Below are 115343 nucleotides of genomic sequence, written 5' to 3' on the forward strand. Positions count from 1 at the left end.
TGCTATTTCAGCTCCATTAAGGGATCGATTTGGAGTATTATGTAGATTGGAATATTATAATGAAAAGCAGTTAACAGATATTGTTATAAGGACTGCGGAAATATTAAATACTGAAATTGAACAAATTGGTGCAGCAGAAATAGCAAAAAGATCACGAGGGACTCCAAGGATAGCCAATCGATTATTACGCCGTGTTCGTGATTTTGCTCAAATAAAAGGAAATGGTGTGATTACAAAGTCATTAGCCGATCACTCCCTTGAATTATTACAAGTGGATCGTTTAGGACTTGATCATATTGACCATAAATTATTAATGGGAATCATTGAGAAATTTCGCGGCGGACCAGTAGGGATTGAAACGATCGCAGCAAGTATAGGAGAAGAGGCTGAAACGATCGAAGATGTTTATGAGCCGTATTTATTACAGATTGGTTTTCTACAGCGTACACCTAGAGGAAGAGTGGTAACTAATCTAGTCTATCATCATTTTCAATTGGAGGCTCCTGCCACATGACTGGTATCGGAAAGATGCTGATGACAGCTGGTGCGTTCATTTTTCTTATCGGCCTTATTATGCAATTTGTTAAAATAGGCAAATTACCTGGAGATATATTAATAAAAAAGGGGAATACAACATTTTATTTCCCGTTAATGACTTCTATAATATTAAGTGTTGTTTTATCAGTAATTTTTTATATCGTCAATCGTTTTAAATAAAGACCAAAAAAACAAGCGAAGGTGACATCATTGAAAGTAGATTTTTTTGATTTTTATTTACCAGAATCTTTAATTGCCCAAACTCCATTGAAAAATCGTTCAGACAGTCGATTAATGGTTTTAAATAAAGAATCGGGTGAATTACAGCACACTATTTTTAAAAATATAACTGAATATCTTAAACCTGGTGATTGTTTAGTATTAAATGATACAAAGGTATTGCCGGCAAGATTGTTCGGGATAAAAGAGGACACCGGTGCCAAAATAGAGGTTCTGCTGCTAAAACAATTAGAAGGGGATCAGTGGGAAACCCTCGTTAAACCAGCAAAAAGAATTAAAGTAGGCACGGAAATAGTATTTGGTGATGGAATGCTTAAAGCTGTCTGTATAGAAGAAAAGGAACATGGCGGCAGAATTCTTCAATTTCAATATGAAGGAATTTTTTATGAGGTGTTAGATGCCCTTGGTGAAATGCCTTTACCTCCGTATATAAAGGAACAATTAGAAGACCGAGACAGATACCAAACAGTATATGCTAAAGAAACTGGATCGGCGGCTGCTCCAACAGCTGGCTTGCATTTTACAGAAGAATTACTAGATGAATTAAAAAAAATGGGTGTCCATATTACTTTCCTTACATTACATGTCGGGCTTGGAACTTTTCGTCCAGTAAGTGTCGAAGAAGTGAATGAACACACAATGCATGCTGAATTCTATCAAGTATCAGAAGATACGGCACAGCTAATTAATCAAGTGAAAAAACAAGGTGGCAGAATTATATCTGTTGGCACGACTTCAACAAGGACTTTAGAAACAATTGCAAGTTTAAATAATGGACAAATTGTTGCTTCAAGCGGCTGGACAGATATCTTCATTTTCCCTGGCTACGAATTTAAAGGGATTGATGGAATGATCACGAATTTTCATTTACCAAAATCCACTTTAATTATGCTTGTAAGTGCATTAGCTGGAAGGGAACATGTCATACATGCATATGAAGAAGCTGTAAAAGAAGAATATCGATTTTTTAGTTTTGGAGATGCAATGTTAATCATTTAGTTTCTAGTATATTTCTAATAATTTCGTTTATATTGATAAAATCAGCTGTATGGTATGCGTGAAGCGATTTTTTTACGTAGTAATACCTAGCTGCACGCGTACCATACAGCGTTGTAATATCGGTTTGAGGTTAAAAAGGGAATTAGGTATTAAAAAAATCCGCTCACATGCCTATCTCTTCCTAGCTGGCCTCTGAATAAGAAGGGAGAATCATCTTTGACTGCAATTAAATATGAGTTAATAAAAACATGTAAACAAACGGGTGCACGACTTGGGAAAATCCATACACCACATGGTTCATACGATACGCCAATGTTTATGCCTGTTGGTACATTGGCTACTGTAAAAACAATGTCACCTGAAGAATTAAAGGAAATCGGTTCTGGAATTATATTAAGTAATACATACCATCTCTGGCTCAGACCAGGTCATGAAATCGTAAAGGAAGCCGGTGGACTGCACAAGTTTATGAATTGGGATCAAGCCATTTTAACCGATTCCGGTGGGTTTCAAGTATTTAGTTTAAGTGATTTTCGGAAAATAGAAGAGGAAGGTGTATTTTTCCGCAATCATTTAAATGGAGATAAACTATTTCTTTCACCGGAAAAATCGATGGAAATTCAAAATGCATTAGGTTCTGACATTATGATGGCATTTGATGAATGTCCACCTTTTCCTGCAACACATGAATATATGAAAAAATCTGTTGAAAGAACATCTCGTTGGGCAGAGCGTTGTTTAAAAGCTCATACAAGAACAGAAGACCAAGGATTATTTGGTATTGTTCAAGGTGGAGAATACGAGGACTTACGGAAGCTCAGTGCAAAGGATTTAACCTCACTTGATTTTCCAGGATATGCGGTTGGTGGACTGTCTGTAGGGGAACCAAAAGATGTCATGAACAGAGTACTAGAATTTACAACTCCTTTACTTCCAAACAACAAGCCAAGATACCTAATGGGTGTCGGATCACCGGATTCTCTTATTGATGGTGCAATTCGCGGGATTGATATGTTTGATTGTGTCTTGCCAACTAGAATTGGCCGTAATGGGACATGCATGACGAGTACCGGAAGATTAGTCGTGAAAAATGCAAAATATGCACGTGATTTCAGGCCGCTCGATGAAAACTGTGACTGCTATACTTGTAAAAATTATTCACGAGCATATATTCGCCATTTAATAAAATGTGACGAAACGTTCGGAATTAGGCTTACAACTTACCATAATCTCTATTTTCTGTTACAATTAATGCAACAAGTCAGACAAGCCATTAAGGAAGATAGACTTGGTGATTTTAGAGAAGAATTTTTTGAGCAATATGGATTTAATCGTCCGGATGCGAAAAACTTCTAAATTGAAAGGGGGGAAATAAAGATGACAAACTTAACTAGTTTATTACCAATCTTATTGATGTTTGTCTTATTTTACTTTTTGCTTATTCGACCGAATCAAAAGAGACAAAAATCGGTTCAACAAATGCAAAACAATTTGACAAAAGGAGATAAGATTGTCACAATTGGTGGGTTACACGGGACTGTCGATGCAATTGATGAAAGACAGATTGTGATCAAATGTGGAGATGGCAGCCGCCTTACATATGATCGTTCTGCGATCCGTGAAGTTGTAGAATCAGTAGCTACACAACACGCTGAATAATGGATAAAGAAGCATTCCGGCTGGGATGCTTCTTTTATTCTTTCAACAATATATAAACCACTTACACTTTCCTAGGTTGATCAGACATAATGTTAACTCCTAATACCCCGCCCATCATCGCAGTAAGAATATAGCATATATGATAAATCATTTGTTCTGAGGAAAAAATATTTCCGTAGCCTAAATATTGAAAGAGAAAAATAATGAAAGTATATACAATCCCTGTTATACTCCCCGATACCCAACCTTTTTGTTGTCCCTTTCCTCCGCAAATAAAACCTCCAGTAAATAGAGCGATAAAGGAAATAATGGTAATAAGTGTGCGAATCGAACTCTCTTGGGTATCTGTATATCTTAAAATGAGTGAAAAAATAAAACTTGAAATTGAAATAAATACAAAAATCGTTAAGATCCCATATAAAACACTTGTTGCTAATCTTTTTGCATCGATTTTTAATCTCTCCCTTCAAAAATCTACCTTATTCTTCTAGTACAAGCATATTCAGAAGTTGTGAAATTAGAATAAAAATTATCATTAGTTTTGGATTTTTATTAAAGTACATCTAAGAATAACAAGCTTTTCCAAATTGTTAATCTTAAAAAATGGTCATACTATACTGGAGTGAAAGTGTATAGGAGGTCATTGAACATGGAATACTTTACAATTGGCTGGAAGACAATTATTCTATATCTTGTAATCCTTGGTATTTTCCGGTTTATGGGGAAACGGGAAATTGGGGAATTAAGTGTATTGGATTTAGTTATTTTTATCATGCTTGGTGAATTGGCGGCAGTTGCAATCGAGAATCATAAAGAACCAATTGCTCATACGATTTTACCTATGTTGATTTTACTCGTTATTCAAGTTTTATTTGCATTTATTTCGTTAAAAAATCCTACATTTCGCAAAATCATCGATGGTGCTCCATCAATTATCATCAGAAGAGGGAGAATTGACGAAAAGGCAATGAAGAAACAACGCTACAATTTTGATGATTTATTAATGCAGTTAAGGCAAAAAGATATTAACAATATTGCAGATGTAGAATATGCAATATTGGAGACCTCTGGGGAATTATCAATCATAAAAAAGGATAATAAAAAGAAACAAAAACAAACTTTTACACTACCACTGATTGTCGATGGAAATATATATAAAGAAAATCTAGCAACAAGGAATGTATCAGAAACATGGCTTCGTCGTGAATTAAGAAAAAGAGGACATACCGATCTTAAAAACATTTCGTTTTGCAGCTTTCAAGATGGAGAATTTTTTATTGATTTAAAAGAAGATCCTGAATAGGAGGGAGAAAGATCTCCCTCTGCTACAAAAATCTTCTAATAAACGGAATATAACTTAAATCGGATTTTTTTATAAGTCTTGTAACTAGCAATAATAACAGATAAACGATTGTAGTTATAATTATTCCACAGGTAAGTCTCATAAATATGCTATCGTGTAATAAATAATTTTTATACCACCAATGTCCAATGAATCCAGAAATAATAGTTACTAAGGTGAATTTAAGATAGTCGCGAAGATAAATGGTAAACTGTATCTTTTTTATTACAGTAGCAAAATGTAGTAAGGTAACTAATAATGTACTTGTCATGATCCCTAATGCAGCTCCAGTTATACCTAAATGGGGCTGAGATGCTAAAGCAAAGATAATTCCCAATTTAACAACAGCACCGATCATACTGTTAATCATGGCAGCTCTTGCGAGGTCCAGTGCCTGTAGTGCAGCTTGTAATGGTCCTTGATAATACTGAAAGATAAAAAATGGAGCCATTAACTTTATTAAAGTAGTGCCATTTGAGGATCTATACATCATTTGCATAAGAGGCTCGGCAAAAATGTATAAAATGACGACCGATATTCCTCCAGCTAAAAGGGCAAAACGCAATGCTTGCTGGAGACGATGCTCAACTAAATAATGATTTCTTTGTGAATTGGCTTCACTAATTGCTGGCACAAGCGCTGTCGAAAGGGAATTGGTTACGAAAGATGGCAGCATTAGTAATGGTAAAGCAAAGCCAGTTAATGTTCCATATTCTTTTGTAGCAAGAGTTGCGGTTAGTCCAGCAAGTGCTAAGCTGTGAGCAACAACAATCGGCTCCAGAAACCATGATATATTACCAATAAATCGGCTTCCTGTTGTCGGTATTGCTACTCTCATTAATTCATACAAAGTTTCTTTACCTGCTTTTACAACTTTAAAGAAATTTCTTCTCACTTTAAATTTTTTTCTCAATTTAAACATTGTAAACATATAAACAAGAGACATAAGTTCTCCAGCGATTGAGGCAAACATTGCTCCTGCAGCAGCATATTCAATACCATATGGTAAAAATGCAGTCGTCAAGATAGCAATTAGTATGATTCGTACTGATTGTTCAATGACTTGCGATATCGCAAACGGCTTCATATTTTGCATACCTTGAAAATATCCCCTTAAGACAGCGGCAACAGCTACAATAGGAATAATCGGTGTGATAGCGACTAACGGATAGTAAATTCTTGGATCAGTAAATAATGATTTTGTAAGATACGGTGCCAATAAAATGAGTCCAGGAGTAAAAATTAAGGATAATGAAATCGTTATTGTCAGAGATACCACCAATATTTTTTTTATTTTTTGTCGGTCTCCCTTAGCAGAAGCTTCTGCCACACATTTTGAGATTGCTACTGGGAGTCCTAGTTGTGTAATCGTTATGACTAACATTAAGGTAGGGAAAGCCATCATATAAAGTCCTACTCCTTCTTCCCCAATAAAGCGCGCTATAACAATTCGATTTATAAAACCTAGGACCCTTGTAAAAAGTCCAGCAATTAATAAAATCATTGTTCCTTTTAGAAACTTTGACATCCATTAAACCTACCTTCTCAAAAAGGGTATTTTCATATACAATAAAATGTATATGCAACATGATGGACAAAGCATGACAAGTTCATTGTGAAAGGGGCGAAAGGGGATGCAAAATGTAGGACATATATATGATAAATATTTTAATGTCCTAGAGCCAGCGCTAAAAAGCAAAGCAGAAGAACTGGGTTTAATAGGATATGGACAAGTAACCATTAAGGATTTATGGAGTTATCTAACGAAAAAGAAGTGGAAGAAGCCGAAAGATGACATTCATGTGTATGAGCTTGTATCTGATGTTTTGGGACTTAAAGCAGGGGATTATATGAATTTTGCAACAATCGAAGCATATCGTACTCCAAACTGGTTTGCTGAGTTAGATGAGGAAGAATTACAGGATTTATTGAAGCCTAATAAAAAGTAATTATTAAGCTAGGAAATAAAAAGAAAAATTGACACATTTTTTTTTCTGCCTCATAATGTTAATAAATGTTTATTTTTTATTTTTTTGTCTAGCTATGCTACAAATGTGTTGCTATGCTTTTCTTAATTGCTAGGAGGATCTACATAATGGTAAAAAGAAGCCGTATCATTGCTTTTTTCTTAATAGTTCTACTATTCGCGGGATTAATGGGTGGAACGACGAATAATATTTTGAAACATATCAATCTCGGCCTCGACTTAAAAGGGGGATTTGAAGTTCTTTATGAAGTTCAGCCAGCCCAAAAAGGTCAAAAAATTACAAAAGACGTAATGACAAATACTGTACAAGCATTGGATCGCCGTGTTAATGCACTAGGAGTAAATGAACCGAATATACAAATAGAAGGTACGAACAATATTCGTGTTCAGCTTGCAGGAGTGAAAAATCAAAAAGAAGCACGTGATATTTTATCAACAACTGCTAACATTTCCTTCCGTGATGTAAATGATAATAAATTATTGGATGGTACTGATTTAGTAGAAGGGCAAGCGAAACAATCCTATACTCAAACAGGGAAGCCTAATGTTGTTTTACAAGTAAAGGATCGTAAAAAATTTCATGATGTTACGAAAAAGATTTTAGATATGGCTCCAAATAACCAATTAATTATTTGGCTGGATTTTGAAGAAGGAAAAGATTCATACAAAGAAGAAGTAAAAAAAGAACATCCTAAATTTCTTTCAAATCCGAATGTCAATGAAGCATTTAATACAGATACAGTAACCATTGAAGGTAACTTTACAATCGAGGAAGCACAAAACCTTGCGTCCCTCTTAAAAGCTGGTGCACTACCAGTAAAATTAAAGGAAACGTATTCGACATCTGTTGGAGCACAATTTGGTGAGCACGCTTTAAATAAGACAATTAATGCGGGAATTATAGGTGTTGCGATTATTTTCTTATTTATGCTTGTATATTATCGTTTCCCTGGTCTTATTGCAGTTATTACACTTGCGATTTATATTTACTTAACCTTACTCGTTTTCCAATTAATAAATGGTGTTTTGACATTACCGGGAATCGCTGCCTTGATACTCGGGGTAGGGATGGCAGTAGATGCCAATATCATTACCTACGAGCGTATTAAAGAAGAATTAAGGGTAGGCAGGACAGTAAAAGCGGCTTTTGCTGCAGGAAATAAACAATCATTTATGACGATTTTTGATGCAAATATTACAACAATAATTGCTGCTGTTGTGCTGTTTATCTATGGGTCAAGCTCTGTTAAAGGTTTTGCTACTTTACTGATCATAAGTATATTGTTAAGCTTTATCACAGCTGTATATGGTACAAGATTATTTTTAGGTTTATGGGTAAATAGTAATCTTTTGAAAAATAAGCCAAATTGGTTTGGTGTTAAGAAAAAAGATATCCATGATATATCAGAAAACATGGACGCTCATAAGCTGCCTACACGTTTCGATCGTTTCGATTTTGTAAAACATCATAATAAGTTTTTTGCAATCTCAATTATTTTAACGATTGTTGGTGTAATTGCTTTATCGGTTTTCCGTTTAAATCTAAGTATTGATTATACAAATGGTACCCGTGTTGAGGTTTTATCGAAACAATCCTTAACAGCCGAACAGCTTAATGATGATTTGAAAACACTAAAATTAACACCAGAGGATATTGTTTTATCTGGGAACAAGCATGAAATTGGTGTAATGCGCTTTGAAGGTGCTTTTAATAAAAATGAAGTGGCACATATTACAGATTATTTTACAAAAAAATATGGCCCAACAAATGTTAGTACTGTTTCTCCTGAAGTAGGGAGAGAAATTGCAAAAAATGCATTTAAATCTTTGATATTTGCAGCGATTGGAATCATTATCTATGTTGCCCTCCGTTTCGAATGGAGAATGGGAATTGCCGCTATAATTGCCTTGCTACATGACGCCTTTTTGATGGTTACATTTTTCAGTTTAACTAGGCTGGAAGTTGACTTAACATTTATCGCAGCGATTTTGACAATTATTGGTTATTCGATCAATGATACAATCGTTACATTCGATCGGATACGCGATCACATGAGATTTAAAGGTCGTTTAAAAACAACGGAAGATATCGCTGAAGTAGTAAATATTGGTTTACGTCAAACATTGACTCGTTCGATTAATACCGTATTAACTGTTGTAATTACTGCTGCGGCACTATTTATTTTTGGAAGTGAATCAATTCAAAACTTCTCTATAGCATTACTAATCGGTTTAATTATGGGATGTTATTCTTCTATTTTCATTGCTGCACAATTATGGTATGTTTTCAAAAAGCGTGAATTGAAGAAAAAAGGACCAATCAAAACTGTAAAAGAAAAACGAAAATGGTCTGATGAACCACAAGTATAAAATTTATATTTTAAAAAAGCTATCTGAATAAAACTCAGATAGCTTTTTTGTGTTTTTCTTTCATGTCTAGCTCCAGCGCCTATCGGCTAGCGGATTTCTCCGTCTCCTCCCTACGATAAGTCAACATCAGGTGAAATTTGAAGTGCCAATTTCACTAGCTCGTGAACTACCTCACCGTGTTTCCTTTATCTCAGTCGAAGACTACGAAATCCGTACGCTAGAGCTGCGGCGCTTGCGCTTTTGTTCTTATTATCAAAAAATTAATTAAAAAAAGAATTGACGAAAGAAAACGACATTTATTATAATAAATATACTTATTATATAAAAATATATAAAAAGTATAAAAAGGAGGACTAAACTATGTCAAATGTAGTGATGATCACAGGAGCTTCAAAAGGATTGGGAAAGGCGCTTGCATTGTATTTTGCAAAAGAGGGTTACGATTTAGCCATTTGTGCTAGAGGTGAAGAAAATTTACTTAAAGTTGAAAAAGAGATTGAGGAATTTGGAACTAAAGTACTAGCGGTGGTCGCTGATGCATCTATTCCTAAAGATGTTGAAAGATTTGTTGCTATGACTGAAGAACATTTTGGGAAAATTGATGTACTTATTAATAATGCTTCCACTCTTGGGCCAAGTCCAATGCCCTATTTATTAGATTATCCTGAGGAGGATTTTGCAGAGGTGTTGCGAATCAATTCCGTGGGTCCATTTCTGGTTACTAGGAGAGTGCTGCCAGGTATGCTGCTTCGTAATAAAGGGAGTATCATAAATGTGACATCTGAAGCAGGAAATACCGGTTTTGCAGGGTGGGGAGCTTATGGAATTTCTAAATTTGCTCTGGAAGGATTAACTGAAACATGGGCAGACGAAGTAAGTGAAACTGCAATTCGTATCAATATGGTTGATCCTGGGGAGATGGATACCGAGATGCATGCTCTTGCAGTACCAGATTGTGATTATGAACTTGCAAATCCAAATGATCTTGTTCATGTATTTGGATATTTAGCATCTGATTTATCGATTGGTGTGAATGGCAAGCGTTTTAACGCACAAGATTTTCAAGGCAAAGGTAGTGTTGAATAATGGTTGCCACCGCAATGAAATTTTACTTGCCAGATGAGTTAAATGCAAAGATGCCACCAGAGAGAAGGGGGATTAGGAGGGATCATGTAAGGCTGCTTGTTCTCCATAAGGATACCGGAACTATTGATCATACTAATTTTTCTTTACTTGATCAGTATTTAAATAAGGGAGATCTCATTGTTGTCAACTCCAGTCGAACGGTTCCGGCTGTGTTAAAAGGGATAAGGGAAGGAGAAAACAGAGAAATAGAGGTTAGGCTTGCCCATCGTAAAAATAATAATATCTGGGAAGCTCTAATAGTTGGTGAAGAGTTAAAAACAGGGGAAAGCATAAGATTTTCTTCACAACTAACAGCAAGCGTCGTTCAATCAGATCCACATAAACCGTTTGTAACATTACAATTTAATTTATGTTGTTCAGCCCTTTATAATCAAATTTATCGGATTGGTGAACCTGTCCGATATGAATATATAAATGAACCTTGGGGTTTGGATTATTATCAAACGGTATTTGGAATAAATCCTGGATCTGTTGAAATGCCTTCAGCTGGGAGGGCGTTTAGCTGGGAACTTTTATTTCGATTACAAAGAAAGGGAATTAACATCACGCACCTTCAGCTCCATACCGGTTTAAGTTATTTGATGGATGACAAATGGAATCTTGGTCCTCGAGAAAATTATGAAGAGTATGAAATCAGTCAAGAAACAGTTGACGCAATCATAAGAACAAAAGCTGAGGGCGGGAAAGTAATTGCTGTTGGAACTACAGTGGTTCGTGCACTTGAAACAGCTATTAATAAATTTGGTAAGGTTGAGGCAAACAAAGGCTGGACAAATTTGTATATTTCTTCAAGTACGAAACTTCAAGTAGTTGATGGATTAATTACGGGTTTACATGAGCCGGAAGCAAGCCATTTGGATTTGTTAACAGCATTTGTTGATCAAAACCTTTTGTATAATACCTATCAAGAAGCAATTGAATTGAAATACCTATGGCATGAATTTGGTGACATGAATCTCATTTTATAAGTCTCTTTAAATATAATTTCTATAGGAAGTGTTTATAATTGAAAACTCATCATTTTGGAATAGAAGTTAGCGATATAGAAAAATCGATATCCTTTTACGAAACCTTCCTCGATTTACATAGGATTAAAAATGTTGAATTTTTAAATGAAGAAATTGTTTTTCTAATTGGGGAAGGCTTTCAAATCGAACTTGTGAAAACGGATGATACAATTACACGTACTCGGGCACATCTTGCTTTTGAAGTAACTGATTTAATGATGACGATCAATGGTTACAAAGAAAAAGATTTTCAACCTATTGAAGGACCGTATTTTTTAAAGAATGGATGGAAGACAGCTTTTTATGAAGGTCCAAATGGAGAAATTATAGAATTCATACAAGAAAACTAATTCATAAACCGTAGGATATTATCTTACGGTTTTCGTTTGTCTAGCTCCAGCGCCTATCGGCTAGCGGATTTCTCCGTCTTCTCCCTACGATAAGTCAACATCGAGTCGTCCCTCGCCGTGTCTCCTTTATCTCAGTCGAAGACTACGAAATCCGTACGCCGATGAGCAAGGCACTTCTGCTTTTCGTTTTTATCTTTGCCTTTCTCTTAGGGTGACAGCATTTCTTGTACATTGTATAATAGGAAAGGTTAAAGGGGTGGATATATGTTAAAATCAAAAACACGCTGGATTGTACGTGAGACAAAAGAAGAAGCTGTTAATCAGCTTGTAAATCAATTGAACATAACTCCGCTCGTAGCTACTTTACTAGTGAATCGTGGAATAACTGTAATCGAGGAAGCTCGTACCTTTTTATATGGTGAAGGAGAGTCTTTTCACGACCCTTTTTTACTCTTAAATATGGAGTCAACAATAAATAGAATTCGTCTAGCGATAGATAAAGGTGAACAAATTTTAGTGTTTGGTGATTATGATGCCGATGGTGTGACTAGCACTTCAGTAATGATGACTGTATTACAGGATCTCGGTGCTAAAGTTGAATTTTACATACCGAATCGATTTACCGAAGGATATGGTCCGAATGAAAAGGCATTTCGCTATGCTGCTTCCATCGGTGTTACACTGATCATAACCGTGGATACAGGTATAGCTGCAATCCATGAGGCAAACGTTGCAAAAGAATTAGGGATGGATTTAATAATTACCGATCACCATGAACCTGGCCCAGTCCTGCCTAATGCCTTTACAATTATCCATCCAAAACTTCCTGAAAGCAACTATCCATTTAAGGAATTAGCTGGTGTCGGTGTGGCATTTAAGTTAGCTCATGCATTATACGGGAAAGTCCCTGAACATTTACTAGATTTAGTGTCTATCGGAACTATTGCGGACCTAGTTCCATTACATGGGGAAAATAGACTAATAGTAAAAAAAGGACTGAAAAAACTAGCGGAATCGAATCGCCCAGGTATCCGGTCACTATTGGAAATTTCAAATACTTCTATATCTGATATTAATGAAGAAACAGTTGGTTTTGTAATAGGTCCTCGATTAAATGCTGCAGGAAGGTTGGGAAGTGCGGATCCAGCCGTAGAATTGCTATTAAGTGATGATAAAACTACAGCAATGAATATAGCCGAGGAAATTGATGCATTAAATAAAGAACGTCAAGCCATCGTAAATGATATAACAAATGAAGCTGTGAAGATGGTTGAAACGACTCCTGAACTGAAAAATAGCAGTGTTCTAGTTATTGGAAAAGAAGGATGGAATGCTGGGGTTATTGGTATTGTAGCTTCTCGTTTAGTAGATAAGTATTATCGCCCAACAATCGTTTTAAGCTTTGATTCATCAACAAATATGGCCAAAGGTTCTGCACGAAGCATCGCTGGGTTTGATTTGTTCAAAAATTTATCCACTTGTCGTGATATTCTTCCTCATTTTGGTGGTCATCCCATGGCGGCAGGTATGACATTGAATATTGATAATGTCTTGGATTTACGTTCCCGCTTAAATGAAATAGCTAGTGATATTCTTACGAAAGAAGATTTTATACCGTTAACTGAAATTGATGCATGTATTCCTATTGAAGATATTCATCTTGAATCTATACAACAAATGAATCTGCTCCAACCATTTGGTATGGCAAATCCGAAGCCAAAAGTATTACTTGAAAATGTTTCTATCAATCAAATTCGACAAATTGGAGCAGATAATAAACATTTAAAGGTTGTTTTCGAAAAATCGGATGCTCAATTAGATGGTGTAGGATTTGGCTTAGGTGATTATTCTACGCAAATCTCACCGCTGGCAACCGTTTCAGTAATTGGTGAGCTAGCAATAAATGAATGGAATAACATTAGAAAGCCGCAAATATTTTTAAAAGATATGATGGTATCAGAGTGGCAGCTTTTTGATGTTAGAGGAAATAAACCAGCCGAAAAGTGGCTGCAAAACGTTCCGACTACAGATAGTTATTACATTGTATTTAATGATGGCACATTAGATAGAATACCTGTACAAGATGTAAACGGGACAACCATTCATTTAAGTGATATAAATGAAGCAGAAATATTAGATATAAATGGCGGAAACATAATATTACTAGATCTCCCTCCAAATAAATTAATACTAGAATCATTATTCAAGGGGAAAAATCCTGCTCGAATATATACTTATTTTTATCAAAAACAAAATCATTTTTTCAGTACAATTCCCACTCGTGAACATTTTAAATGGTTTTATGCATTTTTAAGTAAACGTAGGTCCTTTGATTTATACAGATTTGGTAATGATTTAGCCACTCATCGAGGTTGGACTAGAGAAACAATAGATTTTATGTCAATGGTGTTTTTTGAACTAGATTTTGTTACAATAAAGGATGGGCTTATTACTCTTAATCCAGTGAAATCAAAAAGAGATTTACAGGAATCAATAACCTACCGGGAGAAATTAGAAAAAATAACATTAGAAAATGAATTATTATTTTCATCCTATCAAGAATTAAAATCTTGGTTTGATAAAAGAATAACTTGTTCTGAAAAGCTTGAGGAGGAAACAAAGCTATGGACTTAAAACAATTTGTAACCATTGTTCCTGATTGGCCAAAAGAAGGAATTGTATTTAAAGATATTACGACATTAATGGACAACGGACAAGCATATAAATACGCAACAGATCAAATTGTAGAATATGCCAAAAATAAAGAAATTGATATTGTTGTTGGACCTGAAGCACGCGGCTTTATTATTGGCTGCCCAGTTGCATATGCACTAGAGGTAGGGTTCGCACCAGTAAGAAAACCTGGAAAACTTCCTCGTGAAACGATTAAGGTAGAATATGGTTTAGAATATGGAAAGGATGCTTTAACCATTCATAAGGATGCAATTAAACCAGGACAACGTGTTTTAATTACAGATGATTTACTTGCAACCGGTGGTACGATTGAAGCGACTATTAAATTAGTTGAGGAACTTGGAGGAATCGTAGCTGGGATAGCTTTTCTTATCGAACTTTCCTATCTTGAGGGTAGAAAGAACCTTGAAGGTTATGATATCTTAACATTAATGAATTATTAATATGAAATATGTAAGCACTCTTTTTAGGGTGCTTTTTATCATAGGGAAATGAATAAAATGCGACAAATTATCATTAATTTCTAGAAAAAACTACAACAATCACTTTACTTTATACGTTTTTTTTTCGATAATAGTAATTATAATCATTTTAATCTTAGGCTTTATATTTGTTTTATATCTATAATATTCGAACTATTTTTTACATTATTTTATATAAAGGTGATTTTATATATGGCGAAGGATCAAATATTATCCGCCGAACAGGTTATTGAGCGTACAACTGAATATTTAAATGAAGAGCACGTTGCTTTAGTGAGGAAAGCATATGAGTTTGCTGAAAACGCGCATAAAGAACAGTATCGAAAATCAGGTGAACCGTATATTATCCATCCTGTTCAAGTAGCAGGTATTTTAGCGGATTTGGAAATGGATCCTTCAACTGTAGCTGCGGGCTTTTTGCATGATGTAGTTGAAGATACAGATATTACATTAGATGAAATTCGACAAGCATTTAATGATGAAGTGGCTATGCTTGTAGACGGTGTTACAAAATTGGGGAAAATTAAGTATAAGTCCCATGAAGAGCAGCAAGCCGAAAATCATCGAAAAATGTTTGTAGCAATGGCACAGGATATTCGAGTTATTTTAATTAAGCTTGCTGATCGTCTTCATAATATGAGGACATTAAAACATTTACCGATCGAGAAGCAACGCAGAATTGCAAACGAAACGATAGAAATATTTGCTCCTCTAGCGCATCGTCTAGGTATTTCAAAAATCAAATGGGAGCTTGAAGATACTGCACTTCGGTACTTGAATCCTCAACAATATTATCGGATTGTAAATTTAATGAAGAAAAAGCGGGCAGAACGTGAGCAATATTTAGAAGATGTAATTGAAGAGGTAAATGAAAGACTAGAAGATGTCTCAATCAAAGCGGAAATTTCCGGCCGTCCTAAACATATTTATTCCATTTATCGAAAAATGGTACTACAGCATAAACAGTTTAATGAAATTTATGATTTATTAGCTGTGAGAATTATAGTTAAAAGCATAAAAGATTGCTATGCCGTTTTAGGGATTATTCATACGTGTTGGAAGCCAATGCCTGGAAGATTTAAAGATTACATTGCCATGCCAAAAACAAATATGTATCAATCTCTCCATACAACAGTAATTGGTCCAAAGGGTGACCCATTAGAGGTACAAATTCGTACAATTGAAATGCATCGAATCTCCGAATTTGGGGTGGCAGCTCACTGGGCATATAAAGAAGGAAAAGCATCGAACACAAAAACTTCATTTGAAAAAAAATTGTCTTGGTTTAGAGAAATACTTGAATTTCAAAATGAATCGGAAAACGCCGAAGAATTTATGGAATCATTAAAAATTGATTTATTTTCAGATATGGTATTTGTGTTTACTCCAAAAGGAGATGTCATAGAGTTAGCATCAGGGTCTGTCCCAATTGATTTTGCTTATCGAGTCCATTCAGAAATCGGCAATAAAACGATAGGAGCAAAAGTAAACGGGAAAATGGTCACCCTTGACTATAAATTAAAAACGGGTGATATCGTTGAAATATTAACATCCAAGCATTCTTATGGTCCTAGTCAAGACTGGATTAAATTAGTGCAAACCTCTCAAGCAAAAAATAAAATACGTCAATTTTTCAAGCGTCAACGCAAAGAAGAAAATATTGTAAAGGGTAGAGAATTAGTAGAAAAAGAAATCAAAAATATGGATTTTGATTTAAAAGAAATAATCACACCTGAGAATTTGAAACGTGTTGCGGAGAAATTTAATTTTGTCAATGAAGAGGATATGTATGCAGCTGTTGGTTTTAATGGGATTACCGCATTGCAAATTGCCAATCGTTTAACAGAAAAATTAAGACGGAAACGGGATCAGGAAGAAGCTGTAAACGAAATTGTCTCTGAGATGAAAGCACCAACAAAACACAAAAAGCGAGATGCTGGTGTAACGGTTAAAGGAATCGATAACTTACTTATCCGTATATCAAGGTGCTGTAATCCAGTTCCAGGTGATGAAATTGTCGGATTTATTACAAAAGGAAGAGGGGTATCTGTACACCGGTCTGATTGTCCTAATGTAGCTTCTGATGAATATCAAAATCGTTTAATTTCCGTAGAGTGGGAATCGGATGTAACGTGTAGCAAAGAATATAATGTGGAAATTGAAATTTTTGGTTATGATCGTCACGGTATATTGAATGAAGTGCTTCAAACAGTAAATGAAACGAAAACGAATATAACAGCTGTAAGCGGCCGTTCAGATCGTAATAAAATGGCAACGATTAACATGTCTATTTCCATTCAAAATATAAGCCATCTTCACAAAGTAGTCGAACGAATTAAACAAATACCAGATATATATTCTGTGCGCCGGATAATGAGTTAAAATAAGAGTTCAAAAATGAGGACAAAAAGAGCCGAGAAGTTCAAGAAGCGTAGACTCCGAGCACCAGAGCGTATGCTTTTAATACGTGAGGAGCGGAGGAGCAAGCTGACGCTGAAATTCGACAGCTATTTTTCCCGGACTTTTTGAACTACCTATTAAAGGGGTTATTTCAACAATGAAAGTTGTTTTACAAAGAAGTAAGCAAGCAAATGTGAAAGTTAACGGAGAAATTATTGGGGAAATATCAAAAGGATTTGTCTTGCTAGTAGGACTTACTCATGACGATACAGAGGCAGACGTGAAATACCTTGCAGACAAAATCGTTAATTTAAGGGTTTTTGAGGATGAAAATGAGAAGATGAATTTTTCGCTTCTTGACGTCGGAGGTCAAATTTTGTCCGTTTCCCAATTTACGTTATACGGGGATTGTCGCAAGGGGAGACGACCTAATTTTATGGATGCTGCTAAACCTGAGAAAGCGGAAATCCTGTACAATCTTTTTAATCATATGTTAAAAGAAAAAGGGGTTTATGTTGCCACTGGCAAATTTGGTGCCATGATGGATGTAACATTAACAAATGATGGTCCAGTAACGTTAATAATTGAAAGTTAAAAGATGGAGGCTGTCTGATACTTTATCAGACAGCCTCTTCTTTTTTTAAAGGTAAGAATGTATAAATTTTTAAAGGGTAAAAGTTTCAAAAAAGTGTCTGCGTTGTCTAGCGCAAGCAGCCGTCTGCTAGCGGATTTCTCCGTCTCCTCCCTACGATAAGTCAACATCGACTCGTCCTTCGCCGTGTTTCCTTTATCTCAGTCGAAGACTACGAAATCCTTACGCTAGAGCTGCGGCGCTTGCGCATTTCTTATTCAAAGTACTCACTCAATCCATTAAATATTCCTGTTGAAATTAATTCTTGGTATTGTCTGCTATTAATAGCAGCTTCCTGTAGTGGATTACTTAGGTATCCAAGTTCTAAGAGTACTGCAGGCTGATTGTTTTCGCGAAGTACATGGAAATCTCCAAAGCGAACACCGCGGTCGTTGATATCTGTTACGCTGGATATCTCTTGGTTAATATCTTGTGCTAATTTTTTATGAATTGAATGATAGTAATAACTTGTATGTCCAGTTACACTTTGATCATTATTACTATCGTAATGAAGACTAATAAAAGCATCAGCCTGATTCATTTGCGAAATATTTACTCTTGATGGCAAGGATATATAATTGTCATCCTTTCTAGTTAGTAAAACATTTGCTCCTGCATTTAATAGTTTCTCATACAAGATTTTTGCAGTTTTTAATGTAATGTTTTTCTCCAAAGTACCCAAAAATCCTATTGTTCCAGAATCTCTTCCACCATGTCCCGGATCAATAATGATTATTTTTCCTTCTATTCCTTTTTGGGTGTCGACTTTTTTATTACTATTTGTTACTAAAGTAGATTTCACTATCCATGATGCAACATATGCATAGCTGCCATTGGCAAGTTGAATTTTATACCAGTCATTTTTCCTTTCAATGATTGGATAAGTATCACCACTATTGCCTCTAGCTAAAATAGCTGAATGAATACTTGGCTGACTGCGAAAATTTGTACCATCATTCAAAATAATAATCTCATCATGTTTGGTAAAGTCATCCTCATTGTTGGCATTCGGTCCCTGAGATGTTTTTTCAACGAACCAACCAGCAATCCATCCATTCGAATGGTTCCCAAGTTTAATGTTTACCCAATTATTTGACTCGCTAAGTATTTCAAAAACTTGTCCATCATTAAGTGAAGCGATAATTTTTCCATCTAATGTTGGCTTGTTTCGAACATTTAATTGACTTACTTTGATTTTTCCGTAAAGTTGTGTTTTTGATTCAGGAGTTTTTAAAGACTGCACTGTAGCATTATTTTTTGGTGTATCAACATACTGTCTACTTACCCACCCTACTTGATTTCCAGATGATACTTTTATCCACTCTCCTGTTTCCTCAAGAATTTGAACCTGGTCACCTGTATTTAATTTTTCAATAATTGTACTTGAAAGATTTGGAGAGGATCGAACATTTAATCGATCAACATTAATGGTTCCGGTTAAGGAATTAGATTGAAAACTATCTACCTTTACATGCCAGCTTGCAACCCACCCACTTTTCCCGCTTGAAATTTGAACCTCATACCAGTCTTCTTTCGTTTGGAGCAAGGGGTAGGTATCTCCTTTTTTTGCTTTCTCCAATATTGGATAAGACAGACCTGGTCCTTTTCGGATGTTTAAAATATCAGTGTTAATGGTAACTTTTTTAGTTGCGGCATCCACATGAACGAAGGGATTTAAACTACTTCCAGAACAAATAAATATAAAGATTAAAAGCATAGATAACCCTTTTTTCAATGGTTTACACCACCTCCTTCTTCGATAAAAGTTATAAAAAGTATTTCTTATGTATTCTTGAAAATATTAAAAATCTCCTTTTTTTATGGAAGAAAAAATGAATCTAAGGAAAGGATAATAGTATGACAAAAATTGATATATTCACTACATTTATGATGTCTTTCTCATATTTTCGAGTTAATAGTTGAAAGGACTAAAAGAATGAGAAAACTCTTAGTGGCGGAATTGAATAATCTTTTTTGGAAAAACCTGACTCGAAAAACGCTGAATAAATTTAGCTTATTTTGACTAAAAAATATGAAGGAGAAAATAATTATGCGTGCTAATGAAAGAAACCAACAGGTATCTGATGGAACTAATCAAATCTTTGGTGCAAATTTTCATGAATTTATTCAAAAGGAAAATCAAGCTTCATCATTGGAGCTTGCATCCGAATTTGGTTTATCGTTAGGTGAAGTAAAGTTATTAAAAAAGAAATTGGAGCGTTCATAACTTTTTTTCGATTGTGACCTTGACAACGTGAAACCAGCCTCGTATTATTATAAAAAGGTTGTTTTCAAATGATCTGGGCTTATCGGATTATTCTCAGTCTAAATTAGTATTGAGACGTGCTCTTTTCCCTATATAATTTGTGTTTATTTTATATTAGGAAAAAAATTAGCGTCGTAAAAATCTAAATGCCGATTTTTACTTTGTTTTTTATAAAACAAAGTTTAAGAAAAGAGCCTATAAATAAAATAAAAATACTCACATATAACCATTGATAAAGCATAGTAGTTAAGAAACACATGAAAAGAGAGGAAATGTCTGAGGCTGGGAGCATTTCTGCATGATGACTTAATGAATGAACACTTTGTAGGTTTCTCCTTGAAAAGTTGTTTCTTAGTAGGGGTGAACGTCTAGCAGGCGTTAACTGTGTTAAGTGGAAGCTTTTGCTTCAATTAGGGTGGCACCACGGGAATAAAACTCTCGTCCCTTGTTTTATACAAGGGATTGGGAGTTTTTTTATATTTAATGAAATTCTTATGACCAGAGTAGAGTTGAGAATCCCGATAGAGAAAAACTGGTTCTCACCTCTTCTTTTAGAAATGGAGGAACATTTATGGCTATTCAAATTCCTCGAGGTACCCAGGACATAATGCCTGGTGAGGTTGAAAAGTGGCATTTTATTGAAGAAACTGCGAAAAAAATTTGCAGGAATTACCAGTATAAGGAAATTCGCACACCGATATTTGAACATACTGAGCTCTTTCAAAAAGGAGTTGGGGATACTACAGACATTGTTCAAAAAGAAATGTATACATTCGATGACCGTGGCGGGAGAAATTTAACATTGCGACCAGAAGGAACGGCTGCAGTTGTGCGTTCTTTTACAGAAAATAAAATGTTTGGTTACGCTAATCAGCCTGTAAAACTTTATTATAATGGCCCAATGTTCCGCTATGAAAGACCACAGGCAGGACGTTTTCGTCAATTTGTCCAATTTGGTGCTGAAGCACTGGGCAGTGAGGATCCAGCAATTGATGCAGAAATTATTTCATTAGCAATGGAATTATATACACGGTTAGGTTTAAAAAAATTAAAGCTAGTTATTAATAGCTTAGGTGATAAGGAAAGTCGCATTGCTCATCGAATTGCTTTAATTAATCATTTTAAACCTAGAATTGAAGAATTTTGTTCTGATTGTCAAAATCGACTCGAAAAAAATCCCCTTCGTATATTAGATTGTAAAAAAGACCGTGATCATGAGTTGATGCATTCTGCTCCTTCTATTTTAGATTATTTAAATGATGCATCACGTGAATACTTTGAGCAAGTTCTAAAATACTTAACGGAATTAGGAATAGAGTATGAAATAGATTCTACACTTGTACGAGGGTTAGATTACTATAATCATACGGCATTTGAAATTATGAGTAATGCAGAAGGGTTCGGTGCTATTACAACCTTGTGTGGTGGCGGCCGCTATAATGGATTAGTTCAGGAAATGGGCGGACCAGAGACACCAGGAATTGGCTTTGCTTTAAGTATTGAACGTTTAATTGCTGCCTTAAAGGCTGAGGGAATCGAACTTCCAATTAAAGATAATGTAGATTGCTATTTAGTCGCTTTAGGAGACGAAGCAAAGCACAAGTCGATGGTACTATTGCAGCAACTAAGAAAAGAAGGGTTTTCTGCAGAAAAGGATTATCTTGACAGAAAAATGAAAGCTCAATTTAAAGCAGCAGACCGCTTAAATGCAAGATATGTTGCCATTTTGGGTGAAGATGAATTGCAAAAAGGAATAATCATGGTGAAAAGTATGGAAACTGGCGAACAGACCGAGGTTTCTCTTACTGATTTTATAGAACAATTTAAGAAGCTTAGTAAGTAGGGGGGATTAGAAAATGTTTGGTAGAACTTATTATTGTGGAGAGGTAACAGAACAGCATATCGGTGAAACAGTTACATTAAAAGGGTGGGTACAAAAAAGAAGAGATCTTGGTGGTTTGATTTTTATTGATTTACGTGACCGTTCAGGAATTGTTCAAATTGTCTTTAATCCTGACATTTCCAAAGAAGCTCTAGCAATCGCTGAGAAAATTCGCTCTGAATATGTATTAGATGTTCGAGGGACGGTTGTTGCAAGGGGAGAGTCAACTGTAAATGAAAATTTAAAAACAGGGAAGATTGAAATTAAAGTAGAGAAAGTAGAAGTGATAAATGAGGCAAAAACACCACCATTTATCATTGAAGATAAAACAGAGGTATCAGAAGATGTCCGCTTAAAATATCGTTACTTAGATCTTCGGAGACCTGCTATGTTTGAAACATTTAAAATGCGTCATGAAGTGACTAAATCTTTTCGTCGTTTCTTAGATGAAGAAGGATTTTTAGACGTTGAAACACCAATTTTAACAAAAAGCACTCCAGAAGGTGCACGTGATTATTTAGTCCCTAGCCGAGTACACCCAGGAGAATTTTATGCATTACCGCAATCACCACAGATTTTTAAACAGTTATTAATGGTTTCAGGTTTTGATAAATATTATCAGATTGCTCGTTGTTTCCGTGATGAAGATTTACGTGCAGACCGTCAACCGGAGTTTACACAAATTGATATTGAAACGAGCTTTTATAGTCAAGAAGATATTATGGAAATGACAGAAAAAATGATGGCTCGTTTAATGAAAGAAGTTAAAAATATGGAACTTTCTACTCCATTACCAAGACTTACTTATGATGAAGCAATGAGCCGGTTTGGATCAGATAAGCCAGATACGCGTTTTGGCATGGAATTAGTGAATGTTTCCGAATTAGTAAAGGATTCAGGATTTAAAGTTTTTGCCTCTGCTGTTGCAAATGGTGGACAAGTTAAAGCCATTAATGTACAAGGAGCAGCAGATAAATATTCTAGAAAAGATATTGATGGACTTACTGAATTTGTTTCCCGTTATGGTGCGAAAGGCTTGGCGTGGTTAAAGGTTGAAGAGGAAGGTCTAAAAGGGCCGATCGCTAAATTTTTCTCTGAAGAGGAACAAAAGCAAGTAAGTTCCATTCTAGAAGCATCTGTTGGGGATTTACTATTATTTGTAGCCGATAAAATTTCTGTTGTTGCTGATGCACTAGGTGCTCTAAGGTTAAAGCTTGGAAAAGAATTAGGTTTAATTGATGAGTCGAAATTTAATTTCCTTTGGGTAACTGATTGGCCTTTATTGGAATATGACGAAGAAGAGGGTCGTTTCTATGCAGCCCATCACCCATTTACCATGCCTGCAAGAGAAGATTTAGATAAATTAGAAAGTGATCCGAAAAACGTAAAAGCGCAAGCATATGACCTTGTATTAAATGGTTATGAATTAGGTGGAGGTTCTTTACGTATTTTTGAAAAAGACATTCAAGAAAAAATGTTCTCAGTACTTGGGTTTACGAAAGAAGAAGCACATGAACAATTTGGATTCCTTCTCGAAGCATTCGAATATGGTACTCCGCCGCATGGTGGAATCGCCCTTGGATTAGATCGTATTGTTATGCTATTAGCAGGACGTTCAAATTTACGTGATACGATCGCTTTCCCGAAAACAGCAAGTGCAAGCTGTTTGTTAACAGAAGCTCCTGGAAGCGTTAGTGACCAGCAATTAAATGATTTACACCTTTCGTTAAATATAAAAGAATAATTTGAGAAATTAGGAAAAAAATAATTATCAAAGTATCTTACTAATAAACTTTGTTACGAAGAAAGGTGCTTCTGTAACTCATTGAAATTGAAATTGGTCATTAGAAAAATTTTTTACGAAGAACAATAACTAATTGGTTTTTGTCAAAATACGTAATATTTTTCTAACTTTAGAAATATTGAAAAATATACTTCTGTATGTTAAGATTTTATTAACACGATAAGTCCTGATATGTTCGTTTTTGTACCTATTCGTTTTGACCGAACATATTACCAACGGGAGTTTGGCGTTTTCACGCTGCATACATGCCTTTTCAAAAAGGACGTATAAAGCTGAAACAGAACACCCACCTGCCAAGAGCGGGTTCAAAACATTAGGATTTTGCGACGGCATGATTGGGGCTTATCATTATACTAAAATACCCACCCTCTAATTTTTTTAGAGGGTTTTTATTATCGTTTTTTCGTTTATAAAATATTCGCACGGTGGATATCTTTATGAAGAGCGAGGTTTACGTCTAGCTCCAGCGCCTATCGGCTAGCGGATTTCTCCGTCTCCTTCCTACGATAAGTCAACATCGGCTCGTGAACTACCTCACCGTGTTTCCTTTATCTCAGTCGAAGACTACGAAATACGTACGCCGATGAGCAAGTCGCTTGCGCTTTTGTTATTATCTAAAAGGTTTTCTTATATTGATTTTCAGCATTAATTTGTATATTCTTATTCAAGAAGAAATGCTGTAGTGGCGAAATTTTCTGTAAGATTAAAAATAAAAAAAGTAGAATTTTGGAGATGATAGTTGTGCTTCATCAGTTTTCACGAAATGAATTAGCTATTGGTAAAGAGGGTTTAAATAAATTAAAAAATAGTACTGTTGCAATATTAGGAATTGGCGGTGTCGGCTCATTCGCTGTTGAAGCATTGGCAAGATCAGGTGTTGGGAAATTAATTTTGGTGGATAAAGATGATATAGATATAACAAATGTTAACCGACAATTGCCTGCATTGCTTTCAACAGTAGGACAATCGAAAGCAGAATTGATGAAAGAACGAATAAAAGATATAAATCCTGAATGTGAAGTAATTTCCCTTAAAATGTTTTATACAGAGGAAACAGCTGAACAATTTTTTAGTTATCAACCTGATTATGTAGTTGATGCTTCAGATACGATTTCATATAAAATTCATTTGATTAAAGAATGTTTAAATCGTCATATCTCGATCATTTCAAGTATGGGAGCAGCCAATAAAATGGACCCTACTCGTTTACAAATTGCTGATATTTTTAAAACACATACAGATCCAATTGCAAAGGTAGTTCGTACTCGCTTGCGTAAAGAGGGAATTCGTAAAGGTATTCCTGTTGTCTTCTCTGATGAAAGTCCTATCGTTATTCGTGAAGATATTCGTAAGGAAGTCGGCAATGATGAGGCAGAAATAAGAAAGGCAAAAATGCCGCCATCATCTAATGCTTTTGTACCATCAACAGCTGGATTGTTTATGGCAAGTTATGTTGTTAGGGAAATATTAAAAGATATTCCTATTGTTCGCGTAAAGGATCGTTAAAAACCGTCAAAAATGGCGGTTTTTTTTTATGGGAAAACTTTAACATTTCTATTGACATATTTTGATGTATTAGTGTACTATTTTTATAGTACACTAATACAAAGGAAGATGAAGGTAAATAATGACTGCATTTAAAGGTTTATTAAAAAAGGATTTTTGTATTACAAGGTTTTGGTTTTTTACATGGCTGATTATAATGGTTTTACTTATGCTTGCTTCAATTGTTATTGCTGTTCGAATTGAAGAACCAATGATAACAGTAGGGTTGGTGGTTATGCTTTTAGTAGGAAATTTAGTTTTTCTGCCAATATCGTTGCTTACCTCTTTAAGATTAGAAGGGAAAACACAAATTTGGTTATACAATCCTCATAGCAGCAAGTTTTTAATTTTGTCAAAAATAACAGTTGCACTATTATATCAGCTTATCTCTCTAGGGGTAATTGCAATATATTCCTTATTGATTGTTCACTACATAGTTATTGATAAAACAAGTGGAATAATCAATGTCCTATTTTGGGCAGATATATCTGTCATTTGTATAGGTCTTTATCTTTCCTGCTGGATCTTATTTTATTGGTCTATTTACCATTCATTAAGTAAGTATCCAGCAATAAGAAAGTTCAAATGGCTGGTCATTGTGTTAACTATTTTTGTATGTAATACGATAGAAGTTTTATTATTAAAAATTAAATGGTTTGTTACATGGATAAATAAATGGAAAGTATCTATACCTCTAGATCGGTCATTTAATTATCAAAATCATGCTTGGCATGCAAAAGTAGAGCTTGTCGATGTCTCGATTATCCCAATTATTATCTATGCAATAGTAGGCATCCTTTTATTTATGTTATCAAGTTGGTTGTTAGATCGAAAAGTTGAGGTGTAGGCTAATGACAGAAGAATTTCTAGCATCCAAACCAATATATATGCAAATTGCAGAACGTGTATATCAGCAAATAGTCAGAGGAGAACTGAAAGCTGGTGATAAGCTGCCTTCTGTTAGAGAAATGGCCATTCAATCAGGTGTAAATCCAAATACCATCCAAAGAACATATGGAGAAATGGAAAGAGTGGGAATTGTGGAAACAAAACGAGGACAAGGAACCTTTGTAACCGAAAATCAAGAAATACTAACTCAATTGAAAGTACGAATGCAAATAGAAATTATTCAATTATTTGTTAAAAGTATGAAAGATCTTGGATTTTCGAACACTGAAATTTTGGCTGGGCTTGAAGAGTTTTTAAGGAGGGAAAATGGTGACTATTGAGTTAAAGAATATTACAAAAAAATATGGAAAAGATTTCTCTCTTAATGATATAACAATTACTTTTGAGGCTGGAAAAATATATGGCCTCCTTGGTCCGAATGGAAGCGGTAAATCAACGACATTAAAAATGATCAGCGGACTTGTATATCCGAACAAAGGAGAAATAACGGTTAATAATGAGCCTGTTACAAGGAAAATATCTAGTAAAGTTTCTTATTTGACAGAGCTTGATATTTTTTATGATTCTTTTACTGTAAAGGATATGATGGACTTTTATGCCAGCCAATTTACCGATTTTGATGTTAATAAAGCTAGTCAACTTTTAGTTGATATGAAATTGGATCGTAAAAAAAGAATAAAGCAATTATCTAAAGGTAATCGAGGAAGGTTAAAACTAGTTTTAGCATTATCAAGAAATACACCGATTTTACTTTTAGATGAACCATTTTCCGGCCTAGATCCAATGGTAAGGGAATCAATTGTTAAAAGCTTGTTAACCTATATAAATTTTGAAGAACAAACGGTTATTATAACTACACACGAAATTAGTGAAGTGGAACCATTACTTGATGAGGTTCTTGTGATATATAAAGGAAACCTAATAGGACAGAAAAACGTAGAAGAGCTAAGAGAAACAGAAGGATTGTCTGTTCTTAAATGGTTCAAATCAAAAATGATAGAAATTGAGGATCATGGAGGGGAAAAGAATGAATTCAGTTGTTGAGTTGAAGAATGTCACAAAAGTGATTAAAGGAAAGAAAATTATTGATAATTTATCTTTTAATATTAATGAAGGAGAAGTGTTTGGTTTTTTAGGACCAAATGGTGCGGGAAAAACAACTACTATCAGAATGATTGTTGGTCTAATGGGAATTACATCTGGAGATATAGTGGTCTGTGGGAAAAATGTTAAAAAAGAATATGAAGATGCTATGCGTAATGTAGGTGGAATAGTTGAAAATCCAGAGATGTATAAATTTTTAACGGGCTATCAAAATTTAATGCAATATGCACGTATGATAAAAGGGATTACAAAAGAAAAAATTAACGAAGTAGTGGAGCTTGTTGGTCTAACCGATCGAATTAATGAAAAAGTAAAGACTTATTCACTTGGAATGAGGCAGCGACTTGGTTTGGCTCAAAGCCTACTTCATGATCCGAAGGTCATGATTTTGGATGAGCCAACAAATGGTTTGGATCCAGCTGGCATTAGGGAAATACGTGATCATTTACGTAAATTAGCAAAGGAAAAAGGGATGGCTGTCATCGTATCTAGTCACCTTCTTTCAGAAATGGAAATGATGTGTGACCGAATTGCTATCATCCAAAAAGGAAAATTAATAGATGTTCAAAATGTCAGAGATTTTGTTAATGAAGAAACTACACAAAAATATTTTATAGAGGTAGATAAGAATACTCAATTAATACCAACGCAAAAAATTAATGGTATATCTTTTAAAACAGTGGAAAATGGAATTGAAGTTGAAATAGAAAAAGAACAGGTCCCGGAATTTATTGAAGAACTTATTCAATTAGGAGTTCGAATCTATGAGGTGAAAGCTATTTCTAAATCATTAGAGGACCGTTTCTTAGAAATTACAGGCAAGGAGGAAGTAAAGAATGCTTAATCTAATTAAAAATGAATGGATAAAAATTTTTAAGCGCCCTGGTTCATATGTCATGATTGGACTTATTATTCTCGGTATTATTGGAAATGGGGCATTAACAAAATATTACGAATCAAAGATGGAGCACTCGTCACAAAGTGATTGGAAAACAGAATTATCTGCGGAAATAAAAGCTAATGAACAAGATTTAAAGGATATGCCTAAATTAGCAAAAAAACAGTTTCAGCAGCAGATTGAAATTAAAAAGTATCGTCTTGAACATAATATGGGACCTTCGGATAAATCAACAGGCTATTCATTTATTAATGATAATAAAATGTTAATATCATTTGTCGGATTGTTTACAATTATTGTAGCAGCAGGGATTGTCGCAAGTGAATTTGGATGGGGGACAATTAAATTATTATTAATTCGTCCTATAAAAAGATCAAAAATATTATTATCGAAATATCTTACTGTCGTTATATTTGGAGTTTTCATGCTGGGAATATTGTTTGTTTCGTCCGCGCTAATCGGATTCCTTCTCTTCGGTACAGGTGATGGAAGTAATAATGTACACCTTGCCTATACGGACGGACATGTAGTAGAGCAAAATATGATTTGGTACTTAATAAAGACGTACTTATTGTCTTCAATCGATGTAATAATGTTAACAACGATGGCTTTCATGATTTCAGCGGTATTCAGAAACAGCTCACTTGCGATTGGAATCTCTATTTTCCTATTACTAATGGGTGGAAATATTACAGCACTTATTGCTGTGAAATACGATTGGGCAAAGTATATTTTATTTGCTAATACTGACTTAACTAAATATTTTGATGGAATTCCGGTAGTTGAAGGAATGACATTAGGATTTTCAATTATTATGTTGCTCATATATTTTATTATCTTCATAGCACTTGCTTTTGGCGTATTTACGAAGAGGGATGTTGCTGCTTAACCTTGAAAAGAGGGATGGCAGTTCATCCCTTCTTTCTCTATTTAGCGGACTATTTTATTCTAGACTTGTGGAAATTGTTCGGTAAAATGATTGTATAAATATTGAGGAGACTTTGAAAGAAACAGAACAATTTCAATCTACTTTTTTACAAGATATAATAAGAGTAGTTTGTATTTGGAGGTTTTAATTGTGTACGGAGAACCACTGGCTTTTAGGATGCGACCATCCAATATCGATGAAATTGTAGGTCAGAAAGAAATAATTGGTAAACATACAAGCCTTTATAAAATGATAAAAAATGGCTTTGTTCCTTCAATGTTATTGTATGGGGAACCAGGGATTGGAAAAACATCGATTGCCCATGCGATTGCAGGAACTACTGACATTCCTTTTATCGCTTTAAATGCAACGACTGCCGGTAAAAAAGATGTCGAAGCGGTAGTTGATGAAACGCGATTAACAGGAAATTTAATATTATTTTTAGATGAAATTCATCGTTTTAATAAAGCACAACAAGATTATCTACTGCCCCATGTGGAAAACGGTACAATTATCTTAATTGGGGCAACTACGGAAAATCCTTTTCACGATGTAAACCCTGCTATTCGCAGTCGATGTGGTCAGATAAAGCAATTAAAACGTTTAACTGCTGATGATCTAAACGAATTACTAAAACGAGCTGTCCATGATGAGAAAAAAGGATTGGGCAAACTTTCCATTCAAATTACTGATGAACAGTTAAGAAAAATTGCTGTTGGTGCCGGTGGTGACGCTAGAAAGTCATTAACATTGTTAGAATCAATCGTTTATTCATCAAACAAAGAAAATGGAGCATATATTGTTCAAGATGAAATGATCAATGATTTGATTGGGAATATTGGTGTTTATGGTGATAAAAAAGGTTCAAATTATTATAATTTACTCTCTAGTCTACAAAAAAGTATTAGAGGGAGTGATGTGGATGCATCACTTTATTATCTAGCTCATTTACTTGAGATAGGGGATTTAGTTGCTGTTAATCGCCGATTATTGGTAATTGCTTTTGAAGATATCGGATTAGCTAATACATCAGTAGGAACAAATGTCTTAGCCGCTATTACTGCAAGTGAACGGCTGGGATTGCCTGAGGCACGAATCCCGCTTTCAGTAGCGGTGGTAGAAATGTGCTTATCTTCGAAGTCAAATTCCGCCTATAAAGCATTAGACCAAGCAATTAACGATATTCGGGACGGGAAAGTTGGAGATATTCCTAAGCATTTACGTGATGGTCATTATGCTGGATCAAAGGTATTAGGTCATGTAGGATATAAATATCCTCATGATTATCCAATTGGTACATTTGGAGGCTGGGTCAAGCAGGACTACCTTCCAGATAATTTAAAAGGGAAAAAGTACTATCATCCGATTGAGTCTGGGGAAGAAAAGCGTTTAGCTGCAATTTATAAAAGACTCGAAGAATTTAAGAAGGAATAAGAAGAGTACGAGGCGCTTTGATCTTTGGACTTGCTGCAAGCTCCGGATATGTTAGAATTCAATTATTTTCTTAACTATGCTATAATGTGAAAAGCTTATTACTATAGATAAATGAAAGATGAGGCGTATAAAGTTGAGTCAAAAGCATCATTTAGGTATTCGCTTTATTATTTTTTGTTTGGGTCTACTTGTTATGGCGTTCGGGCTTGACTTATTAATTATCGCCGATCTTGGTCCCACGCCTTGGGATGTTTTACATGTTGGATTATTTACTCAATTTGGTCTGACAATTGGCTCGTGGTCGATAATTGTCGGATTTTTTGTTTTAGGAATATCAGCATTGATTATGAAAAAGATTCCAAAAATCGGTGCATACTTGAATATGTTATTACTTGGTCTTTTTATGGATATGTTTTTAAAGCTTCTAACTGGAATTACTTTAGACTCTTTATTAGAGAAAATAATATTGTTCACCCTTGGGATAATTATCAATGCGATAGGAATGGGGATTTATATATCTGCCCAGTTGGGTGCTGGTCCACGTGATAGCTTCATGCTTGCTGTTACATCAAAAACAGGCTGGAAAGTATCTCATGTTCGCCGAGGGATGGAAGTGATTGTCCTTTTCATAGGTTGGCTGTGCGGGGGACCGGTATTTATCGGAACCATTATTTTTGTTGGTACGATCGGTACTCTTGTCGGACTTACACTACCGTTTTTTCAAAGGCTATCAGATGGATTAATTAATAAACTAGATAAACATAAAGGCAATAATGAAATAAATCGAGGTGCAAGTATATGAAAATTTCTACAAAGGGTCGTTATGGCTTAACGATCATGATCGAATTAGGGAAAAGATTCGGTGAGGGTCCTACATCGTTAAAAACGATTGCTCAAATGCATGATTTGTCAGAGCATTATTTAGAACAATTAATTGCTCCATTAAGAAATGCAAGATTGGTTAAAAGTGTAAGGGGAGCATATGGGGGCTATATCTTAGCAGATGAACCATCAAAAATTACCGCAGGTGATATTATTCGTGTATTAGAAGGTCCGATAAGCCCTGTAGAAGGAATTGAAGATGAGGAACCTGTAAAGAGAGCTTTATGGATGAAAATCAGAGATGCGGTAAAGGATGTATTAGATAATACGACGATTGAGGATTTAATTAATTACAAAGATGACGGTGAAACAGAAGCTTATATGTTTTATATCTAAAATAGAGATGCTTTAATATAAGAGGTGAGTTAATTGGAACGTATCTACCTTGATCATGCAGCAACTTCGCCAGTTCATCCGCAAGTTGTCGATGTAATGATCAGTGTATTAAATCAATCCTTTGGGAACCCATCAAGTATTCATTCGTTTGGAAGGGAAGCTAGAGGTTTATTAGATGAATCAAGATCGATTATTGCACAAAGTATTGGTGCTCATTTTAATGAAATCGTCTTTACAAGTGGAGGAACCGAAGCAGACAATTATGCGATCATTGGTATTGCAGAGGCTATGAAAGAAAAAGGGAAGCATATCATTACTTCTAAAATTGAACATCATGCCGTACTTCATACATGTGAATATTTAGAGAAACAAGGCTATGACGTCACATATCTAGATGTAAATGAGGAAGGCCAAATTTCTGTTCAAGACCTAGAAGCAGCTCTTCGTGATGACACCACCCTAGTAACCATCATGTTCGGTAATAATGAAGTTGGTACAATTCAGCCAATTAAAGAAATTGGACAATTACTAAAAAATCATCAAGCTTATTTTCACACTGATGCTGTCCAAGCATATGGTGTAATGAAAATAGATGTAAATGAACTGAACCTAGATTTATTGTCCGTATCTGCACATAAAATAAACGGACCTAAAGGAATTGGATTCCTTTATGTGAAAACAGGAACAAAACTAGTTTCACGTATTTATGGTGGAGAACAGGAACTAAAACGTCGTGCTGGGACTGAAAACATCGGATCGATTGTTGGTTTTGCAGAAGCTGTAAAAATAGCTCAAAACACAATGGAACAAAAACAAAAGCTCTATCAAGAATATAAACAAAAATTTATCGATGTTTTAAACAGCAGGCATATTGATTTTTTTGTAAATGGTTTTTTAGACTGCAGTTCATTACCACAAGTCTTAAATTTAAGCTTTCCAGGGGCAGATGTTGAAGCAATGCTTGTTAATCTGGATTTAGCAGGTATTGCCGCTTCTAGTGGTTCTGCTTGTACGGCGGGATCCATTAAACCTTCACATGTACTAGTTGCCATGTTTGGAAAAGATTCTGAGAGATTAAGAAATTCGATTCGATTTAGCTTTGGATTAAATAATTCAATAGATGAAATAGAAAAAGCAGCAAATGAAGTCGCTGCAATTGTCGGACGGATGAAAAAAGTCTAGAAAGTAGGGAGGATAAATGAAAAAATCACCAAAAGATACAAGAGTGGTGGTAGGAATGTCAGGTGGTGTTGATTCATCTGTTGCTGCCCTTTTGTTAAAACAACAAGGTTATGATGTAATTGGGATTTTTATGAAAAATTGGGACGATACTGATGAGTTCGGAGTTTGTACAGCTACAGAGGATTATAATGATGTCATCCGAGTATGTAATCAAATAGGAATTCCGTATTATGCTGTGAACTTTGAGAAACAGTATTGGGAGAAAGTGTTTACTTATTTTCTTGATGAATATAAAGCAGGAAGAACTCCAAATCCTGATGTTATGTGTAATAAAGAAATTAAATTTAAAGCATTTTTAGAGCATGCGATGAATCTTGGCGCTGATTATTTGGCAACAGGACATTATGCGAGAGTTGCATTCCAAGATGGGGAATATAAAATGCTTAGAGGTTTGGATGAAAATAAAGATCAAACTTATTTTTTAAATCAGCTAAGTCAAGATCAATTGGAAAAAGTATTATTTCCAATCGGTGATATCGATAAGAAACGTGTAAGAGAAATCGCGCTTGAGGCTGGTCTAGCTACAGCTACTAAAAAAGATAGTACCGGGATATGTTTTATTGGGGAAAGAAATTTCAAGGAGTTTTTAAGTAATTATTTGCCTGCCCAAAAGGGATTAATGAAAACATTATCATGTAAAAAAATGGGTGAGCATGATGGTCTAATGTATTACACCATCGGCCAAAGGCACGGTTTAGGAATCGGCGGTTCAGGTGAACCATGGTTTGTAGTCGGAAAAGACCTTAAAGAAAATGTTTTATTTGTAGAACAAGGCTTCGACCATGATTCATTATATTCTAATTCCATAACAGCAGTAAATGTGGGTTGGGTTTCAAATCATGATAAGAATACAGAATTTACTTGTACGGCAAAATTCCGTTATCGTCAACCTGATAATAAAGTTACCGTGAAGATATTACCAAACAATGAGCTTGAGGTAATATTTGATGAACCTATTCGAGCTGTAACTCCTGGACAAGCAGTAGTTTTTTATAATGGTGAGGAATGTCTGGGCGGCGGCACGATTGATAAAGTTTTTAAAAATGATGAACAATTATTATATGTTGGATAATGAAATAAGGGTTACCCATAAGTGTATAACACGATTGGGTACCCTTATTTTTCCTTAAATGAGTTTAAGCACTAATTGTCATCATGATCGTTCGTTTAATATATGAACCTGCTATGTTATAATTGCGGATAGAATATTATGTTTCGGGGTGTAAATAAATTGGATAAGAATAAAAAAGGGATTGAATTTTTACAACAAGGTAAATTTGAGGAAGCCATTAAATTTTTCACAGAGGCAATCGAGGAAAATCCAAATGATGCAGTTGCCTATATTAATTTCGGAAATGTACTTGTTGCTGTTAAGGAAATTGATCGAGCAAAGAAATTTTTTGAAAAGGCGATAGAAATTGATAAAGGTGCTTCTGCAGCTTATTATTGCTTAGGAAATTTATATTATGAACAAGAGCAATATGAACAAGCAGTAAAACAATTTGAACAAGCAGAAAATACAGGACTACATACAAATGATGTTTATTTTATGATAGGGATGAGTTTTGTTCAGCTAGGAAGTGTAAAATTAGCGATCCCTTATTTACAACGAAGTGTTGAATTGAATGAAGATGATATAGAAGCAAGATTTCAATATGCTTTAGTATTGGCCCAATCAGAAATTTATGAAGAGGCAATTAAACAATTCGAATTAGTTGTGAAGAGGGAACCTGAACATGCTGATGCATATTACAATTTAGGAGTAGCCTATTTAGGATATTATGAAAATCAAGAAAAGGCGGAAGAATTTTTTCATAAGGCTATTGAAATTCAACCTGATCACATTTTATCAGGTTATGGTTTAAAAATGATTGAAAAATTAAAAGAAGCGAATGAATAATTTCCCGCTGCAAAAGGGGGGCTCAAGTTGGAGCAACAAAATTCTTTGGATCTATTTGGAAATGATGAAAAATATATTAAAGGACGTCATCTCGTCACGATCTTTCATAATGAACAAAATCTCTATTCTGTAATTAGAATAAGAATCGACGAGTCCAACCTTGAGACAGATGAAAGAGAAGCGGTCATTACAGGATATTTCCCAAAAATTCATGAGCAGGAAACCTATGTTTTTTATGGCAACATGCAGGATCATCCAAAGTTCGGAGCACAATTTCAGGCCAAACATTTTAAAAAGGAGATTCCACATACAAAGGAAGGAATTATTACTTATTTATCAAGCGAAATTTTTAGTGGAATTGGGAAAAAAACTGCGGAGAGGATTGTAAAGGAACTAGGAGAAAATGCAATTAGTAAAATTCTGGAACAACCATCCTTACTTGATTCAATACCTAAATTACCACCAGAAAAAGCAAAAAGCTTATATGATAAATTAGTTGAACATCAAGGACTAGAACAAGTGATGATCGGTTTAAATCAATATGGATTTGGTCCACATATCTCAATGAAAATTTACCAAGTGTATAAAGAACAAGCTTTGGACATTATACAAAAAAACCCTTTTAAGCTAGTTGAAGATATTGATGGAATAGGCTTCGGCCGGGCAGATGAAATCGGAAAACAACTAGGTATGGTGGGAAATCATTCTGATCGAATCAAAGCTGGCTGTATGTATTCTCTAGAAATGGAATGCTTACAAAATGGGCATGTTTATATGGAAGCAGAAGAATTACTTCCTAAAGTCAAAAAACTATTAGAGGAATCACAACCCATTACAATTGAGTACACCGATATTTCTGCCGAGATCATTAAACTTGCTGAAGAAAGCAAAGTGGTTGTAGAAAATAATAAAGTTTACATTCCTTCTTTATATTTTTCAGAGAAAGGTATAGTAACTAATATCGAGCGTATCCTTGCTCAAGAGGAGTTTACTGATCAATTTCCAGAATCAGAATTTTTACTTGCACTAGGTGAACTTGAAGAGCGAATTGGTGTTCATTATGCGCCTTCGCAAAAAGAGGCAATTCAAAAAGCTCTTATGTCCCCTATGATGCTCCTTACTGGTGGACCTGGTACAGGTAAAACGACTGTTATTAAAGGTATTGTTGAATTATATGCAGAACTAAATGGCTGTTCATTAGAACCAAAGGACTATAATAAAGAAAATCCATTTCCAATAATATTAACAGCTCCAACTGGTAGGGCTGCTAAAAGAATGTCTGAATCCACTGGCCTGCCTGCTATGACAATTCATCGATTACTAGGTATGACAGGCCAGGAAGAGTTAGATTTGAATGAAGACAAAAAAATTGATGGGAAATTAGTTATCGTTGATGAAGTGTCAATGGTTGATACATGGTTAGCATATCAGCTTTTAAAGGCATTACCTGATCATATACAAGTAATTTTTGTTGGTGATGAGGATCAGCTCCCATCAGTTGGACCGGGTCAAGTTTTAAAGGATTTACTAAAGTCTCATGTTATTCAAACTGTACAACTAACAGATATTTATCGCCAATCAGATGGTTCATCGATTATTGAGTTAGCACATGAAATAAAGAACGGAAAAATCCCGAATAATGTAACAAAGCAGCATAAGGACCGTTCTTTTATTCGTTGTACCACACAGCAGATTCCTGAAGTTATTGAAAAAATCGTTTTAAGTGCAAAGCGAAAGGGTTACACTCAGAAAGATGTACAAGTCTTGGCTCCTATGTACAGAGGTGCAGCAGGGATTGATCGATTAAATGTACTGCTTCAAGAAATTTTTAACCCGAATGATACTGGCAATAGGAAAGAAATTAGCTTTGGTGAAATCAAGTATCGCATTGGAGATAAAGTTTTACAATTAGTAAACCAGCCTGAAAAGCATGTTTTTAATGGTGATATAGGAGAGATTATCTCTATTTTTTATGCAAAAGAAAATACAGAGAAGCAAGACTTAATTATTATTTCCTTCGATGGGATTGAAGTGACTTATACTAGGCAAGATTTTAATCAATTTACACATGCCTACTGTTGTTCAATCCATAAATCACAAGGAAGTGAGTTTCCAATTGTCATCCTGCCAGTTGTAAAGAGTTATTATCGAATGCTTCGGAGAAATCTTTTATATACAGCCATCACAAGAAGTAAACAATCATTAATACTTTGTGGTGAAGAAGAAGCATTTCGTCTAGGGATAGAGCGAGAGGATGATCAACTTAGGAAAACGAGTCTTTATGATAAATTAAGTATATTATCAAACATCAAGCAGGAATTTGCAGAGGTTAAAAACGATTTTATTTTTTCTAAAGAAAATATGATGGATATTGACCCGATGATCGGCATGGAAAACGTTACCCCTTATGATTTTATGTAAATGGACAGACACTATAAATGTTCGAAAAAGGTGGGGTGGCTTTTGAGAACATTATCTCTTCTAAAAGGAATGCCTGTTTATAGTGCAGAAGGAAACATTTTGGGTGAGGTTTGTGATTTAGGTATATCTGATGAGGGGAAAATAAAATGTCTGCTAATTAAGACGAAAAAATTTTTCAATAATTTATATCGGTTACCAATTTATCAAGTTGAATCTTATGGAGATAATGGGATCGTTCTTCGAAATGAAAGCAATCTTGAAAAATTTAAGGAACAAGAAGAAGAGTACACATTATGTCACTCCAATCCGCTATTAAAGAAATTAACTATTTCAAAAAGCGGAGATCAGCTGGGATTGCTAGAAGACGTATACTTTATCGAGGAAGTGGGCACTATTATAGGGTACGAACTAACAGATGGCTTCTTTACCGATATTTTTGAAGGAAAAAAAGTTGTCCAGACAAACAATCCCCCTGAGTTTGGAAAGGATGCCATCATCGTATCGGTAAATCATATGCGAGGTGGCGTAACCTATGATAAAATGTCCAAATTGCCAAAGTAAAGATCTTGGTAAAATTGGTATTAACCAATATTATTGTTGGAATTGCTTTATCGAGCTCTCCATAGCTAAAGAGACTATTTTAACTCATCAAGTGGAAGAAGATGGAACACTAAGTTCTTTAGATGACCTATTTGACGAGGAATCGCGCAGATTAAGTTAATTGGAAGGGGTGTATTGTTTTGAATAAAACGATCTTCTCCTTGCTAGGCTTTGGAGCAGGGGTAGCAGCTACTGCATTTTCACAACGACAAGGATACTTCGACAACAGACAAGTAAAAAAAATGACAAAGCGATTAAGAAAAGCTTTTAGATAAAATAATTGGAGGCTGTCTCTTTCATGAGACAGCTTTTTTCAGTTTTTCCCAACTATCGGTAGTTGCTTTTAATAGATGGATAGGATTTCTCTTTTTACTAATACTAGTGAAAGGAGGGATTGAAGTTGCGAAAACCTCGTTGGCACTGGCTATTCAATCTTGGGTTTGTTTTATTATGCCTGATCATTTTGTATTTTTTTCTTCTTTTAAAGCCTTTTTGGATGCCTATATTAAAGATTTTTTTATCCGCATTTATTCCGCTATTCATTGCCGCATTTTTTACCTATTTATTGCATCCGCTTGTGGAAAAATTGCATAAAACTGGGTTACACCGTGGGATAGCAATTAGTATTATATATTTAATATTCTTTGGAGGAGCAGGATATAGTATTTATTTAGGAATCCCAATATTGATTGAACAGATTAAAGATCTATCAGAACATATTCCCGAATTTGCCAATCAGTATCGTGATTGGATAGAGAATTTACATGATTCAACTTCTCGGTGGCCAGACGGAATGCAAGAGCAGATTGAACATAGAATTAATAAATTTGAGAAATGGTTAAATAGTTTCTTATCAGGAGCAATAAATTCTTTGATGAAAATTGTTAATTTTATTTTTGTATTAGCAATCATTCCATTTCTCTCATTTTATTTACTAAAAGATATTGAAATGGTGAAGAGAGCTGCCTGGTACTTTACTCCGAAAAAATGGAGAAATCAAGCGATTTTATTTTTAAAAGAAGCGGATGAATCGATTGGTGGATATATCCGAGGACAACTTTTAGTCTGTGTATTAGTTGGGATAATTTCTACTATAGCCTTCTGGATATTAGGGATAAAATATCCCATACTTTTAGGAATAATTGTGGGAGTTACAGATATCATTCCATACTTTGGCCCAATTATTGGCGCTGTTCCTGCAGCTATTATTGCTGCTACAATTTCGGTCAAATCCTTAATCTATGTCCTAATTACTATTGCGGTTTTACAATTTATTGAAGGCAATATATTATCACCTTTTATTGTCGGTAAATCGCTTCATATGCATCCTTTATTTATTATTCTAGCATTGACTATTGGTGGCGAAGTAGGCGGAGTGATTGGATTAATTATAGCAGTACCCATATTAGCAATAGTAAAAGTAGCCATTGTCCATATAAAAACCCATTTTATAGAGAAAATTCATTCACATGATTGACAAAAGGGAATAAAGTTTTCTATAATTCGACTATGAAGGAAGTTAAAACATTTAAAATGTAGAAGGATCGAGTATGTTATAGTCCATCTAGGAGTTTATCCAAAAGCAATTTTTAAAGATGAACTTCATTAGAGAGGAATTTCCGTGGCTGAAAGAAATTCTAGATGAAGGATAACAGAAGGCTAATCTGGAGTGCAGGTGAAAACTGCCGTCTGGCCCCGTTAAAGGCTCCCAAGAGAAGGACAATGCATTTGTCTTTAATCAGGGTGGTACCGCGAGTAAGTCTCTCGTCCCTGTCCAGGGATGGAGGCTTTTTTTATTTCTCAAAAAATTCTCAAGGAGGTTTTTATAATGAAAAAATTAACAGGCGCACAAATTCGCCAAATGTTTCTAGATTTTTTTAAGGAAAAAGGACATAAAGTGGAACCTAGCGCATCACTTGTACCACATGACGATCCGTCTCTATTATGGATTAATAGTGGGGTTGCGACATTAAAAAAATATTTTGATGGACGAGTGATTCCAGAAAATCCCCGAATTACGAATGCACAAAAAGCTATCCGTACAAATGACATCGAAAATGTTGGGAAAACGGCAAGACATCATACATTCTTTGAAATGATGGGGAATTTTTCAATTGGAGATTATTTTAAAGAAGAGGCTATTGAATGGGCGTGGGAATTTCTTACATCTCCTAACTGGATTGGATTTGATCCTGAGAAATTATCGGTTACGATTCATCCTGAAGATGACGAAGCTCATGAACTGTGGAACAAAAAAATTGGTATACCAGAAGATAGAATTATCCGTTTAGAAGAAAACTTTTGGGATATTGGAGAAGGTCCAAGTGGGCCAAATACAGAAATTTTCTATGATCGCGGACCAGAATTCGGAGATGATGAAAACGATCCTGAATTATTTCCAGGTGGAGAAAATGAAAGATATTTAGAAGTTTGGAACTTGGTGTTTTCTCAATTCAATCATAATCCTGATGGAACTTATACCCCTCTGCCAAAGAAAAATATAGATACTGGTATGGGATTAGAACGAATGGCTTCGGTTGTACAAGGAGTTCCAACTAATTTTGATACTGATTTGTTTATCCCGATTATTGAAGAGACTGAAAAGATTTCTGGTGAAAAATACCGCACAAATGATGAAAAGGATGTAGCTTTTAAAGTTATTGCCGATCATATTCGTACAGTATCTTTTGCTGTAAGTGACGGAGCACTTCCTTCTAACGAAGGTCGTGGCTATGTATTGCGCAGACTTTTACGTAGAGCAGTAAGATATGCCAAAACTATTCATATTAATGAGCCATTTATGTATAAATTAGTCCCAGTTGTGGCAAATATAATGGTTGACTTTTACCCTCAGGTGGAAGAAAATACAGAATTTATTCAAAAAGTTGTTAAAAATGAAGAAGAACGTTTCCATGAAACATTACATGAGGGTCTTGCTATCCTTTCTTCTGTAATAAAAAAGGCAAAAGAAGAAAAAATAGATATGATTTCTGGAGAAGATGTATTCCGTCTATATGATACTTATGGTTTTCCGGTTGAATTGACAGAAGAATATGCGGAAGAAGAAGGATTAAAAGTGGATCATGAAGGTTTTGAAAAAGAAATGGAAAATCAGCGTGATCGTGCAAGAAAAGCGAGACAAGATGTAGGTTCTATGCAAGTTCAAGGCGGAATTCTTGGAGATATTAAAGATGAAAGTAAATTTGTAGGGTATGAGACATTATCTGTAGCAACAAAAGTAGCTGTCTTAATTAAAGATGGTGAACGTGTTGATAGTGCAAATAAAGGGGACGAAATCCAATTTATTCTTGATGAAACACCATTCTATGCAGAAAGCGGCGGGCAAATTGCTGATGAAGGAACGTTAACTGCAGAAGGTTTAAAAGTAGTCATTAAAGATGTTCAAAAAGCTCCAAATGGACAGCATTTACAACGAGCATTCATAGAAGAGGGTATATTAAAAGCTGGTCAAGAAGTTTTGGCTTCTGTAAATGAGCAAAACCGAAATAAAACAATTAAGAACCACTCTGCAACCCATCTTTTACATCAAGCATTAAAAGATGTCCTTGGATCACATGTGAATCAAGCAGGTTCTTTAGTTGAGCCTAATCGACTTCGTTTTGACTTTTCACATTTTGGACAAATTACTTCTGAAGAATTAGAAAGAATAGAAGAAATCGTCAATCAAAAGATTTGGGCAAGTATTCCAGTTATCATTCAAAATAAAAATTTGGATGAAGCTAAAGCAATGGGGGCTATGGCCTTATTTGGTGAAAAATACGGTCAAATCGTCAGAGTCGTTTCTATGGGGGATTATAGCTTAGAGCTTTGTGGCGGATGTCATGTTTCCAATACTTCTTCTATTGGAACCTTTAAAATAGTATCAGAAAGTGGAATTGGAGCAGGTACAAGACGAATTGAGGCAGTAACAGGTGAGGCGGCGTATCATATGATGAATGAACAAATTCATCGCCTAAATGAAGCTGCAAGTAAACTTAAAGCGAATCCTAAAGATATTAATACACGAATTGATCATTTTCTTACTGAATTTAAGGAATTGCAACGCGAAAATGAATCATTGGCCGCTAAATTATCAAATATTGAAGCTGGTAGTCTAATCGACAATACTCTTGTTATTGATGGAGTTAAAGTTGTTGCAAGTAAAGTCCAAGGGGTAGATATGAATAATCTACGAAACATGGTAGATGAATTGAAACAAAAATTAGAATCTGGTATTGTTGTTCTTGGTTCTGTCCAAGAGGGTAAAGTGAATATAATTGCTGGTGTAACAAAAGATTTGATTGAAAAAGGTTACCATGCCGGTAAATTGGTCAAAGAAGTAGCTTCACGCTGTGGCGGCGGTGGCGGCGGCCGTCCAGATATGGCTCAGGCTGGTGGGAAAGATCCTGAAAAACTTGATTTAGCATTAGAATTTGTTAAAGAGTGGGTAAAATCCATTTGATTCACATTAAAAGTGGTGTACAATGAAGGTAAGAAATCATGCCTTGAAGGAACCAATAACAGGTATTGTTATGGTTTCCTTCCTCCTAATGATACAATAACTTTAATAGAGATAGAGAGTATTCTGAGGTCGGAATGAAATTAGGTGGGCTTTCAATAGGCATAAAGAAAAATATTGCTTGTTAGTTTTGGACAAGCTTTTAAAGAGAGGTGCTGAATAATGAGCTCTTTTGACAAAACCATGCGATTTAATTTTTCGGAAGAACCTTTTGAGCAGGATGTAAAAGAAGTATTATTACAGGTATTTGAAGCTTTACAAGAAAAAGGCTATAATCCGATTAATCAAATTGTAGGTTACCTTCTTTCGGGTGATCCGGCTTATATTCCTCGTCATCATGACGCACGAAATATTATTCGAAAGCTTGAACGTGATGAAATTATTGAAGTTTTAGTAAAATCTTATTTAAAACAGCATCGTGGGGGATATTAATTGAGAATTATGGGTCTAGATGTGGGATCCAAAACAGTTGGAGTGGCGGTAAGTGATGAACTGGGCTGGACTGCTCAAGGAATTGAAACCATTCCGATTGATGAAGAAAAAGGGAAATTTGGATTCGATCGAGTAGCAGAAATCGTCGAGCAATTCCAAGTAAAAAAAATCGTAGTCGGTTTTCCTAAAAACATGAATAATACGGTTGGTCCTCGCGGGGAAGCATCTATAGCCTATGCTGAAAATTTAAAAAAGCAGTTAGGACTCCCCGTGATTATGTGGGATGAAAGACTAAGCACGATGGCAGCTGAAAGAGTACTTTTAGAAGCTGATGTTAGTCGAAAAAAACGAAAAAAAGTAATTGATAAAATGGCTGCAAGCATGATCCTACAAGGATTTCTTGATAGTCAAAATTAATGAGGTGAAGAAAATGGAACATGGTGAAAAGCATATTACAGTAATTGATGAAGAAGGAAATGAGCAACTTTTTGAAGTTTTATTTACATTTGAATCTGAGGAATTTGGGAAGTCATATGTATTATATTTCCCAGTAGGTTCAGAAGAAGATGAAAACGAAGAAATCGAAATTCATGCTTCTTCATTTATCCAAAATGAAGAAGGAGAAGAAGGCGACCTTCAACCAATCGAAACTGAAGAAGAATGGGACATGATTGAAGAAATGTTAAATACTTTTCTTGATGAACAAGAAGAGGAATAATTCTATTCAGTATAAAATACTTCTAAAAACCTTTCCTGAATCTCAGGAAAGGTTTTTTAATAAGGCTGTTTTTGTAAAGTTTGTTGATTTTTTGTTGATATTTTATTAACAATCTGAGTTGATTGTAGCGGAGGACACTTGACTCCTGCGGGAAAAAGAGGGAAGTGGGAGACCCCACAGGCGGTAACGCCGAGGAGGCTCTCATCCCTCCCCGCGGAAAGCAAGTGTCTGGAGCGGAAATCAACGGACTAAGTTTATTGTCTAAAAACAACAATTTATACGAAAAGAGCTTTTAATAAAAAACACTAAATTAACATCGTCTAATTTCAATCATTCCACCATATTTGATTATTCTTGTAAAAATAAGTCGAAAATCCTGAAAGATGTAGTATAATGTATGGGATAAATTAGGTTTACACAAGTAACAAAAAATATTAAATTCGTTAAAGCCTACTTGTCTACAACTATTATATTTAGTGTATATGGTTTGCTTGAAAGGGTGATGGAAAAATTGACAGATAAAAAAAATAATAAGGATGAAGTATATAAAAAAATGTTGAATAAACGTGATGAGGCTAAAACAATACGTAAAATAGTTGCTATTATCAGTCTTACAATCATTTTAATTTTTGCTGGAGCTTCTTTGGCAGTATATCTCTATATTCAATCCGCGTTAAAACCTGTAGAACCAAATAATAAAGAATTAAAAACTGTAGAAATCCCAATTGGCTCAACTGCATCGACAATAGGAAATGTTTTGGAGAAAAAGGGTATTATAAAAAAAGGGTTCATTTTTAAATATTATGTAAAATTAAAAAACGAAACTGGATTTCAAGCGGGTACATATAAACTATCGCCTTCAATGAATTTAAATGAAATTATTACACATTTAAAAACTGGGAAAGTGTTAAAAGAGGCAAAACTTAAATTTACAGTTCCTGAAGGTTTGCAATTAACTCAAATCGTAGATATTATTGCAAAAAACACTGATTTTAATAAAAATGAAATGATTAAAAAAATGGATGATCCAAAATATATTCAAAAATTAATAAAAAAATACCCGGACATTTTATCAAAAAAAGTACTAGAAAAGGACATAAAGCACCCACTAGAGGGTTATTTGTTTCCTGCTACCTACTCATTTTATGACTCAAAGCCAACTTTAGATCAGATTATCGATAAAATGCTGATAAAAACAAATACAGTGATCGAAAAATACAAAGATCAAATTAGCAGTAAAAAGTTAGACATTCATGATATTTTAACGATGGCTTCATTAATTGAGCAAGAAGCGACAGCTAAAGCAGATAGACATAAAATTGCCAGTGTTTTTTATAACCGTATGAATGTTGGGATGCCATTACAAACGGATCCAACTGTGCTATATTCTTTAGGGGAACATAAAAGCCGGGTTAGTTATAAAGATTTAGAAGTATCTTCGCCATACAACACATATAAAATTCTTGGTTTACCGCCAAGTCCAATCGCAAGTGCTGGAGAAACATCTATAGAGGCAGCAATAAACCCAGCAAAAACGGATTACTTATATTTCCTTGCAGCAACAAAAACAGGAAAAGTTTATTATTCCAAGACTTTGGCTGAACATAATAAATTAAAAGCAGAATATATAAAGTAAACGAGTATATATGGTAGCAGTAATTGAAAAATTATGCTAAAATAGAAAACGTGTTTTTTACAATATCAACGAGACGATCACATTTAGTGATGGTAGAAAGCTTTTACTTTGGAGCTTTCTACTTTTCATGTCAGCGCCTTTTCGCTTATGGAATTATTATAAATTCGCTTCTGAATAACTTTCTTATGAGGGAAGTCTACGTCTAGCTCCAGCGCCTATCGACTAGCGTACTTCAGGACTCCTCCCTACGATAAGTCAACATCGATTCGCCTTTAAGGGCTCATCGTGTTTCCTTTATCTCAGTCGAAGTCCTTCCAGTACGTACGTCGATGAGCAAGGCGCTTACGCTTTTGTCTTTAGGAGGCAATAAAAATGAAGGATGCAATACATTCTTATGTTGAATCATTAATAAAGAAAAGAAGTCCTCTATTTATAGAAATGGAGAAATACGCTGCTGTCCACAATGTTCCGATAATGGAATTAGCAGGTATAGAAGTATTGCTTCAATTGTTAAGGATGCAGCAACCGAAAAAGATTTTAGAAATCGGAACTGCGATTGGTTATTCTGCAATGAGGATGGCTGAAGCCCTTCCTGACTCTCAAATTGTTACAATTGAGAGAGATGATGAAAGATATGATCAAGCTATCATAAATATTGCAAAAACAGATTTTACTAATCAAATAACTGTTTTAAAAGGCGATGCACTCGATATATTTAAAGTGGTCAAAGAGCAAGGTCCATTTGATGCTATCTTTATTGATGCTGCAAAAGGTCAATATATGAGGTTTTTTGAGTTATACACCCCATTGTTAACGAAGAATGGCTATGTTTATACAGATAATGTCTTATTTAAAGGACTCGTTGTTGAAGAAACGATTGACAACAAACGAATTCGGAATCTGGTCAGCAAAATTAAAAAATACAATGAGTGGTTAATGAATCATGAAGACTATTTGACAACTATAATTCCAGTCGGAGACGGTTTGGCTATTAGTAGGAAATTATCTTAAAGAAAAACATTTCGTGCCTGCAATGAACGAAAAATGTGATTTGAAAGGGGAACAACCAGTCAATGAGAAGTAAGCCAGCAGTCATTGGTGTCACGGGTGGATCAGGTTCGGGTAAAACAAGTGTTACACATGCTATATATGACCACTTTAAAGGGCACTCAATACTTGTTCTTGAGCAAGATTATTATTATAAAGACCAAAGCCATTTACCATTTGAGGAAAGACTAAAAACGAATTATGATCATCCACTTGCATTTGATAATGATTTATTAATTGAACATCTTGAGAAGCTGCTAAATTATGAACCAATAGAAAAGCCGGTCTATGATTATACTCAGCATACTCGCTCTGATGAAAAAATTATTGTTGAGCCAAAAGATGTAATAATTTTAGAAGGAATTTTAGTATTAGAAGATACAAGATTGCGCAATTTAATGGATATAAAACTTTATGTGGATACAGATGCTGATTTAAGAATTATGCGAAGAATGATACGGGACATAGAGGATCGTGGTCGAACAATGCAATCAGTCATTGAACAATATACTAATGTTGTAAGACCGATGCATAATCAATTTATCGAACCAACTAAACGTTATGCTGATGTTATCATTCCTGAAGGCGGACAAAATCACGTTGCCATTGATCTAGTTGTAACCAAAATTCAAACAATTCTTGAACAAAAATCATTTTTGTAATACGATAGTCTAGATAATAATTATATATTCAAAAAGCGCGCCCTCATAGTTAGGACGCGCTATGATGTATTTAACAACCTATACAAATAGAAAATTAGGAGTGAAGGGATTTGGCTACAGAAAAAGTTTTTCCTATGACACAAGCAGGAAAAGAAAAATTAGAGCAAGAACTTGAATATTTGAAAACGGTTAAACGTAAAGAAGTTGTTGAAAGAATTAAAATAGCACGTAGTTTTGGAGATCTTTCCGAGAACTCTGAATACGATTCAGCAAAAGAAGAGCAAGCATTTGTTGAAGGTCGTGTGACAACGCTAGAAAACATGATTCGAAATGCAAAGATTATTGAAGACGATGGTTTAAATTCTGATACGGTAACACTTGGTAAATCAGTTACTTTTATCGAATTACCAGACGGTGATGAAGAAACATACTCAATCGTAGGTAGTGCAGAAGCGGATCCATTTGAAGGGAAAATTTCAAATGACTCACCGATTGCAAAAAGTCTACTAGGTAAAAAAATTAATGAAGAAGTAACCGTTCAAACACCTGGTGGTGAAATGAAAGTAAGGATTATTTCTATAAAATAATAAAAAGCTAAGTTCCTTTTTTGGGAACTTAGCTTTTTTTGTGTTGAAAAGGTAAGAAAGTATTAAATTTTAAAGGCTATAAGTTTCAAAAAGTGTCTTCGTTGTCTAGCTCCAGCGCCTATCGACTAGCGGACTTCAGGACTTCTCCCTACGATAAGTCAACATCGATTCGCCCTTAGGGGCTCATCGTGTTTCCTTTATCTCAGTCGAAGTCCCTCCAGTCCATACGTCGATGAGCAAGGCGCTTGCGCTTTTCCTACTTTTCACAAAATTAAAATAAAAATATTCAATTTCAAGGTTATGAAATCATTTTTCCGTCAAGAATGAAGGGGTGGAAGCGAAGAAAAAAAACAGCCGAGGTGATTAAATGCGAAAAAAGCGGTATGTTTTTCTTGCCATTTGCATTTTCTTAATGATTTCCTTACTAATTGGCAGGCTTGTTCAATTACAATTAATTGAAACGGAATCCTTTTCAAAACATCATATAAATCTCATTGAAGAGAGTGTAACACAACGAACACAACAGATGATTATCGATGATGGAAGAGGACAATTCCTGGATAGAAATAATAAGTCCCTAACTTATCAAGAGAAATCAGTTTTAGTTCTCTTCCCATTTTTAAAAAAGCTGAAATGGGATTCCTCTAAGGTAGCAAGTATACTAGATGTTTCAGAGAATCAACTATTGAGTGAATTAGAAAATGCGAAAAATCCCTTCATTTTTCATGGAAATAATCCATATATATTAACTGATAGACAAGTAAGAGAAATAAATGAATTAAAAATACCGGGTGTATTTGCTGTTAGGAAAAAATATACTGAAGCAAATCCTACTGCGGCACAACTGATTGGAATCACTGGTGAGGATGCTAATACATTTCTTAAAAGATACCCGGATAAAAAGGGAATGCAGAATCAGAAGATTGGTATTACCGGATTACAAAAGCAATTTGATGAATTCTTATTACCCGATGGAGAGTCTAAGCTTGTCTATCATGTTGATGCCATTGGTGGTCCACTCTTTGGAATCAATGTAAAATATACTGGTCCAGGTAATCCATTTTATCCTGTAAAAATACAAACCACTATAAATAAGGAATTACAGGAAGAAATAGAAAAAAAGGTAGATGAGTATAAAATCAAAAAAGGAGGAGTTCTTCTTTTAGATATAGAAAATAATGAAATTTTAGCCGATATATCACGTCCAAAAATGAATCCAAGAGATCCATATGCTGATAATGCAGTTGAAAATATGATGTTTTCTCAGCAAATTCCTGGTTCAATCTTCAAAACAGTAGTTGCTGCAGCATCTATTGAAACTGGAATAGTAAATGATTCCGAAATCTTCCCATGCAGTTTAGATTTGTATGGTAAGCCAGCTGAAAGGAAATTAGGAGATTTAAATTTTGATGAGAGCTTTGCACAAAGTTGTAATCGAACATTTGGTGAATTGGCAAAAAGGTTAAAGAAAGAAAATCCGAATCTCTTAGATGAATATGCAAAAAAATTAGGACTAATAGGGCAAATTAGCTGGGATGGAGATATTTATCATTTTACGAATTTTAGACAATTCATTGAAGATGAAGGACAAGTTTTTGCTAAGGAAGAAAGTAAAAGAGATGATAATTTTGCCGCGCAAACAGGTATCGGACAGCAAGAAGTAAGAATTACACCATTAGCCGTAGCAAATATGATGGCGACAATTGCTAGGGGTGGTGAACAACTAACGGTTAGAACTGTTTCAGCAATTCAGTACCAGGATGGAACGACCATGGCTGATTTTCCTAAGCAAAAATCACAGGGAGATACCATCTCAAAAGTTACAGCAATTAAACTTCAAAAAATGCTGAGACATGTAGTAACAAATGATAACGGTACGGGCAGATGGTTTCAACAGCTTCCATATGAAGTAGCCGGAAAATCGGGAACTGCGGAGACGGGTATTTATTTGAACAACCAACAGCTTCATAATAAATGGTTTGCTGGATATTTTCCATTTAAAAATCCAAAATATGCATTAGTTGTTGTAAACTTAGAGGTTCCAGAGAATGAAGGAGGAATTAACCCATTATTTGCGGATATAGTAAACTTAATTTATGAGAAAGATACAAAAATAAGTGGTACAAATTGAGTAATTATTCGTATAAACTTTTCCTTCATAAAAAGTCATGGTATGATAATGTCAATGAAAAGGGGGATTTGAAAATGGCAAATCATTATGATAATCAATTTCGTTCCCGATCTGTCCAAAGATCCAAAAGACGAAAAACGAATATCATATTAAATTCGTTGATATTAGTTGTCATTGTGTTAATTATTGTTGTTGGTTGTTCCATCTTTTTAGGTGGTAAAAATAATGATCAAAAAGCATCTGCTATTAAAAATAATAAAATGACTGAACATAAAAATAATGATAGTAAGTCAAACACAACAGAAGACACAAGTGGAAGTCAAGAAAACACTGAATCAGATAGTAATAGCACAACTACAGATGATAATAATTCAGGAAAAGATCAGGAAAATAATACTAGCCTAACTGATGAAAACAAGCAGGATTTAGACGGTGAAGACGTTGTTGCTGAAGAGAGTCAGGAACCAAATGTAAAAAAATCATACACAAATCCGAATTGGAAGAGTGTTGGTACAGAACAAACAAATGGTCATCAGTACTCATCAGATGCAAATTCAATTGATTGGAAAGAAAAAACAGCTGCTTTATCATATGCAACCGGAATTTCTCAAGACAACTTAACCATTTGGTTTTTAGGACGTGATGGTGGTTCTGATAATGAAGTGACAGGAACTGTTTCCCCAAAGAATGACTCATCAAAGGTTTATCGTGTTTACCTTAACTGGGTAGATGGGGAAGGATGGAAACCTACAAAAGTATTGGAACTTGAAAAAAATGATAAGCGATAAAAAAGATATCTGCACTTTATGCAGATATCTTTTTTCTTAATCATTTTTTTAATTTAAAATGAACCACTGCAGAGTAAAATTTCCTTCCGTTTTCATCTACATGCATTTGGTGAGATACAGTATGGACATGCATCATAATTGCCTTATTCTGTTCTACTTTATCATTTATTTTCTTTTCAAGTTCTTTAATATCTGTTGCTTCAAAAAACTCTATTTTGTCCTCTATTAATTCAAATTGAAAATTCATCTTCATCCCTCCATTTTCTATTTTATCAGGAAAAAGTGATTTTTTGACTCTATTGTTTTATAATAAAGTGAAAATGACGATGAATGAAAGAGGTATTGAGATGAAGATAGCTATTATTGGGGCTATGGAAGAAGAAGTAGCCATTTTAAGAGACAATATAGAAAACCGAACAGTCGAAACGATTGCAGGATACGAATTTTCTACTGGAAAAATGAATCATTCAGAAGTAATCTTGCTTCGTTCAGGAATTGGAAAAGTAAATGCGGCAATGTCAACATCCATCTTATTACATAAGTATAAACCAGATGTTGTCATTAATACTGGTTCTGCTGGAGGATTTAATCCAGCTTTAAAGGTTGGTGATTTAGTCATTTCAACTGAGGTTCGGCATCATGATGTAGATGTTACTATATTTGGTTACGAATATGGACAAGTTCCTCAAATGCCACCTGCATTTCAAGCGAATGACCAATTAATTTCGATTGCAGAGGAATGTGCAAAGGAACTTGAAGATATTCAAGCCGTAAAAGGATTAATTGCTACGGGTGACTCGTTCATGAATGATCCAAATAGAGTGGAATTTGTACGTGAAAAATTTCCACAGCTCCAAGCATCTGAGATGGAAGCAGCAGCCATTGCACAAGTTGCATACCAATTTAATATACCATTTGTGATTATACGCTCTTTATCTGATATAGCAGGAAAAGAATCTAATATATCCTTTGATCAGTTTTTGGAAACTGCAGCATTAAACTCTGCAAAGCTCGTTATGGGGATTGTCAAACAGCTAAAGAATAACTAGTTTGATGATTTTATTTCCATATCTTCCGCTAATTACATGGGAAATGACCTTTAAATCTATGATAAAGTAAAAAAAGAGATTCATAGAGAAGGTTAGGTGATGATCGTGTCTAAGGCGAAAGTTCTTTATGAAAAAATGATAGATTATAAACGATATGGATTTACTTTATTAGCTTTGACAACGTTTTTATATTTAGGAGCTGCTCTTCCTATGGATGGAAGAACACTGCATAAAACATATATTTTAATGGGTGGAACTGCTATTTTAATAATATTATCAGTTAGTTTCTTTTTATTATCAAACCGATGCAGAACCATTCTCCTTGAAAGTGAAGAAGGAAAAGAATATTTAATGAAAAAATAACGCAAAATATGCGTTATTTTTTTATTGACATATGCTTATGTAAATGTGGTATTATAATTTACGTTCATTTTATTTCGCATACGAAATATTATATATGAGAAATATTAGTGAAGTGAAGTATTGTATATAAATAAAAAAAGGAGGGAAAATATTGTGGAGTGTTTTCAATAATGAGGTTCTAGAATCATTTTCTCAAATTAATAAAGAAATATTCAAATTAGCAAAAGAAGATGCGGAAAATATTGGGTTAACGGTCGTACAGCTAAAAGCACTTTATCAAATTTCTACTAAACCAAAAATTGGTTTAAGTGAACTAGCTGAGAATTTAAAATTGACAAACAGTACTGTAAGTGGAGTTATTGATCGATTAGTTAATAGTGGATATGTTGAAAGAGATAATCCAAAACATGATCGTCGTGCCATTACCCTTCATTTAACGAATGAAGGAAAATTAAAAATAAAGCAATTTATTGAATCGGACTCTAAATTAGTCAAATATCTAAATAAAATCAATCAATTGCCTGAAGAAGATATTAAACAATTACTTCAAATTCACAAAGAAATATTAAACATTTTAACGTTTTAGGAGGAAATGAACATCTATGAATGCAAAACGAATGATATTAATTAATGTTATTTTACTAATCATATTAGTAGGTGGCGGATTTACCGGCTATTATTACTACAATCGTTCAGTTACTTATTTAACAACAGACAATGCCCAAATTTCAGGACAACAGGTCAATATAGCTTCACCAGTTAGTGGTAAATTAATTGACTGGAATGCAAAAACAGGGGATACTTTCGCTAAAAATGATAAAATCGCTACTGTTCAAACTACGGGTGCCGCTGGAACTCAAAATATTGATATTAAAGCACCTGCAAACGGTACAATTGTTCAATCAAATGCAGTTAAAAACACAATTGTTGGTGCAGGTACACCACTAGCTATTACTTATGATTTAACTAATTTATGGGTAACAGCAAATATTGAGGAAACCAAAATTGATGACGTCCAAGTAGGACAAGATGTTGATGTATATGTAGATGCATATCCAAATTCTACTTTAAAGGGTAAGGTGCAAGAAATAGGATTAGCGACCGCAGGAACTTTTTCTTTATTGCCAAGTAGTAATGCTTCAGGGAATTATACGAAGGAAACTCAAGTAATTCCAGTCAAAATATCCATTGTGAGCACTCTTAATTTAGTTCCAGGTATGAATGTGACTGTGCGAATTCATAAGTAGGTGATGACATGTCAATATATATCGCAGGTTATATTCTGATATCAATTTTATTGTTTGTAGTTGTAAACTTCATTCTCCGTAAAAAGAATGTAAATAGGCTCAACCAAAGCTTAAATGAACAAATAGGAGAAAAAGTCGAAGATACAAATAATGAAAAAGATATAACTATTACAGATGAATTGATAAATGAAACACTCCAAACAACTGCAATATCCGAACCAGCTTTAGAATACGTAAATGAAGCTGCTGATTTGGTTAAAGAGGAAGAAAAGGTTACTAGTGACCGTAAAGATACTAGTGAAGCAGGAAAACAGATAGATGAGCAGCTTGCTAATGGTAGAGGAAAGATCATTGCAGCCATGATGCTCGGAGCGTTTGTAGCAATTTTAAATCAAACACTTTTAAATGTTGCGATTCCTCACATTATGAATGACCTAAATATCTCTGCAAGTACTGTTCAATGGCTTTCTACCGGATATATGCTTACGAATGGAATTTTTATTCCTATTACAGCTTTTCTGATTGCAAAACTAGGAACAAGAAAATTGTTACTATTTTCTGTTTCGGCATTTACTATAGGCTCTTTTATATGTTCCATATCAACCGGATTTTCAATGCTAATGTTGGGAAGAGTCATACAGGCAGCAGGCGCCGGGGTGATTATGCCATTATTGATGACGGTATTTTTAACCATTTTCCCACCAGAAAAACGTGGTGCTGCAATGGGATTAATGGGTGTGGCAATGATTTTTGCCCCAGCCATCGGTCCAACTCTATCTGGGTGGCTTATCGGCCATTACTCATGGAGAGTATTGTTTGATATTGTTATTCCATTTGGAATTCTTGATTTAATTTTGGCATTCGCTTGGATGAAGGATGTTACAAAAGTCACGAATCCAAAATTTGATACACCAGGATTTATTTTTTCAGCTATTGGTCTAGGCTTTTTACTATATGGGTTTAGTGAAGCCGGGAATAATGGATGGGGAAGTGCAGTAGTAATTATTTCCTTGGTTATTGGAATCATTGGTTTAATTTTATTTGTATGGAGAGAATTAACCACTGATAATCCGATGCTGGAATTACGTGTTTTTAAATACGATATCTTTGCATTAACCACCGTAATTAGCATGGTTATTAATATGGCAATGTTTGCAGCGATGATTTTACTTCCGATTTACTTACAAAATATTCGTGGTTTTACCGCATTGGAATCGGGCTTGCTTATGCTGCCAGGTGCCATTGTTATGGGGATTATGTCACCAATATCAGGAAAATTATTTGACCGAATGGGTGCAAGGCCATTGGCTATATTTGGTTTAATCATTACTGTTATTACAACATGGCAATTTACTCAATTAACGATGCAAACATCCTATGCACATATCATGATTTTATATGTATTACGGATGTTCGGAATGTCATTTTTGATGATGACGGTTATGACTGAAGGGATGAATCAATTACCACTTCACTTAACAAGTCATGGAACCGCAGCATCAAACACAGCACGAACAGTTGCAGGAAGTATAGGTACAGCCTTTTTAGTAACAGTTATGACAACTCGAACAGGATACCACGCTGCAAATTATGGTAATGTCATTTCTAGTTCAAATCCATATATTGCAAACAAACTAACAGAACTAGGGCAAGGAATTGCGAGTGCAGCTGGTATTCCTTCACAGTCAGGGCAGGGGTTGGCAACCAGCACTATTTATGGAAAAGTAATGCAGCAGTCTACGATTAGCGGGATCAATGATGCCTTCGTTGTAGCAACTGGAATTGCTGCTGTTGCATTAATTCTTGCATTTTTTATAAAACGTTCAAAACCAGCTGCAGGTAAAAAATAAAGGCCAGAGGAGAATCCTTTGGCCTTTTTCCTTTTATTAAAAACTATTTTTCGCATATATTCATAAAAAAATTTAAAAAATTTTTAAAAAAATGTTTACAGATAAGATTTTTTTGGATATACTTACCTTTATAAGTAAAAAATTCATTTAAAGGGAGGTCGTTTGAAGTGAAAAAATTAACTGGATTATTTATTGTTCAAAACTTTATATTTGACCATTCGACCTTGCCGAAATTAGAATTGCTTTAACTTAACTAATAATCTAAGCCGCAGGACGGATGTATGTCTTCCTGCGGTTTTTTGCTGTCTTTAAAACCTAAAGTCGCAGGGGATGCTTTCTTCCTGCGGCTTTTTCTGTATTAAAGGAGGTGAAACTATAATGACACTGAATCTGTTGTTTATAACTGTAACTATACAAAAACGCAATAAATCGATTAAAGAAAGTTTACAAGAAGCAAGAATTAATGAGATTTTAGAACAAAACAAAATGAAGCACAGCGATCTTTTTTTCAGAAATATCTAATGACAAAATAAAATATTGTGAGAGGAGAGTATGATGATGGTGATTTTTCAAAATAAAAGATTGAATTCTTTATGGGTGGAGAAAGATTCCGCCTAGTGAAAAAGAATAGGGGTGAATCCATTGTTTTTACAAATTACGCTATTAACAATTCCTTTTCATAAACGTAAAAAACGAAAAAGCTGATCAACTAAGATCAGTTTTTTTGTTTTGCAAATGCTGGATAGCAAATGTATTATCCTAAGGTTTGTGTTCTTTTCTCGCATGATAATTTTTGTGTAATGGACATGCACGAACAACTGATTAATAACATAAGCATAAATAATAGGCAGATACCTAACGGAGGTGAAAAAAATGTCCGGAATCTTGACAGCAATTGGTTATCTTTTTAAAGAACTTGTTTTTCTTGTCTCATACGTGAAAAACAATGCATTTCCACAACCACTTTCAGCCAGTGAAGAGCGGAAGTTTTTGAAAAAAATGGCAAGTGGGGATGAAGAAGCCCGGAACATTTTAATTGAGCATAATCTTCGTCTAGTCGCTCATATTGTCAAGAAATTCGAGAATACTGGTGAGGATGTTGAAGATTTAATTTCAATAGGCACTATAGGACTCATAAAAGCGATTGAAAGCTATTCAGAAGGAAAAGGAACAAAACTGGCTACATATGCTGCGAGATGTATAGAAAACGAAATTCTTATGCATTTAAGAGCTCTTAAGAAGACTAAAAAAGATGTATCTCTGCATGATCCTATTGGTCAAGATAAGGAAGGAAATGAAATCTCATTAATTGATGTTTTAAAATCAGATGCAGAGGATGTATTCGATACGATCCAATTAAGTATGGAGCTTGAAAAGGTAAAGGAATATATTGACGTCCTTGATGACAGAGAAAAAGAAGTGATTATCGGACGATTCGGACTTGATTTGCAAAAAGAAAAAACTCAACGTGAGATTGCAAAGGAGTTAGGTATATCAAGAAGCTATGTCTCACGTATAGAAAAAAGAGCACTCATGAAAATGTTCCATGAATTTTATCGCGCAGAAAAAGAAAAGAAAAAGAAAGAAAAAAAGGAAGAATAAAACAATGAGGCCGACTTAAGTGTGTGACACAAAAAGGTTGGCCTCGTTGTATTAGAAAATTAAAATAATAACTGTACATCTTTAATAACGAAATGAATAGGTGATATTTATGCTTCCATTTCCACGGTTACTTCTGCAGTAATAACTAAGGCAACAGCAGTGCATAATACAAGTCCAATAACAATGGCAAACATGTTTCATCACTCCTTCGGTTTTTTTGGCAATTTAGAAAACAGCCTTTAATTACCTTAAATTTAGCATATATTTCTTCTTCTAAATCGAATAAAAATGAACAGATTTTTACTAATTAATGGCAAGTTTGTGTCCTAGAAGACTTAGTTTCTAAAATTAATAAAAAAATTTCGGATTCTAAGGTGTTTTAAATATTAGAAAAATTCCCCTTAAGTGTTTATAATATAAACGTACTAATACATTAAAGGGGGATTTTCTTTGACAACTACTACATATTCATTAACTTGGGATCTTGATGCTTTCTTTAAGGGTGGAAGCAGCTCCATAGAATTTAGAAATTTTTTAAATGAAATTAAAGTTGCGTTAGAATCATTTGAAATTGAAGTGAATAATTGGGATTCTTCTAAAGTTTTAGATGATAAAGGTATATTCTTGGAATTGCTAAAAAAACTGCAAACAAACACTCAAATGCTTGGACAAGCTGGAGCATTTGTTAGTTGTTTGCAAGCACAAAATACCGGGGATACGAAAGCAAATGAATTAAGAGGTCTTGTTGCAAATTACCGTGCACAACTTAATACTATTTTGACAAATTTTGATGATCAATTGAAAAACATAAATGAAGATGTATGGAATCAACTTCTACAAGAGGATGAAATTAAAGAATTAGAATTTGTTATAAAAGAGCGTAGAGACACTGCGAAAGAGAAACTTCCAAAAGAACAAGAAGCTCTGCTTAATGCTCTGAGTGTGGATGGATACCATGGCTGGGGTGAAATGTATGATACACTTGTTAGCCATGTTAAAGTACCTTTTGAGGAAAATGGAAAAATAGTTGAGCTATCTGTTGGGCAAGCGCATAATAAGTTTTCAAACCCAGATAGAAAGATTAGAGAAGAAGTTTTTCAAAATTGGGAGAAGGCATGGGACGAAAAAGCTGATATGTTTGCTGCTACGTTAAATCATCTAGCTGGATTTCGTCTCTCCATTTATGAACAAAGAGGATGGGAAAATGTATTAAAAGAACCATTAAGCTATAATCGTATGCAAAAAGAAACTTTAGATACAATGTGGCAAGTTATCAGTGATTATAAAAAGCCATTAACTGAGTATTTAAAGCGGAAAGCAAAGCTACTAGGAGTCGAAAAGCTAAGTTGGTATGATCTAGATGCACCAATAGGAAATGTGAATAGCCAAATGAGTTTTCAAGAAGGAGCAGAATTTATCATTCAGCATTTTAGTGAATTTGGCGACAAATTAGCGAGCTTTACAAAGAAAGCATTCGAAGATAGCTGGATAGAAGCGGAAGATCGTGCTGGAAAACGACCAGGTGGATTTTGTACATCATTCCCTGTAAGCGGTCAATCGAGAATATTTATGACCTATTCAGGTACTCCGTCTAATGTTTCTACATTAGCACACGAGCTTGGCCATGCTTTTCATTCCTTTGCATTAAGGGACGTTCATCCGCTAAAAAGAGGGTATGCAATGAACGTTGCTGAAACAGCATCCACGTTTGCGGAAATGATTGTAGCAGATGCATCAGTTAATAATACGAAGAATGAAGATGAAAGACTTTCATTACTAGAAGATAAAGTACAAAGATCTGTTGCATTACTTATGAATATCCATGCAAGATTTTTGTTTGAAACTAGATTTTATGAAGAACGTAAAAAAGGTTTAGTAGGAAAAGATCGCTTAAATGAATTAATGTTAAATGCTCAAAAAGAGGCATATGGGGATGCTCTAGAAGAATATCATCCACTATTCTGGGCTTCTAAGCTTCATTTCTTTATTACGGGTGTTCCATTCTATAATTTTCCATATACCTTTGGCTATCTATTCTCTTTAGGAATCTATGCACAGGCACAAAAAGAGGGAAAAGGCTATGAAGAAAAGTATATGGCTTTACTTAAGGATACAGGTTCTATGAAAGTAGAAGATTTAGCTAAGAAACATTTAAATGTTGATTTAACACAGCGCGATTTCTGGGAAGAAGGAGTAAAGCTTTGTGTGAAGGATGTTGAGGAATTCTTGGAAGCTACTAAGAACTAAAAAATGTGCCGGCTCAATATACGAGCCGGCATTCTTATTATTAAATGCTATTTAAAGCTTTTTTAATTTAAACGATGCAATCATAAATAATGCTAAAATAAGGATAATAAATAAGTATAAATGCGGTGGAAATATAGGAAGACCTAGGTAGCTTAAGGTTACTAGACATCCCGCTGCAGTTATTGGCAGACCGGTAAAATATCCATTGTTCTCTGTGATGTTAAAGCGAGCTAAACGAAAAGCACCACAACCTATATAAAATACGGTAAAAAACAACCCAGGATAGCCAAATGAATGTATAATTCCTTGGTATAAAAGGATGGCAGGAGCGACACCGAAGGAAACAATATCGCTCATTGAGTCTAATTGTTTTCCTAAATCAGATTCAATATTTAATTTTCGTGCAACTAAACCATCAAATCGATCAGCAAGTGCTGCCATAAAAATTAAAACGACACTCAGGCTAAGCTGTCCATTTATCGCAACTAAAATGGCAAATCCGCCCAAGCCAAGGTTGAAAAGTGTAAGCATGTTAGCGGTCTGTGCTCTTAACTTTTTGATGGTTTGATCAATGACATCAGAATGAAACAAATAATTCACCTCCTATTATTTATGAAAGGATTCACATTTTTCTAGTTTATTATATAATAATATTTTATTATAAATTGAAAAGACCTTAAAGTTAAGAGGTTTTTTACTAAGGCTCTTTTCTTAGAGTTGTTTTGTTCTTGAATCGAACGTTTTAATATAGTGTTAACACTTGATATAGAAGCATTTTTCTAAGAAAAGATGCCAGAATTTCAATAGTATTAGAATTTTAGGAAAAGTAGGTAATTGAAACAAGAAAAATCGATTAAGATTTTTACAATCTTAACATAAAAGCTTTATAAAGTGGAGGAAGAATCTTGAAAAAATGGATCTATCGTTTTTTAATTGAATTAACCAATCATAAGTTATTGTCCAACGTTATAAAAAAGTTTGCCCAGTCAAAAATAAGTAAACCTTTCATTGGATCATATGCAAAAGTTTATCAAATCAATCAAAATGAGATGCTCCAAGAACTTCATACATACACTACATTACATGATTTATTTACCCGAAAGCTAAAAGCTGGTGCTCGTGAAATTGCCCAGGATGAAAATGCTGTTATTAGTCCTGTGGATGGAGTAATTGAGGAATGTGGCGAAATTTCTATTCATAAAAGTATTGAAGTAAAAGGAAAATCCTATTCCATAAAGGAAATGTTAGGTGGAGAAGAACGAATTGATAAGTATTTAGGAGGCACCTTTATTATTTTATATTTAAGCCCTAGGCATTACCACCGTATACATAGCCCTGTAACAGGCGAGGTGATCGAACGATACTCACTAGGGAAAAGATCGTATCCGGTAAACCGTCTTGGCTTAAAATACGGAAGATCACCGTTAGCGAAAAATTACCGAGTAATTTCTGAAGTGAAGCATGGAAAAGGTTCATTATTAGTAGTAAAGGTTGGAGCAATGTTTATTAATTCCATTGAATGTACATCTCCATCTAATAACTGGGAAAAAGGTGAAGAGGTGGCCTATTTTTCATTCGGTTCAACCGTTGTTCTTTTGTTTGAAAAGGATACATTTTCTTTGAAAAAAGATATACATATTCCTGCAGAAGTGAAGATGGGAGATGTTCTGGGGTTTTTAACTGATAAATTATAGGCTTTGTAAACCAATATTGTTTTTTCTAATAAAATCTGTAGGGTATTCGTTCAGCAAGTTTTACTACGTAAAGAAATGGCTTCACTTATACCCTACAGAGGACTTTAACAACAGGAACCAGTAACAAAGCAAAATAAATAAAAAAAATCCCTACACATTTGTAGGGATCCATATTTTACGAAGACATTTTCATTCGATTTGTCAATGAACGTCGATGAATTTCTGTTTCAATGAGGCGTATAAAATCCCGGCTTAACTTTAATTCTTTTGCTTTAAAGTAGGATTCGATTAATAATTCATCTGATAAATTTCTCATTATAAGCCATCACCTCCAAAAATTTTCATTCTAAAATTACATCTTTTACATATACTAGTATGTTTATCATGTTGTACCCTTACTCTAACAAACATCATTAGATGGAACAAGCGTTCTTGTTATCCACAATAGGTGGTGGATAAGTTGTGAGTATCTTGTTTATAAATCTTTTATAGATAGATAAAACAATGTGTATAATGTGAATAAGGTTATCCACAATGTTGGGAAAAAGAGAATTTTGTCGAAATATTTTTTTGGAAATTTCACATATCTTTTTTTTATTTTGAATAAAGCCCTAAAATTGGTATGATAAAGTGTATCTCGAAAAGAAGTTGTTTAAAGAAGGATAGGAGTGTCTATGATTGCTGTTAAAAAATTTTTTACCGAATGAGCATGTAAAAAACGTATTTCTTATAAAACCAGAAGCTTTGAAGGAAAAAGGCATTAAAGCAATAATTACCGATTTGGATAATACATTGGTTGAATGGGATAGACCTAATGCAACACCTAAGCTAATTCAATGGTTTGAGGACATGAAGAAACATAATATTAAGGTGACCATTGTATCGAATAATAACGAAAAAAGAGTTAAGGAATTTGCCGATCCATTAGGAATTCCCTTTATCTTTTTAGCTAGAAAGCCACTATCAAAGGCTTTTAAACGAGCTATTGAAATAATGGATGTGAAGAAAGAAGAGGCAGTGGTTATTGGTGATCAGCTTCTTACAGACATTCTTGGAGGAAATCGAAGTGGATTTTATACGATACTCGTGATTCCCGTTGCCCAATCTGACGGATTTATGACACGTTTTAATCGAAAAATTGAAAGAAGAATTATGTCATCGTTTAAACGAAAAGGATTAATTAATTGGGAGGATTAACATTGACAGAACATATTTGCATTGGATGTGGGATAACCATTCAAACTGAAAATCCGAAAGGCCTCGGCTATGCTCCGCAATCAAGCCTAGAAAAAGAAACAATTATTTGTCAGAGGTGTTTCCGATTAAAGCATTATAATGAGGTTCAGGATGTATCCCTCACAGATGATGATTTCTTAAAAATTCTAAACGGTTTAGGAACTGTAGATGGATTAATTGTAAAAATCGTAGATATATTCGATTTTAATGGGAGTTGGCTTCCAGGACTACATAGATTTGTAGGGAAAAATCCGATACTTCTTATAGGGAATAAAGAAGATTTGTTACCGAAATCGGTAAAAAGACCAAAGCTAATCAACTGGATGAAACAACAGGCTAAGCAATTAGGACTTGCACCAGTAGACGTTCTTCTTGTTAGTGCAACGAAAGGCCATTCTATAGATGAAGCAATGGAAGCCATTGATAAGTATCGTGAAGGCAAAGATGTGTATGTAGTAGGATGTACAAATGTTGGAAAATCTACATTTATTAATCGAATCATTAAAAATGTAACAGGGGAGAATGACGTCATTACTACATCACATTTTCCCGGTACAACATTGGATATGATCGAAATTCCTTTAAATGATGGGAATGCTTTGATTGATACACCGGGAATCATTAATCACCATCAAATGGCCCATTATGTGGATAAAAAAGATTTAAAGGTGATTACTCCAAAAAAGGAAATTAAACCTACTATCTTTCAATTAAATGAACAGCAGACATTATTTTTTGGCGGCTTAGCACGCCTAGATTATATTAGCGGTGGCAGACGATCACTTGTTTGTTATTTATCGAACGAATTGAAAATTCATCGAACAAAAATTGAAAATGCAGACCAATTATATGAAAATCATGTAGGAGAATTACTGCAGCCCCCAAGAAAAGATGGTATAGAGGAGTTTCCAAAACTAATCCGATATGAATTTATGATTAAAGAAGCAAAGACAGATATCGTTTTTTCAGGACTAGGTTGGGTTACAGTTAATGAACCAGGTGCAAAGGTTGCAGCGTATGTACCGAAGGGTGTTAATGTAATGTTAAGGAACTCACTTATATAAAGAGGATGTTCAAAAAGTCCGGGAAAAATAGCTGTCGAATTTCGGCGTCAGCTTGCTCCTCCGCTCCTCACGTATTAAAAGCATACGCTCCGGTGCTCGGAGGCTACGCTTCCTTGAACTTCTCGGCTCTTTTTGTCCTCCTTTTTGAACATGTACTTAGAGAGGAGAAATGGATTATGGGGAAATTATTTGGAGTGATCGGAGATCCTATTGCACATTCTATGTCTCCAGTTATGCATAATGATGCTTTTTGCGATTTGCATTTGGATCATCATCATTATTTTCCTTTTCATATAACGAACGATCAATTAGAAGATGCTGTAAAAGGAATGAATGCACTTGGAATAGAGGGGTTTAACGTAACAATCCCTCATAAAGTAAAGATTCTTCCATTATTAGATGATATAGATCCTTTAGCTAAAGCAATAGGAGCAGTCAATACAGTCGTTCGTGAAAATGATAATTTTGTTGGATACAATACTGATGGACTTGGCTTTATCCGTTCTTTAAAAGAAGAATGGAAAAAGAGTCTTGTTAATGAAAAGGTATTAATTATAGGTGCAGGTGGTGCATCTAAAGCTATTTATTTTTCTCTCATTCATGATGGTGTCCAAAGTGTTGATATTTGTAATCGAACAATAGAACGTGCAAGACAACTTATTGATGGGTGTCCTTATCCTTCCCAATCTAATATTCTAACAATGGGAGAAGCAGAGGAAATGTTAGGTGATTATTCTCTAATTATTCAAACTACATCGATTGGTATGAGTCCACATGTTATGGATACTCCGATATCATTAAAAAACATAAAACCAAATACTCATATAGTCGATATTATATACAATCCATTTGAAACGGCTTTATTAAAAGAAGCGAAACAAAGAGGTGCTACTACTAGTAATGGACTAGGGATGTTTATTTATCAAGGAGCTATTGCCTTTGAAAAATGGACAGGTATTACACCAAATATTGAACGAATGAAAAAAATAGTAATGAACCACTTAGGAGGAAGTACACCATGTTAACAGGAAAACAAAAACGTTTTTTACGATCTAAAGCTCACCATCTTAATCCAATTTTTCAAGTTGGAAAAGGTGGGGTTAACGATAACATGATTAAGCAAATTTCGGAAGCTTTGGAAGCGCGTGAGTTAATAAAGGTAAGTGTTTTACAAAATTGTGAAGAAGATAGGGACTCCGTTGCCGAAAGTATCGTAAAGGGGACAAAAGCAGAGCTTGTTCAAATTATTGGAAATATTATTGTCCTTTATAAAGAATCAAAAGAAAATAAACAAATAACTCTTCCTTAGGTGATGACAAAATGACAAAGCGGGTCGGAATTTTAGGGGGAACATTTGATCCACCACATATAGGACATCTAATTGTTGCAAATGAGGTATGTCAGTCGTTACAGCTTGATGAAATACGTTTCATGCCCAATCAAGAACCACCTCATAAAAAGCGAAATAGCAAAGTTACTAATGAAGATCGCAAAACAATGATTTCCTTGTCGATTACAGACCACCCTTACTTTGCAATGGAATTAATTGAGTTTGAAAGAGAAGGACCTTCATATACTTATGATACGATTTCATTTTTAAAGGAAAGGGAATCGGATGTTGAATTTTACTTTATTATTGGTGCAGATATGATTGAATATTTACCTAATTGGTATAATATTGAGCAACTTAGTAATATTATTCAATTTGTCGGAGTCAACAGACCTGGACACTCACATGAAACGAAGTATCCAATTTTACATGTTCAAATACCAGATATTAATTTATCTTCTTCTGCTATCCGAAATAAAATAAAGAATAAACAATCAATCAAATATTTAGTCAATGATGATGTAATCGAATATATAAAGGAGCACAATTTATATGGAAAGGAATAAAGCCTTAGAAATTGTGGCTAAACAGCTTACTGAAAAACGTTATAAACATACACTAGGCGTAACTGAGACAGCCATTCAATTAGCTGAAAGGTATCATGTAGACAAAAAAAAAGCTGAATTAGCAGCAATTTTTCATGATTATGCTAAATTTCGTCCACTAGAGGAAATGAAAAAAATTATCATCGAGCAAAATTATGATGCTCGACTTTTAAAATATAATCCCGAATTATGGCATGCCCCAGTGGGTGCTTATTTAGTCGAACATGAGGCAGGTATACAAGACATTGAAATTTTAAACGCTATTCGTTATCATACATCAGGGAGAAGAAATATGACTTCCCTTGAAAAAGTGATTTATATAGCTGATTATATTGAGCCTGGTCGTCAATTTCTCGGAGTAGAGGAAGCAAGAAATTTAGCTGAAAAGGATCTAAATGAAGCACTATTGTTTGCAGTTCGGAATACAATTGTTTTTTTAATGAATAAAAATCAACCTGTCTATCCGGATACATTCGAGTTGTATAACGATATAGTCATAAAAAAGGAGAGATAATTGCATGGAGAATAATGAATTATTAATGACAGCAGTGAAAGCGGCAGATGATAAAAGAGCAGAGGATATTGTCGTTTTAAATATGAAGGGAATCTCGCTTATTGCAGATTATTTCTTAATTTGTCACGGGAATTCGGATAAGCAAGTTCAGGCTATTGCTAATGAGCTAAAAGATAAAGCAGAAGAAATCGGTTTTAATGTAAGGAGAATGGAAGGGTTTGATGAAGGTAAATGGGTGCTAATTGATCTAGGCGATGTAGTTGCTCATGTTTTTCATCGTGATGAAAGAGGCTATTATAATTTAGAACGTTTATGGGGAGATGCTCCAACCGTTGATATTCAAAGTGAGCTTACACCATGAACTATGGTGAATTTGCCTATATCTATGATTTCTTAATGCGAGATGTACCATATGATAAATGGCTTGAGTTTTTCTTTGAAAAGTTAAAGAAATATGATGTTCATGGAAAGAAAGTAATGGATTTGGCCTGTGGTACTGGTGAATTATCCGTGAGATTAGCAAAAACTGGTTTTCAAGTAACTGGTGTTGATTTATCGGATGATATGCTGATGGTTGCAAGCGAAAAAGCAAGTAAAGAGGGTCTCCACCTAAACCTTTTTCAGCAAAATATGTGTGAACTTGAGGAATTAGGATTGTATGATGTCATTTTAGTCTTCTGTGATTCCTTAAATTACTTATCTTCTCCAAAGGAAGTTCAGGAAACATTTAAAAGAATCTACTCCCATTTAAATGAAAAAGGGTTATTTCTTTTTGATGTTCATACCATTTATAAAATGGAACAAATTTTTTCCAACCAAACCTTTACTGAAATAGAAGATGGAGTATCATACATTTGGAATAGTTTTGAAGGTGAACATCCTTATTCAGTAGAGCATGAATTAACCTTTTTTGTACTAGATGATCATACTGATCAATATACCAGATTTGATGAACTTCACAAACAAAGAACATATAAAGAAACTGATTATACTTCATGGTTGGAAATGGCAGGTTTTGAAATTCTAGAAGTTACGGCAGACTTTTCAACATTAAAGCCAAATGATACTTCAGAAAGAATATTTTTTGTCTGTAGAAAAAAATAAAAGGCTTTGTTAATGTTTATTGTTGATAAAATGACCTGTAGAGTATGCGTGAAGCGATTATTTACGTAGGAAAAACTAGCTGAACGCATACTCTACAGGATTTTATTAGAAGCAACAACTTTGTTCAACAAAGATAAAAAAGTCGGATTCAAAAATTTTTGAATTCGACTTTTTTTGAAGGAATATTATCGTTTTTGTCGAAATAATAGTTAATCGAATTGTTTATTTATTTCTTCTAAGTCTTCTCTAAATTTTTCGTGAGTGGCGGCAAAGACTTTTTCGAACACATCCCCCAGCTCTGACTCTAGTACTTTTATCCCTTCACCTGTAATTCCGCCTTTAACACAAACTTTTTCCTGTAAGGTTGGGAGGGTATAGAATCCCTTTTTTAAAAGTTCACCTAGACCTACTAACATTTCACCGGCTAGCACAGTGGCGGTTGATTGATTAATTTCTGTTTTTGTTACAGCCCCGTCAATAAATCGTTGTGTAATATAGCTGAAAAAAGCTGGACCGCAACTTACGATATCAGAAGCTACTCTAGTAATGTTTTGTTCAATTTCCATAGGAATAGAAATATAAGAGAATAGTTCTTTTATTTTCCGTTTCCAAAACTCATCACAATTTGCCCCATATGTTAATAAAGAAACTCCAGATAAAGCTCTATTTGTAATACTTGGAATAGCTCTGATAACCGAGCAAGGCACCAGCGTCTCCAGCTGATTTGCAGATATGGGACTTGTAATCGAAACTAAACACTTATCCCTTGTTAAAGCCGAATCATTTTGTTTGATTAAAGGATAAATATCCCTAGGTTTAATACAAATAAAAATCAATTCAGACTTTTGAATGACGTCAATTGATTTCTTGCAAACATGAAGGGATGGAAATTTTTGTTGAAGATTCTCGGCTTTCTTGATCGTTCGATTAGTTATATAAAAATCTGAAGGTGAAATAGCTTTTCCTTCGATAAACGCTTCAACAATAATGCTTCCCATATTACCAGTTCCAATGATGCCTACCTTCATATTCAACACTCCTCAGTTCGTAAATCCAGATAGTAAAGTTCTTTGTCAAAAGGAACAAGAAAATTTCGAGTTTTAAATTAGAAAAGAGCCTTCATAAAACTGTATGTGAAAGATGCAGTCCATATTCATAGAAAACAAAAATTGTGAATTAGTGAATGATTTATTACAAAAACGGAGGTATTTGCTTTGAAAAAAATAATTGAACAATATAAGTTGATTATCATTGCAGTAGGAGTTTTGTTAATTGTAATTTTTTTTGTTTTTGAAAGAAGTAAAGAGAATGATTTTACCTCTGATAATTTAGAACTTTCTATGCCGAATGAATCAAAGGATTTTATTGAGAAAGCTGAGAATGAAGGAGGCTCTGATAAAAAGTTAATAATAGTTGATGTGAAAGGAGAGGTTGTTAATCCGGGGATCTATGAAGCAAGACCGGGAGACCGAATTCAAGATTTAATTACTAGTGCTGGAGGATTTCAAAAAAGGGCGGACCAAACCCAAGTAAATTTAGCACAAAAAGTTAAAGATGAAATGGTTATTTACGTTCCTAAAATTGGTGAACAAACAAACAATAGTACAACCTCTTCATCTACAATAAATTTTTCCAATGAACAAGAAAAAGTAAATATAAATACTGCTGGCAGCGAAGAGCTTCAAACTATTTCTGGAATAGGTCCATCCAAAGCTGCAGCAATAATAGAGTATCGAGAGCAAAAGGGTTTATTTGGAAAAATTGAAGATATTAAAAACGTAACAGGTATCGGTGATAAAACATTTGAAAAATTAAAGGAGCTGATTACAGTAGATTAAAGTTTTCATAGTTGACATAATAATTGACGGAGTAATCAAAGTACAGATAAACTAAATTCGTAGAGGAAAAATACCGATTAATAAATTTCAATAGACATGAAAAGGGAGAGAGTGATGGAAAGAATTTCTTGGAATCAATATTTTATGGCGCAAAGCCATCTTCTGTCTTATCGAAGCACATGTACGAGACTTGCTGTAGGAGCAACAATCGTTCGTGATAAACGTATTATTGCTGGTGGTTATAATGGATCAATTGCTGGAGATGAGCATTGTATTGATGAAGGCTGTTATGTTATTGATAATCATTGTGTAAGAACAATTCATGCTGAGACAAATGCGATTCTTCAGTGTGCAAAATTTGGGGTTCCAACGAACGGTGCAGAGATTTATGTAACACATTTTCCATGCTTGCCATGCTGTAAATCGATTATTCAAGCAGGGATTAAGTCTGTTTACTATGCAGAGGATTATAAAAATCATCCATATGCCATTGAACTGTATAAAAAAGCAGGTGTATATGTTGAGCAGGTCCCTTTTAATAAAGAGTATCTCGATGTTAATTCAAGTGAAAAAGCTGCTTTTGTAGAGTCTCTTTTCAAGATTTTAAAAGAAACTGGTATAAATGAGAATGAGCTTGCATCATTACAAGATAAAGCGAAAAAGTTATTTAACAAATAAAAATAGGGAGGTTATATGAAAGGATACTGGTTCTTTTTGGCAATTGTTGCTCTCTGTGGCTGCTCTATTCCAATAGGTATTCACTGGGGGCTCGTTATCTTTTTTCATCTCATATGGTTGCGAATGTTTCTCCTTAAAAAGCGCTTTTTATTGTATTCTGCAATATTAGTATATGCTATTTTTGCTTTGATTGGATTATGGGCAAATGAACAACGCATTTCATTTTTAAATCCTCATCAAACGAACTTTTTAATAACCTTTTTGGAATATCCGCAAATAGATGGAAATCAACTAAAATCAATAGGAAAAACAGATCTATCGGAAAAAGTAGTGCTAAAATATAAAATTCAAACAGAAGAAGAAAAGAAAAAGTTATTAAAGTATGTGCGAAGTGGACAAACGTGCAAGGTAAATGGTGATTTAATTAAACCTGAAGCAAATAGAAATGAAAACCTGTTTAATTACAAGCTTTACTTATATCGGCAAAATATTCATTGGATATTAGACGTTTCCGAAATCGTTGGATGTAAAGAGGGTGAAAAAGAATTATTTTCCTGGATTCATGATGTACGTGAGCAAGGCTTAAAAAAGGTTGAAAGCTTATTTTCTGAAGCTGCAATCCCCTATGCTAAAGCTCTTATCTTTGGTGATAACAGTAGTTTTTCTGAGGAAATCTATTCCTTGTACCAACGTCTAGGAATCGTTCATTTGCTTGCAATATCAGGATTACACGTTGGAGTGATTTCGGCGGGAATATTTTATATTCTCATAAGGATTGGGTTAATAAGAGAATTTACTAGTTACGCATTACTTACAATCCTGCCCCTTTATGCAATAATTACTGGTGCAAATCCACCAGTTGTTCGAGCAGTGACTATGTCTATGCTCCTAATTGTTTCAATCCAAAAGAAGTCCCCGTTCTCTTCACTTGATGCACTCTCCATTAGTTTTTTATTTTTTTTATTTAAGGATCCATATATATTGTTTCATATTGGGTTTCAATTATCATTTATCGTGTGTTTATCCATTCTTCTAGCGTCAAAGTCTATTCTTCCCCGATATAATAATTTTTTTGTGAAATCAATGATGATCTCTGTTATATCACAAGTTGCAGCAATACCAATCTTGTCTTTCCATTTTTTTGAGGTTTCGATCATAAGTATATTAAGTAATGTTCTCTATGTACCGTTTTATACTTTTATTACTTTACCGGTAATTTTTATCACCTACCTATCTTCTTATCTCCACCATTCTATCTTTTCTATTTTAGAAAAGGTAACAGATATGATTGTTAATATTTCCGAAAAGCTCGGGTATTTGTTAGATGTTAAAGGAGCGGTTTTAGTCATCGGAAAACCAAATATAGTGATTTTAATCTTACTTATCCTTGTTTCACAATTCGTCCTTTTCCAGCTTGAGAAAGGATTACCGCTTATTAAGGCAGTTTTTCCCCTTATACTTATTATTTGTTTCATAAAAATTTTTCAAATGTATCACCCAATAGGTGAGGTGACATTTATAGATGTTGGTCAAGGAGATAGCATTTTCATACGACTTCCTTATCATCGAGGGAACTATCTAATTGATACCGGAGGGCAGCTGAATTTTCCACAGGATGAATGGATGAAAAGAAAAAAGACATTTTCTGTAGGAAATGATATCATCATTCCGTTTTTAAAAAGTCAGGGAATTACAAGAATTGATAAATTAATTCTAACTCATAGTGATGTGGATCATATGGGTGAAGCAATTGAAATAATGGAAAGAACAACTGTAAATCAACTACTTGTATCCCCGAATTCTTGGGTAAAACCAGTAATGTTAAACACAGTAGAAATGGCAAAAGAACTTAGGATTCCCATTAAAATTGTCAAAGACGGAGTGAAGTGGGAAAATCGATCGGGTGTATTTCAATTTGTTTATCCATTCATTAATGAGTATGAAGGTAATAATAGTTCACTTGTTCTTTATGCGCAATTCGGAGGAAAGAGATGGCTTTTTACCGGTGATTTAGAAAAACAGGGGGAAGAAGAAATGATTAGAAAATATAGAATGGATATTGATGTAATAAAAATAGGTCATCATGGCAGTAAGGGATCAAGTTCTCCATTATTTATAGAACATTTTAAACCTAAATATGCCATCATCTCCGCTGGTAAAAACAATCGGTACGGACATCCTCATCAAGATGTTCTAGGAGTATTGGAAAAGAACAATACAAAAATACTCCGAACAGATGAGAATGGTGCAATTCAATATAAATATTTTCAAAATGATGGAACTTTTCATACCATACTTCCATAGTATAAAGTAGTTGAAAATTAGTCTTTCCCGAAAACGACACTAATTTTTTTGTTATCACTCGTTATTTTAGATATTAAATGAGGGAGTTTGCAAAAAGCAAACTCCCTCGCAAATTCATCTCTTAATTAACCGACATATTTGATGACAGTTGCGATGATGAACATGATAGCAAATACGGCAAATGAAACACCAAATCCAACGCCAGAATCTATCGCATCATTACGTTTTGATTGTACATTTTTTTCAAATTGGTTCACAACTACCCCTCCTATATACACCACTTTAGTATAGACTATTTGAATAAAAAAATCTATGAGGTTGTTCAAAAAGTGAGGGAAAAATAGCTAAAGAAGAACTTCTCGGCTCTCCTCCTTTTTGAACAAGTATTATATTACAAATTCCTTCACTGACAAGAGTTAACACAAATAGTTTTCATCATTAAGGTGAAAATATTATTACGGGTTTACCGTTGATAAAAAAGTTTCCTAGGCCTTTTTTATCAATGTTAACTATAGATTTGGGGATTTGACTTCATGATCATTTGGGAGTTAATCCCCTCTTAAATTAATTATCCACATTATACTTGTCAAAATCATCATCCTTTTTTACGATAGTATATATAATTCCTTTTTAGAAAGAAGGACGCAGGATGATTGAAATATGGAAAAAAATTGAGCAAAAGCAATTTTCACCGATATATCTATTATATGGAATAGAAAGTTATTTAATCAAGGAGACAAAACAAAAATTATTGAAGAATGTGTTAACAATAGAGGAAGTAGATTTTAATTTTGCAAATTATGATTTAGAAGAGGTTCCTGTTGAGGCAGCTTTAGCAGATGCAGAAACCTTTCCTTTTATTGGTGAAAAAAGATTAATCTTTTTACATAATGCCTTTTTTTTAACATCTGAAAAAGGAAAGCAACGGGTTGAACATGATCTTTCAAAGCTTGAAGAATATATACAAAACCCGCCATCATATACAGTTTTAGTGATTATAGCTCCTTATGAGAAATTAGACGAAAGAAAAAAAATAACAAAACAGTTAAAAAAGACTGCTTCAGTATTGGAAGCAAAAAAATTAGGTGAAACAGATTTAAAAGTTTGGGTCTTTGAAAAAGCCAAAGAATATGATGTTCAAATTGAGGATGAAGCAGTAGATTTATTAATCACATTGGCGGGAACGAATTTAATGATGCTCTCGCAAGAAATCGAAAAGCTCTCACTTTTTGTTGGAGTTTCGAATCAAATAAATATAGAAACAGTGGAAAATTTAGCTTCACGATCTTTAGAGCAAAATATATTTTCGCTAGTGGATAAAGTGGTCCATCGAAAAATAAACGAAGCATTAAGAATTTATTATGATCTCTTAAAACAAAACGAAGAGCCAATTAAGATTTTATCGATTTTAGCCAATCAATTTCGACTCCTTTACCAAACAAAAGAGCTTCAGAGAAGGGGCTATGGTCAACAGCAAATGGCTGCCTACCTAAAAGTCCATCCTTTTAGAATTAAGCTTGCTGCTGGACAAGCAAAGCTCTTTTCAGAGGAGGAACTGAAAAGGATTATGCTTTTGTGTGCGGATTGTGACTATCAAATGAAGACAAGCGGAATGAATAAAGTAATGATTATTGAAATGCTGTTATTTAAAATAAGTGAAAAAACATAAAAAAACGATCCAATTTAGGATCGTTTTTTTATTCTTTAAAATATTATTACGCATTTGCAACGTTTAATTTTTTCATTAAACGAGCTTTTTGTCTATCCGCAGTATTTTTATGGATAAGACCTTTTGATGCTGCTTTATCAAGTTGACTAACAGCAGTACCTAATAGGTCTTTTGCGTTTTCATCTTTATTGGCAACTGCAGCTTCAAATTTCTTTACAGCTGTACGCATAGTAGATTTCATAGCAGAGTTATGAGCATTACTTTCATTGCTAGTTTTTACGCGTTTGATGGCAGATTTGATATTTGGCATTTCTTTCACCTCCTACGAGTAACTAAACTTAATTACTCGACTTTCACAATCCTTAACAATAAGAACAAGTGATATTTTATCAAACGAACCTTGAATTTGCAATACATACCGAAGAAAAGAAATTCTAAAAGGCTCTTTTCTAATACTTTATTGCTATTTGCAACAAAGTAAAAATAGGTAGAGATTTTACGAAGTAAATATCTAGTAGGATTTTTACGGTTGTTTTTGCACATATATAAAACGTATGGGATGAAGAAAAGAGCACGAAACCAGTTTAATTAAGTATTTGAGTTATTTACGAAAAGCAACAATCTTTACGTAACAGCCTTCTAAAAAGTGATGATGACCGATTTATTAAAGTTATCACTTACTTAAATTTTGAATGAATCTTTTAAAAAACGGTAAAGATAAATAGTATGAAAAATACCCACTTCATGCTTGTTTTTAGATTAGGAGGTTTATTATGAAAAATCGTGATCAAATTGATTTAAGCCAATATTCTGTTCGGACAGATTTAGCCATTGAAGCAAAAGATATGGCAGTTGAACAAAGAACAAAAAACAACGAAAAAAGTACTGATATTGAAGGGGTCATTGTTAAAGAAAGACAAGAAGGAGATATTAAAATCTCGAGTGTAGAAATTACAGAGCAAGGGGAAAAGGCGATTGGGAAAAAAGCAGGAAACTATTTAACAATAGAGGTTCAAGGGATTAGACAACAAGATTCAGATTTACAGCAAAAGGTCGAAGAGGTATTTGCAAAGGAATTCAGTCAATTTCTTCATGATTTAAACATATCAAAAGATGCTAGTTGTTTAATCGTTGGATTAGGGAATTGGAATGTGACCCCTGACTCTTTAGGTCCGCTCGTTTGTGAAAACGTGATAGTTACTAGACATTTATTTAAGTTGCAGCCGGAAAATGTAGAGGATGGCTATCGTTCTGTAAGTGCGATTTCACCAGGAGTTATGGGTCTAACAGGTATTGAAACTAGTGATATTATTTTCGGTGTTGCAGAAAAATCCAAACCTGATTTTATTATTGCTATCGATGCATTAGCATCTCGTTCGATTGAAAGAGTGAATGCAACCATTCAAATTTCCGATACGGGGATCCACCCAGGATCAGGAGTCGGAAATAAGAGAAAAGAACTGAGCAAAGAAACATTAGGGGTACCTGTTATTGCTATCGGTGTTCCAACTGTTGTTGATGCTGTTTCTATTACAAGTGATGTAATTGACTACCTTTTGAAACACTTTGGAAGAGAAATGCGAGAAGGAAAGCGTCCTTCTAGTTCTTTAGCTCCATCGGGGATGACATTTGGAGAAAAGCTAAAATTAACAGAAAAGGATTTGCCGGGGGAACAACATCGAAAAATGTTTATGGGAATGATTGGGACACTTGAGGATGAAGAGAAAAGAACGTTAATTCATGAAGTATTGGCGCCGCTTGGTCATAACCTTATGGTGACTCCAAAGGAAATTGATGTATTTATAGAAGATATGGCTAATTTAATAGCAAATGGGTTGAATTCAGCATTACATACTTCTGTTGATCAGCATAATGTTGGTTATAAAACAAGATAGGAGAATCGGATTATCTTTACTTTTTACATTGAAACATATTTTTGATAAGTTCTACTTTTTCTAGTAAAAACATACATTACTAATAAATTTGCTAGAAAGGGTGGAACAATGAAATCATACAAAAATAGTAGCTATATTGTAACTGTTAACGTTTCTAGTGTGATTAAAGGTGGGATCATATGTGTCCTTTCATTAATAATAATGTTTTCTTTATCTGGAATATTAACTTCATTGAAGCCAGGATACCGAGTAAACTCTAACATTATTCATCAGGCAGCAAGTAACATATCCAGTAAAACGCTTTTTCAATTATTAGCTTCTGATACGCAAATGATTAATGCCACCATTTCAGATGAAGAGAAGCCTCCGAGTCTTACCAATACAATGTTAAGTCTAGCAACAAACATTAGCTTTAAGGATCCGAGAAGTTTTTTAGGAAGGGAACTACCGGGCTTCACTTTTTTTGATAGTGAAATTTTAGTAGCAGGTGAAGGAACAAATTTCACGAATCTTCCAATAGAAACCGTACCTCCTGACAAGGTTTTTAAATCAAAGAAAGATCCTAATTTGAAAAATACATCTGATATCGATTCAAATGAAAATACGAAGGAGAATACGAACAAATCCTCTTTATCAACCGGGGATAAAAAGACTGTTTTTATTTATTTTTCACATACACGGGAATCTTTTTTACCATACTTAGACGGAGTAACTAATCCAGATGACGCTCAACACTCCAAAATAAATGTTACAAAGGTCGGGGGAAAGTTAAAAGAGGAATTGGAAGACCGGGGTATAGGTACTACGGTGGACAAAACAGATGTTCAATCACTTTTATTAAAAAAGGGATGGCAATACACTCAATCCTATCAAGAATCACGGGAACTCGTCCAAGCAGCTATGACGAATAATCGTAATCTACACTATTTTATTGATATACATCGTGATTCCCGTCGTAAAAAGGATACGACTATTTCGATAAACGGAAAATCATTTGCTAAAATTGCCTTTGTTATTGGTGGGAATAATCCGAATTATGAAAATAATGCCCGTCTGGCAAGAGATCTTGACAATCTATTAAAGAAAAAATACAAAGGATTATCAAGGGGAGTTTTGAAAAAAGCAGGGGCTTTGACGAATGGGAAGTTTAACCAAGATTTATCTGCCAATGCCTTCTTAATCGAGGTTGGTGGAGTAGACAACACGTTTGAAGAAATGTATCGAACGGTAACGGCACTTGCAGATGTATTTAGTGAATATTATTGGCAAGCAGAGAAAGTAGATGGAAATCAATCAGAGCCCCCTTCTGCAAAATAATGATATGCTCGTAAAAGGATGATAAAAATTGAAACGATTTATGCTGAAGTGTTTTCTCATTTGTTGTGTACTTTTCGTTGGTGTGTTAATGGGGATGCAAAAGGCGAATGTTGGTATGACCGAGATGAAGGGATATCATGATGAAGGTTTCAAGGCTCCGATTACCATCAAAGAAGGGAATAATGGGGAGGTAGAAGCATCTGTATTAGGGAAAAATGTTTCATCCCACGATTTAGAAGGGAAAAAGGAAAAAATAAAAGAAATAAAAGCTTTTAATTTCTTTTCCTCCCTTGGGAAAACAATAGCTAATATCATCTCAGGAATAACTGAAAAAATTATTGATGTGGCTTCTTCGTTATTATAATCATTTGAGAGTGTATCCTTCATTGGTTACACTTTTTTATCGTTTTTCTAGCTAATTGCAAAATAAATTCAATTGAATCTTGCAAATCCTGCTGATATAATCAAAAATAGTTTACATGTGTCGTTTAACAGGAGTGAAATAACAATGAATCATGAAGAAAAATTAAAAAGGCAAGAAAAAATTCGAAACTTTTCTATTATTGCTCATATAGACCACGGAAAATCTACACTGGCTGATCGAATACTAGAAAAAACGAATGCACTTACCTCCCGCGAAATGAAAGCCCAATTACTAGATTCTATGGATTTAGAGCGTGAGCGTGGGATTACAATAAAACTAAATGCCGTTCAATTAAAATATAAAGCAAAGGATGGAATAGAATATATCCTTCATTTAATCGATACCCCTGGACATGTCGATTTTACCTATGAAGTTTCACGAAGCTTAGCAGCATGTGAAGGTGCGATCCTTGTTGTAGATGCTGCGCAAGGTATTGAAGCACAAACATTGGCAAATGTTTATCTTGCTTTAGATAATAATTTAGAAATTTTGCCTGTAATTAATAAAATTGATTTGCCTGCAGCAGATCCCGAAAGAGTTCGCCAAGAAGTTGAGGATGTTATTGGACTTGACGCTTCGGATGCTGTATTAGCATCAGCAAAAGCTGGAATTGGTATTGAGGATATTTTAGAACAAATAGTCGAAAAAGTCCCAGCTCCTTCAGGGGATCCGAGTGCGCCATTAAAAGCACTTATCTTCGATTCCTTATATGATGCATATCGTGGTGTAGTTGCTTATATCCGAGTTGTAGAAGGTTCTGTAAAAGTTGGAGATAAAATAAAAATGATGGCAACCGGAAAGGAATTTGAAGTAACTGAAGTAGGTGTATATGCGCCAAAACCAGTACTATGTGATGAACTAACTGTTGGTGATGTTGGATTTCTAACAGCTTCTATTAAAAATGTTGGAGATACAAGGGTAGGGGATACGATCACAAGTGCTAAAAATCCTGCTGCTGAAGCTTTACCAGGATACCGTAAACTTAATCCAATGGTTTATTGTGGATTATATCCAATTGATTCTGCCAAATTTAATGATTTGCGGGATGCACTTGAAAAGCTTGAATTAAATGATTCAGCCCTACAATTTGAACCAGAGACCTCACAAGCATTAGGATTTGGCTTCAGATGTGGCTTCTTAGGTCTTTTGCATATGGAAATTATTCAAGAAAGAATTGAACGTGAATTTAATATTGATTTAATTACAACGGCACCAAGTGTTATCTATAAGGTTAGGATGACAGATGGAGAAGAAGTAAATGTAGATAATCCTTCAAACATGCCTGATCCTCAAAAAATTGACAAAGTTGAAGAGCCATATGTTCGAGCTTCAATTATGGTTCCCAATGATTATGTAGGTGCAGTAATGGAATTATCTCAAGCAAAACGTGGAACGTTTATAGATATGAAATACTTGGATGATATCCGTGTAAATGTCATTTATGAAATTCCATTATCAGAGATTGTATATGATTTCTTTGACCAGTTGAAATCTAGTACAAAAGGCTATGCTTCATTTGATTATGAAATGATTGGTTATAAAGAATCAAAATTGGTGAAAATGGATATTCTTTTAAATGCAGAAAAAGTAGATGCATTAAGCTTTATTGTTCATAGGGATTTTGCTTATGAACGTGGGAAGGTTATTGTAGAAAAATTGAAAGAAATTATTCCAAGACAGCAATTTGAAGTGCCAGTACAAGCAGCAATTGGACAAAAAATTGTTGCGCGTTCGACCATTAAAGCGATGAGAAAAAATGTTTTAGCGAAATGTTACGGGGGCGACATTTCTCGTAAAAGAAAGCTTCTTGAAAAACAAAAAGAAGGTAAAAAACGTATGAAACAAGTGGGCTCGGTAGAAGTTCCACAAGAAGCTTTCATGGCGGTACTTAAAATGGATGATACAAACACATCAAAATAATGAGCAAAAGGGAGTAAGCTTGATTATGATCATGCCTAGCTCCCTCTTTTTTCTTTTACTAATTTATGCAAATCTATTATGGAGTTGATTTTTTCATGCCTGTAAAATCTGCCTATATTCATATCCCTTTTTGTGAGCATATTTGTTATTATTGTGATTTTAATAAGGTCTTCTTGAAAGGTCAGCCAGTTGAAGATTACATTGACAAGTTACTGTACGAAATGAAATTAACACTTACTACTTTTCCTACCGATGAGTTGAAAACAATTTTTGTTGGTGGTGGAACACCGACCGTATTAAACGAAGCTCAATTGGAAAAATTGTGTAAAGGAATTTATTCAATTCTTCCTTTAAAAAAAGATGGGGAATTTACATTTGAAGCAAATCCCGGTGACTTATCGATAGAGAAGCTTAAAATATTGAAGGAGTATGGAGTAAATCGTTTAAGCTTTGGAGTTCAATCTTTCAATGATGAATTACTGAAAAAAATCGGCAGAACACATACAGTAAATGAAGTATATAAAACAATAAATAAAGCACAAAAGTGCGGCTTTAATAATATTAGTATTGATTTAATATATGGATTACCGAGTCAAACGGAGAAAGACTTTCAAGATACTTTAAATAAAGCATTAGAATTAAATCTTCCCCACTATTCTAGCTATTCATTAATTGTTGAACCTAAAACCATTTTTTATAATTTGATGAAAAAAGGAAAGTTGCATCTTCCTTCAGAAGAATCCGATGCAAATATGTACAGCATGTTAATGGATGGGATGATTAAAAACGGCTATACACAATATGAAATAAGTAATTTTTCAAAGCCGGGATTTGAAAGTCGTCACAACCTAGTATATTGGAACAATCAAGAATATTATGGTTTCGGTGCAGGTGCCCATAGTTATGTATATGGAAAAAGACGTGCTAATATCGGTCCAATTAAAAAGTATATTGAAACACTTCAAGATAAACGTTTACCAATATTTGAAGAAAATAGCTTGACAAAAAGAGAAATGATGGAAGAGCAAATGTTTTTAGGATTAAGGAAAAATATTGGTGTTAGTATTTCAGAGTTTCATTACAAATTTAACGATGATTTATTAATAGTATTTGAAAAGCCAATTAACGAAATGGTTCAAAAAGGTTGGCTGGAAATGAAAGATGGATATGTTCGACTTACTAGAGAAGGAAGATTTTTAGGGAATGAAGTTTTTCAGGCTTTTTTAGTTTCGTAAGAACAATTCTTCGGTTGTAGATTTTCAGGTTCACCCTTTATATTAATAGTACTACTAAGAAGGGGTAAAAATATTGACACGTTAGTGTAGTTTTGATACTTTATTATTAGAATTAGCACTCAGTGAGAATGAGTGCTAACAGAGGTGATAAAAGTTGTTAACAGATCGTCAACTTCTAATTTTACAAGTAATCATAGATGACTTTATTCGATCTGCACAACCTGTCGGCTCGAGAACCCTTTCTAAAAAAAATGAAATTTCCTTAAGCTCTGCTACTATTCGTAATGAAATGGCAGATTTAGAAGACTTAGGGTTTATAGAAAAGACCCATACTTCTTCAGGGAGGATACCTTCAGAAAAAGGGTACAGATATTATGTTGACCATATTTTAGCTCCACAACAGCTAAATGCAATAGAAATATCTCGTATTCATTCCATTTTTGCAGAAAGAATTTATGAGCTTGAAAAAATTGTGCAAAAATCGGCGAAAATTCTTTCTGAGTTGACAAATTATACGGCAATTTTATTAGGACCTGAAGTAAAGGAAACAAAGTTGAAAAGATTGCAGGTTGTTCCTATAAATAATGAAACAGCTGTTGCAATTATAATTACAGATACAGGTCATGTTGAGAATCGAATGTTCACTATTCCAAAGGGATTCAATCTTCTTGATTTGGAAAAAATGGTTAATATTTTAAATGAAAGATTGACCAATGTTCCAATATCAGATTTAAAAGACAAAATTTATAAAGAGGTTGCTGTTCTTTTAAAGCAGCACATTCAAAATTACGATACTTTGCTTTACTCTCTGTCGGAAACATTAAGCTTAAAGGAACAAGAAAAATTATTCTTTGGTGGGAAAGCAAATATACTAAACCAGCCAGAGTTTCGTGATATTCAAAAGATTCATTCCTTAATGGATATGATAGAACGTGAAAAAGGATTTTATGATTTAGTAAAGCAAATCCCTCACGGAATTCATGTGAAAATTGGGAAGGAAAATAAACGATCTGAAATGGAAAACTGTAGTTTAATCACTGCAACCTATTCAATTGGCGATGAGCCTGTAGGGACAATTGCGATTTTAGGTCCAACAAGAATGGAATACTCAAGAGTTATTAGTTTACTGGATTTTTTAAGTAATGATATGTCAAAAGCACTAACTAATTTGTATCATAACTAATGTAAGTGGACATATTGTTAATGGATAACTCAACTGGAAATTAGCAATAAAAACCTGCTGATTTCTAGTCTTTTTTCGTGAATTTAAGGGAGGTGAAAACAATGGCAGAAGAGAAAAAACAAGATAAACAACAACAAGAGATAATTGAAGAAAATAACGTAGAGTCTATTTTTGCAGAAGATTTAGAGAGAAAAACTGCAGATTCAATAGACACTGAAAATGAAGCAGATGAGCTGACCATTGCCAATGAAAAACTGAATGAACTTCAAGCGAAGCTTGATGAGTCAGAAAATCGTTATCTACGTTTACGTGCCGATTTTGATAATTTCCGTAGAAGGACTCAAATCGACCGTGAGGCGAGTGAAAAATATAAAGCACAAAGCTTAGCTACAAATTTGTTACCAGCCATTGATAATTTTGAGCGTGCAATGCAAATAACACCTGAAAATGAACAAACGAAACAATTAATGCAAGGTGTTGAAATGGTTTATCGCAATATTATCGATGCCCTTAAACAAGAGGGTATTGAAATTATCGAGGCGGTTGGGAAAGAATTTGACCCTAATTTTCATCAAGCAATTATGCAGGGGGAAGACGAAAATTATGATTCTAATGTCGTAATTGAAGTATTCCAAAAGGGTTATGTTTTAAAAGATCGAGTTTTACGTCCATCAATGGTAAAAGTGAATCAGTAAGCTCTTTAAATTATGTTAAAAATGTTAAACACTATCCAAAATAGCAACAATTTTTTGGCGAAAATAGGTATTAGTAAATCTACATACATATGATTGTAGGAGGTAATTAAACATGAGTAAAATTATTGGTATTGACTTAGGGACAACAAACTCTTGTGTTGCTGTCCTTGAAGGTGGAGAACCAAAGGTTATTCCTAATCCAGAAGGTAACCGTACTACTCCATCTGTAGTTGCATTTAAAAATGGAGAACGTCAAGTAGGGGAAGTGGCAAAGCGTCAATCCATTACAAATCCTAATACGATTATTTCGATTAAACGTCATATGGGTACGAACCATAAAGTAACAATTGAAGATAAAGAGTATACGCCACAAGAAGTTTCAGCAATGATCCTTCAATACATCAAATCTTATGCTGAAGAATATTTAGGAGAAACAGTAGATAAAGCAGTTATTACTGTTCCAGCATATTTTAATGATGCAGAACGTCAAGCAACAAAAGATGCAGGGAAAATTGCTGGCTTAGAAGTGGAACGTATTATTAATGAGCCAACTGCGGCTGCTCTTGCTTATGGGCTTGATAAAATGGATCAAGATCAAACTATATTAGTCTACGATCTTGGTGGAGGTACATTTGACGTATCCATCCTTGAACTAGGAGATGGCGTTTTTGAAGTTCGTGCAACTGCTGGTGATAATAAACTTGGTGGAGATGATTTTGACCAAGTGATTATCGATTACTTAGTCGCTGAATTTAAGAAAGAAAATGGCATTGATCTTTCTAAAGATAAAATGGCTGTACAACGCCTTAAAGATGCAGCGGAAAAGGCGAAAAAGGATTTATCTGGAGTAACTTCTACTCAAATTTCGTTGCCGTTCATTACAGCGGGTGAGGCAGGACCATTACATTTAGAAGTAACTTTAACACGCGCTAAATTTGATGAAATTTCTGCTGGATTAGTTGAGCGTACAATGGGACCTACTAGACGGGCAATGCAAGATGCAGGACTTTCTCCAAGTGATATTGATAAAGTTATCCTTGTTGGTGGTTCTACACGTATTCCGGCAGTACAAGAAGCGATTCGCAAAGAAACTGGCAAGGATCCACACAAAGGTGTTAACCCTGATGAAGTTGTTGCAATGGGTGCGTCTATCCAAGGTGGAGTATTAACTGGCGATGTAAAAGATGTAGTTCTTCTTGATGTTACACCTCTTTCACTAGGTATTGAGACAATGGGAGGAGTTTTCACTAAATTAATCGATCGTAATACAACAATTCCTACATCCAAGTCACAAGTATTTTCTACAGCTGCAGACAATCAAACAGCTGTTGATATTCATGTTTTACAGGGTGAACGCCCTATGGCAAATGATAATAAAACATTAGGACGTTTCCAATTATCAGATATTCCTCCTGCACCTCGAGGAATCCCGCAAATTGAAGTATCATTTGACATTGATAAAAATGGTATTGTAAATGTAAGTGCTAAAGACTTAGGTACTGGAAAACAACAAAACATTACGATTAAGTCATCTTCTGGTCTATCTGAAGACGAAATTGAACGTATGGTAAAAGAAGCAGAAGAAAATGCTGATGCGGATAAAGAACGTAAAGAGGAAGTAGAATTACGTAATGAAGCAGATCAGCTCGTCTTTACAACAGAAAAAACATTAAAAGATCTTGAAGGCAAAGTGGACCAAGCTGAAGTGAAAAAAGCGGAAGAAGCTAAAGATGCATTAAAAGCAGCCATTGAGAAAAATGATTTAGCAGAAATTCGTGAAAAGAAAGAAGCACTTCAAGAAATCGTCCAAAACTTGTCCATGAAGCTTTACGAAGAAGCTGCAAAACAAGCTCAAGAAGGACAGCAAAATGCAGAAGGTCAAGGCGGAAAGAAAGATGACGATGTAGTCGACGCTGAATTTGAAGAAGTAAAAGATGATAAATAATTGTTCCCGGATTTAGTGTGATTCAAAAAAGTCAAAGTCAGGTAAATTCTTGGCTTTGGCTTTTTCTATGCTGATTGAAAAGTGTAATTACTGTTCTTTTTATTGATTGTTCACTGTGTCAATGTTAAAATAACCTTTATGTGAAAGGATTCGGGAGTGATTTTTATGAGTAAAAGAGATTTTTATGAAATATTAGGACTAGAAAAAAATGCTTCTAAAGAGGATATAAAAAAAGCATACCGAAAGTTATCTAAAAAATATCATCCGGATATTAATAAGGCAGAGGATGCAGCAGATAAATTTAAAGAAGTAAAAGAAGCTTACGAAGTATTGTCTGATGATCAAAAACGTGATCATTATGATCGTTTTGGGCATACAGATCCTAATCAAGGTTTTGGCGGATTTGGAGATGCTGATTTCGGCGGATTTGGTGGATTTGAAGATATCTTTAGTACTTTCTTTGGTGGTGGATCATCAAGAAGACGTGATCCTAATGCACCAAGACAGGGTGCTGACCTTCAATATACAATGACATTAAACTTTGAGGAAGCTGTCTTTGGTAAAGAAACCGAACTGGAAATACCGCGTGAAGAAACATGTGATACATGTCATGGTTCAGGTGCTAAGCCTGGGACAAAACCGGAAACATGCTCACATTGTCATGGATCTGGTCAATTGAATACAGAACAAAATACACCGTTCGGAAAAATTGTCAATCGACGAGTTTGTAACTATTGTAACGGTACAGGAAAGATGATTAAAGACAAATGCAGAACTTGTAGCGGAACAGGTAAAGTGAAAAAACGCCGTAAAATAAATGTGAAAATTCCTGCAGGTGTTGATGATGGCCAACAATTACGCGTTTCTGGACAAGGTGAACCTGGAGTTAATGGCGGGCCAGCCGGAGATCTTTATGTTGTATTTCACGTAAGAGAGCACGAGTTCTTTGAACGTGATGGGGATGATATTTATTGCGAAGTTCCTATCACTTTCTCTCAAGCAGCATTAGGTGATGAGATTGAAGTTCCAACACTGCATGGAAAAGTGAAATTGAAAGTGCCAGCGGGTACCCAAACAGGAACAAAATTCCGACTACGTGGTAAGGGAGTTCCAAATGTTCGTGGATACGGAGTAGGGGACCAACATATTCATGTTAAGGTCGTTACACCTACGAAATTAACGGAAAAACAAAAGCAATTGTTAAGAGAGTTCTTTGAAATTAGCGGCCCGCTGCCTGACGAACAGCATGAATCTTTTTTCGATAAAATGAAAAAAGCATTTAAAGGGGAATAAATCAAAAATGGAGTTGGTAGATAGTGAAATGGTCTGAAATAATGATTCATACGACAAATGAAGCAATTGAACCGATCTCAAATATATTGCATGAGGCAGGTGCAAGCGGGGTAGTAATCGAAGACCCGTTTGATCTAATAAAAGAAAGAGAAGATCAATTCGGTGAGATCTACCAACTCAATCCAGATGATTATCCCGAAGAAGGTGTAATTATCAAAGCATATTTGCCGGTTACCAGTTTCTTAGGGGAAACTGTTGAGGAAATCAAGCAATCGATAAATAATCTTGCCTTATTTAATATTGATATCGGTCATAACCATGTGACAATTAGTGAGATCCATGAAGAAGAATGGGCGACTGCCTGGAAAAAATATTATAATCCTGTGAAAATATCAGAAAAATTTACGATTGTTCCGACATGGGAAAACTATGAACCTGTTAGCAGTGATGAATTAATTATTGAATTGGATCCTGGAATGGCTTTTGGAACTGGAACCCATCCTACTACAGTGATGTGTATTCAGGCATTGGAGAGAATTATCAAAGAATGTGATACGGTAATCGATGTTGGAACTGGGTCAGGCGTATTAAGTATTGCTGCTGCTCTTTTAGGTGCTTCAAAGGTAACTGCGTTAGACTTAGACGAAGTTGCTGTTCAATCAGCAAAGCTTAATATTAAATTAAATAAAGTACAAAACAAGGTTTCAGTTTCAAAAAATGATCTTCTGCATGGAATGGATGGACAGGTGGATGTTGTTGTTTCGAATATTCTAGCTGAAGTAATCATGAGCTTTACCGACGATGTTGCAAAAGCAGTAAAATCAGGTGGCTACTTTATTGCATCAGGTATCATTCAGCAGAAAAAAAATCAAGTAAAAGAAGCAATTATTGCTTCAGGATTTACGATTGAAGAAACCCTTGTGATGGAAGATTGGATTGCTTTCATTGCAAAGCGAGGGTGATAATAAATGCAAAGGTATTTTATCGATCAGCCATTTGAGGGGAACAATGAAGTTCGGTTAGATGGAGATATTTTCCACCATATATCACGTGTCATGCGAATGAAGATAAATGATGAATTTTATATTGTTTTTTCAGACGAAAAAGCTGGAATTGCTAAAATAGTGGATATTTCCAATGAAGAAATCATTGCTAGTATTGTAAAATGGGAAGATACGAACAAAGAATTACCTGTTAAGGTGGCTATTGTGAGCGGACTGCCAAAAGGGGATAAATTAGAATTAATTATTCAAAAAGGAACTGAGCTCGGAGCATATCAATTTGTCCCTTTTATAGCGGATCGCTCCATTGTTAAATGGGATTCTAAAAAAGAAAAGAAAAAGGTAGAGCGTTGGCAGAAAATTGCATTAGAAGCGGCAGAACAAGCTCACAGGCAGCATATGCCTAAAGTATATGCTCCATGTCCCTTTAAACATTTATTAGATATCAGTCAATCTTTTGATCATAAATTAGTGGCTTTCGAAGAGAGTGCTAAATTAGGTGAGACCTCCAATTTTGTCAAAGCAATTAATAATTTTAATCATGGCGATTCAGTACTAATCGTATTTGGTCCTGAAGGTGGTCTTTCAATAGAAGAGGTTCAACAAATGGAAGAAAGCGGATTTCAAATTTGTGGATTAGGTCCAAGAATTTTAAGAACTGAAACAGCACCATTATATGCACTATCCGCGATTTCTTACCAATTAGAATTAATGAGGTGATTGCAATGTCACAAGTGGCATTCCATACTTTAGGGTGTAAAGTGAATCATTATGAAACAGAAGCGATCTGGCAATTATTTAAAGCCCAGGATTATGAACGTGTTGACTTCGAATCTATTGCAGATGTATATGTAATCAATACATGTACAGTAACCAATACTGGCGATAAGAAAAGCCGCCAAGTAATTCGTCGTGCAATAAGGAAAAATCCTGATGCAGTAATATGTGTAACTGGCTGTTATGCGCAAACTTCTCCTGCAGAAATAATGGCAATTCCTGGAGTTGATATTGTTGTAGGTACTCAAGATCGGGTAAAAATGCTTGAATATATTGAGCAGTTTAAACAAGAGCGTAAGCCGATTAATGGTGTTGGAAACATTATGAAAAATCGTGTATATGAAGAACTGGATGTACCAGCATTTACTGACCGTACACGTGCATCATTAAAAATCCAAGAGGGTTGTAATAACTTCTGTACGTTCTGTATTATTCCTTGGGCACGCGGCCTAATGCGTTCACGTGATCCAAAGGAAGTAATTCATCAAGCCCAGCAGCTCGTGGATGCAGGTTATAAAGAACTTGTCTTAACAGGAATCCATACAGGCGGATATGGTCAAGATATGAAGGACTATAATTTAGCGATGTTACTTCGAGACTTGGAAGAGCAAGTTAAAGGATTAAAACGAATTAGGATTTCTTCCATTGAAGCAAGTCAATTAACTGATGAAGTCATTGAGACAATCGATAAATCAAAAATAATTGTTCGTCATATGCATATTCCACTTCAATCAGGGTCAGATACTGTTTTAAAACGAATGAGACGTAAATATACAATGGCAGAGTATGCTGAAAGACTAGAAAAATTAAAGAAAGCATTACCAGGCCTTGCTGTTACATCTGACGTGATTGTTGGTTTCCCAGGTGAAACAGAAGAAGAATTCATGGAAACGTACAATTTTATAAAAGATCATAAATTTTCCGAACTTCATGTTTTTCCTTACTCTAAACGAACTGGAACACCAGCGGCTCGAATGGAAGATCAAATTGATGAAGAAGTAAAAAATGAGCGTGTTCATCGGCTTATTTCACTTTCTGATCAATTGGCTAAAGAATATGCTTCCCATTTTGAAAACGAAGTATTAGAAGTGATTCCAGAAGAGAAGTTCAAAGAAGATTCAAATAGCGGTCTTTATGAAGGATATACAGATAATTATCTAAAAGTAGTATTTCCTGCTACAGAGGATATGGTAGGAAAATTAGTCAAAGTAAAAATAACAAAACCAGGATATCCATATAACGAAGGTCAATTTGTTCGTGTAATGGATGATATCGAAGAAAAGGTTGAACGCCAAGCTATCTAAAAACTGCAGATTTCCCTGCAGTTTTTTTTATTACTGGGATATACTAGTTATACTCGAAATCTAATAGAGACCATGTTATAGTAAAAGAGGTACGGACAACACATATGAAGGAGATATGAATATGACTAAAAACATTGCAAAAATGATCGATCATACATTGTTAAAGCCTGAAGCTACGAAACCGCAAGTTCAAACCCTTTGTGAGGAAGCAAAGGAATACTCTTTTGCTTCCGTTTGTGTAAATCCAACATGGGTTTCATTTGCAGCCGAAATGTTAAAAGATACTGATGTTAAGGTGTGTACTGTCATTGGATTCCCCCTCGGAGCTTCTACCCCAGAGACAAAAGCATTTGAAACGAAAAATGCAATTGAAAACGGTGCCACCGAAGTCGATATGGTCATCAATATTGGTGCATTAAAAAGTGGAGATTTTGAATTAGTTGAAAAAGATATATTAGCGGTTACAAATGCAGCTAAAGGGAAAGCACTAACAAAAGTCATAATCGAAACTTGCCTTCTTACTGAGGAAGAAAAAGTTCGTGCATGTGAAATAGCTGTGAAAGCAGGAACTGATTATGTTAAAACATCAACTGGTTTTTCAACTGGTGGAGCAACCGCTGAAGATATTGCCTTGATGAGAAAAACAGTTGGACCAGAGATTGGTGTTAAAGCCTCTGGAGGGGTTCGTAGTCCTGAAGACGCACAAAGTATGATTGATGCAGGTGCTACTCGTATTGGAGCAAGCTCAGGAGTGAAAATTGTCCAAGGACTATCAAGTGATAGTGATTATTAAAATGAAAGCCCGGGATAAAGTTCCTGGGTTTTTATATTTATCAAACAGGTTTTATTTTCTTTCTCCCATGAATCTTAATAATAAACCGGCCGAATTGCATTGCAAAAGGTAGAACTGATAATGAGCAAACAACATTAAATATGACGCTTGCATGTGCTAGCTGGGTTTCAAGGCTGGTCGTTATGTTTCTGCAAATATCAGCTATAGACGGAATTAAAGGTATAAAGATGATAGCCCCTACAACATTTAACCAAATGTGGGAAAATGCTGTTAGTCTTGCTTCTTCACCTGCTCCAATACTGGCCAATAAACCTGTTATACATGTACCAATATTTGCGCCTAACATAATAATAATACCGGTTTCTAGCGGGAAAATACCTGCGCTTAAAAAGCTCATTGCAATCCCAGTCATTACCGTACTTGATTGAATACATGCGGTTAAAAGTATTGAAAATAAAAATCCATAAATGATATGGTCATTTATTAAATATAATATTTTTTGAACGAATTCTAGTTCTGTTAGTGGAGTAGCTAGCCATTCAAAACCTCTCATTGCAGTAACGATAATCGCAAATCCTGTGAAAATAAAGCCCAAGCTTTTTATTTTTACATGCCTGAACAGTAATAAAAGCAAACCTAAAACAAAAAATGGAACAATTAAACGCGATAAATCATAAGATAAAAATTCTAAAGTAAACGTAGTCCCTATATTTGTCCCTAAGATGATTCCGATCGTTTGCGGAAAAGTTAATACTCTTGCAGCTACTAAACCCACTGTAATGACCATTACAGCTGAACTGCTCTGCAAAATAGCTGTCATAATAATTCCCACAATCATTCCTTTTAATGGCGTGCTAGTCACCTTTTTTAACCATAACTCCATCGCTTTTCCTGAAATATTGAATAATCCGATACGAAGCCATGTCATTCCTAGCAGGAAACTGACTACTAAACAAATAAATAACCCTAAATAAAGCATGTCCACCACCTCTTATTCATCATATGGTGAATAAGGAATGAAAATGACGAGTATAATGAAATAACATAAAGTTTATTGACCTCATAAAAAGGATATATTATAATTGCAAAGTACAGGTTTTTTATGTATTGGTATGAGACCGTAGTGTGTTCGGAGGGAGGGAAAGAGAGATGTCAAAAACAGTTGTTCGTAAAAACGAATCGCTTGAAGATGCTCTTCGTCGCTTCAAACGTACTGTTTCTAAAACAGGAACTTTACAAGAATATAGAAAGCGCGAATTTTATGAAAAACCAAGCGTAAAACGTAAGAAAAAATCTGAAGCTGCTAGAAAGCGTAAGTTCTAAGAGAGGGTGGAATAATGGGTCTTCTCGAGCGTTTAAATGAAGATATGAAACAAGCGATGAAAAACAAAGAAAAAGAAAAACTCTCTGTTATCCGCATGCTTAAAGCATCATTGCAAAATGAGGCAATTAAGCTTGGTAAAGATCAATTGTCAGAAGATGAAGATCTGACGATTCTTTCTCGCGAAGTTAAGCAACGCAAAGACTCCCTCCTGGAATTTCGAAATGCAGGTCGTGAAGATCTCGTTGAAAAAATTCAAAATGAATTAACTTATGTGGATATATATTTACCCGAACAGCTTTCAGAGGATGATCTGACAAAAATTGTTCTTGAAACAATTAAAGATGTCGGAGCTGCCTCAAAATCTGATATGGGAAAAGTCATGAGTGCCATCATGCCTAAAATAAAAGGAAAAGCTGATGGTGCAACTGTAAATAATATCGTAAAGCAGCAATTATCTTAAAAGTCGAGAAGTAAGTCTACTTCTCGGCTTTTTTCATAACCATTAATAAAAATATAAAAAAGATTATTTTTAAAATGAAACCTTTTTCATAAAAAAACGTAAGAATTAAATAAAGAATTAGTTATGAGAAAGGGGTGAAATTTTGAAAAAACTTTTTTGGTTATTTGGTTTTTGTTAATGGCTGTAATCGTTTCATTTCTACCTGCGAATGCAAGCGGCAGTAATGAGACAGTCGTTGTTATTCCTATTGAACAAGAAATTGAAAAGGGATTGTATGCATTTTTGAAGCGGGCCATCCATACCGCAGAGGAAAAGAATGCAGACTTAATTGTATTCGATATTAACACCCCCGGCGGTACTGTAGATGCAGCAAGTGATATAGGAGGTCTTTTTAATAGTACTAACATTAAGAAAATAGCATTTATAAATAATAAAGCGATTTCTGCGGGTGCATATATTTCTTTTTTTGCAGATGAAATCTATATGGTTCCTAGTGGGACGATGGGAGCAGCTGCAATTATTGATCAAAAGGGTAATGCTGCTGGGGAAAAGGCTGAAAGTTATTGGCGTGCTGCTATGAATGGAGCTGCTAAGCAAAATGGTCGAGACCCACTTTATGCGGAAGCAATGGTAGATAAAAATATCGATCTGCCACAGCTAAATGCAAAAAAAGGAGAACTTCTTACTTTAACTGCAGATCAAGCCCTTAAAGTCGGTTATTCAGAAGGTACTGTCAAAAATTTAAACGATCTTTTAAATAAGGTTGGGTTTCAAAATGCAAATATAGAGCACATTGATGTTAGCTTTGCTGAAAAAGTTGCTAGATTTCTAACAAATCCGATTGTTGTTCCTATCTTGCTATCTATTGCGAGTCTTGGATTAGTAATAGAATTATATTCCCCTGGCTTTGGAATTCCTGGTACAATGGGAATAACTGCACTACTATTATTCTTTTATGGTCATTTAGTTGCCGGGTTGGCTGGATATGAATCTCTTATTTTATTTATCATTGGTATAATATTAATCATTGCAGAATTCTTTTTACCTGGAGCGATTGCCGGAGTTCTAGGGGTTTCAGCAATAATAGGAAGTTTGCTCATGGCAGGAGGAAATATCATGTACATGGGAATTTCTATTTTAATTGCGCTTCTAGTAGCAGTAATAGGTATAATTATTATGGTAAAGGTGCTGGGTAAACGTATGAAACTATTTAAAAAGATGGTTTTGTCAGATTCAACAAGTACAGAAGAAGGCTATGTATCTAATGTAAACCGTATTGAACTGCTTGGCCGTATAGGAGTCACCATTACTCCATTAAGACCTGCAGGTACAATAACGATTGATGATGAACGAATTGATGTTGTAAGTGAGGGTGCATTCATTGAGAATGGTCAACAAGTAAAAGTAATCAAGGTTGAAGGTTCTCGAATTGTTGTTAGATTAGAAAATTAATCTTTAATATAGGGAGGAATTAATATGGTACTAGAAGCAGGTACAATTCTTGTTTTACTAGCAATAGTTGTTGGTATTATTATTCTAGCAATTTTATTTACCTTTGTTCCAGTAATGCTCTGGATTTCTGCTTTAGCAGCAGGGGTTAGAATTGGAATATTTACGTTAATTGGGATGAGACTGCGAAGGGTTATTCCGAGTCGTGTAATTAATCCACTAATTAAAGCACGTAAAGCTGGAATTAATGTTGGAATTAATCAACTAGAAAGTCATTATTTAGCTGGTGGTAATGTTGATCGTGTAGTAAATGCGTTAATCGCAGCACATCGTGCAAATATTGAGCTCCCGTTTGAGCGTGGAGCAGCCATTGATTTAGCAGGTCGTAATGTGCTAGAAGCTGTACAAATGAGTGTAAATCCAAAAGTAATTGAAACTCCTTTTATTGCCGGGGTTGCGATGAATGGTATTGAAGTTAAAGCGAAAGCAAGAATCACTGTCCGTGCAAATATTGAAAGATTAGTCGGTGGTGCGGGCGAGGAAACTGTTATTGCTCGTGTAGGTGAAGGGATTGTCAGTACGATTGGTTCATCTGATCATCACAAAAAAGTTTTGGAAAATCCGGATCTGATTTCCCAAACCGTTTTAGCAAAAGGTTTAGATGCAGGAACAGCATTTGAAATTCTCTCAATTGATATCGCGGATGTTGATGTTGGTAAGAACATTGGTGCTGAGCTGCAAACAGAGCAAGCGGAAGCAGATAAGAAAATTGCCCAAGCAAAAGCTGAAGAACGTCGGGCAATGGCTGTAGCTACAGAGCAGGAAATGAAAGCCCGTGTACAAGAAATGAGAGCGAAAGTAGTGGAAGCAGAAGCAGATGTACCGTTAGCGATGGCAGAAGCACTACGTTCAGGAAATATCGGTGTGATGGATTATATGAATTTCAAAAATATTGAATCAGATACAGATATGCGCGGTTCAATTGGTAAAATGACCACAGATAAAAAGGATCAGCAAAAACCAGAATAAAAGCTTGCCAAAGGTAAGGAGGAATTCCTTTGGAATCAATCATTATCGCTGTAATTGTCGGTTTAATTGGCCTTTTTGTAAACAGTAAGAAAGGGGAAAAGACTGAGGAAAAAAAGCCTATACAAAGGCCTGTTTTTTCACCTGAAAAAAGAGAGACTGTTACAAAAAAATTAGAAACTGTTATCCCAAAGGTAACTTCTAAAATTGAGAAACATAATCCAAAAAAAATAGAGATAATGGAAAAAGTATCAAAATTAGAAGAAGTACATGAGTTACCACCTATTCAGGAAAAAGTAACTCAAACAAATCAAATAGAAGTACCAAAAAAGCTTGAGGTTGATGAAAATGATCTATTGAAAGGGATCATCCTTTCAGAAGTATTAGGACCTTCAAGAGCAAAAAGACCATATAGAGGCAGATAAGACAAGACCGTGTCAAAATTGACACGGTTTTTTCTTTAAAGGTAAGAAATTTTAAAATTTACTAAGGATAATAGAAATGAAAAGTGTCTGCTGTGTCTAGCGCAAGCAGCCGTCGGCTAGCGGATTTCTCCGTCTTCTCCCTACGATAAGTCAACATCGACTCGTCCCTCGCCGTGTTTCCTTTATCTCAATCGAAGACTACGAAATCCGTACGCTAGAGCTGCGGCGCTTGCGCTTTTCTAAAAAAAGTGTGCTGAATTCTCTTTCTTATTCATAAATATGAGATGAAAGGGGGTTCTTTTTTATGGCAAAAAAATGGGGCCGATTACTTCGCAGTTGGATGACAAACAGAATGGAGCTTCCACAAGATGTCATGATGGATCTCCCCCGAGTTACAATGATCGGACAAATTCATATTTATATAGAAAATCACCGTGGATTGCTTACCTTTACTGATCAAGAGGTGCGTTTATTACTTAAGCAAGGTCAGCTGCTTATAAAAGGTCAATCCTTTGTAATTAAAACAATTTTACCAGAAGAGATTTTATTGGAAGGAAAAATTGATGAAGTGATTTATTTAAATGAGTAGGCTGGTGCAATTTTTGAGAACACAGCCAATGATTAAGGAGTGACTTTTTTTGAAAAACCATTGGGTAACTTTTTTTGGGGGAACAATTCATGTCAAGGTGGAAGGAAAGGGAGTTGAACGGTTTATTAACCAGCTCACGCGATCTCATTTAACGATTTGGAATGTTAAGCGACAAGGTTCATTAGCTGTAACTTTTTATATTCGACTTCAAGATTTACAAAAACTCAGGCATCAAGTACGCGGGTTTGATTGCAAAATTTCTTTTTTAACTGGACAAGGTGCCCCGTTTTTATGGAAAAGAACATTAAAAAACGCAGGCTTTTTTGCAGGATTTTTTCTTTTCTTTGTTGTTATCACTATCCTCTCGAATGTAGTTTGGGGAATAGATATAAAAGGGGCAAGCCCGCAAATGGAGCATCAGATTCGTAAGGAATTAGATCGACTTGGAGTTCAGGTTGGTAAATTACAATTTTTTATGGATGATGTTCAAACAATCCAACAAAAGCTAGAAGATCGAATTCCTAGTATTACATGGGTTGGCGTTGATTTAAACGGGACAACCTTTCAATTTCAAGTAGTCGAAAAAAATATTCCAACTCCGCCTGACAAATTACCTCCTCAAGATTTAGTAGCTAATAAAAAAGCCGTTATCGTTGATATGTTTGTTGAAAATGGTCAAAAAATGGTCAGTATCAATCAATATGTAAATAAAGATCAGCTTTTAGTTTCGGGAATTATTGGAAATGAACATGGCTCTAAGCAGGTCGCAGCGATTGGGAAAATTTTAGGTAAAACATGGTATAAATCAGATGTTCAAATGCCATTGCAGTCGGATTTTCAAGTGTATACAGGCAGCGAAAAAAGAAAATATTCTTTGCAAATTGGTTCAGTAAGTATCCCATTGTGGGGATTTGGTAAAATAAAATATAAGAATTATGATACAGAAGTAGAAGGAAAAAGTATCAAGTTTCTTAAATGGACACTCCCAATTAAATTCAAGGATATAACAATAAGAGAAAAGGAAATCGTAAAGCGCACTTATAACGAAAAACAAGCCATAAATGCTGCAAAAGAAATTGCACAAAGCGATTTAAAAGGAAAAATTCCCTCAGATGCTAAGATTGTTGATGAATATGTTTTGCATCAAAAAGTGGAGAATGGTAAAGTAAATTTATCAATATATTTCCAAGTAATCGAAAATATTGCGAAAGCGAAACCAATCACTCAAGGAGACTCTGAATGACAGAAGATTTAAAAACATCAAACCTTCAATTACAAAATGCAAATGAGGCAATTGCTTTATTTGGAATATCTGACACAAATTTAAAACGGCTTGAAGATAGCTATGAGGTATCTATCATTACTCGTGGTGAAACGATCGATGTTGCTGGAAGAGAAAGCGATATTGAGAAGGTTAACCAAATTCTATCTCAACTTTTAAAAGTCATTAAAAAAGGAATTCATATATCTGAGCGAGATGTAGTTTATGCTATTCAAATGGAAAAACAAGGATTGCTTGAATATTTTACCGATATATATGAGGAAGAAATAACTAAAAATGCAAAAGGAAAAACAATTCGCGTTAAAACTTTAGGGCAAAGACAGTATATTGCAGCTATTAAGAAGCATGATTTAGTTTTCGGTATTGGCCCAGCAGGAACGGGTAAAACTTATTTGGCAGTAGTTATGGCCGTTACAGCATTAAAAAGTGGTTTAGTTAAGCGGATTATTCTTACACGTCCCGCAGTGGAAGCTGGTGAAAGTCTTGGATTCTTACCAGGTGATTTAAAAGAAAAGGTAGATCCTTATTTACGGCCTTTGTATGATGCATTAAATGATGTATTAGGAAGTGAACATACGCAGCGTCTAATTGAGCGAGAAACGATTGAAATAGCGCCGTTAGCATACATGAGAGGTAGAACACTTGATGATGCATTTGTTATTTTAGATGAGGCTCAAAATACGACACAAGCACAAATGAAAATGTTTTTGACTCGACTAGGCTTTAACTCAAAAATGGTGATAACTGGTGATAGTACACAGGTAGATTTGCCGAAGGGAGCCCAATCCGGATTAGGAGCAGCAGAAAAGATTTTAGAAAATGTGAAAGGAATATCTTTCATTTATTTGGAGCAAAGTGATGTTGTTCGTCATCCACTTGTTGCCCGAATTATTGAAGCATATAATCAACATTCATCTTAAAACCCGAACACTTAAGGTCGGGTTTTTAATTTTCAAAAAAAACGAGTGCAATTTAGTACAAAAACTGATATTATTTTACATAATTAGGTAAGAAACGAAAAACACATTATTGGTGGTGAGGAGTTAAATGAATCTTCAAGGCTATATTAGCAAAATCCGCACTTTATTAAGCTATAAAGTGTTTACAATCATGTGTTTTCTTCTTTTAGCAATTTTGCTATATGGAGTTTTGTTTTATAATGTTAAACCGCAAACTTATGATATTGAGTTATTTTCTGTTTCTGATAAAACTATTCGTTCTCCCAAAACAATTATTGACGAAGAAAAAACAAAAGAAGATCAACAAAAAGCAGCCGATGCCGTAGAAAAAGTATTTACATTTAAAAAGGAAAAAGAACAAAATCGTGTTTCTCTCATTAATTCCATCTTTGATTTTGTAGCGGAAATTAATAATAAAGACATATTATCAGAGAATAAAGAGAAAAACAAAGATAATCACAATAATAGAACGATTGAAGAAAAACTTGACATACTTAAATCACAATTAACAGCGAATGTAAATGAAGATGTAACAAAATCCCTTCCTGATGAGATTTTTGTTGCCTTGTTAAAAGCTGCTCCAAATGATTTGGAGCATGCACGGACAATTGTAATTGGTCAAGTTGAAGCATTAATGAGCGAAAAAATTCGTGAAGAAAAAGTTCCATATTATAAAAATCTAATTGCGGATCGTATTAGACTCTCAAATATACATGGAAGTTTGAAAGAAGCAAGTATCGAATTGGGGAGGTATTCGATTGTTGCGAATGAATTATACGATCTGAATCAAACAGAAGATCGAAAAAAACAAGCTATGCAAAGTGTTGAACCAGTTAAAATATTGCAGGGACAAGTAATTGTACAAGAAGGGCATCTTATTGATCACGAAAATTATCATCAATTAGAATTGCTAGGATTGTTAAAAAGTAATCCAACATTAAAACCTTATATAGGATTGGGAATATTTGTTTTATTAATTATTGGGTCATTATATTTATACTTTGCGACATTCCACATTTCTGAGGAAAAAAAGCAAAATTATTTAATTCTATTGAGTTTTATATTTATTATTAGTTTAATTTTAATGGAAATTGTAGGATTAATTTCAGATTTAAAGGTAGAGAATATTGGATACATTTTTCCTGCGGCGATGGCACCTATGCTTATTCGGATTTTACTAAATGAAAGATTTGCATTTATATTAACGATTATTCTCGCAGCATGTGGCAGCATTGTTTTTCATGACGAAATAGCTGGTTCGATAAATGTTGAAATTGCTGTTTATATTTTATTGAGTGGTACAGCAGGAATTATACTATTGACTAATCGAAATCGCAGATCTAACATATTACAGACTGGGTTTTATGTATCTATTATTAATGTGTTGATCATTTTCTTTTTATTTTTTCTTGGAAACGGACAATTTACAAGAGTCGAATATGTTTATTATATTATCTATGCTTTTACATCAGGATTATTGTCCGCCATTTTTACAATAGGACTTTTACCTTTTTTTGAGGTGGGTTTTGGGATACTGTCTACATTGAAATTAATTGAACTATCGAACCCAAATCATCCGTTATTAAAAAAGATTTTGACAGAAGCACCAGGAACATATCATCATAGTGTTATGGTTGCTAATCTAGCTGAATCTGCATGTGAAGCGATAGGTGCTAACGGTTTACTTGCTCGTGTCGGATGTTATTATCATGATATTGGTAAAACTCGGAGACCGCAGTTTTTTATTGAAAACCAAATAAATATAGAAAACCCGCATAATCACATCTCTCCTGAGACTAGTAAAGATATCATTATTGCGCATGCTACTGATGGAGCTACGATGCTCCGGAAGCACAAGCTCCCAAAAGAGATTGTTGATATTGCAGAACAACATCATGGTACTACCTTATTAAAATATTTTTATTATAAGGCAAAAGAAGAAAATGAGAATATAGATGAACAATCTTTTCGTTATCCAGGACCAAAGCCTCAAACGAAGGAGTCCGCTATTATTAGTATAGCTGATAGTGTGGAGGCAGCAGTACGTTCAATGTCTCATCCTACACCAGATCAGATCAAAGGATTGGTTCATTCAATTGTTCAAGATCGTTTGCAAGACGGTCAATTGAATGAATGTGACATTACCTTAAAAGAGCTTGAATTAATAAAGAAAACATTTTGTGAAACATTAAATGGAATATTCCATTCTAGAATTGAATATCCAAATTAAAAATGAATTTTTTATGAATTAATACTTGTAAAAAGGATGAAAAAAATGACCTTGATAATTGATTTTATTGATGAAACGAATGAAATAAGTGAACAAGATATGGACCTTGTTGAAAGCCTTTTAAATTTTGCTTCGAAAAAGCTAGGCATAGGGGCTGGAAGTGAGGTTTCAGTAACTTTTGTTACAAATGAACGAATTCAAGAAATTAATCGTGATTATCGTGACAAAGATCAGCCTACAGACGTTATTTCTTTTGCAATGGAGGAAATGGGTGATCAAGAGATAGAAATTAGCGGTGCCAATATACCACGTGTTCTAGGAGATATAATAATATCTGTACCGAAAACAAAAGAACAAGCTGAGGAATATGGCCATTCTTTTGCAAGGGAATTAGGATTTTTAGCGATACACTCACTTTTACATTTACTGGGATATGATCATATGACAGAAGAAGATGAAAAAGAAATGTTTGGATTACAAAAGGACATTCTTGATGAATATGGACTCAAGAGGTAAAAGGCGTTTTTGGAGCTCATTTTCATTTGCTTTTCAAGGAATTTTTCATGCGCTTATAACCGAGAGGAATTTTCAATTTCATTCCGTTGTATCTGTAATTGTAATTATTATTAGCTTTTTGTTGAATATTAGCAAAATCGAATGGATGTTTATTATCCTTTGCATTTTTGGTATGCTCGTTCTTGAGTTAATCAACACTGCATTCGAGAGAGCTGTAGATTTAATAACAAATACATATCATCCTCTTGCAAAACAAGCAAAAGATGTTGCAGCAGCAGCGGTTTTCTGTTATTCAGTCATGACTGTAATTATTGGCTGCATCATTTTTATTCCAAAACTTGTACGTATTATTGACAAATACTGTTTTTTATGAAGGTCTAAACTTCTGCAAAAAGTTGCCCGATATATGGCAGCTTTTTGTGTTTATTTGCAGTCAGTTTTTCTTTGCGGTAAAATATTTTCAAAGCTTATTTGTTGTTAATATGGCTGATCAAGGCTCTTGCGCTTTCCTTGTTTTGTTGTAAATTTTTAAATTTTCTAAACAAAATAAAAATATTCCATATCTTTATGATGAATTTGTAGTAAAATATATTTGAAGGGGAAAAATAGAATGGATTTGAAGCAATTAATTGAAGAAGCGAAAAAAGCTAGAGACAAGGCATATGTCCCATATTCAAAATTTCCTGTAGGTGCTGCATTATTAACTGAGGATGGTAAAGTTTATCACGGATGCAACATTGAAAATGCGGCTTATAGTATGGCAAATTGTGCTGAACGTACAGCACTTTTTAAAGCATATTCCGAAGGTGATACGAAGTTTACAGCTTTAGTCGTCACAGCAAATACAGATCGACCTGTACCTCCTTGCGGGGCTTGTCGTCAAGTAATTTCTGAATTATGTCCGAGGGATATGAAGGTTGTACTAACTAATTTAAATGGGGCGGTTCAGGAATTAACAGTTGAAGAATTACTGCCAGGCGCTTTTTCTCCGGAGGATTTACATGCATAATACGAACATAGAAAAACAATTTAAATCAGGATTTGTTTCCATTATTGGTCGTCCTAACGTTGGAAAATCAACTTATATCAACCAAGTTATCGGACAAAAAATTGCCATCATGAGTGATAAACCTCAAACAACTAGAAACAAAGTACAGGGAGTACTTACAACGAATGATGCACAAATCATATTGATTGATACTCCTGGAATTCATAAGCCAAAGCATAAATTAGGCGATTTTATGATGCGTGTTGCTACTAACACCCTGAGAGAAGTTGACCTTATTTTATTTATGATTAATGCTGTAGAAGGCTATGGAAAAGGGGACGAATTTATTATTGAAAAATTAAAGGATGTTCGAACCCCGGTTTTTTTGGTCATAAACAAAATTGATCAAGTTCATCCTGATCATTTGTTAACAATTATTGAACAGTATAAAGACTTATATGATTTTGCAGAGATTGTCCCGATTTCTGCATTAGAAGGTCAAAATACCGACCGTTTACTGGCCCAAATTAAATCCTATCTTCCTGAAGGACCACAATATTATCCGGCCGATCAGGTTACAGATCATCCAGAACGCTTTATAGTTTCTGAGTTAATTAGGGAAAAAGTATTGCATCTAACGAGAGAAGAAGTACCACATTCTATTGCAGTAGTTATAGAAAAAATGCAAAAAAAGCAAGACAGTGATAAAGTCCATGTAATGGCAGCCATTATTGTTGAGCGGTCTTCTCAAAAAGGAATTATTATAGGAAAGCAAGGCAGCATGCTCAAGGAAGTGGGAAAAAGGGCCAGACTTGATATTGAAAATCTACTTGGATCAAAAGTATATTTAGAACTTTGGGTTAAAGTTCAAAAAGATTGGAGAAATAAAATTACCCAGCTCCGTGATTTCGGCTTTAGAGAAGATGAATATTGATTTTGAAAGGCTCTTTTCTTAAACTTTGTTGCTTTTTGAATCGAAAATCTTTATAACTTAGTATCAAAGTCTTTAAGAAGAAGCATTTCTTTAAGAAAAGATGCCCCTAAACTAAACTTTTTAAGGTTTTTATACATTATTCGAAATGCAACAAGGAAAAATCGGCAGTAAGATTTTTCTATTCTCTAAGAAACAGCATTTTGAAAATAAGTTTTTATTGTAGTAATTTTAATTTATGCATACTTTTTGATTAGCAATATTTACGTCACATGTTCCAAGAAGTCCTGGTAAAGCTATAATAAAGGCTTTACAAAAAATTTCATGATTTTTACAACATGAAAGGCGGGGTTAATATTATGATTGAATTTACCTGGAAAGTCTTTGAGGAAACTGGCAGTATTGATACGTATTTGCTATTTAAAGAGCTTGAAAAAGATCGACAGGATGAGCCGTTGAAAGCAAATCAGGAATTTACTGAAATGGATTTTCCTATATCGTAAATATAAGATTTGTTATCACCTGAACAGGCGATAAAAGGCTTTGGAGGGTGGTTACCATGCTTCAAAAATGTGAAGGTATTGTCATTAGAACAACTGATTATGGTGAATCTAATAAGATTGTTACCTTATATACTCGTGAATTTGGGAAACTAGGCGTGATGGCGAGAGGGGCAAAAAAGCCCAATAGTCGCTTGTCCGCCGCTTCCCAAGTTTTTACATATGCATATTTTTTATTCCAAACAAGCACAGGACTGGGTACGATGCAGCAAGGAGAAATGATTTCTTCGATAAGAACACTTCGCGAGGATATATTTAAAACGGGGTATGCATCATATATCGTTGATCTTTTAGATAAAAGTGTGGAAGATAAAATTCCAAATCCTTTCCTATTTGAATTATTACTACAGACTTTGAATTATATTAATGATGAATATGATATCGACATTATTACGAATATTTTTGAGATGAAAATGTTAAATGTGCTAGGCTTATACCCAGTATTAAATCAATGTGCTATATGTGGTAGTCAAGATGGACAATTCGGTTTTTCCATTCGGGAAAATGGACTTATCTGTCATCGGTGTTTTGATAAGGATCCATATCATTTACCAACTTCACAAACAGCAATAAGATTGTTACGGATATTTTATTATATTGATCTCTCTAGACTTGGTTCGATATCAGTTAAAGATGAGACAAAAAAAGAGTTACGTACAATAATATCTATGTACTATAATGAGTATTCAGGATTACATTTGAAATCAAAAAAGTTTCTAGAACAAATTGATAAATTCCGTGAAATGCTATAATTACATAGCAAACACAAACTCTCGCTTAGTCTACGGGAGTTTTTTATATTTTGAATATCTTATGTAAAATTCTTTTCAATATTCATAAATAGTATATAATAATTATATATAAGTATAACCTTTTAAATAATAATTCTGTTTTCTTCAGCCTAGCCCCCAATTTCTTAAGATGAGTGTAATACATAGGATGTATTAAGCTTATAGGGGCTTTTAAAGGTGCATAAAATTATCTTGTTAGGTGGTGTGAAAAATAGAACTGAATAAGCGGCAAGAAAAAATTTTACAGATTGTTAAAGATAATGGTCCGATAACCGGTGAACATATAGCAGAACAACTTAATCTTACTAGGGCTACATTAAGGCCGGACTTAGCAATATTAACTATGGCTGGTTACTTGGATGCCAGGCCAAGAGTGGGTTATTTTTACTCAGGAAAATCAAGTGCACAGCTGCTTACGGAAAACTTAAAGAAAATAGTAGTAAAAGACTATCAGTCAATTCCCGTTGTTGTTAATGAAAATATTTCGGTTTATGATGCAATAGTGACTGTTTTTCTAGAAGATGTAGGCACATTATTTGTAGTTGATGAAAACCTGTTATTAGTTGGTGTTCTATCACGAAAAGATTTATTACGTGCAAGTATTGGTAAACAAGAACTCTCCTCTTTACCTGTGAATATTATTATGACTAGAATGCCTAATATCACAATGTGTAAAAAAGATGATTTATTAATTGATGTTGCCAAAAAGTTAATTGAAAAACAAATTGATTCAGTACCAGTTGTGAAGGAAACTTCTAATCATGCTTATGAAGTAATTGGAAGGATTACTAAAACAAATATTACAAAAGCATTTGTTGCACTTGCGGATGAAGATTTTTAATAAAAAGGTTCTTTTCAGAAAGTTTAAAGTTAAATAATCGGAAAATGATAAAATCTTTTGTTATAATAAGATGTTTCATACTTAAAATAATTGAATTTTGTTATCACGAATTAATAAAGGATGGTGACCTTAAAATGACAAGACCAATTATTTATGTTGTGTCTGATTCAGTTGGCGAAACTGCAGATTTAGTAACAAAGGCTGCGATAAGTCAATTTAATGGAAAAGATGCTGAAATTAAACGTTTTCCTTATATAGAAGATTATCAGCATATTGATGAGGTCATTTCCTTAGCCAAGCTTAATCATGGGGTGATCGTTTACACATTGGTTAAGCCTAAGATGAGGGAGTATATAAAAACCCAGGCAGAAAGGGAAAATGTTAGCTCAGTAGACATTATTGGGCCATTAATGGATAAATTTCAAGAATTATATCATAAAGAACCACTATGTGAACCTGGATTAGTTAGAAAATTAGACGATGATTACTTTAAAAAAGTAGAAGCGATCGAATTTGCTGTAAAGTATGATGATGGAAGAGATCCAAGGGGAATTCTACGAGCAGATATTGTATTAGTAGGTGTTTCTAGAACATCAAAAACTCCTTTGTCTCAGTACTTAGCACATAAACGTTATAAAGTGGCTAATGTACCTCTTGTTCCGGAAGTTGATCCTCCTGAAGAATTATTTCAAGTATCTCCAGATAAATGTTTCGGACTTAAAATTAGCTCGGAGAAGCTTAATTATATTCGAAGAGAGCGATTATTGGCTCTTGGTTTAAATGATGAAGCAAGTTACGCAAATATTGATCGAATTAAGAGTGAGCTTGAATACTTTGATAAAATTGTCACAAAAATGGGATGTAAAGTAATCGATGTAACGAATAAAGCCGTAGAAGAAACAGCAAATATCATTATGAATATGAAACGATATTAGTATTAAGGGTGCCCCATAAGTTACTATTACTTTGATTATGGGTCACCTTCTGTATTTTTTAATATCACTTAGTGGGAAAAGTTCAATAACAAAAAAATTATTTTTAAGTATAAATATATGGTCAAGATTAGAAAAGTATACTATAATAAAAAATTGTGATAAAAATGTATTTAAAATAGGTTTAGAGTCATGAATAAACGAATAAACTAACTATTGGGATATGTCAAGAGTCTAGACTTAGAAAAATTCGACAAACTTGAAAAAATAATCTCGGAGTTTGGAAATGAAAGAAGGATTCTGTGGAGTGATGTAGAATTATTACTAATACAGAAAGAAAAGCGATAAATATTTTTGTAGATGCAGATGCATGTCCTGTTAAATCTGAAATCGTCTCTGCTGCCAAAAAGTATCATGTGCCATATTATTTTATTGCTTCTTATGCACATAAAACAAATAGTAGTGATGATGCTTGGATTTATGTGGATCCTGACAAAGAATCTGCAGATCTTTATATCATGAATCATGTTCAAAAAAAAGATATTGTCATTACACAAGATATCGGACTTGCGAGTCTTGTCCTACCAAAGAATGTTTACGCGCTTTCACCTAGAGGCAAAGAATACAAGGAAGAATCGATTGATACTGCCCTTGATTTTCGGTATTTGGCTGCTAAGGCTAGGCGACAGGGGAGATATGAAAAAGGTCCCAAGCCGTTTACAGATAGTGATAGACAATCATTTATTTTTAAACTTGAGGAGATTTTGTCGAAAATTGTAAAACAAAGAAATTAATCATCAATTGGGGATGTTTTCGTGGTTGGAATGATTCCTGAGGATAAAATCAATGAAATTCGTCAATCAATAGACATAGTAGATGTTATCGGGGATTATGTACACCTTAAAAAGCAAGGAAGAAACTATTTTGGTTTATGTCCCTTTCATGGTGAAAATACACCTTCCTTTTCGGTATCACCAGATAAACAAATTTATCATTGTTTTGGTTGTGGAGCCGGTGGGAATGCTATTTCATTTCTAATGGATATTGATGGATTGAATTTTCAGGAAGCGGTTATTAAGCTTGCTGATAAAGGAAAAGTTCAGCTAGATATAGAAAAAGGATCTGAAGAAAAGCATTTTGATTCAAAAGTTAATACAGAAGATAAGCAGATGCACGATGCACATCAGTTACTTCAAAAATTTTATCATCATTTATTGGTAAATACAAAGGAAGGACAAAATGCATTGGAATATCTCCTTAACAGGGGATTTACAAAGAGTAGCATTGAAAAGTTTCAAATAGGATATTCTTTACCTAGTTGGGATTTTACCGTGAAGCTATTACAAAAGCGTGGTTTTCAATTACCTATAATGGAGAAGGCTGGATTAATCATAAAAAAAGAAAATGATGAAACTTACTTCGATCGTTTTCGAAATAGAATCATGTTTCCAATTCAAAACATAAAAGGTGAAACCATTGCATTTGCCGGGCGGTCCATTGATAAAGAGGATCAACCTAAATACTTAAACAGTCCGGAGACGAAAATTTTTAATAAGAGTAGTATTCTTTACAATTATTTCCGAGCAAAAAGCTCAATCAAGAAGCAGCAGCAGGCAATTTTATTTGAAGGCTTTGCCGATGTTATTTCAGCTGATAATGCCGAAATATATAATGGCATAGCAACGATGGGTACATCTTTAACAGAACAACATGTCCAGTTAATTAGACGAATGACTGATACAGTTATCATTTGTTATGATTCTGATTTTGCTGGAATCGAAGCAGCATATAGAGCGGGTAACATGTTATCAGATCAAAGCTGCAATATTCGAATAGCAAGAATGCCAGAAGGATTAGACCCCGATGACTACATTAAAAAATATGGAACGGAAAAGTTCCGTCAGGATGTAATAGGGGGAAGCCTTACTTTTATGGCTTTTAAGATGGAATACCATCGTCTAGGAAAAAAGCTTCAAAATGAAGGAGAAAAACTACATTATATAGAAAAGATAATTGAGGAAATAACGAAGCTAGATAAAGCGGTGGAAAGGGATCATTATTTAAGACAACTAGCTGACGAATTTTCCATATCATTAGATGCATTAAAGCAGCAGCAAAAGCAGATGTTTTATGTAGCTAAGAAAAAGAATTATCCTTCAAAAGAAGAAAAGACAAACAATTTCTTTATTCAAAAAGACCATCGTTTATATCCAGCTAATCAAACAGCAGAAAGGCGATTGCTAGCCCATATGCTGCAAAATGTTGATATAGCTTTTAAGATAAAGGATTTACTAAATGGAATTATTCTTTATTATGATGAACACCAAGCGATTCTTACCTATCTTCTAGGGTATTACGAAGAAGGAAATGAACCAAACTCAAGTAATTTTTTATTGTATTTACCGGATGAAAAATTACGAAGAATTGTAACAGAACTAGAAATGATGCCATTAAATAGTGAAGTTACAGACCAAGAAATAGAGGATTATGTAAATCAAGTGTTGAAGCATCAAAAGATGTTAAAAATAAAGGAAAAAGAAAACTTGCAAAAAAAAGCAGAACAACAGAATGACTTAAATAAGGCGATAAGCCTTGCAAAGGAAATCATACAACTCCGGAAGTCCTTATAAATTCTGCAGGTTGCATGAAATACTTGGAAGGAGGGGGACATATGGCTGAAAAATCAGCTCGTTCCAAAGATATTGAATCCGAAATAACTCTTGATCAAGCGAAAGAACAATTAGTAGAGCGTGGAAAAAAAAGAGGGGTATTAACATACGAAATCATTTCAGGTAAATTAGGGCATTTTGAATTAGATTCTGAACAGATGGATGAATTTTATGAATATCTCGGTGATCAAGGTATTGAAATCACAGAAGAAATTGATGATGAAGATGAAGATGCACCTAACCTACATGAATTAGAGAAGGACGATGAAGAGTTTGACCTTAATGATTTAAGTGTTCCTCCAGGTGTTAAAATTAATGACCCAGTTCGAATGTATCTAAAAGAAATTGGGCGTGTAGATCTTCTTTCCGCTAAGGAAGAAATATTACTGGCAAAACGTATTGAGCAAGGTGATGAAGAAGCAAAAAGACGTCTTGCAGAAGCCAATTTACGTTTAGTTGTAAGTATTGCAAAGAGATATGTTGGACGTGGAATGCTTTTCTTAGATTTAATTCAAGAAGGCAACATGGGACTTATTAAAGCAGTCGAAAAATTTGATTACGATAAAGGCTTTAAATTTAGTACCTATGCTACATGGTGGATACGTCAAGCGATTACCCGTGCGATTGCTGATCAGGCTCGTACTATTCGTATTCCTGTTCATATGGTTGAAACGATTAATAAACTGATACGTGTCCAACGACAATTATTACAAGACTTAGGACGCGAGCCTTCCCCTGAAGAAATTGCAGAAGAAATGGACTTAACACCGGAAAAGGTTCGTGAAATCTTAAAAATAGCGCAAGAGCCTGTATCATTAGAAACACCTATTGGTGAAGAAGATGATTCACATCTAGGCGACTTTATTGAAGATCAAGATGCGACATCTCCTTCTGAGCACGCTGCCTATGAGTTGTTAAAGGAACAATTAGAAGATGTTCTAGATACTTTAACAGATCGGGAAGAAAATGTGCTCCGTCTTCGGTTTGGACTTGACGATGGACGTACAAGGACTCTAGAAGAGGTTGGAAAAGTATTTGGCGTAACTCGTGAGAGAATTCGACAAATAGAAGCAAAAGCCCTACGTAAGCTTCGTCATCCAAGCAGGAGCAAGCGTCTTAAGGATTTCTTGGAATAAAATAGCGTTTAAAATAGTTTACTTCACCAGAGGTAAACTATTTTTTTACGTTTTAGCTAAAAAATTTTGCTGAAAAAAAGGATTTTTCATGCTTTTTGTTGAAAGTGTTATTAGGATGTGTTGCATATGAACTCTGAACGTAAAGAAACGATTATTAAAGAAATATTGTATTGGAAAGAACATAAAATGCTCCCGGATCATTATTGTGATTATTTACTCGCACTTTATAGTGAAGGTGAGCTTAAAAAAGATTTGAGTAAAAGAAAAAAAGGATTCAATAAACTAGCTGTATTTCTATTTCTGATAAGTTTATCTTTTGTTGTTTCATTATTTGTCATTTATTTTACTGAAATAGACTTTATTTTGCAAACGATGATTTTGACAAGTTTTGTCGTTTTATTCCTAATTTTAGGATTTTATTATTCTAAGAAAGAATTTTGGTATTCTATCTTTTATATTGGAGCCGCTTTAATACTTTTACTATTATCGGTTCATTTAAATAGAAAACTGTTTAATCAGAATACATTAACACTATATATAACGCTGTTTTTAAATTGTTTTATATGGCTGATAACTGGTTGGAAATTAAAATTAGTTTTTTTTATCGTTTCTGGAATAATCGGGATTATTACATTAATTATTTATATCCTAATATACTAAGTGAATTTTAAAAAACTTTAAAAAGTTGGGAAAATTCATCTATTTACATTATAATAATAAATGTAAGCGGATACAAGTAAAAGGGGGATATGAAATGAATTTTAATCTTTCTGCAGAACAAGCAATGATACAGCGGACGATAAGGGAGTTTGCTGCAGAAGAAGTTGAAAAAGGAGCGTTAGAAAGAGATAGGAATAAAGAGTTTCCAAAAGAAATTTTTAATAAACTATCAGATTTGGGTATGATGGGACTTCCATTCCCAGAAGAATATGGTGGAGCAGGAGCAGATACAATTAGTTTTGCTATAGTCGTGGAAGAATTGAGTAAAGCGTGTGGGTCAACAGGCATTACATATTCCGCCCATATATCGCTTGGTGGGGCTCCAATCAATATGTTTGGAACAGAAGTGCAAAAACAAAAATACTTAACGCCTATATGTACAGGTGAATCACTTGGGGCATTTGGGTTGACAGAGCCTAACGCAGGATCGGATGCCGGAGGAACAAAAACGACTGCTGCCCTAGACGGAACTGATTTTGTCATCAACGGAAATAAATGTTTTATCACAAATGCCAGTTTTGCGGAGTATCTCGCATTAACGGCAATAACAGGTATAGAAAATAATAAAAAAGAAATTAGTGCAATAATCGTTCCCACAGATTCTGCTGGTTTTTCTATTATTGATAATTATGAAAAAATGGGTCTCCATGCATCCAATACGACAGAATTGATATTAGAGGATGTGAGAGTACCTCAAGAAAATTTATTAGGTGAAAGAGGTCAAGGATTTAAACAATTTTTAGCTACATTGGACGGAGGAAGAATTGGAATTGGGGCAATGGCAGTTGGAATCGCACAGGCGGCATATGAAAAATCCTTACAGTATGCAAAGGAACGAAAGCAATTTGGTCGGTCCCTATCCCAATTTCAAGTGACACAGTTTAAAATTGCAGATATGGCAATGAAACTAGAGCTTGCGAGAAATATGGTATATAAAGCTGCATGGCTAAAGGATCAAGGAAAGCCATTTTCTAAAGAGGCTGCCATGTGTAAATTATATGCCTCAGAGATATGTATGGAAATAACCAATCAAGCGGTTCAAATACACGGTGGAAATGGATATATGAAGGATTATCATGTAGAACGCTTTATGAGAGATGCGAAGCTCCTTGAAATAGGAGAAGGAACCTCAGAGGTTCAACGAATGGTTATCGCTAGAGAAGTTGGATGTAATTAATATAATAATATTGCACAAACTAAATATAGCAACATCAAAACTTCATCTATTTTGGATGGAGTTTTTGTCTAAATTCCGAAAATATGTTGAATCTTGATGGTTAGGTCTTTCCCTTCCAATGTTTTTCGAGTAAAATAAAGTTGTTTGTATAATGTATTCATTTATAAGGTTTCTTACATAAGGAGGTATATCATGAAACGAAATCCATTAATTCCGTATCTATTAATTTGCTTTCTAGGAATTGCCCTTGTTTTCTTTCTTTCTGTAAAAGGTTTAGGGGATGCTAAGGAAATAGCTAAAGAAAAAGAAGGCGGAGGTAAGGAAGTAGCTGCAGAAAAATTTGAACCAGAGGCTTTCGCCATGAAGACTTGTATTTCTTGTCACGGTAATAACCTAGAAGGCGGTGGTGGTCCAAATTTACATGGACTCGGTGCTAAACTTGGTAAAGACAAGGTGAAAGATGTTTTAAAAAATGGAACAACAGGCGGTATGCCTAGCGGCTTAGTTAAACCTGAAAATATTGATGCAATGGCAGATTGGCTTGTAAAGTTAAAATAATCTACCAAAAATCATTTGTAAAAAAGTTCTTTGCATTGTGCAAAGAGCTTTTTTTTGTATAGAATAGAATAGGAATATAATCAATTATTAAGAATGTAAAAAGTGGTGAAATGATGAATATAGATAAGCTTTCGAAAAGATTGGAGTTAGTAAGCTCATACATATTAAAGGATTCAACTTTTGCAGATATTGGCTCAGACCATGCTTATTTACCGTGTTATGCAATTAATAAAGGTTTGGCGAAATTTGCGATAGCTGGAGAGGTTGTAGAAGGTCCATATCAAACTGCACTTCAACAAGTGGTAGAAGCGGGATTGGAGACGGCGATCTCGGTAAGGAAAGGTGATGGCCTTGAAGTAATAGAACCTCAAGAGGTAGACTGTATAACTATTGCAGGAATGGGTGGAGGGTTAATCGCATCTATCCTAGAGCGAGGCAAGGAACGATTATCTGGGGTAAAAAGATTGATTCTTCAGCCTAATATTGGTGCACACCATATCCGTAACTGGTGTCTTCAAAATAATTGGGAATTAAATGCTGAGGAAATTTTAGAAGAAGATGGGAAAATTTACGAGATACTAGTTGCAGAAAAAATAGATTCTACAAAAGCTTATACATTATCATCGGCTGATCTATTAATGGGACCTTTTCTTAGGAAACAAAAAAATAAAGCATTCATAAAAAAATGGACAGAGGAATTAAAGCAGTTGCAGCGTATTTTAACAAATTTGAACCAAGCGGAAAATCCAGAAAAGGTTGCCGAAAAGAAAGAGATTTTAGAAAAAAATATACTTTTAGTAAGTGAGGAATTGAAATGAAAACAGTTAATGGATATGAAATTATTCAGTTATTCGAAAGTTTTTCCCCTAAAAAATACGCGATGGATTGGGATCCAATTGGATTACAGATCGGGAGATTAAACAAACCTGTAAAAAATGTCATGATTGCTTTAGATATTTTGGAAGAAGTAGTAGATGAGGCAATTGAACAGGATGTCCAATTAATTATTGCTCATCATCCTTTAATCTTCCTTCCGATGAAAAATCTTTTGACTGATCATCCACAAGGTAGAATCATTGAAAAATTAATCAAGCACGACATAGCAGTGTATGCTGCTCATACAAATTTGGATGTTGCATCCGGAGGAGTAAATGACTTACTTGCAGAAGCATTGCAGTTGAAAAATACAGAAGTTTTAGATCCGACATTTGAAGAAAAACTGAAAAAATTGGTTGTGTTTGTTCCGACTGAAACGGAAGATGAGGTGAGAAAGGCAATTACTTCCGCTGGTGCAGGAGCAATTGGTCATTATAGTCATTGTTCGTTTTCAGCTTCCGGAACAGGAAGATTTTTACCTGGGAAAAATACATCACCATATATTGGAACAATCGGTAACCTTGAAGAGGTAAAGGAAGTAAGAGTTGAAACGATTTTTCCTGAAAAAATCGAAAAGAAAGTAATAACAGCGATGCTTAAAGCCCATCCATATGAAGAAGTGGCATATGATATATATCCATTAGAGAACAAGGGAGAAGTATTGGGGTTAGGCAGAGTTGGATTACTGGATGAGGAAATGTCTTTACAGCAATTTGCAGAACATGTAAAAAAGTCATTAGATGTTAACACAGTAAGAGTTGTTGGTAATCTCAATGATCGGATAAAAAAAGTAGCTGTATTAGGTGGAGACGGGAATAAATATTTTACAAAAGCAAAATTCAAAGGTGCAGATGTTTTTGTTACTGGTGATTTTTATTATCACAATGCTCATGACGCGATGAATATTGGCATGAATATCGTTGACCCTGGACATAATGTCGAAAAGGTAATGAAAAAAGGGGTAGCTGAACAATTAAAAAAGATGTGTCAGGAAAAAGGATATGAAGTGAAATTTATTCCTTCTAATATTCATACTGATCCATTTATTTTTATCTAAGACTATCGATCCATTTATAATTGACTAAAGTAAAAAATAAAATCCCCATCTGGGGATTTTATTTTTTACTAGTTAAATTTTTTACCTTAGGTAATATTTTATTTAAAGGAACCTGCTTTGTACGTTCCCAAGTTTCCTCATTATTTGGATCAAATTGATCTAAAAAGGCAATAACTTCACGAACAATTGGTGTTGGCGTAGAGGCTCCAGCAGTAACTGCAACTTTTTTTGCATTCTTGATCCATTCTATTTGTATCTCAGAAATATCAGCAACTCTATATGCCATTGTATGAGCAATTTGTTCGGAAACCTGTGCAAGTCGATTTGAGTTATTGCTTTTCGGATCACCCACAACGATTAAAACATCCGCTTCGCCAGCTTGTTCAGCAACTGCTTCCTGTCTCACTTGGGTTGCTAAACAAATTTCTTTATGCTGCTCGACAAAAGGATACTTTTCTTGAACTTTTTCCATTATATCGACTACATCCCATTGACTCATCGTTGTCTGATTTGTAACGATTATTTTTTTATTTTGAACATCTAATTTTTCAACATCCTCAATAGTTTCCACAAGATGAACAATATCAGGTGCGACACCTACGGCACCTTCCGGTTCTGGATGCCCTTTTTTTCCGATATATATCACATCATAGCCTTCCGCTTTTTTTGCTCGGATAAGGTTATGTGTTTTTGTTACATCTGGACATGTGGCATCAATTGTGACAAGTCCTTTTTTCTTTGCAATCTCCCTAACCTCTGGGGAAACACCATGTGCAGTGAAGATTACTGTTCCTTTTTCTACTTTTTCGAGAATTTCTTTACGATTTTTTCCATCAAGAGTAATAATTCCTTCTTCAGCAAAAGCATCGGTTACATGTTTATTATGAACTATCATACCCAAGATGTAGATAGGGCGAGGTAATGTTTTATCTAAAGCGGCATTACGAGCAATCACCATAGCATCGACAACACCATAGCAATAACCACGGGGGGAAATTTTTAATACCTCCATGTTTAATCCTCCTGACTAAAGGTCCTTCATATATGCATCTTTTTAATTATATAAAAATTCCTCCCGCAATACAAAAGAAATCAATTATAAAAAGAATGAAATCGGCTGACTCACCGATTTCTTCATTCTCATCTCTCACTTCACACTTCTTATTTTGCACTTTTGAAAATCACGAAGGGCTTCTATTAAATATACATTTTTGGAATTGAATCACCTTTATTTTTCTTTTTAGGGACTGTTCTGGCATCTACTTTTTTTGTTTCTGAGGCTTCTTCTGTTTCATTTTTCTTTTCTGCTTTTTTCACTTTCACATTTTTTGTTGTTTTTTTCCTCCTTGTCGTTATCTTTTTTTCTTCGCTGTTAGATTCTTCATTTGCTGTCAAATTATTATCGTCGCTTATAGTTTGATCGTCGGTTGTTTCATTGTCGGTTACTTCATCGTCTGAACCCGAACTTTTTAATCCTTTGTACATTTTCCACATGGCAGGTAAGTTTCTAACTATTGGTCCGTATTGTTGAACCATTGGACCTACTTGCTGTGCTGTTCGTAACACATTTTGAGTATTATTTAAAAAGGTACCTATCTTTCCTGGATTTGCAATTTTTCCTATATTGCCAAGTAACGAGCCTCCACCGCTTCCTGCACGTTGGAATCCAGCTGCTGCGTTGGCAATATTACTTGCTTGAGATGCACCTCCACGCTGAAATAATCTTGAAATTAACCCACCACCACCTCCTGGGCTCGCTCCACCACCACCGAGTGGCAGCCTACTACCCAATGGAGCCATTCTTCCCATGGATTGCATCGGTCCTCGAAACAATCCACCAGCTTGCATTGGCGGTCTTGTAGCACCTCCCATTAGTCCTGAAAATCTTGGGAATGCACTATTCATTTGCGGAAATCCTCCTGGCGGCATCTTATTCCTCCTTTCTTTCCTACTGAACTTTATAATATGATATGCAGACTTTTGGAAAACGTCTTTTTTTATCTAGTTATATTGTCTTTTTCCGACTAGACTTTTGCGGAAAGTGGAAGTTTTGGCTACAGTCGATTATAATAACAAAATGGGCTTTATTATTAAGACTTTTTTTCTACAATAATGGAATCTGGAATCAAAGCTATCTAGTTTAACAGAAAATGTCCTTAAAACAGGAGTGAGATAAATGAAACAAAATAAATTTTCAATTTTTCATTTTAAACCTTATATTGAACAGGCGATACATGAACTTGGATTTTATGAGCCGACAGAAATCCAAAAAAAAATGATTCCAAATATTTTACGAGGGGAAAGTGCGGTTGGCCAATCTCAAACTGGTACAGGAAAAACTCATGCATATTTGCTGCCGATTTTGCAATCTGTAAATCCAGAATTAAATGAGGTACAAGCTGTTATTACAGCTCCAACACGAGAACTTGCCAATCAAATTTATCATGAAATATTAAAGATCACTAAATTTTATGAAGAACAAACCATTAATGCTAGATGTTTTATTGGTGGAACGGATAAAAAACGCGCCATTGAAAAATTAAAAAAGCAACCACATATTGTTGTTGGTACTCCCGGCAGAATAAATGATTTAATTAATGAGCAGGCTTTATTTGTTCATACTTCTAAAATATTAGTTGTTGATGAAGCTGATTTAATGCTAGATATGGGATTTCTTTTTGATGTGGATCAAATTGCAGGTCGTATGCCACAGGATCTTCAAATATTAGTATTCTCAGCAACAATTCCAGAGAAACTTAAACCCTTTTTAAAAAAATATATGGAAAATCCAAAATATGAGCATGTTCAACCAAAACATATCTCTGCTGAAAATATTGATCATATTTTAGTTCCATTACGAAGCAGGGAAAAAATTGACTTATTACATGAAATGCTTTTAGCTTACAATCCATATTTAGCAATCGTATTTACTAATACGAAAACGATGGCAGATGAGGTTGCAAATGAGCTGATTGAAAAGGGAATTAAAGTTGGAAGGCTTCATGGTGATTTAACACCACGTGAAAGAACAAAGGTTATGAAGCAAATACGTAATCTCGAGTATCAATATATTGTAGCCACAGACCTAGCTGCTCGAGGAATTGATATAGAAGGTGTAAGCCATGTCATTAACTATGAGCTTCCTCAGGATTTAGA

General features: G+C 34.6%; 118 protein-coding genes, 1 other RNA gene and 1 other annotated feature (2 of these 120 cut by a window edge). Of the genes, 107 read left to right on the forward strand and 12 right to left on the reverse strand.

Going from position 1 to position 115343, the window contains the following annotated elements; translation table 11 throughout:
• The 5 genes from ruvB to yajC form a co-directional block, all read left to right on the forward strand.
• On the forward strand, positions 1 to 514 hold the 3' portion of the coding sequence (gene ruvB / locus ACQKP0_RS16400; RefSeq protein WP_427406915.1) for a Holliday junction branch migration DNA helicase RuvB. 488 nt of this gene lie to the left of the window's left edge; only the last 514 of its 1002 coding nucleotides appear in the window; its start codon lies beyond the left edge, outside the window; its stop codon occupies positions 512 to 514.
• Positions 511 to 717, forward strand: coding sequence for a DUF2905 domain-containing protein (locus ACQKP0_RS16405; RefSeq protein ID WP_427406916.1), 207 nt, complete (start codon positions 511 to 513; stop codon positions 715 to 717). The genes ruvB and ACQKP0_RS16405 overlap by 4 nt, the downstream gene beginning before the upstream one ends.
• A 30-nt stretch (positions 718 to 747) precedes the next feature.
• On the forward strand, positions 748 to 1776 hold the full coding sequence (queA, locus tag ACQKP0_RS16410) for a tRNA preQ1(34) S-adenosylmethionine ribosyltransferase-isomerase QueA (RefSeq protein ID WP_427406917.1): 1029 nt from the start codon (positions 748 to 750) through the stop codon (positions 1774 to 1776).
• Positions 1777 to 1992: 216 nt separating this feature from the next.
• Positions 1993 to 3132: a tRNA guanosine(34) transglycosylase Tgt gene (gene tgt, locus ACQKP0_RS16415; protein ID WP_427406918.1), complete on the forward strand. Its 1140-nt coding sequence runs from the start codon at positions 1993 to 1995 to the stop codon at positions 3130 to 3132.
• Between the two features lie 21 nt (positions 3133 to 3153).
• On the forward strand, positions 3154 to 3435 hold the full coding sequence (gene yajC / locus ACQKP0_RS16420) for a preprotein translocase subunit YajC (protein ID WP_427406919.1): 282 nt from the start codon (positions 3154 to 3156) through the stop codon (positions 3433 to 3435).
• A gap of 61 nt (positions 3436 to 3496) precedes the next feature.
• On the opposite strand, the gene ACQKP0_RS16425 is transcribed toward yajC, so the two are convergent.
• Positions 3497 to 3847: a TIGR04086 family membrane protein gene (locus ACQKP0_RS16425; protein ID WP_427407033.1), complete on the reverse strand. Its 351-nt coding sequence runs from the start codon at positions 3845 to 3847 to the stop codon at positions 3497 to 3499.
• Here ACQKP0_RS16425 and ACQKP0_RS16430 point away from each other — a divergent pair.
• Positions 3795 to 3926, forward strand: coding sequence for a hypothetical protein (locus tag ACQKP0_RS16430; RefSeq protein WP_427406920.1), 132 nt, complete (start codon positions 3795 to 3797; stop codon positions 3924 to 3926). The two genes, ACQKP0_RS16425 and ACQKP0_RS16430, sit on opposite strands and share 53 nt — an antisense overlap.
• Before the next feature lie 158 nt (positions 3927 to 4084).
• Positions 4085 to 4738, forward strand: a complete 654-nt coding sequence (locus ACQKP0_RS16435; protein WP_427406921.1) for a DUF421 domain-containing protein — start codon at positions 4085 to 4087, stop codon at positions 4736 to 4738.
• A gap of 22 nt (positions 4739 to 4760) precedes the next feature.
• On the opposite strand, the gene spoVB is transcribed toward ACQKP0_RS16435, so the two are convergent.
• Positions 4761 to 6305, reverse strand: a complete 1545-nt coding sequence (gene spoVB / locus ACQKP0_RS16440; RefSeq protein ID WP_427406922.1) for a stage V sporulation protein B — start codon at positions 6303 to 6305, stop codon at positions 4761 to 4763.
• A gap of 106 nt (positions 6306 to 6411) precedes the next feature.
• Here spoVB and ACQKP0_RS16445 point away from each other — a divergent pair, with 106 nt between their 5' ends.
• From ACQKP0_RS16445 to dtd, 9 genes are all read left to right on the forward strand, one after another.
• Entirely contained in the window at positions 6412 to 6726 is a 315-nt protein-coding gene (locus tag ACQKP0_RS16445) for a post-transcriptional regulator (protein WP_427406923.1), read from the forward strand.
• Between the two features lie 146 nt (positions 6727 to 6872).
• On the forward strand, positions 6873 to 9134 hold the full coding sequence (secDF, locus tag ACQKP0_RS16450; protein ID WP_427406924.1) for a protein translocase subunit SecDF: 2262 nt from the start codon (positions 6873 to 6875) through the stop codon (positions 9132 to 9134).
• Between the two features lie 360 nt (positions 9135 to 9494).
• Positions 9495 to 10220: an SDR family oxidoreductase gene (locus ACQKP0_RS16455; protein WP_427406925.1), complete on the forward strand. Its 726-nt coding sequence runs from the start codon at positions 9495 to 9497 to the stop codon at positions 10218 to 10220.
• 14 nt (positions 10221 to 10234) lie between these two features.
• Positions 10235 to 11248, forward strand: coding sequence for an S-adenosylmethionine:tRNA ribosyltransferase-isomerase (locus tag ACQKP0_RS16460; protein ID WP_427406926.1), 1014 nt, complete (start codon positions 10235 to 10237; stop codon positions 11246 to 11248).
• A gap of 38 nt (positions 11249 to 11286) precedes the next feature.
• On the forward strand, positions 11287 to 11637 hold the full coding sequence (locus ACQKP0_RS16465) for a VOC family protein (RefSeq protein ID WP_427406927.1): 351 nt from the start codon (positions 11287 to 11289) through the stop codon (positions 11635 to 11637).
• 264 nt (positions 11638 to 11901) lie between these two features.
• Entirely contained in the window at positions 11902 to 14271 is a 2370-nt protein-coding gene (recJ, locus tag ACQKP0_RS16470; RefSeq protein ID WP_427406928.1) for a single-stranded-DNA-specific exonuclease RecJ, read from the forward strand.
• A complete protein-coding gene (locus tag ACQKP0_RS16475) occupies positions 14262 to 14774 on the forward strand; it encodes an adenine phosphoribosyltransferase (RefSeq protein WP_427406929.1) in 513 nt (170 codons plus the stop codon). The genes recJ and ACQKP0_RS16475 overlap by 10 nt, the downstream gene beginning before the upstream one ends.
• Positions 14775 to 15005: 231 nt before the next feature.
• On the forward strand, positions 15006 to 17195 hold the full coding sequence (locus ACQKP0_RS16480) for a RelA/SpoT family protein (RefSeq protein ID WP_427406930.1): 2190 nt from the start codon (positions 15006 to 15008) through the stop codon (positions 17193 to 17195).
• A gap of 175 nt (positions 17196 to 17370) precedes the next feature.
• Positions 17371 to 17808, forward strand: a complete 438-nt coding sequence (gene dtd, locus ACQKP0_RS16485; RefSeq protein ID WP_427406931.1) for a D-aminoacyl-tRNA deacylase — start codon at positions 17371 to 17373, stop codon at positions 17806 to 17808.
• Positions 17809 to 18058: 250 nt separating this feature from the next.
• Here the strand turns inward: dtd and ACQKP0_RS16490 are convergent, their stop codons facing one another.
• The gene (locus ACQKP0_RS16490) at positions 18059 to 19579 is read right to left on the reverse strand and encodes an SH3 domain-containing protein (RefSeq protein ID WP_427406932.1); all 1521 of its coding nucleotides are present in this window, start codon (positions 19577 to 19579) and stop codon (positions 18059 to 18061) included.
• A 315-nt stretch (positions 19580 to 19894) separates the two neighbouring features.
• On the opposite strand from ACQKP0_RS16490, the gene ACQKP0_RS16495 reads away from it, so the two are divergent.
• The 31 genes from ACQKP0_RS16495 to ACQKP0_RS16645 all read left to right on the forward strand — a co-directional run bounded on the left by ACQKP0_RS16495 (position 19895) and on the right by ACQKP0_RS16645 (position 50515).
• A complete protein-coding gene (locus ACQKP0_RS16495; RefSeq protein ID WP_427406933.1) occupies positions 19895 to 20071 on the forward strand; it encodes a hypothetical protein in 177 nt (58 codons plus the stop codon).
• Positions 20072 to 20330: 259 nt separating this feature from the next.
• Positions 20331 to 20559, forward strand: a binding site (T-box leader).
• Positions 20560 to 20681: 122 nt separating this feature from the next.
• On the forward strand, positions 20682 to 21953 hold the full coding sequence (gene hisS / locus ACQKP0_RS16500) for a histidine--tRNA ligase (protein WP_427406934.1): 1272 nt from the start codon (positions 20682 to 20684) through the stop codon (positions 21951 to 21953).
• A gap of 13 nt (positions 21954 to 21966) precedes the next feature.
• Positions 21967 to 23736, forward strand: a complete 1770-nt coding sequence (aspS, locus tag ACQKP0_RS16505) for an aspartate--tRNA ligase (protein ID WP_427406935.1) — start codon at positions 21967 to 21969, stop codon at positions 23734 to 23736.
• A 220-nt stretch (positions 23737 to 23956) separates the two neighbouring features.
• A non-coding RNA gene (gene ssrS / locus ACQKP0_RS16510) (6S RNA) lies at positions 23957 to 24142 on the forward strand.
• Positions 24143 to 24537: 395 nt separating this feature from the next.
• A complete protein-coding gene (locus tag ACQKP0_RS16515) occupies positions 24538 to 25302 on the forward strand; it encodes a tRNA threonylcarbamoyladenosine dehydratase (RefSeq protein ID WP_427406936.1) in 765 nt (254 codons plus the stop codon).
• A 121-nt stretch (positions 25303 to 25423) separates the two neighbouring features.
• A complete protein-coding gene (locus ACQKP0_RS16520; protein WP_427406937.1) occupies positions 25424 to 26188 on the forward strand; it encodes a hypothetical protein in 765 nt (254 codons plus the stop codon).
• Positions 26189 to 26192: 4 nt separating this feature from the next.
• Positions 26193 to 26570 carry a GntR family transcriptional regulator gene (locus ACQKP0_RS16525; protein ID WP_427406938.1) on the forward strand — a complete coding sequence of 126 codons (378 nt, stop codon included), beginning with the start codon at positions 26193 to 26195 and terminating at the stop codon, positions 26568 to 26570.
• Complete coding sequence (locus ACQKP0_RS16530) at positions 26560 to 27294, forward strand: ABC transporter ATP-binding protein (protein WP_427406939.1); 735 nt, start codon at positions 26560 to 26562, stop codon at positions 27292 to 27294. Before ACQKP0_RS16525 ends, ACQKP0_RS16530 begins: the two co-directional genes overlap by 11 nt.
• The gene (locus tag ACQKP0_RS16535; RefSeq protein ID WP_427406940.1) at positions 27278 to 28198 is read left to right on the forward strand and encodes an ABC transporter ATP-binding protein; all 921 of its coding nucleotides are present in this window, start codon (positions 27278 to 27280) and stop codon (positions 28196 to 28198) included. Before ACQKP0_RS16530 ends, ACQKP0_RS16535 begins: the two co-directional genes overlap by 17 nt.
• Complete coding sequence (locus ACQKP0_RS16540; protein ID WP_427406941.1) at positions 28191 to 29141, forward strand: ABC transporter permease; 951 nt, start codon at positions 28191 to 28193, stop codon at positions 29139 to 29141. The genes ACQKP0_RS16535 and ACQKP0_RS16540 overlap by 8 nt, the downstream gene beginning before the upstream one ends.
• A gap of 189 nt (positions 29142 to 29330) precedes the next feature.
• Positions 29331 to 30614, forward strand: a complete 1284-nt coding sequence (locus ACQKP0_RS16545) for a replication-associated recombination protein A (RefSeq protein WP_427406942.1) — start codon at positions 29331 to 29333, stop codon at positions 30612 to 30614.
• A 133-nt stretch (positions 30615 to 30747) separates the two neighbouring features.
• Positions 30748 to 31416 (forward strand): YczE/YyaS/YitT family protein, encoded by a 669-nt coding sequence (locus ACQKP0_RS16550; RefSeq protein WP_427406943.1) that lies wholly within the window; start codon positions 30748 to 30750, stop codon positions 31414 to 31416.
• Positions 31413 to 31832 carry a cysteine metabolism transcriptional regulator CymR gene (cymR, locus tag ACQKP0_RS16555; RefSeq protein ID WP_427406944.1) on the forward strand — a complete coding sequence of 140 codons (420 nt, stop codon included), beginning with the start codon at positions 31413 to 31415 and terminating at the stop codon, positions 31830 to 31832. The genes ACQKP0_RS16550 and cymR overlap by 4 nt, the downstream gene beginning before the upstream one ends.
• A gap of 33 nt (positions 31833 to 31865) precedes the next feature.
• Positions 31866 to 33014, forward strand: coding sequence for a cysteine desulfurase family protein (locus ACQKP0_RS16560; protein ID WP_427406945.1), 1149 nt, complete (start codon positions 31866 to 31868; stop codon positions 33012 to 33014).
• Positions 33015 to 33030: 16 nt separating this feature from the next.
• A complete protein-coding gene (mnmA, locus tag ACQKP0_RS16565; protein WP_427406946.1) occupies positions 33031 to 34146 on the forward strand; it encodes a tRNA 2-thiouridine(34) synthase MnmA in 1116 nt (371 codons plus the stop codon).
• Between the two features lie 159 nt (positions 34147 to 34305).
• Positions 34306 to 34974 carry a tetratricopeptide repeat protein gene (locus tag ACQKP0_RS16570; protein ID WP_427406947.1) on the forward strand — a complete coding sequence of 223 codons (669 nt, stop codon included), beginning with the start codon at positions 34306 to 34308 and terminating at the stop codon, positions 34972 to 34974.
• Positions 34975 to 35001: 27 nt separating this feature from the next.
• Complete coding sequence (recD2, locus tag ACQKP0_RS16575; RefSeq protein WP_427406948.1) at positions 35002 to 37395, forward strand: SF1B family DNA helicase RecD2; 2394 nt, start codon at positions 35002 to 35004, stop codon at positions 37393 to 37395.
• Between the two features lie 42 nt (positions 37396 to 37437).
• Positions 37438 to 37956, forward strand: coding sequence for a PRC-barrel domain-containing protein (locus ACQKP0_RS16580; protein ID WP_427406949.1), 519 nt, complete (start codon positions 37438 to 37440; stop codon positions 37954 to 37956).
• Complete coding sequence (locus ACQKP0_RS16585) at positions 37928 to 38116, forward strand: hypothetical protein (RefSeq protein ID WP_427406950.1); 189 nt, start codon at positions 37928 to 37930, stop codon at positions 38114 to 38116. The genes ACQKP0_RS16580 and ACQKP0_RS16585 overlap by 29 nt, the downstream gene beginning before the upstream one ends.
• Before the next feature lie 19 nt (positions 38117 to 38135).
• Positions 38136 to 38270, forward strand: coding sequence for a YrzQ family protein (locus tag ACQKP0_RS16590; protein WP_427406951.1), 135 nt, complete (start codon positions 38136 to 38138; stop codon positions 38268 to 38270).
• A 125-nt stretch (positions 38271 to 38395) separates the two neighbouring features.
• Entirely contained in the window at positions 38396 to 39472 is a 1077-nt protein-coding gene (locus tag ACQKP0_RS16595; protein WP_427406952.1) for an AI-2E family transporter, read from the forward strand.
• 351 nt (positions 39473 to 39823) lie between these two features.
• Complete coding sequence (alaS, locus tag ACQKP0_RS16600) at positions 39824 to 42457, forward strand: alanine--tRNA ligase (protein WP_427406953.1); 2634 nt, start codon at positions 39824 to 39826, stop codon at positions 42455 to 42457.
• Between the two features lie 219 nt (positions 42458 to 42676).
• A complete protein-coding gene (locus ACQKP0_RS16605) occupies positions 42677 to 42946 on the forward strand; it encodes an IreB family regulatory phosphoprotein (protein ID WP_427406954.1) in 270 nt (89 codons plus the stop codon).
• Positions 42947 to 43363, forward strand: coding sequence for a Holliday junction resolvase RuvX (gene ruvX / locus ACQKP0_RS16610; protein WP_427406955.1), 417 nt, complete (start codon positions 42947 to 42949; stop codon positions 43361 to 43363). It abuts the gene before it with no gap.
• Positions 43364 to 43376: 13 nt separating this feature from the next.
• The gene (locus tag ACQKP0_RS16615) at positions 43377 to 43664 is read left to right on the forward strand and encodes a DUF1292 domain-containing protein (RefSeq protein ID WP_427406956.1); all 288 of its coding nucleotides are present in this window, start codon (positions 43377 to 43379) and stop codon (positions 43662 to 43664) included.
• A gap of 556 nt (positions 43665 to 44220) precedes the next feature.
• Positions 44221 to 45300, forward strand: a complete 1080-nt coding sequence (mltG, locus tag ACQKP0_RS16620) for an endolytic transglycosylase MltG (RefSeq protein ID WP_427407034.1) — start codon at positions 44221 to 44223, stop codon at positions 45298 to 45300.
• Between the two features lie 372 nt (positions 45301 to 45672).
• The gene (locus ACQKP0_RS16625) at positions 45673 to 46311 is read left to right on the forward strand and encodes an O-methyltransferase (protein ID WP_427406957.1); all 639 of its coding nucleotides are present in this window, start codon (positions 45673 to 45675) and stop codon (positions 46309 to 46311) included.
• Positions 46312 to 46373: 62 nt separating this feature from the next.
• Positions 46374 to 47009 carry a uridine kinase gene (gene udk / locus ACQKP0_RS16630; protein WP_427406958.1) on the forward strand — a complete coding sequence of 212 codons (636 nt, stop codon included), beginning with the start codon at positions 46374 to 46376 and terminating at the stop codon, positions 47007 to 47009.
• 110 nt (positions 47010 to 47119) lie between these two features.
• Positions 47120 to 47596, forward strand: coding sequence for a transcription elongation factor GreA (greA, locus tag ACQKP0_RS16635; RefSeq protein ID WP_427406959.1), 477 nt, complete (start codon positions 47120 to 47122; stop codon positions 47594 to 47596).
• A 367-nt stretch (positions 47597 to 47963) separates the two neighbouring features.
• On the forward strand, positions 47964 to 49727 hold the full coding sequence (locus ACQKP0_RS16640; protein WP_427406960.1) for a peptidoglycan D,D-transpeptidase FtsI family protein: 1764 nt from the start codon (positions 47964 to 47966) through the stop codon (positions 49725 to 49727).
• 74 nt (positions 49728 to 49801) lie between these two features.
• Complete coding sequence (locus ACQKP0_RS16645; protein ID WP_427406961.1) at positions 49802 to 50515, forward strand: YrrS family protein; 714 nt, start codon at positions 49802 to 49804, stop codon at positions 50513 to 50515.
• A 40-nt stretch (positions 50516 to 50555) separates the two neighbouring features.
• Here ACQKP0_RS16645 and ACQKP0_RS16650 read toward each other — a convergent pair whose 3' ends face one another.
• Positions 50556 to 50762 (reverse strand): DUF2536 family protein, encoded by a 207-nt coding sequence (locus ACQKP0_RS16650; RefSeq protein WP_427406962.1) that lies wholly within the window; start codon positions 50760 to 50762, stop codon positions 50556 to 50558.
• A gap of 100 nt (positions 50763 to 50862) precedes the next feature.
• On the opposite strand from ACQKP0_RS16650, the gene mtnN reads away from it, so the two are divergent.
• The 8 genes from mtnN to ACQKP0_RS16690 all read left to right on the forward strand — a co-directional run bounded on the left by mtnN (position 50863) and on the right by ACQKP0_RS16690 (position 58873).
• Positions 50863 to 51564 (forward strand): 5'-methylthioadenosine/S-adenosylhomocysteine nucleosidase, encoded by a 702-nt coding sequence (gene mtnN, locus ACQKP0_RS16655; RefSeq protein ID WP_427406963.1) that lies wholly within the window; start codon positions 50863 to 50865, stop codon positions 51562 to 51564.
• Between the two features lie 99 nt (positions 51565 to 51663).
• Complete coding sequence (locus ACQKP0_RS16660; protein WP_427406964.1) at positions 51664 to 51927, forward strand: YrhC family protein; 264 nt, start codon at positions 51664 to 51666, stop codon at positions 51925 to 51927.
• 151 nt (positions 51928 to 52078) lie between these two features.
• On the forward strand, positions 52079 to 52513 hold the full coding sequence (locus ACQKP0_RS16665; RefSeq protein WP_427406965.1) for a MarR family winged helix-turn-helix transcriptional regulator: 435 nt from the start codon (positions 52079 to 52081) through the stop codon (positions 52511 to 52513).
• Between the two features lie 16 nt (positions 52514 to 52529).
• Positions 52530 to 53174 (forward strand): efflux RND transporter periplasmic adaptor subunit, encoded by a 645-nt coding sequence (locus ACQKP0_RS16670; protein ID WP_427406966.1) that lies wholly within the window; start codon positions 52530 to 52532, stop codon positions 53172 to 53174.
• A gap of 8 nt (positions 53175 to 53182) precedes the next feature.
• Entirely contained in the window at positions 53183 to 55024 is a 1842-nt protein-coding gene (locus tag ACQKP0_RS16675) for a DHA2 family efflux MFS transporter permease subunit (RefSeq protein WP_427406967.1), read from the forward strand.
• Positions 55025 to 55402: 378 nt separating this feature from the next.
• Positions 55403 to 55546 (forward strand): YrzI family small protein, encoded by a 144-nt coding sequence (locus tag ACQKP0_RS16680; RefSeq protein WP_427406968.1) that lies wholly within the window; start codon positions 55403 to 55405, stop codon positions 55544 to 55546.
• Positions 55547 to 55897: 351 nt separating this feature from the next.
• Positions 55898 to 56626, forward strand: a complete 729-nt coding sequence (gene sigK / locus ACQKP0_RS16685) for an RNA polymerase sporulation sigma factor SigK (protein ID WP_427406969.1) — start codon at positions 55898 to 55900, stop codon at positions 56624 to 56626.
• A 450-nt stretch (positions 56627 to 57076) separates the two neighbouring features.
• Positions 57077 to 58873 carry a M3 family oligoendopeptidase gene (locus ACQKP0_RS16690; RefSeq protein WP_427406970.1) on the forward strand — a complete coding sequence of 599 codons (1797 nt, stop codon included), beginning with the start codon at positions 57077 to 57079 and terminating at the stop codon, positions 58871 to 58873.
• Positions 58874 to 58924: 51 nt separating this feature from the next.
• Here the strand turns inward: ACQKP0_RS16690 and pssA are convergent, their stop codons facing one another.
• A complete protein-coding gene (pssA, locus tag ACQKP0_RS16695; protein ID WP_427406971.1) occupies positions 58925 to 59464 on the reverse strand; it encodes a CDP-diacylglycerol--serine O-phosphatidyltransferase in 540 nt (179 codons plus the stop codon).
• Positions 59465 to 59778: 314 nt separating this feature from the next.
• On the opposite strand from pssA, the gene ACQKP0_RS16700 reads away from it, so the two are divergent.
• A complete protein-coding gene (locus tag ACQKP0_RS16700) occupies positions 59779 to 60567 on the forward strand; it encodes a phosphatidylserine decarboxylase (protein ID WP_427406972.1) in 789 nt (262 codons plus the stop codon).
• 175 nt (positions 60568 to 60742) lie between these two features.
• Here the strand turns inward: ACQKP0_RS16700 and ACQKP0_RS16705 are convergent, their stop codons facing one another.
• Entirely contained in the window at positions 60743 to 60883 is a 141-nt protein-coding gene (locus ACQKP0_RS16705; protein WP_427406973.1) for a sporulation histidine kinase inhibitor Sda, read from the reverse strand.
• 362 nt (positions 60884 to 61245) lie between these two features.
• Here ACQKP0_RS16705 and ACQKP0_RS16710 point away from each other — a divergent pair, with 362 nt between their 5' ends.
• The 8 genes from ACQKP0_RS16710 to ACQKP0_RS16745 all read left to right on the forward strand — a co-directional run bounded on the left by ACQKP0_RS16710 (position 61246) and on the right by ACQKP0_RS16745 (position 66420).
• Positions 61246 to 61764, forward strand: coding sequence for a YqeG family HAD IIIA-type phosphatase (locus tag ACQKP0_RS16710; protein WP_427406974.1), 519 nt, complete (start codon positions 61246 to 61248; stop codon positions 61762 to 61764).
• A 2-nt stretch (positions 61765 to 61766) separates the two neighbouring features.
• A complete protein-coding gene (gene yqeH / locus ACQKP0_RS16715) occupies positions 61767 to 62867 on the forward strand; it encodes a ribosome biogenesis GTPase YqeH (protein ID WP_427406975.1) in 1101 nt (366 codons plus the stop codon).
• A 176-nt stretch (positions 62868 to 63043) separates the two neighbouring features.
• Entirely contained in the window at positions 63044 to 63892 is an 849-nt protein-coding gene (aroE, locus tag ACQKP0_RS16720) for a shikimate dehydrogenase (protein ID WP_427406976.1), read from the forward strand.
• Complete coding sequence (yhbY, locus tag ACQKP0_RS16725; RefSeq protein ID WP_427406977.1) at positions 63886 to 64176, forward strand: ribosome assembly RNA-binding protein YhbY; 291 nt, start codon at positions 63886 to 63888, stop codon at positions 64174 to 64176. Before aroE ends, yhbY begins: the two co-directional genes overlap by 7 nt.
• A gap of 11 nt (positions 64177 to 64187) precedes the next feature.
• On the forward strand, positions 64188 to 64763 hold the full coding sequence (locus tag ACQKP0_RS16730; RefSeq protein WP_427406978.1) for a nicotinate-nucleotide adenylyltransferase: 576 nt from the start codon (positions 64188 to 64190) through the stop codon (positions 64761 to 64763).
• Positions 64750 to 65316 (forward strand): bis(5'-nucleosyl)-tetraphosphatase (symmetrical) YqeK, encoded by a 567-nt coding sequence (gene yqeK, locus ACQKP0_RS16735; RefSeq protein WP_427406979.1) that lies wholly within the window; start codon positions 64750 to 64752, stop codon positions 65314 to 65316. Before ACQKP0_RS16730 ends, yqeK begins: the two co-directional genes overlap by 14 nt.
• Positions 65317 to 65320: 4 nt before the next feature.
• Positions 65321 to 65677, forward strand: coding sequence for a ribosome silencing factor (gene rsfS, locus ACQKP0_RS16740; protein WP_427406980.1), 357 nt, complete (start codon positions 65321 to 65323; stop codon positions 65675 to 65677).
• Positions 65674 to 66420 carry a class I SAM-dependent DNA methyltransferase gene (locus tag ACQKP0_RS16745; RefSeq protein ID WP_427406981.1) on the forward strand — a complete coding sequence of 249 codons (747 nt, stop codon included), beginning with the start codon at positions 65674 to 65676 and terminating at the stop codon, positions 66418 to 66420. The genes rsfS and ACQKP0_RS16745 overlap by 4 nt, the downstream gene beginning before the upstream one ends.
• Positions 66421 to 66629: 209 nt before the next feature.
• Here the strand turns inward: ACQKP0_RS16745 and comER are convergent, their stop codons facing one another.
• Complete coding sequence (gene comER / locus ACQKP0_RS16750) at positions 66630 to 67448, reverse strand: late competence protein ComER (RefSeq protein ID WP_427406982.1); 819 nt, start codon at positions 67446 to 67448, stop codon at positions 66630 to 66632.
• Between the two features lie 186 nt (positions 67449 to 67634).
• On the opposite strand from comER, the gene ACQKP0_RS16755 reads away from it, so the two are divergent.
• The 3 genes from ACQKP0_RS16755 to ACQKP0_RS16765 all read left to right on the forward strand — a co-directional run bounded on the left by ACQKP0_RS16755 (position 67635) and on the right by ACQKP0_RS16765 (position 71240).
• Positions 67635 to 68258, forward strand: coding sequence for a helix-hairpin-helix domain-containing protein (locus ACQKP0_RS16755; protein WP_427406983.1), 624 nt, complete (start codon positions 67635 to 67637; stop codon positions 68256 to 68258).
• A gap of 114 nt (positions 68259 to 68372) precedes the next feature.
• Positions 68373 to 68936 (forward strand): ComE operon protein 2, encoded by a 564-nt coding sequence (locus ACQKP0_RS16760; RefSeq protein WP_427406984.1) that lies wholly within the window; start codon positions 68373 to 68375, stop codon positions 68934 to 68936.
• A 15-nt stretch (positions 68937 to 68951) separates the two neighbouring features.
• A complete protein-coding gene (locus ACQKP0_RS16765; RefSeq protein ID WP_427406985.1) occupies positions 68952 to 71240 on the forward strand; it encodes a DNA internalization-related competence protein ComEC/Rec2 in 2289 nt (762 codons plus the stop codon).
• 125 nt (positions 71241 to 71365) lie between these two features.
• Here ACQKP0_RS16765 and ACQKP0_RS16770 read toward each other — a convergent pair whose 3' ends face one another.
• Positions 71366 to 71497: a YqzM family protein gene (locus ACQKP0_RS16770; RefSeq protein WP_427406986.1), complete on the reverse strand. Its 132-nt coding sequence runs from the start codon at positions 71495 to 71497 to the stop codon at positions 71366 to 71368.
• 392 nt (positions 71498 to 71889) lie between these two features.
• On the opposite strand from ACQKP0_RS16770, the gene holA reads away from it, so the two are divergent.
• Positions 71890 to 72909 carry a DNA polymerase III subunit delta gene (holA, locus tag ACQKP0_RS16775; protein ID WP_427406987.1) on the forward strand — a complete coding sequence of 340 codons (1020 nt, stop codon included), beginning with the start codon at positions 71890 to 71892 and terminating at the stop codon, positions 72907 to 72909.
• A 46-nt stretch (positions 72910 to 72955) separates the two neighbouring features.
• Here the strand turns inward: holA and rpsT are convergent, their stop codons facing one another.
• Complete coding sequence (gene rpsT / locus ACQKP0_RS16780; RefSeq protein ID WP_427406988.1) at positions 72956 to 73219, reverse strand: 30S ribosomal protein S20; 264 nt, start codon at positions 73217 to 73219, stop codon at positions 72956 to 72958.
• A gap of 463 nt (positions 73220 to 73682) precedes the next feature.
• Between rpsT and gpr the strand changes: the two genes are divergently transcribed.
• From gpr to deoC, 13 genes are all read left to right on the forward strand, one after another.
• On the forward strand, positions 73683 to 74804 hold the full coding sequence (gene gpr, locus ACQKP0_RS16785; protein ID WP_427406989.1) for a GPR endopeptidase: 1122 nt from the start codon (positions 73683 to 73685) through the stop codon (positions 74802 to 74804).
• A gap of 108 nt (positions 74805 to 74912) precedes the next feature.
• Entirely contained in the window at positions 74913 to 76121 is a 1209-nt protein-coding gene (spoIIP, locus tag ACQKP0_RS16790; RefSeq protein ID WP_427406990.1) for a stage II sporulation protein P, read from the forward strand.
• Between the two features lie 40 nt (positions 76122 to 76161).
• Entirely contained in the window at positions 76162 to 76485 is a 324-nt protein-coding gene (locus tag ACQKP0_RS16795) for a YqxA family protein (RefSeq protein ID WP_427407035.1), read from the forward strand.
• Between the two features lie 144 nt (positions 76486 to 76629).
• Positions 76630 to 78465, forward strand: a complete 1836-nt coding sequence (gene lepA, locus ACQKP0_RS16800) for a translation elongation factor 4 (protein ID WP_427406991.1) — start codon at positions 76630 to 76632, stop codon at positions 78463 to 78465.
• Between the two features lie 95 nt (positions 78466 to 78560).
• A complete protein-coding gene (hemW, locus tag ACQKP0_RS16805) occupies positions 78561 to 79700 on the forward strand; it encodes a radical SAM family heme chaperone HemW (protein ID WP_427406992.1) in 1140 nt (379 codons plus the stop codon).
• Between the two features lie 154 nt (positions 79701 to 79854).
• The gene (gene hrcA / locus ACQKP0_RS16810; protein ID WP_427406993.1) at positions 79855 to 80883 is read left to right on the forward strand and encodes a heat-inducible transcriptional repressor HrcA; all 1029 of its coding nucleotides are present in this window, start codon (positions 79855 to 79857) and stop codon (positions 80881 to 80883) included.
• A 101-nt stretch (positions 80884 to 80984) separates the two neighbouring features.
• On the forward strand, positions 80985 to 81578 hold the full coding sequence (gene grpE / locus ACQKP0_RS16815; RefSeq protein WP_427406994.1) for a nucleotide exchange factor GrpE: 594 nt from the start codon (positions 80985 to 80987) through the stop codon (positions 81576 to 81578).
• Positions 81579 to 81690: 112 nt separating this feature from the next.
• Positions 81691 to 83523, forward strand: coding sequence for a molecular chaperone DnaK (gene dnaK / locus ACQKP0_RS16820; RefSeq protein WP_427406995.1), 1833 nt, complete (start codon positions 81691 to 81693; stop codon positions 83521 to 83523).
• A gap of 165 nt (positions 83524 to 83688) precedes the next feature.
• Positions 83689 to 84816: a molecular chaperone DnaJ gene (gene dnaJ, locus ACQKP0_RS16825; RefSeq protein WP_427406996.1), complete on the forward strand. Its 1128-nt coding sequence runs from the start codon at positions 83689 to 83691 to the stop codon at positions 84814 to 84816.
• A 23-nt stretch (positions 84817 to 84839) separates the two neighbouring features.
• The gene (gene prmA / locus ACQKP0_RS16830) at positions 84840 to 85778 is read left to right on the forward strand and encodes a 50S ribosomal protein L11 methyltransferase (RefSeq protein WP_427406997.1); all 939 of its coding nucleotides are present in this window, start codon (positions 84840 to 84842) and stop codon (positions 85776 to 85778) included.
• 6 nt (positions 85779 to 85784) lie between these two features.
• On the forward strand, positions 85785 to 86537 hold the full coding sequence (locus ACQKP0_RS16835; protein ID WP_427406998.1) for a 16S rRNA (uracil(1498)-N(3))-methyltransferase: 753 nt from the start codon (positions 85785 to 85787) through the stop codon (positions 86535 to 86537).
• Between the two features lie 5 nt (positions 86538 to 86542).
• Entirely contained in the window at positions 86543 to 87898 is a 1356-nt protein-coding gene (gene mtaB / locus ACQKP0_RS16840) for a tRNA (N(6)-L-threonylcarbamoyladenosine(37)-C(2))-methylthiotransferase MtaB (protein WP_427406999.1), read from the forward strand.
• A 121-nt stretch (positions 87899 to 88019) separates the two neighbouring features.
• Positions 88020 to 88691, forward strand: coding sequence for a deoxyribose-phosphate aldolase (gene deoC, locus ACQKP0_RS16845; protein ID WP_427407000.1), 672 nt, complete (start codon positions 88020 to 88022; stop codon positions 88689 to 88691).
• A 40-nt stretch (positions 88692 to 88731) separates the two neighbouring features.
• Here the strand turns inward: deoC and ACQKP0_RS16850 are convergent, their stop codons facing one another.
• Positions 88732 to 89670, reverse strand: coding sequence for a Na/Pi symporter (locus ACQKP0_RS16850; protein WP_427407001.1), 939 nt, complete (start codon positions 89668 to 89670; stop codon positions 88732 to 88734).
• Between the two features lie 170 nt (positions 89671 to 89840).
• Here ACQKP0_RS16850 and rpsU point away from each other — a divergent pair, with 170 nt between their 5' ends.
• From rpsU to ACQKP0_RS16975, 25 genes are all read left to right on the forward strand, one after another.
• Positions 89841 to 90014 carry a 30S ribosomal protein S21 gene (rpsU, locus tag ACQKP0_RS16855; RefSeq protein WP_039238310.1) on the forward strand — a complete coding sequence of 58 codons (174 nt, stop codon included), beginning with the start codon at positions 89841 to 89843 and terminating at the stop codon, positions 90012 to 90014.
• A 14-nt stretch (positions 90015 to 90028) separates the two neighbouring features.
• Entirely contained in the window at positions 90029 to 90475 is a 447-nt protein-coding gene (locus ACQKP0_RS16860; protein WP_427407002.1) for a GatB/YqeY domain-containing protein, read from the forward strand.
• Between the two features lie 177 nt (positions 90476 to 90652).
• Complete coding sequence (locus ACQKP0_RS16865) at positions 90653 to 91927, forward strand: NfeD family protein (RefSeq protein ID WP_427407003.1); 1275 nt, start codon at positions 90653 to 90655, stop codon at positions 91925 to 91927.
• A 24-nt stretch (positions 91928 to 91951) separates the two neighbouring features.
• Positions 91952 to 92953 (forward strand): flotillin-like protein FloA, encoded by a 1002-nt coding sequence (gene floA, locus ACQKP0_RS16870; protein WP_427407004.1) that lies wholly within the window; start codon positions 91952 to 91954, stop codon positions 92951 to 92953.
• A gap of 29 nt (positions 92954 to 92982) precedes the next feature.
• Positions 92983 to 93375 (forward strand): hypothetical protein, encoded by a 393-nt coding sequence (locus ACQKP0_RS16875; protein WP_427407005.1) that lies wholly within the window; start codon positions 92983 to 92985, stop codon positions 93373 to 93375.
• Positions 93376 to 93679: 304 nt separating this feature from the next.
• Positions 93680 to 93964 carry a sporulation protein YqfC gene (gene yqfC, locus ACQKP0_RS16880; protein ID WP_427407006.1) on the forward strand — a complete coding sequence of 95 codons (285 nt, stop codon included), beginning with the start codon at positions 93680 to 93682 and terminating at the stop codon, positions 93962 to 93964.
• A gap of 49 nt (positions 93965 to 94013) precedes the next feature.
• Entirely contained in the window at positions 94014 to 95207 is a 1194-nt protein-coding gene (gene yqfD / locus ACQKP0_RS16885; protein WP_427407007.1) for a sporulation protein YqfD, read from the forward strand.
• Complete coding sequence (locus ACQKP0_RS16890) at positions 95204 to 96166, forward strand: PhoH family protein (protein ID WP_427407008.1); 963 nt, start codon at positions 95204 to 95206, stop codon at positions 96164 to 96166. Before yqfD ends, ACQKP0_RS16890 begins: the two co-directional genes overlap by 4 nt.
• Before the next feature lie 127 nt (positions 96167 to 96293).
• On the forward strand, positions 96294 to 98435 hold the full coding sequence (locus ACQKP0_RS16895; RefSeq protein WP_427407009.1) for an HD family phosphohydrolase: 2142 nt from the start codon (positions 96294 to 96296) through the stop codon (positions 98433 to 98435).
• Positions 98436 to 98534: 99 nt separating this feature from the next.
• Positions 98535 to 98951, forward strand: a complete 417-nt coding sequence (gene ybeY / locus ACQKP0_RS16900) for an rRNA maturation RNase YbeY (RefSeq protein ID WP_427407036.1) — start codon at positions 98535 to 98537, stop codon at positions 98949 to 98951.
• Complete coding sequence (locus ACQKP0_RS16905; RefSeq protein ID WP_427407037.1) at positions 98935 to 99324, forward strand: diacylglycerol kinase family protein; 390 nt, start codon at positions 98935 to 98937, stop codon at positions 99322 to 99324. The genes ybeY and ACQKP0_RS16905 overlap by 17 nt, the downstream gene beginning before the upstream one ends.
• A gap of 237 nt (positions 99325 to 99561) precedes the next feature.
• Positions 99562 to 99960 carry a cytidine deaminase gene (locus ACQKP0_RS16910; protein ID WP_427407010.1) on the forward strand — a complete coding sequence of 133 codons (399 nt, stop codon included), beginning with the start codon at positions 99562 to 99564 and terminating at the stop codon, positions 99958 to 99960.
• Positions 99953 to 100873: a GTPase Era gene (gene era / locus ACQKP0_RS16915; RefSeq protein WP_427407011.1), complete on the forward strand. Its 921-nt coding sequence runs from the start codon at positions 99953 to 99955 to the stop codon at positions 100871 to 100873. The genes ACQKP0_RS16910 and era overlap by 8 nt, the downstream gene beginning before the upstream one ends.
• Before the next feature lie 356 nt (positions 100874 to 101229).
• On the forward strand, positions 101230 to 101373 hold the full coding sequence (locus ACQKP0_RS16920) for a YqzL family protein (protein ID WP_427407012.1): 144 nt from the start codon (positions 101230 to 101232) through the stop codon (positions 101371 to 101373).
• A 56-nt stretch (positions 101374 to 101429) separates the two neighbouring features.
• Positions 101430 to 102182, forward strand: coding sequence for a DNA repair protein RecO (gene recO, locus ACQKP0_RS16925; RefSeq protein ID WP_427407013.1), 753 nt, complete (start codon positions 101430 to 101432; stop codon positions 102180 to 102182).
• Between the two features lie 250 nt (positions 102183 to 102432).
• Complete coding sequence (locus ACQKP0_RS16930; protein ID WP_427407038.1) at positions 102433 to 103062, forward strand: helix-turn-helix transcriptional regulator; 630 nt, start codon at positions 102433 to 102435, stop codon at positions 103060 to 103062.
• Positions 103063 to 103196: 134 nt separating this feature from the next.
• Positions 103197 to 103997 (forward strand): pyruvate, water dikinase regulatory protein, encoded by an 801-nt coding sequence (locus ACQKP0_RS16935; protein WP_427407014.1) that lies wholly within the window; start codon positions 103197 to 103199, stop codon positions 103995 to 103997.
• Positions 103998 to 104344: 347 nt separating this feature from the next.
• Entirely contained in the window at positions 104345 to 104788 is a 444-nt protein-coding gene (locus ACQKP0_RS16940; protein WP_427407039.1) for a YaiI/YqxD family protein, read from the forward strand.
• A gap of 21 nt (positions 104789 to 104809) precedes the next feature.
• The gene (dnaG, locus tag ACQKP0_RS16945) at positions 104810 to 106624 is read left to right on the forward strand and encodes a DNA primase (RefSeq protein ID WP_427407015.1); all 1815 of its coding nucleotides are present in this window, start codon (positions 104810 to 104812) and stop codon (positions 106622 to 106624) included.
• A gap of 41 nt (positions 106625 to 106665) precedes the next feature.
• Positions 106666 to 107799, forward strand: a complete 1134-nt coding sequence (gene rpoD, locus ACQKP0_RS16950) for an RNA polymerase sigma factor RpoD (protein WP_427407016.1) — start codon at positions 106666 to 106668, stop codon at positions 107797 to 107799.
• Between the two features lie 126 nt (positions 107800 to 107925).
• Positions 107926 to 108459: a hypothetical protein gene (locus tag ACQKP0_RS16955; RefSeq protein ID WP_427407017.1), complete on the forward strand. Its 534-nt coding sequence runs from the start codon at positions 107926 to 107928 to the stop codon at positions 108457 to 108459.
• A 94-nt stretch (positions 108460 to 108553) separates the two neighbouring features.
• Positions 108554 to 109696: an acyl-CoA dehydrogenase family protein gene (locus ACQKP0_RS16960; RefSeq protein ID WP_427407018.1), complete on the forward strand. Its 1143-nt coding sequence runs from the start codon at positions 108554 to 108556 to the stop codon at positions 109694 to 109696.
• Positions 109697 to 109888: 192 nt separating this feature from the next.
• Positions 109889 to 110254, forward strand: coding sequence for a cytochrome c550 (gene cccA / locus ACQKP0_RS16965; protein WP_427407019.1), 366 nt, complete (start codon positions 109889 to 109891; stop codon positions 110252 to 110254).
• A gap of 113 nt (positions 110255 to 110367) precedes the next feature.
• Entirely contained in the window at positions 110368 to 111072 is a 705-nt protein-coding gene (locus tag ACQKP0_RS16970) for a tRNA (adenine(22)-N(1))-methyltransferase (RefSeq protein WP_427407020.1), read from the forward strand.
• A complete protein-coding gene (locus ACQKP0_RS16975; protein ID WP_427407021.1) occupies positions 111069 to 112187 on the forward strand; it encodes a Nif3-like dinuclear metal center hexameric protein in 1119 nt (372 codons plus the stop codon). Before ACQKP0_RS16970 ends, ACQKP0_RS16975 begins: the two co-directional genes overlap by 4 nt.
• Before the next feature lie 58 nt (positions 112188 to 112245).
• Here ACQKP0_RS16975 and ACQKP0_RS16980 read toward each other — a convergent pair whose 3' ends face one another.
• On the reverse strand, positions 112246 to 113199 hold the full coding sequence (locus ACQKP0_RS16980; protein WP_427407022.1) for a 4-hydroxy-3-methylbut-2-enyl diphosphate reductase: 954 nt from the start codon (positions 113197 to 113199) through the stop codon (positions 112246 to 112248).
• 185 nt (positions 113200 to 113384) lie between these two features.
• Positions 113385 to 114092 carry a VrrA/YqfQ family protein gene (vrrA, locus tag ACQKP0_RS16985; RefSeq protein WP_427407023.1) on the reverse strand — a complete coding sequence of 236 codons (708 nt, stop codon included), beginning with the start codon at positions 114090 to 114092 and terminating at the stop codon, positions 113385 to 113387.
• Positions 114093 to 114363: 271 nt separating this feature from the next.
• Between vrrA and ACQKP0_RS16990 the strand changes: the two genes are divergently transcribed.
• Positions 114364 to 115343, forward strand: partial view of a DEAD/DEAH box helicase gene (locus ACQKP0_RS16990; RefSeq protein ID WP_427407024.1) — the 5' portion only. It continues 334 nt past the right edge of the window; only the first 980 of its 1314 coding nucleotides appear in the window; its start codon is at positions 114364 to 114366; its stop codon lies beyond the right edge, outside the window.

It is taken from the genome of Heyndrickxia sp. NPDC080065 (genome assembly GCF_050281185.1).
GTDB lineage: Bacteria > Bacillota > Bacilli > Bacillales > Bacillaceae_C > Heyndrickxia.

Coding starts and splice junctions, on each gene's coding strand:
- ACQKP0_RS16405 (WP_427406916.1), top strand. CDS start 511: ATGACTGGTATCGGAAAGATGCTGATGACAGCTGGTGCGTTCATTTTT.
- yajC (WP_427406919.1), top strand. CDS start 3,154: ATGACAAACTTAACTAGTTTATTACCAATCTTATTGATGTTTGTCTTA.
- ACQKP0_RS16430 (WP_427406920.1), top strand. CDS start 3,795: ATGAGTGAAAAAATAAAACTTGAAATTGAAATAAATACAAAAATCGTT.
- ACQKP0_RS16435 (WP_427406921.1), top strand. CDS start 4,085: ATGGAATACTTTACAATTGGCTGGAAGACAATTATTCTATATCTTGTA.
- spoVB (WP_427406922.1), bottom strand. CDS start 6,305: ATGTCAAAGTTTCTAAAAGGAACAATGATTTTATTAATTGCTGGACTT.
- ACQKP0_RS16445 (WP_427406923.1), top strand. CDS start 6,412: ATGCAAAATGTAGGACATATATATGATAAATATTTTAATGTCCTAGAG.
- secDF (WP_427406924.1), top strand. CDS start 6,873: ATGGTAAAAAGAAGCCGTATCATTGCTTTTTTCTTAATAGTTCTACTA.
- ACQKP0_RS16455 (WP_427406925.1), top strand. CDS start 9,495: ATGTCAAATGTAGTGATGATCACAGGAGCTTCAAAAGGATTGGGAAAG.
- ACQKP0_RS16460 (WP_427406926.1), top strand. CDS start 10,235: ATGAAATTTTACTTGCCAGATGAGTTAAATGCAAAGATGCCACCAGAG.
- recJ (WP_427406928.1), top strand. CDS start 11,902: ATGTTAAAATCAAAAACACGCTGGATTGTACGTGAGACAAAAGAAGAA.
- ACQKP0_RS16475 (WP_427406929.1), top strand. CDS start 14,262: ATGGACTTAAAACAATTTGTAACCATTGTTCCTGATTGGCCAAAAGAA.
- ACQKP0_RS16480 (WP_427406930.1), top strand. CDS start 15,006: ATGGCGAAGGATCAAATATTATCCGCCGAACAGGTTATTGAGCGTACA.
- dtd (WP_427406931.1), top strand. CDS start 17,371: ATGAAAGTTGTTTTACAAAGAAGTAAGCAAGCAAATGTGAAAGTTAAC.
- ACQKP0_RS16495 (WP_427406933.1), top strand. CDS start 19,895: ATGCGTGCTAATGAAAGAAACCAACAGGTATCTGATGGAACTAATCAA.
- hisS (WP_427406934.1), top strand. CDS start 20,682: ATGGCTATTCAAATTCCTCGAGGTACCCAGGACATAATGCCTGGTGAG.
- aspS (WP_427406935.1), top strand. CDS start 21,967: ATGTTTGGTAGAACTTATTATTGTGGAGAGGTAACAGAACAGCATATC.
- ACQKP0_RS16520 (WP_427406937.1), top strand. CDS start 25,424: ATGACTGCATTTAAAGGTTTATTAAAAAAGGATTTTTGTATTACAAGG.
- ACQKP0_RS16525 (WP_427406938.1), top strand. CDS start 26,193: ATGACAGAAGAATTTCTAGCATCCAAACCAATATATATGCAAATTGCA.
- ACQKP0_RS16535 (WP_427406940.1), top strand. CDS start 27,278: ATGAATTCAGTTGTTGAGTTGAAGAATGTCACAAAAGTGATTAAAGGA.
- ACQKP0_RS16540 (WP_427406941.1), top strand. CDS start 28,191: ATGCTTAATCTAATTAAAAATGAATGGATAAAAATTTTTAAGCGCCCT.
- cymR (WP_427406944.1), top strand. CDS start 31,413: ATGAAAATTTCTACAAAGGGTCGTTATGGCTTAACGATCATGATCGAA.
- mnmA (WP_427406946.1), top strand. CDS start 33,031: ATGAAAAAATCACCAAAAGATACAAGAGTGGTGGTAGGAATGTCAGGT.
- ACQKP0_RS16585 (WP_427406950.1), top strand. CDS start 37,928: ATGATAAAATGTCCAAATTGCCAAAGTAAAGATCTTGGTAAAATTGGT.
- alaS (WP_427406953.1), top strand. CDS start 39,824: ATGAAAAAATTAACAGGCGCACAAATTCGCCAAATGTTTCTAGATTTT.
- ACQKP0_RS16605 (WP_427406954.1), top strand. CDS start 42,677: ATGAGCTCTTTTGACAAAACCATGCGATTTAATTTTTCGGAAGAACCT.
- ACQKP0_RS16615 (WP_427406956.1), top strand. CDS start 43,377: ATGGAACATGGTGAAAAGCATATTACAGTAATTGATGAAGAAGGAAAT.
- ACQKP0_RS16625 (WP_427406957.1), top strand. CDS start 45,673: ATGAAGGATGCAATACATTCTTATGTTGAATCATTAATAAAGAAAAGA.
- udk (WP_427406958.1), top strand. CDS start 46,374: ATGAGAAGTAAGCCAGCAGTCATTGGTGTCACGGGTGGATCAGGTTCG.
- ACQKP0_RS16640 (WP_427406960.1), top strand. CDS start 47,964: ATGCGAAAAAAGCGGTATGTTTTTCTTGCCATTTGCATTTTCTTAATG.
- ACQKP0_RS16645 (WP_427406961.1), top strand. CDS start 49,802: ATGGCAAATCATTATGATAATCAATTTCGTTCCCGATCTGTCCAAAGA.
- ACQKP0_RS16650 (WP_427406962.1), bottom strand. CDS start 50,762: ATGAATTTTCAATTTGAATTAATAGAGGACAAAATAGAGTTTTTTGAA.
- mtnN (WP_427406963.1), top strand. CDS start 50,863: ATGAAGATAGCTATTATTGGGGCTATGGAAGAAGAAGTAGCCATTTTA.
- ACQKP0_RS16660 (WP_427406964.1), top strand. CDS start 51,664: ATGATCGTGTCTAAGGCGAAAGTTCTTTATGAAAAAATGATAGATTAT.
- ACQKP0_RS16670 (WP_427406966.1), top strand. CDS start 52,530: ATGAATGCAAAACGAATGATATTAATTAATGTTATTTTACTAATCATA.
- ACQKP0_RS16675 (WP_427406967.1), top strand. CDS start 53,183: ATGTCAATATATATCGCAGGTTATATTCTGATATCAATTTTATTGTTT.
- ACQKP0_RS16680 (WP_427406968.1), top strand. CDS start 55,403: ATGACACTGAATCTGTTGTTTATAACTGTAACTATACAAAAACGCAAT.
- sigK (WP_427406969.1), top strand. CDS start 55,898: ATGTCCGGAATCTTGACAGCAATTGGTTATCTTTTTAAAGAACTTGTT.
- ACQKP0_RS16705 (WP_427406973.1), bottom strand. CDS start 60,883: ATGAGAAATTTATCAGATGAATTATTAATCGAATCCTACTTTAAAGCA.
- aroE (WP_427406976.1), top strand. CDS start 63,044: ATGGGGAAATTATTTGGAGTGATCGGAGATCCTATTGCACATTCTATG.
- yhbY (WP_427406977.1), top strand. CDS start 63,886: ATGTTAACAGGAAAACAAAAACGTTTTTTACGATCTAAAGCTCACCAT.
- ACQKP0_RS16730 (WP_427406978.1), top strand. CDS start 64,188: ATGACAAAGCGGGTCGGAATTTTAGGGGGAACATTTGATCCACCACAT.
- yqeK (WP_427406979.1), top strand. CDS start 64,750: ATGGAAAGGAATAAAGCCTTAGAAATTGTGGCTAAACAGCTTACTGAA.
- rsfS (WP_427406980.1), top strand. CDS start 65,321: ATGGAGAATAATGAATTATTAATGACAGCAGTGAAAGCGGCAGATGAT.
- ACQKP0_RS16745 (WP_427406981.1), top strand. CDS start 65,674: ATGAACTATGGTGAATTTGCCTATATCTATGATTTCTTAATGCGAGAT.
- comER (WP_427406982.1), bottom strand. CDS start 67,448: ATGAAGGTAGGCATCATTGGAACTGGTAATATGGGAAGCATTATTGTT.
- ACQKP0_RS16760 (WP_427406984.1), top strand. CDS start 68,373: ATGGAAAGAATTTCTTGGAATCAATATTTTATGGCGCAAAGCCATCTT.
- ACQKP0_RS16765 (WP_427406985.1), top strand. CDS start 68,952: ATGAAAGGATACTGGTTCTTTTTGGCAATTGTTGCTCTCTGTGGCTGC.
- holA (WP_427406987.1), top strand. CDS start 71,890: ATGATTGAAATATGGAAAAAAATTGAGCAAAAGCAATTTTCACCGATA.
- rpsT (WP_427406988.1), bottom strand. CDS start 73,219: ATGCCAAATATCAAATCTGCCATCAAACGCGTAAAAACTAGCAATGAA.
- gpr (WP_427406989.1), top strand. CDS start 73,683: ATGAAAAATCGTGATCAAATTGATTTAAGCCAATATTCTGTTCGGACA.
- spoIIP (WP_427406990.1), top strand. CDS start 74,913: ATGAAATCATACAAAAATAGTAGCTATATTGTAACTGTTAACGTTTCT.
- ACQKP0_RS16795 (WP_427407035.1), top strand. CDS start 76,162: ATGCTGAAGTGTTTTCTCATTTGTTGTGTACTTTTCGTTGGTGTGTTA.
- lepA (WP_427406991.1), top strand. CDS start 76,630: ATGAATCATGAAGAAAAATTAAAAAGGCAAGAAAAAATTCGAAACTTT.
- hemW (WP_427406992.1), top strand. CDS start 78,561: ATGCCTGTAAAATCTGCCTATATTCATATCCCTTTTTGTGAGCATATT.
- grpE (WP_427406994.1), top strand. CDS start 80,985: ATGGCAGAAGAGAAAAAACAAGATAAACAACAACAAGAGATAATTGAA.
- dnaK (WP_427406995.1), top strand. CDS start 81,691: ATGAGTAAAATTATTGGTATTGACTTAGGGACAACAAACTCTTGTGTT.
- dnaJ (WP_427406996.1), top strand. CDS start 83,689: ATGAGTAAAAGAGATTTTTATGAAATATTAGGACTAGAAAAAAATGCT.
- ACQKP0_RS16835 (WP_427406998.1), top strand. CDS start 85,785: ATGCAAAGGTATTTTATCGATCAGCCATTTGAGGGGAACAATGAAGTT.
- mtaB (WP_427406999.1), top strand. CDS start 86,543: ATGTCACAAGTGGCATTCCATACTTTAGGGTGTAAAGTGAATCATTAT.
- deoC (WP_427407000.1), top strand. CDS start 88,020: ATGACTAAAAACATTGCAAAAATGATCGATCATACATTGTTAAAGCCT.
- ACQKP0_RS16850 (WP_427407001.1), bottom strand. CDS start 89,670: ATGCTTTATTTAGGGTTATTTATTTGTTTAGTAGTCAGTTTCCTGCTA.
- rpsU (WP_039238310.1), top strand. CDS start 89,841: ATGTCAAAAACAGTTGTTCGTAAAAACGAATCGCTTGAAGATGCTCTT.
- ACQKP0_RS16860 (WP_427407002.1), top strand. CDS start 90,029: ATGGGTCTTCTCGAGCGTTTAAATGAAGATATGAAACAAGCGATGAAA.
- ACQKP0_RS16865 (WP_427407003.1), top strand. CDS start 90,653: ATGGCTGTAATCGTTTCATTTCTACCTGCGAATGCAAGCGGCAGTAAT.
- floA (WP_427407004.1), top strand. CDS start 91,952: ATGGTACTAGAAGCAGGTACAATTCTTGTTTTACTAGCAATAGTTGTT.
- yqfC (WP_427407006.1), top strand. CDS start 93,680: ATGGCAAAAAAATGGGGCCGATTACTTCGCAGTTGGATGACAAACAGA.
- ACQKP0_RS16890 (WP_427407008.1), top strand. CDS start 95,204: ATGACAGAAGATTTAAAAACATCAAACCTTCAATTACAAAATGCAAAT.
- ACQKP0_RS16895 (WP_427407009.1), top strand. CDS start 96,294: ATGAATCTTCAAGGCTATATTAGCAAAATCCGCACTTTATTAAGCTAT.
- ybeY (WP_427407036.1), top strand. CDS start 98,535: ATGGACCTTGTTGAAAGCCTTTTAAATTTTGCTTCGAAAAAGCTAGGC.
- ACQKP0_RS16905 (WP_427407037.1), top strand. CDS start 98,935: ATGGACTCAAGAGGTAAAAGGCGTTTTTGGAGCTCATTTTCATTTGCT.
- ACQKP0_RS16910 (WP_427407010.1), top strand. CDS start 99,562: ATGGATTTGAAGCAATTAATTGAAGAAGCGAAAAAAGCTAGAGACAAG.
- era (WP_427407011.1), top strand. CDS start 99,953: ATGCATAATACGAACATAGAAAAACAATTTAAATCAGGATTTGTTTCC.
- ACQKP0_RS16920 (WP_427407012.1), top strand. CDS start 101,230: ATGATTGAATTTACCTGGAAAGTCTTTGAGGAAACTGGCAGTATTGAT.
- recO (WP_427407013.1), top strand. CDS start 101,430: ATGCTTCAAAAATGTGAAGGTATTGTCATTAGAACAACTGATTATGGT.
- ACQKP0_RS16935 (WP_427407014.1), top strand. CDS start 103,197: ATGACAAGACCAATTATTTATGTTGTGTCTGATTCAGTTGGCGAAACT.
- rpoD (WP_427407016.1), top strand. CDS start 106,666: ATGGCTGAAAAATCAGCTCGTTCCAAAGATATTGAATCCGAAATAACT.
- ACQKP0_RS16955 (WP_427407017.1), top strand. CDS start 107,926: ATGAACTCTGAACGTAAAGAAACGATTATTAAAGAAATATTGTATTGG.
- ACQKP0_RS16960 (WP_427407018.1), top strand. CDS start 108,554: ATGAATTTTAATCTTTCTGCAGAACAAGCAATGATACAGCGGACGATA.
- cccA (WP_427407019.1), top strand. CDS start 109,889: ATGAAACGAAATCCATTAATTCCGTATCTATTAATTTGCTTTCTAGGA.
- ACQKP0_RS16970 (WP_427407020.1), top strand. CDS start 110,368: ATGAATATAGATAAGCTTTCGAAAAGATTGGAGTTAGTAAGCTCATAC.
- ACQKP0_RS16975 (WP_427407021.1), top strand. CDS start 111,069: ATGAAAACAGTTAATGGATATGAAATTATTCAGTTATTCGAAAGTTTT.
- ACQKP0_RS16980 (WP_427407022.1), bottom strand. CDS start 113,199: ATGGAGGTATTAAAAATTTCCCCCCGTGGTTATTGCTATGGTGTTGTC.
- vrrA (WP_427407023.1), bottom strand. CDS start 114,092: ATGAATAGTGCATTCCCAAGATTTTCAGGACTAATGGGAGGTGCTACA.